Annotated in this window: 113 protein-coding genes (1 of these 113 cut by a window edge); 70 read left to right on the top strand and 43 right to left on the bottom strand. The window is 71.5% G+C overall.

What is annotated here, in order from left to right:
* The 6 genes from SM447_RS13375 to SM447_RS13350 all read left to right on the top strand — a co-directional run.
* Positions 1-2517: the 3' portion of a helix-turn-helix transcriptional regulator gene (locus tag SM447_RS13375; RefSeq protein WP_474573082.1), read on the top strand. Its footprint begins 318 nt before the window's first position; the window shows 2517 of its 2835 coding nt (coding positions 319-2835); its start codon lies off the left edge, out of view; the stop codon is at positions 2515-2517.
* Between the two features lie 181 nt (positions 2518-2698).
* Positions 2699-3670, top strand: coding sequence for an ABC transporter substrate-binding protein (locus tag SM447_RS13370; RefSeq protein ID WP_474573081.1), 972 nt, complete (start codon positions 2699-2701; stop codon positions 3668-3670).
* Between the two features lie 66 nt (positions 3671-3736).
* Positions 3737-4537, top strand: a complete 801-nt coding sequence (locus tag SM447_RS13365) for an ABC transporter permease (protein ID WP_474573080.1) — start codon at positions 3737-3739, stop codon at positions 4535-4537.
* The gene (locus SM447_RS13360) at positions 4534-5358 is read left to right on the top strand and encodes an ABC transporter permease (protein WP_474573079.1); all 825 of its coding nucleotides are present in this window, start codon (positions 4534-4536) and stop codon (positions 5356-5358) included. Before SM447_RS13365 ends, SM447_RS13360 begins: the two co-directional genes overlap by 4 nt.
* The gene (locus SM447_RS13355; RefSeq protein ID WP_474573078.1) at positions 5351-6151 is read left to right on the top strand and encodes an ABC transporter ATP-binding protein; all 801 of its coding nucleotides are present in this window, start codon (positions 5351-5353) and stop codon (positions 6149-6151) included. Before SM447_RS13360 ends, SM447_RS13355 begins: the two co-directional genes overlap by 8 nt.
* A gap of 37 nt (positions 6152-6188) precedes the next feature.
* Positions 6189-7013 carry a PaaX family transcriptional regulator gene (locus tag SM447_RS13350; RefSeq protein WP_474573077.1) on the top strand — a complete coding sequence of 275 codons (825 nt, stop codon included), beginning with the start codon at positions 6189-6191 and terminating at the stop codon, positions 7011-7013.
* A 35-nt stretch (positions 7014-7048) separates the two neighbouring features.
* Here the strand turns inward: SM447_RS13350 and SM447_RS13345 are convergent, their stop codons facing one another.
* The 4 genes from SM447_RS13345 to SM447_RS13330 are packed head-to-tail and all read right to left on the bottom strand — an operon-like array spanning position 7049 to position 10905.
* A complete protein-coding gene (locus tag SM447_RS13345; protein ID WP_474573076.1) occupies positions 7049-8575 on the bottom strand; it encodes an acyl-CoA synthetase in 1527 nt (508 codons plus the stop codon).
* Between the two features lie 23 nt (positions 8576-8598).
* Positions 8599-9051, bottom strand: coding sequence for a MaoC family dehydratase (locus SM447_RS13340; protein WP_474573075.1), 453 nt, complete (start codon positions 9049-9051; stop codon positions 8599-8601).
* A 20-nt stretch (positions 9052-9071) separates the two neighbouring features.
* Entirely contained in the window at positions 9072-9953 is an 882-nt protein-coding gene (locus SM447_RS13335) for an amidohydrolase family protein (RefSeq protein WP_474573074.1), read from the bottom strand.
* A 25-nt stretch (positions 9954-9978) separates the two neighbouring features.
* The gene (locus SM447_RS13330; protein ID WP_474573073.1) at positions 9979-10905 is read right to left on the bottom strand and encodes an SDR family oxidoreductase; all 927 of its coding nucleotides are present in this window, start codon (positions 10903-10905) and stop codon (positions 9979-9981) included.
* Between the two features lie 82 nt (positions 10906-10987).
* Between SM447_RS13330 and SM447_RS13325 the strand changes: the two genes are divergently transcribed.
* Complete coding sequence (locus tag SM447_RS13325) at positions 10988-11485, top strand: MarR family winged helix-turn-helix transcriptional regulator (protein WP_474573072.1); 498 nt, start codon at positions 10988-10990, stop codon at positions 11483-11485.
* A 3-nt stretch (positions 11486-11488) separates the two neighbouring features.
* Here the strand turns inward: SM447_RS13325 and SM447_RS13320 are convergent, their stop codons facing one another.
* The 6 genes from SM447_RS13320 to SM447_RS13295 all read right to left on the bottom strand — a co-directional run bounded on the left by SM447_RS13320 (position 11489) and on the right by SM447_RS13295 (position 17835).
* Complete coding sequence (locus tag SM447_RS13320) at positions 11489-13639, bottom strand: DUF6351 family protein (RefSeq protein WP_474573071.1); 2151 nt, start codon at positions 13637-13639, stop codon at positions 11489-11491.
* Positions 13640-13809: 170 nt separating this feature from the next.
* The gene (locus SM447_RS13315) at positions 13810-14694 is read right to left on the bottom strand and encodes a PaaX family transcriptional regulator (protein ID WP_474573070.1); all 885 of its coding nucleotides are present in this window, start codon (positions 14692-14694) and stop codon (positions 13810-13812) included.
* A 94-nt stretch (positions 14695-14788) separates the two neighbouring features.
* Positions 14789-15562: an IclR family transcriptional regulator gene (locus SM447_RS13310; protein ID WP_474573069.1), complete on the bottom strand. Its 774-nt coding sequence runs from the start codon at positions 15560-15562 to the stop codon at positions 14789-14791.
* Positions 15563-15593: 31 nt separating this feature from the next.
* Entirely contained in the window at positions 15594-16547 is a 954-nt protein-coding gene (locus SM447_RS13305) for a PDR/VanB family oxidoreductase (protein ID WP_474573068.1), read from the bottom strand.
* Positions 16544-16795, bottom strand: coding sequence for a hypothetical protein (locus SM447_RS13300; protein ID WP_474573067.1), 252 nt, complete (start codon positions 16793-16795; stop codon positions 16544-16546). The genes SM447_RS13305 and SM447_RS13300 overlap by 4 nt, the downstream gene beginning before the upstream one ends.
* Positions 16792-17835 (bottom strand): aromatic ring-hydroxylating dioxygenase subunit alpha, encoded by a 1044-nt coding sequence (locus tag SM447_RS13295; RefSeq protein ID WP_474573066.1) that lies wholly within the window; start codon positions 17833-17835, stop codon positions 16792-16794. Before SM447_RS13295 ends, SM447_RS13300 begins: the two co-directional genes overlap by 4 nt.
* A gap of 135 nt (positions 17836-17970) precedes the next feature.
* Between SM447_RS13295 and SM447_RS13290 the strand changes: the two genes are divergently transcribed.
* Complete coding sequence (locus tag SM447_RS13290) at positions 17971-19248, top strand: MFS transporter (protein WP_474573065.1); 1278 nt, start codon at positions 17971-17973, stop codon at positions 19246-19248.
* A gap of 55 nt (positions 19249-19303) precedes the next feature.
* A complete protein-coding gene (locus SM447_RS13285) occupies positions 19304-20017 on the top strand; it encodes a poly-gamma-glutamate hydrolase family protein (protein ID WP_474573064.1) in 714 nt (237 codons plus the stop codon).
* Positions 20018-20444: 427 nt separating this feature from the next.
* Here SM447_RS13285 and SM447_RS13280 read toward each other — a convergent pair whose 3' ends face one another.
* A complete protein-coding gene (locus tag SM447_RS13280) occupies positions 20445-20828 on the bottom strand; it encodes a hypothetical protein (protein ID WP_474573063.1) in 384 nt (127 codons plus the stop codon).
* Between the two features lie 300 nt (positions 20829-21128).
* On the opposite strand from SM447_RS13280, the gene SM447_RS13275 reads away from it, so the two are divergent.
* The 3 genes from SM447_RS13275 (at position 21129) to SM447_RS13265 (ending at position 23278) form a co-directional block, all read left to right on the top strand.
* Positions 21129-22325 (top strand): helix-turn-helix domain-containing protein, encoded by a 1197-nt coding sequence (locus SM447_RS13275; RefSeq protein ID WP_474573062.1) that lies wholly within the window; start codon positions 21129-21131, stop codon positions 22323-22325.
* Positions 22326-22589: 264 nt separating this feature from the next.
* Positions 22590-22988 carry a hypothetical protein gene (locus SM447_RS13270; RefSeq protein WP_474573061.1) on the top strand — a complete coding sequence of 133 codons (399 nt, stop codon included), beginning with the start codon at positions 22590-22592 and terminating at the stop codon, positions 22986-22988.
* Positions 22985-23278, top strand: coding sequence for a hypothetical protein (locus SM447_RS13265; protein WP_474573060.1), 294 nt, complete (start codon positions 22985-22987; stop codon positions 23276-23278). The genes SM447_RS13270 and SM447_RS13265 overlap by 4 nt, the downstream gene beginning before the upstream one ends.
* A 43-nt stretch (positions 23279-23321) precedes the next feature.
* Here the strand turns inward: SM447_RS13265 and SM447_RS13260 are convergent, their stop codons facing one another.
* From SM447_RS13260 to SM447_RS13250, 3 genes are read right to left on the bottom strand one after another with little or no spacing between them, the layout of a single operon-like run.
* Positions 23322-24386, bottom strand: a complete 1065-nt coding sequence (locus tag SM447_RS13260; RefSeq protein WP_474573059.1) for an alcohol dehydrogenase catalytic domain-containing protein — start codon at positions 24384-24386, stop codon at positions 23322-23324.
* Positions 24387-24394: 8 nt separating this feature from the next.
* Positions 24395-25813, bottom strand: coding sequence for an aldehyde dehydrogenase family protein (locus SM447_RS13255; protein ID WP_474573058.1), 1419 nt, complete (start codon positions 25811-25813; stop codon positions 24395-24397).
* Between the two features lie 44 nt (positions 25814-25857).
* Complete coding sequence (locus SM447_RS13250; RefSeq protein WP_474573057.1) at positions 25858-26523, bottom strand: TetR/AcrR family transcriptional regulator; 666 nt, start codon at positions 26521-26523, stop codon at positions 25858-25860.
* Between the two features lie 112 nt (positions 26524-26635).
* Here SM447_RS13250 and SM447_RS13245 point away from each other — a divergent pair, with 112 nt between their 5' ends.
* The 5 genes from SM447_RS13245 (at position 26636) to SM447_RS13225 (ending at position 31035) form a co-directional block, all read left to right on the top strand.
* The gene (locus tag SM447_RS13245; RefSeq protein ID WP_474573056.1) at positions 26636-27784 is read left to right on the top strand and encodes an acyl-CoA dehydrogenase family protein; all 1149 of its coding nucleotides are present in this window, start codon (positions 26636-26638) and stop codon (positions 27782-27784) included.
* A 22-nt stretch (positions 27785-27806) separates the two neighbouring features.
* The gene (locus SM447_RS13240; protein ID WP_474573055.1) at positions 27807-28979 is read left to right on the top strand and encodes an acyl-CoA dehydrogenase family protein; all 1173 of its coding nucleotides are present in this window, start codon (positions 27807-27809) and stop codon (positions 28977-28979) included.
* The gene (locus tag SM447_RS13235) at positions 28976-29440 is read left to right on the top strand and encodes a MaoC family dehydratase (RefSeq protein WP_474573054.1); all 465 of its coding nucleotides are present in this window, start codon (positions 28976-28978) and stop codon (positions 29438-29440) included. The genes SM447_RS13240 and SM447_RS13235 overlap by 4 nt, the downstream gene beginning before the upstream one ends.
* A complete protein-coding gene (locus tag SM447_RS13230) occupies positions 29437-30351 on the top strand; it encodes an AMP-binding protein (RefSeq protein ID WP_474573053.1) in 915 nt (304 codons plus the stop codon). Before SM447_RS13235 ends, SM447_RS13230 begins: the two co-directional genes overlap by 4 nt.
* A 168-nt stretch (positions 30352-30519) precedes the next feature.
* Positions 30520-31035, top strand: a complete 516-nt coding sequence (locus SM447_RS13225) for an N-acetyltransferase family protein (RefSeq protein WP_474573052.1) — start codon at positions 30520-30522, stop codon at positions 31033-31035.
* Between the two features lie 54 nt (positions 31036-31089).
* On the opposite strand, the gene SM447_RS13220 is transcribed toward SM447_RS13225, so the two are convergent.
* Together SM447_RS13220 and SM447_RS13215 are read right to left on the bottom strand one after the other, a co-directional pair.
* Positions 31090-32952, bottom strand: coding sequence for an adenylyl cyclase (locus SM447_RS13220; protein WP_474573051.1), 1863 nt, complete (start codon positions 32950-32952; stop codon positions 31090-31092).
* Positions 32953-33125: 173 nt separating this feature from the next.
* Entirely contained in the window at positions 33126-34565 is a 1440-nt protein-coding gene (locus SM447_RS13215) for a PepSY-associated TM helix domain-containing protein (protein WP_474573050.1), read from the bottom strand.
* Positions 34566-34786: 221 nt separating this feature from the next.
* Here SM447_RS13215 and SM447_RS13210 point away from each other — a divergent pair, with 221 nt between their 5' ends.
* Positions 34787-35497 carry a class I SAM-dependent DNA methyltransferase gene (locus tag SM447_RS13210; protein ID WP_474573049.1) on the top strand — a complete coding sequence of 237 codons (711 nt, stop codon included), beginning with the start codon at positions 34787-34789 and terminating at the stop codon, positions 35495-35497.
* Positions 35498-35516: 19 nt separating this feature from the next.
* Here SM447_RS13210 and SM447_RS13205 read toward each other — a convergent pair whose 3' ends face one another.
* Both SM447_RS13205 and SM447_RS13200 read right to left on the bottom strand, forming a co-directional pair.
* Positions 35517-36686, bottom strand: a complete 1170-nt coding sequence (locus tag SM447_RS13205; protein WP_474573048.1) for a 4-hydroxybenzoate 3-monooxygenase — start codon at positions 36684-36686, stop codon at positions 35517-35519.
* A 25-nt stretch (positions 36687-36711) separates the two neighbouring features.
* A complete protein-coding gene (locus SM447_RS13200) occupies positions 36712-38172 on the bottom strand; it encodes a benzaldehyde dehydrogenase (protein ID WP_474573047.1) in 1461 nt (486 codons plus the stop codon).
* Positions 38173-38517: 345 nt separating this feature from the next.
* On the opposite strand from SM447_RS13200, the gene SM447_RS13195 reads away from it, so the two are divergent.
* The 9 genes from SM447_RS13195 to SM447_RS13155 all read left to right on the top strand — a co-directional run bounded on the left by SM447_RS13195 (position 38518) and on the right by SM447_RS13155 (position 46403).
* Positions 38518-39336 (top strand): CoA transferase subunit A, encoded by an 819-nt coding sequence (locus SM447_RS13195; RefSeq protein WP_474573046.1) that lies wholly within the window; start codon positions 38518-38520, stop codon positions 39334-39336.
* Entirely contained in the window at positions 39333-40103 is a 771-nt protein-coding gene (locus SM447_RS13190; RefSeq protein WP_474573045.1) for a CoA-transferase subunit beta, read from the top strand. The genes SM447_RS13195 and SM447_RS13190 overlap by 4 nt, the downstream gene beginning before the upstream one ends.
* A gap of 79 nt (positions 40104-40182) precedes the next feature.
* Positions 40183-40923, top strand: a complete 741-nt coding sequence (gene pcaH, locus SM447_RS13185; RefSeq protein ID WP_474573044.1) for a protocatechuate 3,4-dioxygenase subunit beta — start codon at positions 40183-40185, stop codon at positions 40921-40923.
* Positions 40916-41485: a protocatechuate 3,4-dioxygenase subunit alpha gene (gene pcaG / locus SM447_RS13180; RefSeq protein WP_474573043.1), complete on the top strand. Its 570-nt coding sequence runs from the start codon at positions 40916-40918 to the stop codon at positions 41483-41485. The genes pcaH and pcaG overlap by 8 nt, the downstream gene beginning before the upstream one ends.
* A complete protein-coding gene (gene pcaB / locus SM447_RS13175) occupies positions 41460-42800 on the top strand; it encodes a 3-carboxy-cis,cis-muconate cycloisomerase (RefSeq protein WP_474573042.1) in 1341 nt (446 codons plus the stop codon). The genes pcaG and pcaB overlap by 26 nt, the downstream gene beginning before the upstream one ends.
* Positions 42797-43576: a 3-oxoadipate enol-lactonase gene (pcaD, locus tag SM447_RS13170; protein WP_474573041.1), complete on the top strand. Its 780-nt coding sequence runs from the start codon at positions 42797-42799 to the stop codon at positions 43574-43576. Before pcaB ends, pcaD begins: the two co-directional genes overlap by 4 nt.
* Positions 43573-43953, top strand: a complete 381-nt coding sequence (pcaC, locus tag SM447_RS13165; protein ID WP_474573040.1) for a 4-carboxymuconolactone decarboxylase — start codon at positions 43573-43575, stop codon at positions 43951-43953. Before pcaD ends, pcaC begins: the two co-directional genes overlap by 4 nt.
* Positions 43950-44738 carry an IclR family transcriptional regulator domain-containing protein gene (locus tag SM447_RS13160; protein WP_474573039.1) on the top strand — a complete coding sequence of 263 codons (789 nt, stop codon included), beginning with the start codon at positions 43950-43952 and terminating at the stop codon, positions 44736-44738. The genes pcaC and SM447_RS13160 overlap by 4 nt, the downstream gene beginning before the upstream one ends.
* Before the next feature lie 90 nt (positions 44739-44828).
* Complete coding sequence (locus SM447_RS13155; protein ID WP_474573038.1) at positions 44829-46403, top strand: Na+/H+ antiporter; 1575 nt, start codon at positions 44829-44831, stop codon at positions 46401-46403.
* A gap of 3 nt (positions 46404-46406) precedes the next feature.
* Here SM447_RS13155 and SM447_RS13150 read toward each other — a convergent pair whose 3' ends face one another.
* The gene (locus SM447_RS13150; RefSeq protein WP_474573037.1) at positions 46407-47657 is read right to left on the bottom strand and encodes a PucR family transcriptional regulator; all 1251 of its coding nucleotides are present in this window, start codon (positions 47655-47657) and stop codon (positions 46407-46409) included.
* Between the two features lie 86 nt (positions 47658-47743).
* Between SM447_RS13150 and SM447_RS13145 the strand changes: the two genes are divergently transcribed.
* The gene (locus tag SM447_RS13145) at positions 47744-48835 is read left to right on the top strand and encodes a ferredoxin reductase (RefSeq protein WP_474573036.1); all 1092 of its coding nucleotides are present in this window, start codon (positions 47744-47746) and stop codon (positions 48833-48835) included.
* A gap of 16 nt (positions 48836-48851) precedes the next feature.
* Positions 48852-50009 carry a fatty acid desaturase family protein gene (locus SM447_RS13140; RefSeq protein WP_474573035.1) on the top strand — a complete coding sequence of 386 codons (1158 nt, stop codon included), beginning with the start codon at positions 48852-48854 and terminating at the stop codon, positions 50007-50009.
* A gap of 94 nt (positions 50010-50103) precedes the next feature.
* Here the strand turns inward: SM447_RS13140 and SM447_RS13135 are convergent, their stop codons facing one another.
* Both SM447_RS13135 and SM447_RS13130 read right to left on the bottom strand, forming a co-directional pair.
* Positions 50104-50280, bottom strand: coding sequence for a hypothetical protein (locus tag SM447_RS13135; protein WP_474573034.1), 177 nt, complete (start codon positions 50278-50280; stop codon positions 50104-50106).
* A gap of 70 nt (positions 50281-50350) precedes the next feature.
* Positions 50351-51085, bottom strand: coding sequence for a polyamine aminopropyltransferase (locus tag SM447_RS13130; protein ID WP_474573033.1), 735 nt, complete (start codon positions 51083-51085; stop codon positions 50351-50353).
* A 112-nt stretch (positions 51086-51197) separates the two neighbouring features.
* Here SM447_RS13130 and eccB point away from each other — a divergent pair, with 112 nt between their 5' ends.
* Both eccB and SM447_RS13120 read left to right on the top strand, forming a co-directional pair.
* A complete protein-coding gene (eccB, locus tag SM447_RS13125) occupies positions 51198-52562 on the top strand; it encodes a type VII secretion protein EccB (protein ID WP_474573032.1) in 1365 nt (454 codons plus the stop codon).
* 119 nt (positions 52563-52681) lie between these two features.
* The gene (locus SM447_RS13120) at positions 52682-53257 is read left to right on the top strand and encodes a dihydrofolate reductase family protein (protein WP_474573031.1); all 576 of its coding nucleotides are present in this window, start codon (positions 52682-52684) and stop codon (positions 53255-53257) included.
* Positions 53258-53409: 152 nt separating this feature from the next.
* Here the strand turns inward: SM447_RS13120 and SM447_RS13115 are convergent, their stop codons facing one another.
* Entirely contained in the window at positions 53410-54639 is a 1230-nt protein-coding gene (locus SM447_RS13115) for a flavin-containing monooxygenase (RefSeq protein WP_474573030.1), read from the bottom strand.
* Positions 54640-54701: 62 nt separating this feature from the next.
* On the opposite strand from SM447_RS13115, the gene SM447_RS13110 reads away from it, so the two are divergent.
* A complete protein-coding gene (locus SM447_RS13110) occupies positions 54702-55034 on the top strand; it encodes an ArsR/SmtB family transcription factor (RefSeq protein ID WP_474573029.1) in 333 nt (110 codons plus the stop codon).
* Positions 55035-55202: 168 nt separating this feature from the next.
* Positions 55203-55574: an ArsR/SmtB family transcription factor gene (locus SM447_RS13105; RefSeq protein WP_474573273.1), complete on the top strand. Its 372-nt coding sequence runs from the start codon at positions 55203-55205 to the stop codon at positions 55572-55574.
* A gap of 267 nt (positions 55575-55841) precedes the next feature.
* Here SM447_RS13105 and SM447_RS13100 read toward each other — a convergent pair whose 3' ends face one another.
* From SM447_RS13100 to SM447_RS13090, 3 genes are all read right to left on the bottom strand, one after another.
* Positions 55842-56171, bottom strand: coding sequence for a YciI family protein (locus SM447_RS13100; protein ID WP_474573028.1), 330 nt, complete (start codon positions 56169-56171; stop codon positions 55842-55844).
* 121 nt (positions 56172-56292) lie between these two features.
* Entirely contained in the window at positions 56293-56829 is a 537-nt protein-coding gene (locus tag SM447_RS13095) for a hypothetical protein (protein WP_474573027.1), read from the bottom strand.
* Positions 56830-57237: 408 nt separating this feature from the next.
* Positions 57238-57951, bottom strand: coding sequence for a TetR/AcrR family transcriptional regulator (locus SM447_RS13090; RefSeq protein ID WP_474573026.1), 714 nt, complete (start codon positions 57949-57951; stop codon positions 57238-57240).
* 130 nt (positions 57952-58081) lie between these two features.
* Between SM447_RS13090 and SM447_RS13085 the strand changes: the two genes are divergently transcribed.
* Positions 58082-58777: a hypothetical protein gene (locus SM447_RS13085; RefSeq protein ID WP_474573025.1), complete on the top strand. Its 696-nt coding sequence runs from the start codon at positions 58082-58084 to the stop codon at positions 58775-58777.
* Between the two features lie 115 nt (positions 58778-58892).
* The gene (locus SM447_RS13080; RefSeq protein ID WP_474573024.1) at positions 58893-59720 is read left to right on the top strand and encodes a hypothetical protein; all 828 of its coding nucleotides are present in this window, start codon (positions 58893-58895) and stop codon (positions 59718-59720) included.
* 425 nt (positions 59721-60145) lie between these two features.
* Here the strand turns inward: SM447_RS13080 and SM447_RS13075 are convergent, their stop codons facing one another.
* Positions 60146-60649, bottom strand: a complete 504-nt coding sequence (locus SM447_RS13075) for an NUDIX hydrolase (RefSeq protein WP_474573023.1) — start codon at positions 60647-60649, stop codon at positions 60146-60148.
* 707 nt (positions 60650-61356) lie between these two features.
* Complete coding sequence (locus SM447_RS13070) at positions 61357-62124, bottom strand: helix-turn-helix domain-containing protein (protein ID WP_474573022.1); 768 nt, start codon at positions 62122-62124, stop codon at positions 61357-61359.
* Positions 62125-62204: 80 nt separating this feature from the next.
* On the opposite strand from SM447_RS13070, the gene SM447_RS13065 reads away from it, so the two are divergent.
* From SM447_RS13065 to SM447_RS13055, 3 genes are all read left to right on the top strand, one after another.
* The gene (locus SM447_RS13065) at positions 62205-62594 is read left to right on the top strand and encodes a nuclear transport factor 2 family protein (protein WP_474573021.1); all 390 of its coding nucleotides are present in this window, start codon (positions 62205-62207) and stop codon (positions 62592-62594) included.
* A gap of 360 nt (positions 62595-62954) precedes the next feature.
* The gene (locus SM447_RS13060) at positions 62955-63404 is read left to right on the top strand and encodes an NUDIX domain-containing protein (protein ID WP_474573020.1); all 450 of its coding nucleotides are present in this window, start codon (positions 62955-62957) and stop codon (positions 63402-63404) included.
* 241 nt (positions 63405-63645) lie between these two features.
* Positions 63646-64215: a class I SAM-dependent methyltransferase gene (locus SM447_RS13055; protein ID WP_474573019.1), complete on the top strand. Its 570-nt coding sequence runs from the start codon at positions 63646-63648 to the stop codon at positions 64213-64215.
* A gap of 248 nt (positions 64216-64463) precedes the next feature.
* On the opposite strand, the gene SM447_RS13050 is transcribed toward SM447_RS13055, so the two are convergent.
* Positions 64464-64952 carry an SRPBCC domain-containing protein gene (locus tag SM447_RS13050; protein WP_474573018.1) on the bottom strand — a complete coding sequence of 163 codons (489 nt, stop codon included), beginning with the start codon at positions 64950-64952 and terminating at the stop codon, positions 64464-64466.
* Positions 64953-65094: 142 nt separating this feature from the next.
* Between SM447_RS13050 and SM447_RS13045 the strand changes: the two genes are divergently transcribed.
* Positions 65095-65520: a winged helix-turn-helix transcriptional regulator gene (locus SM447_RS13045; protein ID WP_474573017.1), complete on the top strand. Its 426-nt coding sequence runs from the start codon at positions 65095-65097 to the stop codon at positions 65518-65520.
* A gap of 551 nt (positions 65521-66071) precedes the next feature.
* Here SM447_RS13045 and SM447_RS13040 read toward each other — a convergent pair.
* The 6 genes from SM447_RS13040 to SM447_RS13015 all read right to left on the bottom strand — a co-directional run bounded on the left by SM447_RS13040 (position 66072) and on the right by SM447_RS13015 (position 73470).
* Entirely contained in the window at positions 66072-66866 is a 795-nt protein-coding gene (locus SM447_RS13040; protein WP_474573272.1) for an endonuclease/exonuclease/phosphatase family protein, read from the bottom strand.
* A 222-nt stretch (positions 66867-67088) separates the two neighbouring features.
* Positions 67089-68594 carry an L-lactate permease gene (locus SM447_RS13035; RefSeq protein ID WP_474573016.1) on the bottom strand — a complete coding sequence of 502 codons (1506 nt, stop codon included), beginning with the start codon at positions 68592-68594 and terminating at the stop codon, positions 67089-67091.
* Between the two features lie 44 nt (positions 68595-68638).
* Positions 68639-70399, bottom strand: coding sequence for an ABC transporter ATP-binding protein (locus SM447_RS13030; RefSeq protein ID WP_474573015.1), 1761 nt, complete (start codon positions 70397-70399; stop codon positions 68639-68641).
* Entirely contained in the window at positions 70396-72144 is a 1749-nt protein-coding gene (locus tag SM447_RS13025; RefSeq protein ID WP_474573014.1) for an ABC transporter ATP-binding protein, read from the bottom strand. The genes SM447_RS13030 and SM447_RS13025 overlap by 4 nt, the downstream gene beginning before the upstream one ends.
* Positions 72145-72233: 89 nt before the next feature.
* Positions 72234-72836, bottom strand: a complete 603-nt coding sequence (locus tag SM447_RS13020) for a class I SAM-dependent methyltransferase (protein WP_474573013.1) — start codon at positions 72834-72836, stop codon at positions 72234-72236.
* Between the two features lie 22 nt (positions 72837-72858).
* Entirely contained in the window at positions 72859-73470 is a 612-nt protein-coding gene (locus tag SM447_RS13015; RefSeq protein WP_474573012.1) for a class I SAM-dependent methyltransferase, read from the bottom strand.
* Positions 73471-73579: 109 nt separating this feature from the next.
* Here SM447_RS13015 and SM447_RS13010 point away from each other — a divergent pair, with 109 nt between their 5' ends.
* From SM447_RS13010 to SM447_RS12975, 8 genes are all read left to right on the top strand, one after another.
* Entirely contained in the window at positions 73580-74941 is a 1362-nt protein-coding gene (locus tag SM447_RS13010; RefSeq protein ID WP_474573011.1) for an MGH1-like glycoside hydrolase domain-containing protein, read from the top strand.
* Positions 74942-75130: 189 nt separating this feature from the next.
* Complete coding sequence (locus SM447_RS13005) at positions 75131-75775, top strand: phosphate signaling complex PhoU family protein (protein ID WP_474573010.1); 645 nt, start codon at positions 75131-75133, stop codon at positions 75773-75775.
* A gap of 217 nt (positions 75776-75992) precedes the next feature.
* A complete protein-coding gene (gene pstS, locus SM447_RS13000; RefSeq protein ID WP_474573009.1) occupies positions 75993-77066 on the top strand; it encodes a phosphate ABC transporter substrate-binding protein PstS in 1074 nt (357 codons plus the stop codon).
* An 85-nt stretch (positions 77067-77151) separates the two neighbouring features.
* Positions 77152-78144, top strand: a complete 993-nt coding sequence (gene pstC, locus SM447_RS12995) for a phosphate ABC transporter permease subunit PstC (protein ID WP_474573008.1) — start codon at positions 77152-77154, stop codon at positions 78142-78144.
* Positions 78141-79055 (top strand): phosphate ABC transporter permease PstA, encoded by a 915-nt coding sequence (pstA, locus tag SM447_RS12990; RefSeq protein ID WP_474573007.1) that lies wholly within the window; start codon positions 78141-78143, stop codon positions 79053-79055. Before pstC ends, pstA begins: the two co-directional genes overlap by 4 nt.
* A gap of 1 nt (position 79056) precedes the next feature.
* Positions 79057-79920 carry a phosphate ABC transporter ATP-binding protein PstB gene (gene pstB, locus SM447_RS12985; protein ID WP_474573006.1) on the top strand — a complete coding sequence of 288 codons (864 nt, stop codon included), beginning with the start codon at positions 79057-79059 and terminating at the stop codon, positions 79918-79920.
* A gap of 179 nt (positions 79921-80099) precedes the next feature.
* Positions 80100-80849: a winged helix-turn-helix transcriptional regulator gene (locus SM447_RS12980; RefSeq protein WP_474573005.1), complete on the top strand. Its 750-nt coding sequence runs from the start codon at positions 80100-80102 to the stop codon at positions 80847-80849.
* On the top strand, positions 80846-81508 hold the full coding sequence (locus tag SM447_RS12975; RefSeq protein WP_474573004.1) for a hypothetical protein: 663 nt from the start codon (positions 80846-80848) through the stop codon (positions 81506-81508). Before SM447_RS12980 ends, SM447_RS12975 begins: the two co-directional genes overlap by 4 nt.
* Here the strand turns inward: SM447_RS12975 and SM447_RS12970 are convergent.
* Both SM447_RS12970 and SM447_RS12965 read right to left on the bottom strand, forming a co-directional pair.
* Positions 81410-82027 carry a hypothetical protein gene (locus SM447_RS12970; protein ID WP_474573003.1) on the bottom strand — a complete coding sequence of 206 codons (618 nt, stop codon included), beginning with the start codon at positions 82025-82027 and terminating at the stop codon, positions 81410-81412. The genes SM447_RS12975 and SM447_RS12970 overlap by 99 nt on opposite strands.
* A gap of 3 nt (positions 82028-82030) precedes the next feature.
* On the bottom strand, positions 82031-82489 hold the full coding sequence (locus SM447_RS12965; RefSeq protein ID WP_474573002.1) for a hypothetical protein: 459 nt from the start codon (positions 82487-82489) through the stop codon (positions 82031-82033).
* 391 nt (positions 82490-82880) lie between these two features.
* On the opposite strand from SM447_RS12965, the gene SM447_RS12960 reads away from it, so the two are divergent.
* Together SM447_RS12960 and SM447_RS12955 are read left to right on the top strand one after the other, a co-directional pair.
* Positions 82881-83240 (top strand): DUF2267 domain-containing protein, encoded by a 360-nt coding sequence (locus SM447_RS12960; protein WP_474573001.1) that lies wholly within the window; start codon positions 82881-82883, stop codon positions 83238-83240.
* 77 nt (positions 83241-83317) lie between these two features.
* Positions 83318-83800, top strand: a complete 483-nt coding sequence (locus SM447_RS12955) for a type II toxin-antitoxin system PemK/MazF family toxin (protein ID WP_474573000.1) — start codon at positions 83318-83320, stop codon at positions 83798-83800.
* Between the two features lie 38 nt (positions 83801-83838).
* On the opposite strand, the gene SM447_RS12950 is transcribed toward SM447_RS12955, so the two are convergent.
* Positions 83839-84489 carry a flavodoxin family protein gene (locus tag SM447_RS12950; RefSeq protein ID WP_474572999.1) on the bottom strand — a complete coding sequence of 217 codons (651 nt, stop codon included), beginning with the start codon at positions 84487-84489 and terminating at the stop codon, positions 83839-83841.
* A gap of 90 nt (positions 84490-84579) precedes the next feature.
* A complete protein-coding gene (locus SM447_RS12945) occupies positions 84580-85227 on the bottom strand; it encodes a GGDEF domain-containing protein (RefSeq protein ID WP_474572998.1) in 648 nt (215 codons plus the stop codon).
* Between the two features lie 254 nt (positions 85228-85481).
* Here SM447_RS12945 and SM447_RS12940 point away from each other — a divergent pair, with 254 nt between their 5' ends.
* From SM447_RS12940 to SM447_RS12920, 5 genes are all read left to right on the top strand, one after another.
* Complete coding sequence (locus SM447_RS12940) at positions 85482-85721, top strand: DUF397 domain-containing protein (protein ID WP_204001349.1); 240 nt, start codon at positions 85482-85484, stop codon at positions 85719-85721.
* Between the two features lie 138 nt (positions 85722-85859).
* Positions 85860-86741, top strand: a complete 882-nt coding sequence (locus tag SM447_RS12935) for a helix-turn-helix domain-containing protein (RefSeq protein WP_474573271.1) — start codon at positions 85860-85862, stop codon at positions 86739-86741.
* A gap of 208 nt (positions 86742-86949) precedes the next feature.
* Positions 86950-88002, top strand: a complete 1053-nt coding sequence (locus SM447_RS12930; protein WP_474572997.1) for a LacI family DNA-binding transcriptional regulator — start codon at positions 86950-86952, stop codon at positions 88000-88002.
* Between the two features lie 2 nt (positions 88003-88004).
* The gene (locus SM447_RS12925) at positions 88005-88211 is read left to right on the top strand and encodes a hypothetical protein (protein ID WP_474572996.1); all 207 of its coding nucleotides are present in this window, start codon (positions 88005-88007) and stop codon (positions 88209-88211) included.
* 136 nt (positions 88212-88347) lie between these two features.
* The gene (locus SM447_RS12920) at positions 88348-89883 is read left to right on the top strand and encodes a serine/threonine-protein kinase (protein WP_474572995.1); all 1536 of its coding nucleotides are present in this window, start codon (positions 88348-88350) and stop codon (positions 89881-89883) included.
* 67 nt (positions 89884-89950) lie between these two features.
* On the opposite strand, the gene SM447_RS12915 is transcribed toward SM447_RS12920, so the two are convergent.
* On the bottom strand, positions 89951-90658 hold the full coding sequence (locus SM447_RS12915; RefSeq protein ID WP_474572994.1) for a carbon-nitrogen hydrolase family protein: 708 nt from the start codon (positions 90656-90658) through the stop codon (positions 89951-89953).
* 81 nt (positions 90659-90739) lie between these two features.
* Here SM447_RS12915 and SM447_RS12910 point away from each other — a divergent pair, with 81 nt between their 5' ends.
* A complete protein-coding gene (locus SM447_RS12910) occupies positions 90740-91540 on the top strand; it encodes a DedA family protein (RefSeq protein WP_474573270.1) in 801 nt (266 codons plus the stop codon).
* Positions 91537-91956: a protein-tyrosine phosphatase family protein gene (locus SM447_RS12905; RefSeq protein WP_474572993.1), complete on the top strand. Its 420-nt coding sequence runs from the start codon at positions 91537-91539 to the stop codon at positions 91954-91956. The genes SM447_RS12910 and SM447_RS12905 overlap by 4 nt, the downstream gene beginning before the upstream one ends.
* A 51-nt stretch (positions 91957-92007) precedes the next feature.
* On the opposite strand, the gene SM447_RS12900 is transcribed toward SM447_RS12905, so the two are convergent.
* Complete coding sequence (locus tag SM447_RS12900; protein WP_474572992.1) at positions 92008-94281, bottom strand: ATP-binding cassette domain-containing protein; 2274 nt, start codon at positions 94279-94281, stop codon at positions 92008-92010.
* Positions 94282-94459: 178 nt separating this feature from the next.
* Between SM447_RS12900 and SM447_RS12895 the strand changes: the two genes are divergently transcribed.
* Positions 94460-95185 carry a MerR family transcriptional regulator gene (locus SM447_RS12895; RefSeq protein ID WP_474572991.1) on the top strand — a complete coding sequence of 242 codons (726 nt, stop codon included), beginning with the start codon at positions 94460-94462 and terminating at the stop codon, positions 95183-95185.
* Positions 95186-95254: 69 nt separating this feature from the next.
* On the opposite strand, the gene SM447_RS12890 is transcribed toward SM447_RS12895, so the two are convergent.
* Together SM447_RS12890 and SM447_RS12885 are read right to left on the bottom strand one after the other, a co-directional pair.
* Positions 95255-95983 carry a class I SAM-dependent methyltransferase gene (locus tag SM447_RS12890; protein ID WP_474572990.1) on the bottom strand — a complete coding sequence of 243 codons (729 nt, stop codon included), beginning with the start codon at positions 95981-95983 and terminating at the stop codon, positions 95255-95257.
* A 172-nt stretch (positions 95984-96155) separates the two neighbouring features.
* Positions 96156-97088: a hypothetical protein gene (locus tag SM447_RS12885; protein WP_474572989.1), complete on the bottom strand. Its 933-nt coding sequence runs from the start codon at positions 97086-97088 to the stop codon at positions 96156-96158.
* Between the two features lie 309 nt (positions 97089-97397).
* On the opposite strand from SM447_RS12885, the gene SM447_RS12880 reads away from it, so the two are divergent.
* The 13 genes from SM447_RS12880 (at position 97398) to SM447_RS12820 (ending at position 112228) form a co-directional block, all read left to right on the top strand.
* A complete protein-coding gene (locus SM447_RS12880) occupies positions 97398-98792 on the top strand; it encodes a D-alanyl-D-alanine carboxypeptidase family protein (protein WP_474572988.1) in 1395 nt (464 codons plus the stop codon).
* A 67-nt stretch (positions 98793-98859) separates the two neighbouring features.
* Complete coding sequence (locus SM447_RS12875) at positions 98860-100098, top strand: D-alanyl-D-alanine carboxypeptidase family protein (RefSeq protein WP_474572987.1); 1239 nt, start codon at positions 98860-98862, stop codon at positions 100096-100098.
* A 200-nt stretch (positions 100099-100298) separates the two neighbouring features.
* Entirely contained in the window at positions 100299-100976 is a 678-nt protein-coding gene (locus SM447_RS12870) for a M15 family metallopeptidase (RefSeq protein WP_474572986.1), read from the top strand.
* Positions 100977-101290: 314 nt separating this feature from the next.
* Positions 101291-102079, top strand: a complete 789-nt coding sequence (locus SM447_RS12865; protein WP_474572985.1) for a class I SAM-dependent methyltransferase — start codon at positions 101291-101293, stop codon at positions 102077-102079.
* 167 nt (positions 102080-102246) lie between these two features.
* Positions 102247-103278, top strand: coding sequence for an extracellular catalytic domain type 2 short-chain-length polyhydroxyalkanoate depolymerase (locus tag SM447_RS12860; protein ID WP_474572984.1), 1032 nt, complete (start codon positions 102247-102249; stop codon positions 103276-103278).
* Between the two features lie 125 nt (positions 103279-103403).
* Positions 103404-104324, top strand: coding sequence for an ion transporter (locus SM447_RS12855; RefSeq protein ID WP_474572983.1), 921 nt, complete (start codon positions 103404-103406; stop codon positions 104322-104324).
* A 109-nt stretch (positions 104325-104433) separates the two neighbouring features.
* Positions 104434-107256: a Na+/H+ antiporter subunit A gene (locus SM447_RS12850; protein WP_474572982.1), complete on the top strand. Its 2823-nt coding sequence runs from the start codon at positions 104434-104436 to the stop codon at positions 107254-107256.
* Entirely contained in the window at positions 107253-107717 is a 465-nt protein-coding gene (locus SM447_RS12845; protein ID WP_474572981.1) for a Na(+)/H(+) antiporter subunit C, read from the top strand. Before SM447_RS12850 ends, SM447_RS12845 begins: the two co-directional genes overlap by 4 nt.
* Positions 107714-109288, top strand: a complete 1575-nt coding sequence (locus SM447_RS12840; RefSeq protein ID WP_474572980.1) for a Na+/H+ antiporter subunit D — start codon at positions 107714-107716, stop codon at positions 109286-109288. Before SM447_RS12845 ends, SM447_RS12840 begins: the two co-directional genes overlap by 4 nt.
* Positions 109285-109911 (top strand): Na+/H+ antiporter subunit E, encoded by a 627-nt coding sequence (locus SM447_RS12835; RefSeq protein WP_474572979.1) that lies wholly within the window; start codon positions 109285-109287, stop codon positions 109909-109911. The genes SM447_RS12840 and SM447_RS12835 overlap by 4 nt, the downstream gene beginning before the upstream one ends.
* A complete protein-coding gene (locus SM447_RS12830; RefSeq protein WP_474572978.1) occupies positions 109908-110213 on the top strand; it encodes an MrpF/PhaF family protein in 306 nt (101 codons plus the stop codon). The genes SM447_RS12835 and SM447_RS12830 overlap by 4 nt, the downstream gene beginning before the upstream one ends.
* Positions 110210-110587, top strand: a complete 378-nt coding sequence (mnhG, locus tag SM447_RS12825; RefSeq protein ID WP_474572977.1) for a monovalent cation/H(+) antiporter subunit G — start codon at positions 110210-110212, stop codon at positions 110585-110587. The genes SM447_RS12830 and mnhG overlap by 4 nt, the downstream gene beginning before the upstream one ends.
* 441 nt (positions 110588-111028) lie before the next feature.
* A complete protein-coding gene (locus tag SM447_RS12820; RefSeq protein WP_474573269.1) occupies positions 111029-112228 on the top strand; it encodes an RtcB family protein in 1200 nt (399 codons plus the stop codon).
* 55 nt (positions 112229-112283) lie between these two features.
* Here the strand turns inward: SM447_RS12820 and SM447_RS12815 are convergent, their stop codons facing one another.
* Entirely contained in the window at positions 112284-112922 is a 639-nt protein-coding gene (locus tag SM447_RS12815) for a hypothetical protein (protein ID WP_474572976.1), read from the bottom strand.
* Between the last annotated feature and the right edge of the window lie 15 nt (positions 112923-112937).

Genomic DNA, 112937 nt, shown 5'->3' with positions numbered 1-112937 from the left:
CGGCTCGTCCTGTCGACGGCCGTGCTCGGGCTGCTCGCCGCCGCCGCCCACGACCGCCCACTGCTCTGCACCGTGGACGACCTCGACGCGGGCGACGCGGACACCGCGCGGGTCCTGACCCTCGTGGCCCGGCGGCTGCCGCACCTGCCCGTCGTCCTCCTGCTCACCGCCGGCAGCGACACCGGCGCCGACGCGATACCCGGCCGCCGGCTACGCCCGCTCGACGGCCCGGACAGCCACGCCCTACTGGCCGCCCGCCGTCCGGGGCCGCCACCACCCGAGCCGGTGCTGGCCGCGCTGACCGCCATCGCGGCCGGAAACCCGCAGGCTCTGGCCGACCTCGCGGACTCGCTGACCCCCGGCCAGTGGCACGGGCGGGACCCGCTGCCCGTGGCACCGCCGGCCGACGGAGCCCTGGGCCGGGCGTACCGTGGCGTGCTCGCCCGCCTCTCCGGCGACACCCGGCGCGCGCTGCTGCTGGCCGCGATCGCCGCGGCGGAGCCGGTCAGCCCGGCCCCGGCCGACCGGGTCGCCGCCGTGGATCCGGTCACGCTGGGTCGGGCGCTGCGGGTGGCCGGCGGCAGCGTCGAGGCGCTCGCGCCCGCCGAGGCGGTCGGCCTGATCCGGATCACCGCACCGGGCGGTGCCGACTTTCCCCGACCGCTGGCCCGGAGCATGGTCGAGGCGACCGCGTCCCCGGCGGCGCGCCGCGAGGCCCACCTGCTGCTCGCCGCCGCGCTTGACGGCACCGGTCGCCGGTTGCGTCAGGCCCTGCATCGGGCCGCGGCGACCGACGGACCGGACCCGGCGTTGGCGGCAGAGCTGGCGGGCGCGGTGGGGGAGGGCGAGGACAGGTCGAGAGCCGCCACGGCGCTGACCCGGGCCGCCGAACTGAGCGACGATCCGCTGCTTGCCGCCCGATGGCAGGTCACCGCCGCCCGCTACGCCTGGCAGGCGGGGGAACCGGACCGGGCGCGGGCGTTGCTGCACCGCGTCGCGTTCGCGGCGGACGGTCGGACCGCTACGCCACCGCCCGTGCCGGCCGTCCTCGCAGCGCTGCCCGGCCAGCCGTCGGCCGCCGCCATCATCGGCCACGCCGAGCTGCTGCGGGGCGAGATGCGGCTGCGCTGCGGCGCGTCGACGACCGCGCTGCCGACCCTGCTGGCCGCCGCCGACGCGCTGGCCGACGTCGACCGCGAGTCGGCGCTGGTGGCACTGTTCCGAGCCGGCGAGGCGGTCTGCTTCGCCGGCGACCAGTACCGCTACGCCGAGGTGGCCCGTCGGATGGCGGCACTCGGCCGCGACGGGGATCCGCCGTGGGCGGACCTGCTGACCACCCTGGTCGCCGGAGTCGCCGCCACGCTGCGCGGCGAGCACGCCCACGGTGGCCCGCTGCTGCGCCGCGCGGTGGCGCTCGGCGGCCGGCTGACCGGTGCCGCACTCACCCCGACCGCGTTGACCGGCGCGGCCGTGGCCGGTCTGCTGGTGGCGGTGGACGCCGCGGCGTACCGGCTCGCCGACCGTGCAGTCGAGCTGGCGACCGACCGTGGCGAGGTGTCGCTGCTGCCCAGGGCGCTCGAACTGCGGGCGATGAGCGAGTACTGGCTGGGGCGGCACGACGCCGCGGCGACAAGCTGCCGGGAAGGGCTACGGGTGGCGCGGGCCGCCGGTCAGCACACCAGCGCCGGCGTACACCTGGGCCTGCTCGCCGTGCTCGCGGCCGTGCGGGCCGACCGGGACGCCACGTACGCCCACGTCGCCGAGCTGGGTGACACCGCCGTCCCGGATAGCCGCCCGTACGCCCTCGCCCAGTGGGCCCTCGCGGTGCTGGACCTGGCCGACGCCCGCTACGCCGACGCGGCGGACCGCCTGGCCGCGCTGGCCCGACCCGGTACCGGACGCGGTCAGGTGCTCGTCCAGGTGATGGCCACGCCCCACCTGGTGGAGGCGGCCGCGCACGACGGTCGGCACGCCCGGGCCCGCGCGGCGCTCGCCGTCTTCGACCGCTGGGCCGGCAGTACCGCCAGTCCGCTCCGCCGGGCGTTGTCGGCCCGCTGCCACGCGCTGCTCGCCCCGCGCGGCAGCGCGGCGGCCGAGGCGCAGTTCCGCACGGCGTTGAGCCTGCATCCGGCCGACGCCGCCACCTTCGAACGGGCCCACACCGAGCTGCTCTTCGGCCGGGAACTGCGTCGCGCGCGCCGCCCGCGCGAGGCCCGCGGGCACCTGCACCGGGCCCGGCAGACCTTCCTCCTGCTCGGCGCCGACGTGTGGGCGCGGCAGACGACCGAGGAGCTGCGGGCGGCGGGGGAGGCCGTCGGCACGCCGGACCGGCAGGCCGTGCGGCTGCTCACCGGTCAGCAGCTGCGCATCGCCCACCTGGTCGCCTCCGGCGCGACCAACCGGGAGATCGCCTCGCAGATGTTCCTGTCCACCCGGACCGTCGATCACCATCTGCGCAACATCTACCACCGGCTCGGCATCCGGTCCCGCACCGAGCTGGTCCGCGCGTTGGGCTGACCGCCCACCGATATTTAACCGATCCATGACGGGCGTCAGAATTTCTTGACATTTGCGAGCCCGTGGCCCACGATGGCCAACACGGCCGGGTGATCTCACTCACATCGAACCCGCCCGTAGGTCCCAAGGCACCCGTCGGTGTTGACGCACCCACCACCCCCGCCCAGGAAGGGCCTTGTCGATGAAGAAGATATTCACGCTCGGGCTGATCGCCGGTGTCACGATCGCCCTCGCCGGATGTACGGACTCGGACGCCACCCCCTCGGGAGAGAGCGACGGCGACCTGCGCCAGGTTCGGGTCGCGGCGCTGCCCATCACCGAGACCGCCGCCCTGTGGGGCGGCATCAAGGCCGGCCTCTTCGAAAAGCACGGGCTCTCGGTCGAGGTGCTGCCCGCGCAGGGCGGCGCACAGGCCATTCCCGCCCTCATCAACGGCGACATCGACTTCGCCATCGGTCAGCCGTTCGGTCCGTTCCGGGCCGACCTGCAGGACCTCGGCGTCGTGGTGATCGGCAACTACGCGTCGTCCTACGCCGAGGGCGACGACATCAACGCCGTGGTGGCGTCGGCCAAGTCGGGCATCACCCGGCCGGCGGAACTCGCGGGCAAGCGGGTGTCGGTCAACAGCCTGGGCGCGGCCGGCGACGTGACGATCATGGCGGCGGTGGAGAAGGACGGCGGTGACCCCTCGACCATCAAGTTCGTCGAGGTCGCCTTCCCCGACGTGCCGGCGCAGCTCGAAGCCGACAACATCGACGCGGCCTGGGTGCCGGAACCCTTCGTCACCCAGCTCCGCAGCCGCGGCGACACCTTCATCGTCGCGCCCTACCAGGCGGTCGCCCCCGGGCTCGCGACGCTCACCACGATCGCCACGAAGGCGCGGATGGAGTCCGACGCCGAGCTGGTCGCCGACTTCTCGGCCGCGATGAAGGAGACGCTCGAATGGGCGCAGGACCCCGCCAACGAGGCGGCCGTCCGCCAGGCGATCAAGGACAACCTGCAGCTGCCTGAGGCGGTCGCGGACTCGGTGAAGCTCCCGCGGTTCGGTTGGGAGGTGGACCGGGCGAGCCTGGAGTCGCTGGCGACCCTCGCCGGCAAGTACCAGGTGCTCGACCGGCAGCCCGACTTCGATCGCCTCATCCAACAGCAGTAGCCTGCGCGGTCCCGCCCTTCCCGGTGACCGGCCGGGAAGGGCGTCGCCGCCGACCACGGGAGCGACATGCACCTTCTGTCCATCCGGCGTCCCCGTGCACTGCGCAAGGTGACGCTGGGCGTCGTCGGGCTGACGGGGTTCCTCGTCGTCTGGCAGCTGATCCCGACCCTGGGTCTGATCAACTCGCAGTACCTGCCGTACGTCACCGACGTGCTCGCCCGGCTCGCCGAGGAGTTCCGTGACCTCGCCTTCTGGCGGCGGATCGGCAACACCATGACCTCCTGGGCGATCGGGCTGGCCGTCGCCACCGTCGCCGCGGTCGTCCTAGGCACGATCATCGGCCTGGTGCCCTTCCTGCGCCGCGCCACCCACACGGTGGTGGAGTTCCTCCGACCCATCCCCTCGGTGGCCCTCATCCCGCTCGCCGTGCTGCTGTTCGGCATCCAGATGCAGGCCGCCCTCGTCATCATCATCTACGCGTCGTTCTGGCAGGTGTTCGTGCAGGTGATCTACGGCGTCGCCGACGTCGACGCGGTCGCCCGGGACACCGCCCGCAGCTTCGGGCTGACCCGACGCGAGCGTCTGTCGTACCTGGTCTTCCCGACCGCCCTGCCGTACCTCATGACCGGCATCAGGCTCGCCGCCGCGGTCGCTCTCATCCTGGCCATCACCGCGGAGATGGTGATCGGCAATCCCGGGCTGGGACGGATGATCGAGCTGTCCCGCTCGGCCGGCGACGCGGTCGGGCTGTACGCCCTCGTGGTGGTCACCGGGCTGCTTGGGCTGCTGGTGAACCTCGTCTTCCGCTTCATCGAGCGCCGGTCGTTGTCCTGGCACCAGTCCGTACGCGGTGAGGAGGTCCTGTGACCGCGCACCCCGGCCAGGTCGCCCAGCGGTCGCGCGGGCGCGGCCTCGGGCGTCGGCTCGCCTCGGGCTTCCTCTACCCGCTCGGGCTGCCCTTTCTGCTCCTGGTGGTCTGGGGCCTGGCCTCGACCAGGTCGACCAGCCGCTTCTTTCCCGGCCCCCTCACCATCTTCGAGGCGTTCCGGAACACCTGGATCGGTCCGGCGTTCGTCGACGACGTGCTGCCCAGCCTCTACCGACTCGCCCTCGGCATCGCGGCCTCGATCGTGGTCGGCATCGCCGCCGGCACCCTCATCGGGCTGTTCCGCTGGCTGCGGGAACTGCTGGAACCGTTGCTGGAGTTCTTCCGGGCCATCCCTCCGCCGGTGCTGATCCCGGTCGTGATGCTGCTGCTCGGCATCACCGACACGATGAAGGTGGTCGTCATCGTCTCCGGCGCGGTCTGGCCGATCCTGCTCAACACGATCGACGGCGTCCGGGCCACCGACAGCGTGATGTCGGAGACCGCCGACTCGTTCCGGATCACCTGGTGGGAACGGCTCTGGTTCCTGGTGCTCCCGGCGGCGAGCCCACGGATCATGACCGGGGTCCGACAGGGACTCTCGGTCGCGCTCATCCTGATGGTCATCTCGGAGATGTTCGCCTCGTCCGCCGGACTGGGCTATCGGATCGCCTACTTCCAGCGCAACTACCTCATCGCCGAGATGTGGAGCGGCATTCTGCTGCTCGGCCTCGTCGGCGTGCTTCTCGCCGCGACCTTCGGAATCGTCGAGCGACGCGTGCTGCGCTGGTACCACGGACTGAGGGAGGTCAATCGTGCCTGATCGGAGCACCCTGCTGCGGGTGGAAAAGCTGCGCAAGGTCTACGAATCAGCGTCCGGCGACGTCGAGGCGATCGGGGACATCACCTTCACCATGCGGGAGGGTGAACTCGTCTGCATCGTCGGACCGTCGGGCTGCGGCAAGACGACCCTGCTGAAGTGCCTCGCCGGGCTGCTCCGGCCCACCAGCGGCGTGGTCGAGATGGACGGGATGCCGGTGACCGGTCCCAGCCCCGCGATGGCCGTCGTCTTCCAGGAGTACGGACGTAGTCTCTACCCGTGGTTGACCGTCCGGGGCAACGTCGAGCTGCCGCTGCGCCACAAGCGGCTCTCCCGTGCGGCCCGCGACAAGCTCGTCACCGACGCCATCGAGGCGGTGGGGTTGGCGCACGCGGCCCGCAGTCACCCGTGGCAGCTATCGGGCGGGATGCAGCAGCGCGTGGCGATCGCGCGGGCCATCGCGTACCAGCCCGAGGTGCTGATCATGGATGAGCCGTTCGCCGCGGTCGACGCGCAGACCCGGGCGGACCTGGAGGATCTCGTGCGTGAGCTGCACGTGACGCGCAAGATATCGGTCCTCTTCGTCACCCACGACATCGACGAGTCGGTCTACCTGGGCGAGCGGGTCCTGGTGCTCTCCGCCTCCCCGACCTGGGTGCAGGAGGATCTGACGATCGATCTTCCGCCGGAGCGCGATCAGATCACCACCCGTGCGCTACCGCGCTTCACCGAGCTGCGTACGCATGTGTACGACCAGATCCAGCGTGCGAAGCGCGGGCAGACCGTCGGCCCGTGACCGTACCGACGCTGGAATCCGCTCGAGAGGGACAGTTGTGCGCAGTCGTCAGCCCAAGCAGTTGCTGCTCGCGTTCTTCGGTGAGCACGTCGTCGACGACGCCCCGGGCCCGATTCGCGCCAGCGTCCTGATCGGGGTGCTCGAAGGCGCCGGCGTCGCCGCACCGGCGACGCGGGCGACCCTCGACCGGCTGGTGCAGACCGGCCTGCTGGAGCGGAGCAAGAGCGGGCGGGAGATCCTGTTCTCGCTGACCGGGCACGGGGTGGCGGTGCTGCGCGAGGCGACGGAACGCGTCCGCGGCCCGCGCCCGTTCGAGCCACAGGGCACCGGTTGGACACTCGTCACGTTCACGATCCCCGAGGGGCAGCGGACCCTGCGTCACCGGTTGCGGTCGACCCTCACCTGGGAGGGCTTCGCGCCGCTGCGCGACGGGCTCTGGCTCGCGCCCGGTGAGGTCGACCTCGCCGGCTCACTGGAGCCATTGTGCCGCGACCTTCCCCCGAAGACGGTCATCGCCTTCCACGCCCGGGAACTCGCGGGGTTCCCGATCGCCGACAGCGTACGGGCGGCGTGGGACATCGAGGCGATCCGGCGTGAGCACCTGGCGTTCATCGAGATGTGGGACGATCCGGGCGCCGCGACCCAGGCACCGAGTGCGCTGACCGTGCGGACGATGCTCGTGGCCGACTGGCTCGCGTTGCTGCGCGCGGACCCGAGGCTGCCCCGCGAGTTCATGGACGCGCAGTGGCCGGCCACCCGGTCGACCCAGGTCTACCGACGGATGCACGAGCGGCTGGCCGAGGCGTCCGCGGCGGAGTTCGCCGCACTCGTCACCACCCGGACCAGGAGCGTCCGGCAGTAGGGTGGTGGCGGGGTCGCGGCCCTGGTGCCGGGCCGCTAACCGGCGAACCGGCTCCGCAGGTCGGCCTTGCGCACCTTCCCCGACGCGGTCCGCGGCAACTCGTCCACGATGACCACGTTCTTGGGCAGCTTGTAGCGGGCTACCTTGCCGTCGAGGAACTGCCGCACCGTGGCGACGTCGACCACGGCACCCTCCCGCACGGTCAGCACCGCCCACGGAACCTCGCCCCATCGCGGGTCCGGTACGCCGATGACCGCCACTCCGGTCACCCCGTCGATCTCGCCGAGCAGAACCTCGATCTCGGCCGGGTAGATGTTCTCACCCCCCGAGATGATCATGTCCTTGAGCCGGCCCGCGATGTAGAGGTAGCCGTCGGCGTCGAGGTAACCGAGGTCGCCGGAGCGGAACCAGCCGTCGGCGGTGAACGCCTCGGCCGTCGCCTCGGGCAGCAGATGGTAGCCGGGGAAGACGTTCGGACCGCAGATCTGGATCTCGCCGATACCGCCGTCGGTGACGGGCGCGCCCTGCTCGTCGGCGATCCGGACGCTGGTGAAGAAGTGGGGCAGGCCCACGCTGCCCTGCTTGGCGCGGGTCATCGCGGGGGACAGTGAGGTCGCCCCCGGCGACGCCTCGGTCATGCCGTAGCCCTGCGAGAACGACAGCCCGCGATCCTCGTACGCGTTGAGGATCCGGGTGGGTACGGCCGATCCACCGCAGGTGAGCTTGCTCAGCGTCGACAGGTCGGTGGTGGCCCAGTCCGGGTGGTCGGCCATCAGCTGGTAAGTGGTCGGTACGCCGCTGAGCATGGTGACGCCGTGCCGCTCGATCTGGGCCAGCGCGCGTCCCGGCTCGAAGCCCTTCTCCAGCACGAGAGTGGCGCCCTTGAGGATGACCGGCAGCGCACCCATGCCGAGGGACGCCACGTGGAACAGCGGCGAGATCATCAGCGCGACATCGGTGGAGACGACGTCGTAGTCGACGACGCAGTTGAGCGCCACCCAGGTGAGGTTGCCGTGGGTGAGCACCGCGCCCTTGGCCCGGCCGGTCGTGCCCGAGGTGTAGATGATCGCGGCCGGGTCGTCCATGCTCACCTCGACGGCGGCGGCCTCGTCCACGGCGGTCGTCCGCAGCAGACGGGCCAGTCCCGGCCGTTCGGTGGTGCCCGCCCCGGTGACGATGACCCGGGGGGACAGCGTGCCGCCGATGGCGTCGGCCACCCGCTGATGGAACTCGAAATCGTGGATCAGCACCCGCGCGCCGCAGTCGGTGAGGACGTGGGCGATCTCGGGCGGTGCCAGCCGGGTGTTGACCGGCACGAAGACGGCGCCCAGCCGGGCCGCGCCGAACATCACCTGGAGGAACTCCGGACTGTTCTCACCCAGGTAGGCCACCGCGTCGCCGCGGCCGACGCCGAGCCGTCGCAGCAGCGAGGCGACCCGGTCGACGGCGTCGGCGAACTGGCGGTACGTGACGGTGGACCGGTCACCGTGGACGAGGGCGACCTTGTCGGGGGACTTGAGCCGGCGCTTCGTCGGCCAGGCGCCGATTCCCTGTGCGTGCATCAGCGGTCTCCCGGCGGTCGCCGTCAGGCGTAGAAGCGGTAGAGGCCGCGCGCCACGACCGCGGGCTTGGTTCCGCCGTCGATCTCGATCGTCTGGTCGACGGCGATCTGGTACCCGCCGGGAACCTCGGCGACCTCGGCGACGGTCGCCGTCATCCGCACCCGCGATCCGACCTTGACGGGAGCCGGGAAGCGCACCTTGTCCAGGCCGTAGTTGACCTTCGTGGTGACCCCCTTCACGTCGAGCAGCTCCGTCCAGAAGGGCACCGCCAGTGAGAGCGTGAGGAACCCGTGGGCGATGGGCGCTCCGAACGGCCCGTTCTTCGCCCGCTCGGGGTCGACGTGGATCCACTGGTGGTCGTCCGTGGCGTCGGCGAAGAGGTTCACCTGGTCCTGGGTGACCGTCCGGTAGTCGGTGTACCCGAGGTCGGTGCCGGCGAGGTCGGCGAGCTGTTCGTAGGTGATCGTCGTCGTCATGGAGCTTCCTCTCGTCGTCGTCAGCCGGACAGGCGCAACAGCCGGACGGCGTTGTCCTTCAGGATGCCGGGGAGCACCTCGGGCTTGAGGTCGGTGCTGCGTACGTCCCGCAGCCAGCGGTCGGGGGTGAGCAGCGGGTAGTCGGTGCCGAAGAGCACCCGGCGCTTGAGCAGCGAGTTGGCGTAACGCACCAGCTCCGCCGGGAAGTACTTCGGACTCCAGCCGGACAGGTCGATCCAGGTGTTCGGCTTGTGGGTGGCCACCGACAGCGCCTCGTCCTGCCAGGGCACCGACGGGTGGGCCATGATGATTTGGAGGTCCGGGAAGTCGGCCGCGACGGGATCGAGCAGCATCGGGTTTGACAGCCCGAGCCGGAAGCCGTAGCCGCCCGGCATCCCCGCTCCGATGCCGGTCTGCCCGGTGTGGAACAGCGCCGGTACGCGGGCCTTCTCGAGCAGACCCCACAGCGGCGCGTACCGCTCGTCGCTCGGATCGAAGCCCTGCACCGTGGGGTGGAACTTGAAGCCGCGTACGCCCTCGTCCTCGATCAGTCGGGTGGCGAGATCCAGCGCCTCCGCGCCGGTGCGCGGGTCGACGGACCCGAAGGGGATCAGCACGTCGGCGTGCTCGGCCGCGGCGCGGGCGATCTCCACGCTCGACAGCGGTTGGTGCGCCAGTTGCGTACGGGCGTCCACGGTGAAGACCACGGCCGCCATCTGGCGCTCCCGGTAGTACTGCGCCACCGCCTCGATCGCCGGGCGCGGCCCGTCGGCCTTGAAGTACTTCGAGACCGCCGCCACCAGGTCGTCGGGCAGCGAGTTGTGGCCGTGCTCGTCGACCTCGATGTGCACGTGCATGTCGATCGCGGTGACGGTGTCGACATCGATGGCGGGCTGGTACATGGTGGGGAACTTTCCGTCCGGCGGGTCAGGAGCCTGCGGTCTTGAACTCCTCGGGGAGGTCCGGGAACCGCTCGCCGACGCTCTGCAGCGCTCCGGCGAACGTCGCCGGCCAGGCTTCGAGCAGGGCATCGTACGTCCAGCCGCCCTCGCGGTGCGCGGTCACGGCCGCCTCCGGGTGGGTCCAGATCTGGAGCCGGTCGCCGCCCACCCCGATCACCTGCCCGGTGACGGCGCCGGCCGCGTCGGAACCGAGGAACGCGATGAGCCCGGCGACGTCGTCCGCCGTGCCGAACCCGAGGTCGTGCCGGAAGAACGCCGGCATCTGCTCGCCGTTCTCGGCGGCCCGCACCGCGGCGGCGAAGTAGGGGACGGTGGCCGTCATGGCGGTCGCGGCCACCGGCACCACGGTGTTGGCGGTGATGCCGGCGCGCTTGAGCTCCAGCGCCCAGGTCCGCGTCATGCCGACGATGCCGGCCTTCGCGGCGGCGTAGTTGGTCTGGCCGAAGTTGCCGCGCTGCCCGGTGGGTGAGCCGATGCAGATGATGCGCCCGCCCTCGCCGGCCGTCCGCATGTGTTGCACGGCCGCGCGCACGGTGGTGAAGGTGCCGCGCAGGTGCACGTTGATGACGGTGTCGAAGTCCTCGTCGGTCATCTTCCACAGCACGGTGTCGCGCAGGACACCGGCGTTGGTGACCAGGATGTCGAGTCGACCGAAGGTCTCGACCGCCGTGGCGACCAACTGCTCGGCGGTCTCGGTGGGGCCGACCGGTGCGACCACCGCGGCGGCGCGACCACCGAGCGCCTGGATGGCGGCGACGGCGTCGGCCGTGGTCTGCGCGTCGACGTCGTTGACCACCACGGCGGCACCCTGCCGGGCTAGCTCCTGCGCGTACGCGAGGCCGAGACCTCGGCCGGAACCGGTGACGATGGCGACCTTGCCGTCCAGGGACATGCGAACTCCTTCGTGTTCACCCGATCTGAGCACGGACCGTTGAAAATGTCAATCATTGGAGAAACTTGCTACCATCGTCGCCATGTCCGCTAGCGCCAAGAGGTCGCCGGTGAATCCGACGGCCTCCAAGACCCGGCTGCCCGGACGGGACGCGCTGCGGGACAGCGTGCTCGGCGGTGACCTGGTCTTTCTGCTGGCGCGCGCCAACGCGCTCACGCTCGCGGCGGCGAACGCCGCCCTCGCGGAGCACGGGCTCAAGGCGCGTTCGTACTCCGTGCTCGCGTTGGCCGCCGACGGGGCCCGACCCACCCAGCGGGAGCTGGCCGAGTTTCTCCGCCTCGACCCGAGTCAGGTCGTCGCGCTCGTCGACGGTCTCGAACAACGTCAGCTGGTGGAGCGTCGCACCGACCCCGCCGACCGGCGGGCCAACGTCCTCGTCGCGACCGACGCCGGCCGGGACCTCTTCGCCCGCGCCCAGCAGGCCGCCCGTGCCGTGGAGCTGGGCCTGCTGGCCACGGTGACCCCCGAGGAACACGAGCGGCTGGCCGGCCTGCTGCGGTTGCTCGCCTTTCCCGACTGACGGTCAGAAACGGATCCAGGTCCGGGTGAGCGGGACCTGGCCGACGGCGGGCTTGGACCAGTCGCAGACGCCGCCGGGGAAGACCGCCCGCAGGCGGTCCCACTGCCCGGTGGTGAAGCGCACCCCGTACAGCGACTTCCGCATCGGCTGGAGCTGGCACTTGAGCACCGCCGAGGTGGTCGGTCCGCCCGCCACCACCCGTGGGTTGCGGTGGTACGGGTAGAGCTGGTTGCACCGGGCGTCCGGGTCGAGCGTCAGCCGCTCCACGATCCGGTCGCCGTCCGGCGTGACGCAGTTGTCGGCCAGGCCGCGTGGCCGCGACAGCCGGGTGAGCTGTACGGCGTCCAGGTGCGGACGGGCCGCCGCGAGCCGGCCGCGCGCCGTCAGCCAGGCGTCCATGTCGGTCAACGCCTGCTCCTGGAGGACCGTGCTGGCCGCGCCGGGGGGACCGGTCACGCTGACGTGGTTGTCGGCGTTGCCGTTGGCCCGGAGCAGGCGCTCCCGCATCGTCCAGGAGCGGAACCGGTCGTGGAAGTCGCCGGTGGGGTCGGTGTAGCCACGGGTCTCGATGATCGGGGTCCACCGCAGCCCGCCGTCGAACTGGTTGACCCGGCCGGTCGCGTACGCCCGTCGGATCGCCTCGACGTTCGCCGAGGTGCGCTGCGGCGTGCGGTTGCCCTCGACGTCCAGACCGCCGATGCCCTCGTTGAGCCGGACGAACTCTTCCGGGCTGAGCACGCCCGCCTGCAGGGCCCGTAGGCCGTACTGCACGCCGACGGTGTCGGGGATGACCGGCCGGCCGGCGCCGGTCCTGGGGTCGACGCCGTACACGTTCGAGACGAAGTCCGCCATGGCGCAACGGATGCCGTCCGGGTTGGTGACCGGGTGGTAGCGCCGCTCGGCGGGAATGTGGCCGGGGCAGGCGGTGGGCCAGTCGACACTGTCGAAGAACTGGTACCCGACGCAGGTGTTCGGGCTGCCGAAGCCGGTCACGGCGGTCTGCTGGGCCGCCGACAGCCCGGCGTCGGCGGCCGCCTGGGAGATGAACCGGCACTCGTGGCCGGAGATCGTCGTGGAGCGCTCGTCGGGGTAGCCGATGCTGCCGATGACGCCGTCCAGGATGCCGGGGTACGCGTTGGAGATCAGTAACTGCTGCATGGTGCCGGCCGAACCACCCCAGCCCATGGTGAACTCCGGCACGCCGAGCGTCTCGATGAAGTGCTCCTTGACCATCATGGCCGTCTCGGCGGACGTGACGTCGTTACAGTTGTGCGCGAACACGTTGAAGGTGGCGCTGGCGACGGCGTAGCCGCGGCCGAGCAGCGTGTGGTCGACAACCCCGCCGGTGCTGGTGGCCTGGGTGTGGCCGATGCCGCAGGCGCCACCGAAGGTGTACACCAGACGGTCGTTCCAGCCCGGGGCCGTCGTCCACGGGTCGGGGGCCGGCGTACCCGGCTCGTGCAGCAGCGCGATCTCGTACACCGCGCGGTTGATGGTGCCGCGCTCGATCCGCACCACGTACGGGACGGTCCGGCCGGCCGTGGTGGTGGTACGGGCCACGTCCGCCGGTAGCGGACCGTCGGGCAGGTCGACGAAGGTGCCGGCGGTGGTGCGGTACCGGTAGGTCACCTGCGCCTCGGCCACATGGCAGTTCTCGTCGACCGGACCCAGGTGCCACGGGCTGCCGGAGGCGGTGCAGAAGAGCGGAATGTGCGGCCCGGAGAAGACCGGGCCGGCGGCCGGATGGTTGATCAACGTCAGGGTGGCGGCGGGTCGGCCCTTGCCCGGCCCGTGAGCGCGGACGTCGAGTTTGTTCCGGCCCAGCTTCAGCCCGTCCACCAGGCCGAGCAGGGTCCGCTGGTCGCCCGCCGGGCGGAAGCGGCCGGTCACGTCCCGGCCGTCCACCCGGATCGTCACCCGGTGGGGTGGGACGGTACCCGGCACGTCGACGCGTACCAGGGCGTCACCGCCGCTGACCATGTCCGCGCGGCCGGACACCACCGCCACGCCGAAGCCACGGTCGACGCCCCTGACGCCCGTCGGGGCCGCGCCGGCCGGCGCGGAACCACTGACCAGCGCCGCGGCGACGAGCGCGGTCAGGGCCAGCCGTAGGGATCGTCGCCGGGTGCTGTTCCTGGATCGGTGGATGGGCATGGCGGGACCCCTTTCAGCCGGGAACGGACGGCTGGGCCTCCCGGGTCGAAGGCATGAGGGCAACGTAATGCGAAAACGGAACGACAGTCAATGGAAGTGCAATGCATCTATGTCAGCGGCCTGCGCGGGCTGTGGTCCGCTGTGGACCCACGGCCGGTGGGGTGCTGCCGTCAGGCCGGTTCGGGCCGCTGGACGAGATCCTCGAAGCGTTGCTGGGCCAGCGGGGACAGCGCCTCGGAGGTGCGCAGGAACATCGCCCGCGCCTCGGCCCGGGGAAAGGACGGCGGCAGGAAGTCGATCGGCAGGTCAGGGTCGGCACCCACCAGCGCCCGCCAGTCGCTCACCAGCCTGGTACGCGCCACGAGCGCCTCCGCCGGCGCCACCGCACCGGCCGTCGCCCGGCCGGCCAGATCCCGGTGGCCGCGCAGGAACTCCTGATAACCGGCGGCCACCTCGTCGATCCGCCAGGCGGCCTCCAGCCGTGCCCTGCCGTCCGGCAACAGGTCCACCTCCGTGGACCGCAGGATCACCGCGTCGGTGACCCCGAGTTCGCCGAGCTGTTCGCGTGCCTCGTCGAACCGGTCGTGCGGGGTCACCCAGGTCGCGTCGTACAGCGGCCAGAACGTCAACCAGCGCAACCGGGCCCGGAGCAGGCGACGCTGGTTCGCGTCCTCCAGGGGCAGCGTGAACGCGATCAGCGTCCACCTACCGTCCCAGGCGCTCTCGTCGGTGGTGGCGAAGATGCGGCGGGCACCCCGCTGGAGGATGTGCCAGGCCGGCTCGGTCAACCGGTAGCTGGTCCGCCGGCCCTCCTTGCTCCGCTGGAGCACCCCACGCTGGGTCAACCGGGCGAGCGTCGCGCGGGCGTTGGCGGGCGCGATGCCGAATTCGGCGAGCACCGTCACCAGGCCCCCGGACGGCAGCGGCGAACGACCGGCGTGCCAGTGGTCACCGAGCAGGGTCACCAGCAGACGCTGGGCGCGGGCCCGCCCGACCGCGGCCCGGTCCGACGGCGACGCCGGCGGGAACTGCCCGCCCGGATCGTCGCTCGTCACGACGCGGCCCGGTCGGAACTGGGTACGGCAGAGCGGACGCGGACCATCGGCACCCGGACACGTTACTGCGTCCCGCCACGGGGCGGTAACGGCCTCACCTGCCCGGTCGCCCCGGCCCGTACGACGTGCCGAGTGATCGGGAGATGGTCCGGCCCGCCGCCTGGACCAGCGGCGCCAGCGCCACCGGGTCCGCCCGGTGGTGGGCGACCACCAGCGAGATCGCGGCGACCACCGAGCCCTCCGGCCCGCGGATCGGCGCGGCGACCGAGAGGGCGTCCATGGTGACCTGCCGGTCGCTGATCGCGTACCCGGTGCGGCGCACCTCGGCCAGGCCACGGCGCAGCCGCCCGGGATCGGTGATGGTCAGTTCGGTGTACCGCTCCAGCGGCGCGGCAAGCACCTGCTCCTGGATCTCGGTCGGCGCGTACGCGAGCAGCACCAGTCCGACGCCGGTGGCGTGCAACGCGAAGCGGCCGCCGACCCGGGTGAGCACCGGCACCGCGTGCCGTCCGGCGATCCGTTCGATGAAGACGAGTTCGAGGTCCTGCCGGACGGCGAGCTGCACGTTCTCGTGCGTCACCTCGTACAGGTCCTCCATGGTCGGCAGCGCCAGCTCGCGCAGCCCGAGCCCCCGGGGTGCGAGCGAGCCCACCTCCCACAGTCGCAACCCGATCCGGTACCGGCCGTCCTCACCCCGTTCCAGCGCACCCCAGGCGACCAGCTCGGCGACCCGCCGGGACGCGGTGGGCAACGGCAGGTCGGCCCGGCGGGCCAGCTCGCTGAGGGTCAGCGCCGGACCGGCCGGGGTGAACGCGTCGAGCAGGGCCAGCACCTTGCTGGTGACCGACCGTCCGGGTTGCGCGTCCACCCCGCCATCATGCCGACCTCGACCGCGTCGGTCACAGCTCCAGGGTGAGCCGGGGCGTACGGGAGCGGGACACGCAGATCATCATGGCGTCGCCGGCGGCCCGTTCCGCCTCGGTGAGCAGGCTGTCCCGATGGTCCGGCACGCCGGCCAGGACGCCTGTCTCGCAGGTGCCGCAGGTGCCCTCCCGGCAGGAGGACAGCACCTGGACCCCGGCCGCCTCCACCGCCTCCAGGATCGACGTACCCGGCGGTACGGTCAGGGTCCGGCCGCTGAGGGCGAGTTCCACCTCGACGGCGGTGTCGGCACCCTCGGTGACGGCCAGCGGCGTGAAGCGCTCGACGTGCAGGGCCCCGGCCGGCCACGTCCGGCAGCGCTGCTCCACCGCGGCGATCAGCGACTCCGGCCCGCAGCAGTAGACGAGTTCGTCGGCCGGTCGGGCCAGCAGCTCGTCCAGGTCGAGCAGGCCAGCCTCGTCCTGCGGGTACAGGGCCACCCGGTCGCCGTACTTCTCCCGCAGGTCGTCGGCGAACGCCATGGTGGCGCGGCTGCGCCCGCCGTACACCAGTCGCCAGTCGGCACCGGCGGCGTCGGCGGCGGCGACCATCGGCCTGATCGGGGTGATGCCGATGCCGCCGGCGATGAAGAGGTAGCGCCGCGCCGCCAGCAGCGGAAAGTTGTTCCGTGGCCCGCGTACCCGGACGGTCGCGCCCGGCGTCAGACGCTCGTGCACGTGGCGCGAGCCGCCGCGCCCGTCCGGCTCCAACTGCACCGCGACCCGCAGGGTGGCGCGGTCGGCCGGGTCGCCGCAGAGCGAGTACTGGCGTACCAACCCCGGCCCGAGTTCCAGGTCGAGGTGCGCGCCGGGGGACCAGCTCGGCAGGTCACCGCCATCGGCGTGGCACAGGGTCAGCACGGCGACGCCGGTCGCCGCCGGTTCCCGGTCGGCGACCACCAGCTCCGCGCCGTCCAGGTCGTGGGCGGTCATACCGGCACCGCCGACCGCGTCGGGGCGGGCGGCACCGGAGCCCCGGCAGCGGCGTCTGGTGCCGGCGGAACCACCTCCGCCGGCTGATGACCGTACGGATGGGCGAGCAACCACTCCCACAGCTCGACCGGCTCCTCGGCGACGCGCTCAGCCCCGCAGTGGCAGATGCCCCGGAGGGTGTCGGTGCCCGGCAGCCAGTGGATCCGGTAGATCCGGTCGCCGGTGAGCATGCGGGCCGGCACGCTCATCGCGGCGCTCCCACCGATCCCGCCTCGACCATCCGGGCCAGCAGGCGGCGGGCGGCGAGGCCGCCGGTGTCGATGTTGATGCTGAGTTCCTGGTACTTGTCCGGCTCGGACGCGATCACCTGCTCCAGGATGTTCAGCGCCGTCACGTCCTGCATGACCACCGTGTGGTTGCTCTGGTGCAGGTACTCACTCACCGACTCGTCGTCGATGGCGAAGTCGCGGGCCACCGCCCAGAAGTCGTAGGTGGTGTTCTCCGTCGACGGCGTGATGGCGTACACGATCTCGGCGTGGAAGGCGTCGCTGTCCTCGCCCTCGGCCGGCGGGTAGACCCCCTGCGGCGCGATCCGGCTGTGCAGCAGGTACAGGCACGGCGGGTGGTACTCGATGTCCTGCCAGCGGGTGATCCGGCCCTGGATGCCGGTCGACTTCGCGTAGAACGGCGGGCACTCGGCGTCGTCCATGTGCCGGCTGACGTAGACGATGCCCCGCTCCTCGTCCACCTCCGTGGTGATCGGGGTGTTCGCCACCTCGGGCGTGCCGATGTAGCCGCCGTGCAGGTACGTCTCGTGGGACAGGTCCATGAGGTTGTCCACCAGCAGGCCGTACCGCGCGTTCAGCGGGGCCATCCCGCGTACGACCGTGTACCTCGGGTCGTCCAGCCAGGGCGCGCGGGGGATGGTGGTCGGGTCGGCGCGGTCGGCGTCGCCGATCCACACCCAGATCAGCGAGTCCTGCTCCACCACCGGGTACGCGGCGACCCGTGCGGTGCGCGGGATGCGCTGCTGACCCGGGACGAAGACGCAGGCGCCGGTCTGGTCGTAGGTGAAACCGTGGTAGCCACAGACGATGGTGTCACCGTCGAGCCGGCTCTCCGACAACGGGTAGCGGCGGTGCACGCAGCGGTCGGCGAGCGCCACGGCCTCCCCCGACTCGGTGCGGTAGAGCACGAGCGGCTCGCCCAGCACCGTGCGGGCGAGCAGGTCCCGTCCCACCTCACTGCTGTAGGCCGTCACGTACCACTGGTTACGGGCGAACGCCATCGCGACCCAACCTCCCTCGGACGTGGTGCAGGGGATGATCCCGTGTACGACCGGCGACCGGCAGCGTCTCTTTCACTGAGTGAAAGGCGGGCGCGGCCTTTCGTCGGCTGTCGGGACGCTGCGATGATCGGCGGCGTGACGGGGGTCGAGGAACCGGTGCGTACGGATCAGGGGGCGACATCCCGCCCCGACGCGGGTGGGCTGGGCGGCCGGTTCTGGCGGCTCTGGTCGGCGTCGGCGGTGTCCAACCTGGCCGACGGGATCGTCAAGATCGCGCTGCCGTTGGTTGCCGTCGGCTACACCCGCTCACCGGTGCTGGTGGCCGGGGTCGCCACCGCGTTCAGCCTGCCCTGGCTGCTCTTCGCGCTGCCGGCCGGCGCGCTCGTCGACCGGCGCGACCGGCGTCGGGTGATGTTGGCCGCCAACACCCTGCGCGCGGCCCTGCTCGGCGCGCTGGCAGTGGCGGTGGCGCTCGACGCCGGATCGATCTGGTTGCTCTACGCGGTGGCCTTCGGCGTCGGCATCGCCGAGACCCTCTACGACACCTCCGCCCAGTCGATCCTGCCGCAGCTGGTCGCCCGCGAACAGCTGCCCCGGGCCAACGGCCGACTCGCCGCCGTGGAGCTGGCCGCCAACCAGTTCGTCGGCCCACCACTGGCCGGTTTCCTGGTGGCCGCCGGGGTGGCCCTGGCGCTCGCCGGCCCGGCCGCGCTGTGGGCGGTGGCGGTCGCGGCGCTGCTGCTGATCCGTGGCCGCTTCCGGATCGAACGGGACGAGCCGACGACGATGCGTGCCGACATCGTCGAAGGGCTGCGCTTCCTCTGGCGGCACCGCCTGCTGCGCACCCTGGCCACAATGGTCGGGACCAGCAACTTCATCACCAGCGCCATATTCGCCGTGCTGGTGCTCTACGCGGTCGGCCCGACCTCCGCCATCGGCCTCACCGAACCCGGATACGGGATCCTGCTCACCACCGTCGCCGCCGGGATCGTGCTCGGCTCGGTGGCCAGCGGCTGGATCGAACGACGGTTCGGTCGGGCCCGGGCCCTCGCGGTCTCCGTGCTGGCGATGGCCGCCGTCGTGGTCGTACCGGGGTTGAGCACCAACCCGTTCGTGATCGGCGCGGTCTTCTTCCTGGGCGGCATCCTGCTCGCCGCCTGGAACGTCATCACCATTTCGCTGCGCCAGCGGATCACCCCGGACCGCCTGCTGGGCCGGGTCAACAGCGGCTACCGGATGCTGGCGTGGGGAAGCATGCCGGCCGGCGCGCTCGTCGGCGGTCTGCTGGCCGAGGCGTTCGGCCTCCGCGCGGTCTTCCTCATCATGGGAGTGCTGACGCTGACCCTGTTGCTCGGCATGTTCGTGGTCACCGACGCCAACATCGACGCCGCCGAACGCGACGCCACCGGGTGAGATACCACGGGCCATCGGCCCGATGCGGGTGTGCCGCCGAACTGACAGGAGAACCGTGAAGAGACGTACGCAATGGGTCCTCAGCGCTGCCGCTGTGCCGCTGGTGCTGCTGGCGGGACATGGCGTGTCCTGGATTGGACGGGCACCGACATCGGAAGCTTCCGCGGTAGCCGGCACGGTGGGCGAGTACCCGTCGATGACCGCGCTGCGCAAGGTCGAGCAGGAGGGAGCCGCCTACGAGCTGAGCTGGACGATCACCAGTTCGCCGCTGATCGTCGTCGCCCCACACGGCGGCGCGATCGAACCCCGCACCAGTGAGATCGCGGGTGCGATCGCCGGCACCGAACACACCCAGTGCCACTTCAAGGGCACGCTGCCCGCCGGGCAGAACTTTCCGCGACTGCACGTGACGAGTGAGCGCTGGGACGTCGAGGAATGCCTGATCCTGATCGGCCAGCGGACCCACGCCCTGTCGGTGCACGGCACGTCCAAGGCGAACAAGGTCGCCTACATCGGTGGGCGGGACACGGCGACCGCAGTGGAGTTGGCGACCGCGCTTCGCGGGGCCGGTTTCAGCGTTGTCCAGCCCGCGCCCGCCGACATCGCCGGCACCTCGGTCAACAACTTCGTCAACAAGGACGCCGACGGGGCCGGCGTGCAGCTCGAACTCACCTCCGAGCTGCGCACGGAGCTCTTTCCGACCAAGGACGGGCCACCCTCGACACGCGGCCAGGCGTTCGTGGACGCGGTGCGCAGCGTGTACTCCTGACCCCGCAGTTGACGCGGTGCCGGGTGCTTCCCGGCACCGCCTCGCCGTCGAGCCGCCTCAGCCGAACTGGACGACGGTGCGGCGCCTTCGCCCGCTAGCTGTCCCGCCCGGCGGACGCGGAGATGTAGGCATGGAAAGCTGCGACCTCTTCGTCCCGCACGGTCGGTGCGAAATCGAGGTGCTCGCTCGGATGTATGCCGGTGCCGGAACCGGTCACCGTCACGAACCAGGCCCCCTCAGCGCCGAACCAGTGCGCCTGCTCGTGGCGAACCCGCGCCCGCACCGCGCGGAGACGACAACAACAGGGAAGTTGTCCCCTCGGCACCCGCCGAGACGACAACAACAGGGAAGTTGCACTCACGCTCAACCAAGCGGAACGCCGTTGTGGCGCAGCGGACAGACCGGCTGGCGGCCAGGGCGGACGGACTTAGCTGGGGCGCTTGTCCTCGACGTGTACGACGTCAAGCTCACGGCCATCCCGGTCTCGCTTGCCCCGTCCGTACAGACCGATGGTCAGGTCGCTGCTGTCCGAGATCTCGTCGGGTCCCACGTAGGTCAGCACGTCGTTGTGGTGGCCGTAGATCACCCACCCGGGACCGGGATCGAGGGCGATCGTGCCGAAGTCTCCCGCAGGTGAGCCAGCGTGGACGGGGCCGTACTCGCGCAGGATGTCGGTCGCCTGAGCGGCGAGGTCGACGTCGGGCCCGGGATCTGGCAGCACGACGCACGTGCCGTGGGCGAATACGACCCAGGACTTGTTGTCCCCTTCGATGATGCGACGCCAGGTTCCGGCGAGATCCTGCTCCGACATGCCGATGATCCTTCCCGAGTTGGTGCACCGGCGCTACCCGCGACGTGCCCGATACAGCGGTCAAGAGGGGCAGTCGAGGCGACGGTGGCCGCACGGATTCACCGGAGCGATCACTTCACTCGCCTCGCTTGTGCGCGTCACCGCCCATCAGCGCCCGATGTCAGAGTCGGGCGCGGACACACCCGGACGACGCGCCCAGAACTTACAAGCGAGGGGCCATCGGCGTGCGACGTGTCGGGGTACCGTCGATGGGGTGGCGGCCGGTGAGTTCGCCCGGCCGGTTGAGCTTGGAGCGGCGCTATGGCCTCACCCATCGATCCGCGCTTCGGTGTAGCTCTGCGCGAGTTTCGGGAGCGGCGTGGTCTGTCGCTTCGGTCCCTGGGGCAGCTCGCTCATCGCAGTAAGAGTCATCTGCACGAGTTGGAGGCTGGGCTCAAGGCTCCGACGGTCGACACGGCGCGTCACCTGGACCGGATTCTCGATGCGGGGGGCGCGCTTGCTCGCATGGTCGATGCGCCGGTCGACCATGCGGCCGAGGCCGGCGAGCTGCGGGCGAGAGTCGCCGCCAGTGATGTGAGCAGAGACGTGCTCGACCGGATCGAGCAGGGCGTTGACGACCTTGCCAGTTCTTATCCGACGATGGCCCCGGCAGATCTTCTGCCGTTGGTACGGCGGCACCTCGCCTATGTGGGACGGTTGCTGGATGGACGGGTCACGCTTGCTCAACGACGGCGGTTGTTGATCGCTGGCGGCTGGTTGGCGGTGCTGCGGGCGACTGTTCACATCGACCTGCGGCAGCGGACTGCTGCGGCTGCCCACCTGCGAGCCGCTCGTGACCTTGCCGAACACGCGGAGCATGGCGAGATCCAGGCATGGTGTCTGGAAACCCGGGCCTGGGACGTGTTGACTCAAGGTGACTACCGGACGGCACTCGATCTTTCCGATCAAGCCCAGCGGGTCGCCCCGAAGGGTAGCTCCGCCCGCATCCAGGCGACTGCTCAGGAGGCCCGTGCCTGGGCGCGGATCGGAGACGTCGGTGCGACCCGGCGTGCGTTGGATCGGGTCGAGCGGCTGACGGCGAATCTGCCTGTCCCTGAGCGAGCCGAGCACCATTATCGTTACGACCCGGCGAAGGCCGCCGCGTATACGGCCACGACGTTGGCGTGGGCGGGCGACCCCGGTGCCGAGCAGGTGGCGCGGGCGGTGTTGGCCGATCTGGACCCGCACGGCGATGGGGGAGCGCGGCCCCGCCGGTCCGCTTCGGCCCGTCTCGACCTTGGTCTTGCCCTGGTTGCTGCCGGTCAGCCGGATGAGGCGGTGGCGCTGGGGGCGCAGGCGGTGGCGTCCGGGCGGGTGGTGCCGTCGAACTGGTGGCGGGCTGCGGAACTGCTGGCGAAGGTGGAGCAGTCGGGGGCGCCAGAAGCCGCGACATTGCGTGACCTGTGCATCGAGTACGCCCCTGGACGTAGGCCAGCAGCGGACAGCACACCTGGTTAGCGGACAGTCACCGTCTGGATCGACGACGTGCCCGGCGTGACGCTGGACCTCACTGCACTTCGGGCGCGGAACGATGCACATCAGTAGGCCTTGTCCGTGCCCTCAGGACGGAGGGGCACACATGACTATTGGACTCCTGCGCCGAATCGTCAGTCGGTATCTCCCATCCCCGCCGGCTGCGTCCAGCCTCGGACAGCGCATCCAGACGGAGGAGCAGGAGGCCGCCCGGCGGCGACTGTTGGACCAGTCACGAGGCGGACAACAGTGCCGGGCAGCGGGCAGAGATGCCTCGGTGTCGCTGGAGCGGCGCGTTTCGTACGACGAATACCTCTCGGCCACCGCGCTGACCTTCGCCCGGCGGCATCGGCCGGTCTGGTGCTGGCGGCGGTGGCGGCGCGTCTGCCGGTGCGGGGCCGACCTGCCGTGTCATGCCCGGCACCGGCTTCCGATCAATCGTGGTCACTGGCCGGGGGAGGGCGCGCAGTGATCGGCAGCCCGGAGCAGACGACCCTCGCGGTCCACGTCCGAGGGCTCGACGTCATGTGTGCCGGCTGTCGGGCATGGTGGTCGCGGCTGGCTCCGTACCCATGCTGGCAGGTGGGGTGGGCGACTAGCCGGCAGGACCGCGCGAGCGTGGCCCAGTTCCTCGGCGGTGTGCGGTGATCAGTCACGGGCCGGTGCTGCCGATCTGGAGCTGCGGAGGCTGCGACCTGCCGTGGCCGTGTCCGACGCGGCGGCGGGAGCTGAGGGCGGAGTACGCGGACGCTCCGGTGTCGCTGGCGCTCTACCTGGGTGCCTATCTCGTGCGGGCCGTCGAGGATATGCCCTGGGCTCCGGCCGGCGCGCTGCACCGCCGCTTCATCGGCTGGACCAGGCACCCGACGGAAGTACCGCAGCGGAGTGCCGCAATCGTGCCCGAACGGAGTCGGCACGACCGCGACCAGGCCGGATGACCTCGGACGGAACCCGACCGGTGCCAAGAGTCCACCGAACGGGTCAGTCGAACAGGACCACCGTGCGGGCGCCTTCGCCCCGGGCCATCCGGGCCAGCGCCTCCGGTGCCGCGTCCAGGGTGACCCGGTCGGTGACCAGGAAGTCGAGGTCGAGGGTGCCGTCGAGCACCGCGCGGGCCAGCTCGGGCACGTCGCGGTCCGGGTCGGAGGAGCCGTACACCGAGGAGCGCAGCGTCCGCGCCGAGTGGAAGATCTCCAGGGCGCTGAGCCCGACCATGTCGTCCTTGCCGCCCATGCCGACCACGGTGACCTGCCCGCCACGGCGGGTCGCCCGCCAGGCGGTGCGGATGGTGGCGGCCCGGCCGACGCACTCGACCGCGTGGTCGACGCCGCGCCCGCCGGTGAGTGACCGTACCGCGCGGCTGAGGGTGTCGTCGGCGAGCAGGAAGTCGGTGGCGCCGGCCGCGTACGCCAGGTCGGCCTTTGCGGGTGCGACGTCGACGGCGATGACGGTGGTTGCGCCGGCCGCGCGGGCCGCGGCGACGGCCGAGAGGCCGACACCGCCGAGGCCGATGACGGCGACGGACTCACCGGGGCGGACATCGGCGGTACGGCGGATCGCGCCGACGCCGGTGAGCACCGCGCAGCCGAGCAGCGCGGCGGTGGGGAAGGGCAGGTCGGCCGGTACGGCCACCACCGCGTGCTGCGGCACCACCACCTGTTCGGCCAGCGCGCCGAGGCCGAGGGTGACGTGCAGCGGTTCTCCAACGATGGTGTGCCCGACGGCGGCGGCCGGGTTGCCGGAGGTCTCGCACAACCAGGGTTCGCCGTGCGCGCAGTACCAGCAGGCGCGGCAGGGTGGTGCCCAGTTGAGCACCACGTGGTCGCCGACCGTGATCCGGTCGACGCCGTCGCCGACCTCGGCCACCACGCCCGCGGCCTCGTGGCCGAGCAGCAGCGGGTACGGCGCGGCGATGGTGCCGTCCACCATGGACAAATCGGAGTGGCAGACGCCGGCGGCGCGGATCGCCACCCGCACCTGACCGGTGCCGACGGCGGGCAGGTCGACCCGCTCGACCTGCGGTGGCGTGCCGGCGGTCCTGGCCACCAGGCCCCTCACCGTTGGATCGCCTTCACTTCGCAGAACTCCTCCAGGCCGTGGACGCCCAGTTCGCGGCCGAGGCCGGACTGCTTGTAGCCGCCGAACGGGGCGAGCGGGTTGAACGGCGCGCCGTTGAGGTCGACGGCGCCGGTGCGCAAGCGGCGAGCCACCCGCAGCGCCCGGTCCTCGTCGGCGGACCAGACCGCGCCGGCCAGCCCGTACCGGGAGTTGTTGGCGACCCGCACCGCGTGGTCGTCGTCGTCCACGGGGATGACCGCCAGGACCGGCCCGAAGATCTCCTCCTGGGCCAGGGCGCTGTCGGGGTCGACGTCGGCGATGACCGTCGGGGCGACGAACCAGCCCCGCTGCGGGACGGGGGCGTCGGGTCCACCGGCGACGAGCCGGCCACCGTCGGCCAGGCCACGGGCGATGTGTTCGCGTACCCGGTCCCGCTGCTGTGCGGAGACCAGCGGACCGAGTCGGGTGGCCGGGTCGAGCGGGTCACCGAGCCGGTAACCCTCGGTCGCCTTGGCGGCCAGGTCGACGGCCTCGTCGTAGCGGTCGCGGTGCACCAGCATCCGCGTCCAGGCGGTGCAGGTCTGGCCGGAGTTGAGGAACGCGTTGCCGACGCCCACCTTGACCGCGCCGGCCAGGTCGGCGTCGTCGAGGATCACGTTGGCCGACTTGCCGCCCAGTTCCAGCGCCACCCGGGCGATCCGGTCGGCGGCCAGGTGCGCGATCCGCCGGCCGGTGGCGGTGGACCCGGTGAAGGAGACCAGATCCACGTCGGGGTGACCGGCGAGCGCCTCGCCGACCACCGGCCCGGTGCCGGTGACCAGGTTGACCACGCCGGGCGGCAGGCCGGCGGCGTGGATGGCGTCGAAGAGCAGGTACGCGGTCAACGGGGTCAGTTCGCTGGGCTTCAGCACCAGCGTGCAGCCGGCGGCGAGGGCGGGCGCGAGCTTGGCGACGATCTGGTGCAGCGGGTAGTTCCACGGGGTGATCGCGCCGACCACGCCTACGGGTTCGCGTACCACCAGGGAGTTGCCCACGGTCTGCGGCGCCGGCGGGTGCGCGGCCAGGTCGACGTAGCCGCGCAGGACGGTCAGCGGCAGCCCGGCCTGGACGCGGGTGGCGACCTTCAGCGGGGTGCCGAGTTCACTGGCGACGGTGCGGGCGATGTCGTCGGCGCGGGCGGTCAGCTCGGCGTGCAGCCGGTCGAGATGACTGGCCCGGTCGGCGGGATCGGTGGCTGCCCAGCCCTCGAAGGCGGCGCGGGCGGCGGCCACCGCCCGGTCGACGTCGTCGCCCGTGCCGGCCGGGACCGTGCCGATGACCTCCTCGGTCGTCGGGTTGTGCACCTCCAGCGGCTGCCCGCCCTCGGCGCTGACCCACCGTCCGTCGAGGTAGAAGTCGGTCCGTACGGATTCCATGCGCCCCTCACCTCGACGTAAAACTAGCGCTGCAAGTTTGGACTCTAGTACGCCGCGCCCGCCGACGGGAGGGGTGGCAGCGGCCCGACCACGCGTTCGTAGGTGTGCGACAGCCCGTCGATCAGCGCCTCCAGGCCGAGGGCGAAGGCGCCCTCGTCGACGCGCTGCTGGTGCTCGGCGAGGCGGTGGGCCTGGCTGAGGTGCGGGTACTGCTCGGCGTAGAGCCCCGGGTCCTCCACGAAGCCCCGGGCGAACGACCCGAGCGCCGAACCCGTCACGAAGTAGCGCATGAGCGCGCCGATGTGCGTCGCCCGGGCGGGTGGCCAGCCCGCGGCGACCAGCCCGCCGTAGACGGCGTTGGCCATGAACAGCGCCGCCGGGCGCCGACCCGGACCCTGCGCCAGGTGCGGCACGATGTTCGGGTGGGCGGCGAGGGCGGCCCGGTACGAGTGCCCCCAACGGCGCAGCGCCTCGCGCCAGTCGACCTCGCCGAAGAACGACACGTCCACCTGGCCGTTGATGCTGTCGACCACCGCGTCGAGGATCTCGTCCTTGGTGGCGAAGTGGTTGTAGAGCGAGGGCCCGCGTACGCCGAGAGCGGCGGCGAGCCGGCGGGTGGAGAACACGTCCAGCCCTTCGGCGTCGATCAACGCGGCGGCGGCCTCGACGATCCGCTCCCGGGTGAGCAGCGCCTGTCGCGGCCGGGGCATGGGGATCCTCCTTCTCGTGGGTGGCTCGCGGGGAACCTCGTGGGTGGCTCGCGGGGAACTTTGCCACACCGGGGTCTGGACAGCGTAAAACTTGCACCGCTAGTTTACTGCCATGGACCTTCACCTCTCCGCCGAGCAGGTCGCGGTCCGTTCGCTCGCCGCCGACTTCGTCAACCGCGAGGTCGCGCCGCACGCGGCGGCCTGGGACCGGCGCGAGGCGGTCGACCCCGGCATCGTCGGCAAGCTCGGCGAGGTCGGTTTCCTCGGCCTCACCATCGGCGAGGAGTACGGCGGCTCCGGCGGCGACCATCTCGCGTACTGCCTGGTGCTGGAGGAACTCGGTCGGGGTGACTCCGCCGTGCGCGGCATCGTGTCGGTCTCGCTCGGCCTGGTCGCCAAGTCGATCGCCACCCACGGCACCCCGGAGCAGCGCGAGCGCTGGTTGCCCGCGCTCTGCTCCGGTACCGCGCTCGGCTGCTTCGCGCTCACCGAGCCGGGCAGCGGCTCGGACGCGGCGGCGCTGACCACCCGCGCGGTCCGTGACGGCGGCGACTGGCTGCTCACCGGCCGCAAGACGTTCATCACCAACGGCACCACGGCCGACGTCGCGCTGCTCTTCGCCCGTACCGGCGGCCCGGGCCACCGGGGGATCACCGCGTTCCTGGTGCCCACCGACAGCCCCGGCCTCGACCGGTCGGAGATCAAGGGCAAGCTGGGCCTGCGTGGGCAGGCCACCGCCGAACTCGTCCTCGACGGGGTACGGGTGCCCGACGCCGCCCGGCTCGGTGAGTGCGGCGGCGGTTTCCGGCTGGCGCTGGCCACCCTCGCCAAGGGACGGATGTCGGTCGCGGCCGGCTGTGTCGGCATCGCCCAGGGCTGCCTGGACGCCGCCGTCGACTACGCCGGCACGCGCACCCAGTTCGGCAAGCCGATCGCCGGGCACCAGCTCGTGCAGCAACTGCTCGCCGGCATCGCGGTCGACACCGCCGCGGCGCGGCTGCTGGTCTGGCGGGTCGCCGACCTGATCGACCGCGACCAGCCGTACGCCACCGAGGCGTCGATGGCCAAGCTGTTCGCCAGCGAGGCCGCCGTCCGCGCGGCCAACGACGCCATCCAGGTCTTCGGTGGGTACGGCTACATCGACGAGTACCCGGTCGGCAAGTACCTGCGCGACGCCCGTGTCGCCACCCTCTACGAGGGCACCAGCCAGATCCAGCAGCTACTCATCGGGCGGGCGCTCACCGGCGTCAACGCCTTCTGAACCCGGGAGAGGAACCGAGCACATGGACTTCGGGCTGTCCGACGAGGAACGGGCGATCCGCGACACCGCACGTGACTTCATCACCCGCGAGATCATGCCGCTGGAGCAGGAGCTGTTGCGTCGGGAACGGGCCCACCAGCCCGGCCTGGAACGCTCCGAGCTGCGGGAGTTGCAGCTCAAGGCCCGCAAGTTCGGCTTCTGGGGGCTGGCCACGCCGCAGGAGTACGGCGGCATGGACCTGCCCGCCGTCGTCCAGTCGCTGATCTGGACCGAGATCGGCCGCAGCTTCGTGCCGTTCCGCTTCGGCGGCGAGGCGGACAACATCCTCTTCCACGCCACCGAGGAGCAGCGGCGGGAGTTCCTGCTACCCACGATCGAGGGTGAGCGGCTCTCCTGCTTCGCCATCACCGAGCCGGGCGCCGGCTCCGACGCCGCCAACATCCGGTTCCGGGCCCGCCGCGACGGCGACGACTGGATCCTCAACGGCGAGAAGACCTTCATCACCGGCGGCAACGAGGCGGACTTCGCCATCGTCATCGCGGTCACCGACCCGGACCGGGGGGCCCGCGACGGCGGGGCGACCGCGTTCCTGGTGGACCGGGCGATGGGCTGGCGGTCGGAGTTCATCCCGACGATGGGGGAGGGCGGGCCGGCGTCGCTGTTCTTCGACGACGTACGCGTGCCGCACCGCAACATCCTCGGCGAGGTGGGCCAGGGCTTCGCCCTCGCCATGCAGTGGATCGGCAAGGGGCGGTACACGATTCCCTCACACGCCGTCGGTATCGCCGAACGCGCGCTGCGGATGGCCATCGACCATGCCAACACCCGGGAGACCTTCGGCGCCAAGATCGGCACCAACCAGGCGATCCAGTGGATGATCGCCGACTCGGAGACCGAGCTGGAGGCGGCCCGCTGGCTCATCCTGCGGGCCGCCTGGACCGTCGACGCCGGACTGGACCCCCGGCACGCCTCCTCGATGGCGAAGCTCTACGGCGCGGGCATGGTCAACCGGGTGGTGGACCGGGTCCTCCAGATCCACGGCGGCATGGGCTACACCCGCGAGCTGCCGATCGAACGCTGGTACCGGCAGGTGCGGCTGTACCGGATCTTCGAGGGCACCGACGAGATGCAGCGACTGATCATCGCCCGCGACCTGTTGCGCGGCTACACGAAACTCGGAGGACACCTGGGATGAGGAGCTTCGCCAGCATCGACGAGTTGGCCGGCGCGGTCGGCGAGACCCTCGGCCCGGGCCCATGGTTCCCCATCGACCAGCGCCGGGTCGACCTGTTCGCCGACGCCACCGACGACCACCAGTGGATCCATCTCGACCAGGAACGGGCGGCGGCCGGGCCGTACGGCGGCACCATCGCCCACGGCTACCTCACGCTCGCCCTGCTGCCCGCCCTGGTCGGTCGCCTGTACCGGGTCGGCGGGGTGCGGATGGGGGTCAACTACGGCCTCAACCGGGTCCGCTTCCCCGCGCCGGTGCGGGTCGGCAGCTCGGTGCGGGTGACCGCCACCATCGACCGGGTCGACCCGTTCGAGGGCGGGGCGCAACTGGTGGCCACGGTGACCGTGGAGGTCGACGGCGGCGGCAAGCCGGTCTGCGTGGCCGAGACGGTCAGCCGGCTGTACGGGGATCCGCCCCGATGACCGCGCTCTCCCCGGCCACCGTGCTGGCCGGGTCCGCCCGCCGGCACTCCGACACCGTCGCCGTCGTCGACGGCCGGGTCCGTGTCACGTACGCCGAACTGTGGTGGGAGGCCCGCTGCTACGGCGCCGCGCTGCGTGCGGCGGGAGTGCGCGGCGGTGACGCGGTGGCCCTGCTCGCGCCGAACGTGGTGGACTTTCCGCGGGTCTACTACGGTGCCCTGGCCGCCGGCGCGGTCGCCGTACCGGTCGGTCCGCACGCCGTGCACCTGGCGCGCGGCGCGCGGCTGCTGGTCTGCCACACCTCGCAGCTGGCGGCCGGACGGCGGGTCAGCGCCCGGGTCGGCGTACCGCTGCTCACGGTCGGACCGACCCGGGGCCCGTCCGGCGTGCCCCGGCTGGAGGACCTCGGTGATCCCGCGCCCGGCGGCAACGCCGCGTTCACCGACATCGACGTCGACCCGGGCGACCGACCCGGATCCGATCCGGACGACACCGACGTGGTGCTCGGCTGCCTGCCGCTGGGCGGCCGGTTCGGTCAGGCCGTCGCGTTGACCGGCACCTTCCGGGCCGGGGCGACACTGGTGCTGCTCAGCCGCTTCACCGGCCCGGTGGCGCTCGACCTCATGCTCCGCGAGGGGGTCACCGTCTTCCACGGCACGTCGGCGATGTACGCGGCGCTGCTCGACGCGGCCCGGGGCCGCACCGCGTTGCCCCGGCTGCGTCGCTGCGTGAGCAGGGCACCCCTGCCGCCGTCCCTGCGACAGCGCTTCACGGTCGCCTTCGACACGGTCGTCCACCCGGCCGAGGGAGAGCGGGCTTCCTCCGTTCCGGGCCCGCCCGCCGTGGCGCGCCCGGCTCGGCGGCTGCGTTCGCGCCGCCTGGGCTGTCACGGGGAGCGCTACCGGCGGTAGCCCGGTGGCTGAGCTGAGCACGGCGGCCGGCGACGATTCCCGGATACCGCCGGGCCGGGGGCGAGCAGGAGTACGGCGGCATCCCGAGGCGCAGTTCACCGCAGGCCGCGACCCGCGCGGACCGGGTTCGGCCACCGGCCGTCCGATGCCCTCGCCTACGATTCGCCCATGATCCGAAACGAGCCGGCCACGGCCGAGGTGCGGCTGCGCCCGATGACCGTCGCGGACGCCGACCGGGTGCTGGCGATCTACCAGGCCGGACTGGACGGCGGGAACGCCAGTTTCGAGACCGTCGCGCCGTCGTGGGCCGACTTCGACGCCGGGCGGTTGGCCGCGCACCGGCTGGTGGCGGTCGACGGGGACGGGACGTTGGTCGGCTGGATCGCGGTGTCGCCGACCTCCTCGCGGGCGGTCTACGCCGGGGTGGTGGAGCACTCCGTCTACGTCGATCCGGTCGCTCAGGGCCGGGGAGTGGCCCGCCTGCTGCTCGACGCGCTGATCGCGTCGACCGACGCGGCGGGGATCTGGACGATCCAGTCCGGTGTGTTCCCCGAGAACACCGCCAGCCTCGCCCTGCATCGGCGGGCCGGGTTCCGGGTCGTCGGCGTCCGGGAGCGGGTGGGCCGCCACCACGGCCGCTGGCGCGACGTCGTCCTGCTGGAGCGCCGCAGCCCGTTCGTGTAAGGAAGGGCCCCTTCTTAACGCCTCGCGTATAGGAAGGGACCCCTCCTAACGTCCTTACGGGTACTGCTTCAGGTAGACCGGAACGCCGATCCGGTCCATGTCGGCCGCCTCGCCCACGCCGTTGACCACGTGGTCGATGACGCCGGCGCTGAGGTTCACCGTCATGATGTGGTGCAGCCGGATGCCCGGCCGGACCGGCACCTCGAAGCCGTTCTCGGTGCGGATCGACGGGTTGTTCTGGTTGAACACGTACACTCCGCCGCCGTGCAGGGTGTGGTGGCGGACCCGGTCGCCGACCTTGTAACCGGCCCACCCGTTGACCTTGCCGTTGTGCCAGTCCGCCTGCGTCGGCGGGTCGTACGGCAGCTCGTTCTGGTACAGGATCGTGGTGCCGTGTTCACCGTTCCAGACGGTGTTGTACCGCTGGAAGTGCTCGACGAAGAGGCCGGTGGCGGTGACGTGGTCGCCGTTGATGACCGCGCCGTACCGGCCGGTGTTGGTACGCCAGCGGTCGGTGTCGCCGTTGACGCCCTCGGTGAAGCCCTCGACGCCGTGGTCGCCCCGCCACACCCAGGTGTGGTCGATCAGGACGTGGTCACTGTTGACCTCCAGCGCGGTGTCCGTCTTGCCGATGTGCGGGCCACCGACCCGGAAGTACACGTCGGACAACGTGATCGGGTTCTGCGGGGTGCTGTGGTTGCGGCCCTTGCGCTGACCGACCCGCAGCAGCACCGGCGATTCCTTGAGACCCGCGTCGACCGTCACACCGGCGACGACCACGCCCGGTACCCCGGCGACGTCGAGCGGCACCGCGCCGTTCACCGCGGTCAGGGTGGCGTGCCCGATGCCGAGCACGATGGTGTCGGGCCGGCGCACCTCGATGCTGCGGGCCACGTCGTACACCCCGGGGGTGAGCAGCAGATGCTTGCCGCGCGCGAGTTCCCGGTTGATGACGTGCACCGGGTCGGACGGCCGGGCGACGAAGAAGTCGCCGATCGGGATGCTCCGCCCCGGAGTCATCCGGGTCCCCCAGGTGATGCCGCGCGTGTCGCGCCGCACGGCCGGCACCCGTACCTGGTACTTCCCCTTGGCGTCGACGTACAGGTACGGCTTCTCCCGGCTCAGCGGGGTGGTGTCGAGCGTGGTGTACGGCGGGTCGGGGAACCCGGCGTCGTCGGGCGCGCCGACCACCCCGGCGAAGACCTGGTTCCACACGGCGTTGGACCAGCTCTCGACCTCGCTGTTGCGGGTCAGCCACTGCTGCTGCGAGCCGTTGGTGGTGGCCGGCAGCCGGGAGTCGGCGATGAAGCCGCCACTGGCGTACTGCGGACCGTTGGTGCAGTAGTCCATCAGCGACAGTCCGCCGCCGCTGATGTCGAGCCGGCGCATCGACACCGCCTGGGAGACCGCCCAGAAGTTGGCCGAGGCACGGCAGTCGTCCTGGCCTGCGGCGTTGATCGACAGAGACAGGTTGCTGAGCGTACGCCAGAAGTTGACCAGCGCGATGCAGTTGGCGGTGCCGCCCTCGGTGAGGCAGCGGTTGTACGTCTCGATCTTGCCGTTGATGACCACGTCGGTGGGGGAGGCGCCGAGGCCGGATATCTCGGTGTAGTAACCCACCTTGATCTGGAGGGGTTGCTCGGCGGTGCCGTATCGGCCCGGCCGGAACAGGTAGGCGTGCCGGGTGGTGCCCATCTCGTTGTCGACCTGCGCCGCGTGTGCCGCGTCCAGGGTCGCCTGGATCCGGCTGATCGGCATGCTCGGGTCGAATATCGTGACGTTGGGCCCGAAGTTGGGGGCGACGGGTCGGGGCGGGCCCGCGCTGACCGGCGTGTTCGTGGCGACGGCGGCGGTGGTCAGCACCAGCCCGAGGGCCAGTGCCCGACCGAGTCGCCGGCGGGGTGGTGGAATCGGCATGCGTTCGTCCTTCCCGTCGGGCCGATGCGAGCCCGACGACACGGTGGACCGAGGCGTGTGAGAGAGCGCTCTCCCAACGAGTGGACTTGTATCACGGTGTGAAGAAACGGGGTCCAGATGTTTCTACCCCGTAACGCCGCCGCGCGCCATGCCTCAAGCGGACGAGTCCACGCTCACCGGTCGGCAGGTCGGCGGACGAGCGCGCCGACGACCACGTCGACGACGAGGAAGCCGAGCAGGGGGAGACCGAACCAGGGCAGGGCCCAGCCGACCGCGCCGACCACGGGTACGCCGACCAGCACCGCCCACAGTGGCAGCCCGCGCAACCCGCCCCGCGCCGGTGGCGCGCCCACCGGGGCCCGCCGGTCGACCCGGGTCGGGCGGCGCTGCCACCACATCCGGTAGCCCCACACGATGACGCAGAGCAGGCCGACGGCCAACGCGGCGAGCAGGATCTGGTTGACCACGCCGAAGAGCAGCCCCATGTGCGCCTGTACGCCGAGGGCGCTGAGCTTGGCCAGCAGGGGCCAGTCGGCGAAGTCGCTGCGCGCGGTCACCGTACCGGCGTCCGGGTCGACGGCGACCTTGTCCAGCCGTACCGGCCACGTGTTGTCGGTCTGGGCGACCGCCCAGGCGGTGGTGCCAGGCTCACCGGGGCTGATCTCGACCGGCCCGGACAGGCCGGCGTCGCGGGCCACCGCCAGGACCCGGTCGAAGGTGGCCGGGTCGGCTGCCGCCGACGACGGCGCGGCGCCGTGCTGGTGCTCGCCACCACCGGCGGCGGGCGCGCCGGCCAATGTGGTGGAGAGCGTGGGTCGACGGGCGTCGAGCGCGTCCAGGCCGGCGCCGAAGTTCTCACCGGCGAAGCGGGACCAGGTCAGCCCGGTGGCCGCGAGGAACAGCAGGCCGACGGCGAGCCAGACGCCGGTGGTGGCGTGCCAGCCCCTGGTACGCCGGACGCCCCTGCCGGCGGAGAGATCCGGCACCAGCAGGTGCTTCGCGCGGCCGCGTCCGCTCTGGCGGCGACGCCACCACAGGACGACGCCGCCGAGCGCCAGCACCCACAGCCAACTGGCGGCGATCTCGGAGTAGTGCCGACCGAGGTCACCCAGGTGCAGGTTGCGGTGCAGGTCGTCCAGCCAGGTGGTGGCGGGGGTGGCGCCGAACCAGGTGGTGAGCTGCCCCTGGACCTCGCCGCTGTACGGGTCGACGTACACGGTGTGCTGCTTCTCGCCCAACTCCTCCAGCGCGAATACCACCCTGGTCGTCTGGTCGCCCGTACCCGGTGCCACCGCCACCAGGTCGCCGTCCGGGTGGGCGGTTCGGGCCGCGCTCACCTGGTCGGCCAACGGCCTGGGTTGGTCGCCGACGGTGGCGACGGTGAGCTGGTCGCCGTAGAGGAGCTGGTCCAGCTGGGGCGTGACGGTGTACGCCAGGCCGGTCAGCGCGGCGACCACCAGGAACGGGGCGATCAGCACGCCCGCGTAGAAGTGCAGGCGGACCAGCAGCGCCGACAGCGCAGAGGCGCGTCGCGGTGGGCGGGCGGTGGTTGCGGGCTCCGCGCCGGGTAGGGACTCCGGCGCGGATTCACCGGACAGTTCGGTCAGAGACATGCGCGTTCCGATCGGGTGAGGAGGTCGTGGTGCGGACCTGGCCCGTGCCCTTCGGGTCCAGTGCTGCCTGTCGTCGCCCGGCTGCCCGCCGCTCGATCACCTAGTCGGACGGCGGGTCGTGCTGGTTCCCGCGACTTCGACCCCCGTCGGTGCGCCGCTCGGCCGGCGGTACGGCCCGCCGCTGGCCGGGAAAGCAGCGGCCCGGAAGGTACCCTCGGCCGGTGTTCTCGCCTCACGGCCCGTCGCTACGGGAGCTGTGCGTCCAGGCGCTCTCCTCGGTCGAGCGCGGCTACGACCTGCTCGCGCCGAAGTTCGACCACACGCCCTTCCGTACGCCGGACAGCGTTCTCGGCGCGACCGTCGTGGCGCTCGGCGAACTCGGGTCGTTCGACCGGGGGCTGGACGTGTGCTGCGGGACCGGTGCGGGCATGCAGGTCCTCAGGCCGCTGTGCCGGCAGGGGATCACGGGCGTGGACTTCAGCGCCGGAATGCTCGCGCAGGCGCGCCGCGCCCACCCGGACGCCACCTGGGTGCGGGCCGACGCCCGGGCCCTGCCGTTCGCCGCGGGTTTCGATCTCGCGATCAGCGTCGGCGCGCTCGGGCATTTCCTGCCGGCGGAACGGCCCGCACTCTTCGGCGGGGTGTACCGGGCGTTGCGGCCGGGTGGGCTCTTCGCCGTTCCGATCGGTACCGGGTCGCCGCGTACCTCGGTCTCGCACTGGGTCACGCGCGGCTTCGACCTGGCCATGCGGGTCCGCAACGCCGTGTGGCGCCCGCCGTTCGTGATGTACTACCACACCACCAGCCTGTCCGCGCTGCGTGAGGACCTGACGGCGGTGGGCTTCACCGCGACGGACACCCCCCTGCCCGTGCTGGGTCAGCACCGCGACGGCCGTCCACGGTTCCGGCTCATCCTCGCGCGCAAGCCCTGACGTGAGTGACCGCTGGTGCTCAGACCTCGGGTAGGCCGACGTAGTTCTCCGCGAGGCTGGTCGCGTACGCCGGAGAGGTGGTGACGTACCGCAGGGTCGCCGACTGGAGCTTCGCCTCGTACGGGTCGTCGGCGTTGAGCCGGTGCAGCATCGAGGTCATCCACCAGGAGAACTGCTGCGCCCGCCACACCCGGCGCAGCGCGGTGCGCGAGTAGCCGTCCAGCAGGTGCGTGCTGCCGTCGGCGTACCAGGCGGCGAAGGCGTCACCGAGCAGCGCGACGTCCGCGAGGGCGAGGTTCATGCCCTTGGCCCCGGTCGGCGGCACGATGTGCACCGCGTCGCCGGCCAGGTACAACCGCTGCCACTGCATCGGCTCGACCACCAGGCTGCGCAACGGGGTGATCGACTTCTCCAGCACCGGTCCCTCGTTCAGCGTCCAGTTCGGCACCGTCTCCAGCCGGGTACGCAGCTCGGCCCAGATCCGCTCGTCCGGCCAGTCGGCGATGTCCTCGTCGGCCGGAACCTGGAGATACAGCCGGGAGATCTGGGGCGAGCGCATGCTGTACAGGGCGAAGCCACGTTCGTGGTGGGCGTAGATGAGTTCCTCCACCGCGGGCGGAGCGGCGGCGAGGACGCCCAGCCAGGCGAACGGGTAGGTGCGCTCGTAGGTGGTCAGCACCCCGTCGGGCACCGTCGGTCGGCTGATCCCGTGGTACCCGTCGCAGCCGACCACGAAGTCGCAGTGCAGTTCCTCCTCCCTGCCCTGATGCCGGAAGTGGACCACCGGCGCGGAGTCCAGCCCGGAGAGGCGCTCGGCCGGTGCCTCGAACAGGATCGTCCCACCCGCCGCCAGCCGGGCGGCGATCATGTCCTTGACCACTTCCTGCTGTCCGTACACGGTGATCGCCCGGCCGGTCAGCTCGGTCATCGGCACCCGGTGCGACTCGCCGTCGAAGCGCAGCTCGATGCCCTCGTGCCGCATCCCCTCCCGGTCCAGGCGCGCGCCCAGGCCGGTCTCCCGCAGCAGGTCGACCGAGCCCTGTTCGAGCACGCCCGCGCGCAACCGGTGCTCCACGTACTCCCGGCTGCGGCTCTCGATCACCACCGAGTCGATGCCGTGGCGGTGCAGCAGGTGCGACAGCATGAGACCGGCCGGTCCCGCTCCGATGATGCCGACCTGGGTACGCATCCATGCCTCCTTGGTTCCTGCTGACCTAGAACGGGTAGCGGGTGATGTCGCCCTGCATCGTGAGCCACTGGGTCTCGGTGAACGCCTCGATGTTCGCCGCCGCCCCACCGAAGCGGGAACCGGTGCCGGAGGCGCCGACACCGCCGAACGGTGCCACCGCCTCGTCGCTGACGGTCTGGTCGTTGATGTGCACGATGCCGCTGGGGATGCGCTCGGCCAGCGCCATCGCCTTCATCACGTCGCGGCTGAGGATGCCGAGTGACAGCCCGTACTCGCTGGCGCCGGCGAGTGCCGCCGCCTCGTCCAGGTCGGAGAAGCTGAGCACCGGGGCCACCGGGCCGAAGACCTCCTGCGCGTACGCCGGGGTGCTCGGGGTGACGTTGGCGAGCACGGTCGGCCGGTAGAACAGCCCGTCGTAGGTGCCGCCGGCGGCCAGCCGGGCGCCCGCGTCCACGCTCGACGTGACCAGCGAGTGAATCTTGTCGCGCTGCGCCTCGTCGATGATCGGCCCGAGCGCCACCTGCTCCTTGGCGGGGTCGCCGACCGGCAGGTGGTCGGCCTTGGCGGCCAGTTCGCTGACGTACCGTTCGGCGAGGCTCTCGTGGACCAGGTGCCGGCCGGTGGTCATGCAGATCTGCCCCTGGTGCAGGAAGGAGCCCCACGCGCCGGCCGAGACGGCGAGGTCCAGGTCCGCGTCGTCGAGCACCACGAGCGCGGAGTTGCCGCCCAGTTCCAGGTGCGCCCGCTTCAGGTGCCGGGCAGCGGCCTCGCCGACCTTGCGGCCGGCGGCGGACGAACCGGTAAAACTGATCACCCGTACCCGCGGGTCGGCGACCAGCACCTCGCCGGTGGAGATTCCGCCCGGCAGCACGTGCAGCAGGCCCTCGGGCAGCCCGGCCTCCTCGAAGACCCGCGCGATGGCCAGCCCGCCGCAGACCGCCGTACGCAGGTCCGGCTTGAGCACCACCGCGTTGCCCAACGCGAGCGCCGGGGCCACCGAGCGGATGGCCAGGATCAGCGGGGCGTTGAACGGAGAGATGACGCCCACCACGCCGACCGGTAGCCGGCGGGCCAGGCTCAGTCGTGGCTGAGCGCTCGGGATGATCTCACCGAGCGACTGCGAGGGCAGCGTCGCGGCCTCGTAGCACTCCTGCGCGGCGGTACTGGTCTCCAGCACGCCCTTCGGCGGGATCGACCCGGACTCGCGGACCACCCAGTCGCCGACCTCGGCGGCGTGCTGCTCCCACAACGCGCCGGCCCGGCGTAGCACGGCGGCGCGTTCGGCGTAGCTGGTGGCCGCCCAGGCCCGCTGCGCGGCGGCGGCCCGGGCGCAGGCGCGGGCGACGTCATCGGCGTTCGCCACGCCGATCTGGCCGATCTCCTCGCCGGTGGCGGGGGCGCGAACGGCGGCGGTGCCGCCGGCCGGCTGCACCCAGCCGTCACTGTAGAGCCGGCCGTGCCAGGTGTCGGTGTCGAGCAGGGGCATCTCGATCCTCCTTGCGCCGCGGGGGTGGGACAGCCGGGCTGCGGCCGGCGGGGTGGGTCCGACCACGCCTTCCACGTGCGGCGGTCCGTCGGCGGCCGAGGGGCCGGCCACGCGCCACGCCTGTTCGCCTGCCGAACAGGCGTTCTCATCTAGGACATTTGCACGGGACTCGGCTCGCGTCAACGGATCACCGCAACATTTCTCCGATGGGCGGGCCGTGCCCGATCCGGCCGGTCGGCACGCGTTGACGAACGCCGCCGATGCGGATTACGTTCGAGATAAGTACGTCGGTCCGCATGCCGAACAATGCTCGGCGGGTGTTCGACACAGGAGGCAGGGAGGCCCATGGCGAAGCTCGTCCCGCTGGCCGACGGCGTCGCGGAGCTGGTCCGCGACGGGGACACGGTGGCGCTGGAGGGGTTCACCCACCTGATCCCGTTCGCCGCCGGTCACGAGATCATCCGGCAGGGGCGGCGCGACCTGACCCTGGTGCGGATGACGCCCGATGTCATCTACGACCAGCTCATCGGTGCCGGCTGCGCCCGCCGCCTGGTCTTCTCCTGGGGCGGCAACCCCGGTGTGGGTTCGCTGCACCGGTTCCGCGACGCCGTGCAGAACTCCTGGCCCGCCCCGCTGGAGCTGGAGGAGCACAGCCACGCCGGAATGGCCAACCGCTACGTCGCCGGTGCCTCCGGTCTGCCCTTCGCCGTGCTGCGCGGCTACACCGGCACCGACCTGCCCCGGCACACCACCAACATCCGCAGCATCGACTGCCCGTTCACCGGGGAGACGCTGACGGCGGTCCCCGCGCTGCGCCCGGACGTGACCGTGGTGCACGCCCAGCGGGCCGACCGCGCCGGCAACGTGCAGATGTGGGGCATCACCGGCGTGCAGAAGGAGGCGGTGCTGGCCGCCCGACGATCCCTGATCACGGTTGAGGAGATCGTCGACGAACTCGAACCCGTGGCGGGCCAGGTCGTCCTGCCCGGCTGGGCGGTCACCGCCGTGGCGTGCGTACCCGGCGGCGCGCATCCGTCGTACGCGCAGGGCTACTCGGTGCGCGACAACGCCTTCTACGTGGGCTGGGACGAGATCAGCCGGGACCGGGACACGTTCCGGGACTGGATCGACCGGCACGTGCTGAACGCGGAGGTGCAGGCATGACCGACGCTCACTACACCGCCGACGAGATGATGACGGTGGCGGCCGCCCGGCAACTGCGCGACGGCACCGCCTGCTTCGTCGGCATCGGGCTGCCCAGCACCGCGGCGAACCTGGCCCGCGCCACCCACGCCCCCGGCCTGGTGCTGATCTACGAGTCCGGTTGCCTCGGTGCCAAGCCCGACCGGCTGCCGCTCTCCATCGGCGACGGCATCCTGGCCGACACCGCCGACGCGGTGGTCCCGGTGCCCGAGGTGTTCAACTACTGGCTGCAACCCGGGCGCATCGACGTCGGCTTCCTCGGCGCCGCGCAGCTCGACCGGTACGGCAACATCAACACCACCGTGATCGGTGGCGACTACACCGACCCGAAGGTGCGCCTGCCCGGTGCCGGTGGCGCACCCGAGATCGCCGCCTCCTGCGGCGAGGTGGTGGTGATCGTCCGGCAGAGCCTGCGTACCTTCACCGAACGCGTCGACTTCGTCACCTCGGTCGGGTACGGCGCGGGCCCGGGCGACCGGGAGCGGCTCGGGCTGCGGGGCGGTGGGCCGCGCACCGTCATCACGGACCTCGGCGTCCTCGAAGCCGACCCGGACACCTGCGAGCTCACCCTCACCCGGCTGCACCCGGGCGTCACCGTCGAACGGGTCCGGGCGGCCACCGGCTGGCCCCTCGCCGTCGCCGATGACGTGACCACCGGCGAGCCACCCACCGCCGACGAACTCGCCGTGCTGCGTGCCCTCGAAGCCACGATGCGGGCGGCGGCATGAGCCAGCGGCCGGTCAGCGCGACAATGAACCAGGTCCACGCCGAGCCGTCGGACTGGAAGTCTGAACGGAAGGAACGGCCATGAGCCAGGACACCGGCCGGAAACTGGTCCTGCCGACCTACCGGCGCGACGACGTCGACGCCCACCCACCACTGCTCAGCCCCGGCTACCGGTCCACCGTGCCGCGCGCTCCGCAGCAGCCGTTGACCTACCTACCGCAGCGGCTCACCGAGGTCACCGGCCCGCTGCTGGGCGAGGGCCGCCTCGGCGAGCTGGACCACGACCTGACCCGCCAGCACGACGGCGAACCCCTCGGGCAGCGGATCATCGTCCACGGCCGGGTCCTGGACGGCGACGGCCGGGCCGTGCCGCACACCCTCGTCGAGATCTGGCAGGCCAACGCCGCCGGCCGCTACCGGCACGCCGCCGACACCTGGCCGGCGCCACTGGATCCGAACTTCACCGGGGTCGGGCGCGCGTTGACCGACGCGCAGGGTCGCTACCGCTTCGTCACCGTGCAGCCCGGCGCCTACCCGTGGCGTAACCACGACAACGCCTGGCGGCCCGCGCACATCCACTTCTCGCTCTTCGGCCGCGCGTTCACCCAACGGCTGGTCACCCAGATGTACTTCCCGGGCGACCCGCTGTTCTTCCAGGACCCGATCTTCAACTCGGTCCGCGACGAGCGGGCCCGGCAGCGGATGGTGGCCCGCTACGACCACGCCGCCACCCGCCCCGAGTGGGCGCTGGCCTACGAGTTCGACATCGTGCTGCGTGGCCGGGAGGCCACCGTGTTCGAGGACGAGGACGACGATGAGTGAGCCGCTGGGCGTCACGCCCGCCCAGACCGTCGGGCCGTACCTGGCCATCGGCCTGCACTGGCCCGACGGACCGTACGTGGTCCCGGAGGGCACGCCCGGGGCGTTCTGGCTGCGTGGCCGGATCGTCGACGGCACCGGTGCCGCGGTGGTCGACGCGATGGTGGAGAGCTGGCAGGCCGACCCCGACGGCCGCTTCGACCACCCCGACGATCCGCGTGGCGCCCGGCCACCGACCGTCGACGGGTTCCGCGGCTTCGGCCGGGCCGAGACCGACGCCGAGGGCCGCTACGCGCTGCACACCGTCAGGCCGGGTCCGCTGCCCACCTTCGACGGCGACACCGAGGCGCCGCACCTGACCCTGTCGGTGTTCGCGCGAGGGCTGCTGCACCGCCTCGTCACCCGGGTCTACTTCGCGGGCGAGGCGGCCAACGCCGCCGACCCGGTGCTGCGTACCGTCGACCCCGAGCGTCGCGACACGCTGCTGGCCCGGCCGGCGGCGGACGGGTTCCAGTTCGACATCCGCCTGCAGGGAGAGCATGAGACCGTCTTCTTCGCCCTCTGAGGCACTGCTGCGCGGGCTGTCCGGGACTCCCGACGTCGACGCCGAGATCGGCGACGTGGCCCTGCTGCGGGCGCTGCTGGACGTGGAGTCCGCGTTGGCCCGCGCCGGTGCCGACCTGGACCTGCTGCCGGCCCCGGCCGCCGAGGAGATCGCCCGGCACTGCCGCGTCGAGCGGTACGACCCGGCGGCTCTGGGCGCCGCCGCCGACACCGCCGGCAACCCCGTCGTCCCGCTGGTGCGGGAACTGAGCGCGGCGGTCGCCGAACCGGCCCGGCCCTGGGTGCACCACGGTGCCACCAGCCAGGACGTACTCGACACCGCCCTGTCGCTGGTGACGGCCCGCGCCGCCGGACCTCTGCTGCGCCACCTCGCCGACGCCGCCGACGCCGCCGCCCGGCTGGCCCGGACCCACCGCGACACCCTGATGGTCGCCCGCACCCTCGGCCAGCAGGCCGCACCGACCACCTTCGGGCTCAAGGCGGCCGGCTGGCTGGTCGGCCTGGTCGAGGCGCGGACCCGGCTGGCCCACGTACGCGCCGGCCTGCCCGCGCAGCTCGGCGGGGCGGTCGGCACCCTCGCCGCGTACGGGCCGGCGGGACCGGCACTGGTCGAGCGGTTCGCCGCCCACCTCGGCCTGGCGGCGAGCCCGCTGCCCTGGCACACCCGCCGTCAGCCGGTGCTCGACCTGGCCGCGGCGCTCGGCGGGCTGCTCACCGCCACCGGCAAGATCGCCCTCGACGTGGGCCTGCTCGCGCAGACCGAGGTCGGCGAGGTGGCCGAGGGCGGCGCGGGGCGCGGCGGCTCGTCGGCGATGCCGCACAAACGCAACCCGGTGGACTCGGTGCTGGTCACCGCCGCGGCGAGGCGCGGCCCCGGGCTCGTCGGCACGCTGTTCGCCGCCGCCGCCCAGGAACACGAGCGGGCCGCCGGAGGCTGGCACGCCGAGTGGGAACCCCTGCTCGACCTGGTGCACCTCGCCGGCGGAGCCGCCGCCCGCACCGCCCGGATGCTGACCGGTCTGCGGGTCGACCCGCAGCGGATGCGGGCGAACCTCGACGCCACCGGCGGACTGCTGCTCGCCGAGGCGGTCGCGGCCCGGCTGGCGCCGGCCCTGGGCCGCGCCGCCGCCCACGACCTGGTCCGCCGCGCCGCCGCCCGGCCCGACTTCCGGGCGGCGCTGCTGGCCGACCCGGACCTGCACGCCCACCTGTCGGAACGCGACGTGGACACCGCACTCGATCCGGCGGGCTGGCTCGGCAGCGCCGGACACCTCGTCGACCGCGCCCTCGACCTGCACCGCGAGGCGCAGCCGTGACGGGGCTGCACGCCACCGTGGACGGCCCGCCGGACGCACCGGTGCTGCTGCTCGGCAGCTCCCTGGGCACCACCGGCGCGATGTGGCAGCCGCAGGCGACGGCGCTGGCCGAGCGGTACCGCGTGATCCGGTACGACCATCTCGGCCACGGCGCTTCGGCGGTACCGTCCGGGCCGTACACCATCGACCTGCTCGGCCGGAAGGTGCTCCGGCTGCTGGACGACCTGGGCGTCGCCCGCGTCCACTACGCCGGAATCTCCCTCGGGGGCATGGTCGGCATGTGGTTGGCCGCGCACGCCCCCGAGCGGATCGGCCGCCTCGCCCTGCTCTGCACCGCGGCGTCGCTCGGACCGGCCGACGGTTGGCAGGCCCGGGCCGCCACCGTGCGCGCCGGCCGGCTGGACAGCATCGCCGACGCGATCGTCGAACGCTGGTTCACCCCCGCCTTCGCCACGGCCCGTCCGGACACCGTCGCCGCCTACCGGGACATGCTGGTCACCACGCCCGCGATCGGGTACGCCGCCTGTTGCGAGGCCATCGCCGCGATGGACCTGCGCCCGGACCTGACCGCCGTGCGCGCCCCGACGCTGGTGGTCGCCGCCGCCGCCGATCCGGCCACCCCGCCGGAACAGGCCGCCGTCATCGCCGAGCGGATCCGCGCCGCCCGCCTGGTGGTGCTCGACGGCGCGGCGCACCTGGCCAACGTCGAGCAGCCCGAAGCCGTCACCCGGCTGCTCGCGGCCCACTTCGACCCGGAAGGCGCGGTGACCCGATGACCGACCAGCAGCGGTACGAGGCCGGAATGGCGGTACGCCGGCAGGTGCTCGGCGACGCGCACGTCGACCGGGCCGTCGCCGGCACCGACGAGTTCACCGCCGACTTCCAGGACCTGATCACCCGCTACGCGTGGGGAGAGATCTGGACCCGCGAGGGGCTGGACCGGCGTACCCGCAGCTGCGTCACCCTCGCCGTGCTGGCCACCCTGCACCACGACGAGGAACTGGCCATGCACGTGCGCGCCGCGCTGCGCAACGGACTGACCCCCGACGAGGTCGGCGAGGTGCTGCTCCAGGTGGCGGTCTACGCTGGCGTACCGGCGGCGAACCGGGCGTTCAAGGTGGCCCAGGAGACTCTGCGGCAGGAGGCCCAGTGACCGACGAGGCGACGGCGCGCTCCGGCGAGTTCGTCCAGTCGCTGGAACGCGGCCTCGCCGTCATCCGGGCCTTCGACGCCGAACACCCGCGGCTCACCCTGAGCGACGTGGCCCGCGCCACCGGACTGACCCGCGCCGCCGCGCGCCGCTTCCTGCTCACCCTGGTCGAGCTGGGCTACGTGCACACCGACGGACGGCTGTTCTCACTGCGTCCGCGCGTTCTCGACCTCGGCTACGCCTACCTGTCCAGCCTGGGCCTGCCCGAGGTGGCCCGACCGCACATGGAGGCGCTGGTCGCGCAGGTGCACGAATCCTGCTCGGTGTCGGTCCTCGACGGCGACGAGGTCGTCTACGTCGCCCGGGTGCCCACCAAACGGATCATGACCGTGGGCATCAGCGTGGGTACCCGCTTCCCCGCGTACGCGACCTCGATGGGCCGGGTGCTGCTCGCCGCGCAGCCGGCCGCCTGGCTGGACGACTACCTCGCCACGGCGCGGCTGCGGCCGTTGACCAGGCGCACCGTCACCGACCCGGCCAGGCTGCGGGCCATCCTGACGAAGATCTCCATTCAGGGGTACGCGCTCGTCGACCAGGAGCTGGAGGAGGGGCTGCGGTCGCTGGCCGCACCGATCCACGGCGACAACGGCGCGGTCGTGGCGGCCGTCAACGTCTCCGCCCACGCCAGCCGCGGCTCGTTCGAGATGATCCGCCGGGAACTGCTGCCGCCGCTGCTGGCCACTGCCAAGCGCATCGAGGAGGACCTGGGCGCCGGTCCCGCTCGCTGAGCCCGGCCGACGACCGGCGCTGCGGCGAATCGGCCGCGCGGCGCACCGTCGGCGTACCACCATGTGGAGGGCGACGAACCGGGGGGCGACGTGCGCGAGCTGCTGCTGGTCATCACCCTCGGCGTCGTCGTGCTGGTCGGCACCACCGTCGGCGGCCGGTACCGGGTTGCGCCGCCGGTGCTGCTCATCTGCCTGGGTGCGCTGCTCGCGTTGCTGCCGCCGTTCGAGCACGTGATCCTCGACCCCGAGGTGGTGCTGCTGCTGTTCCTGCCGGCGATCCTGTACCGCGAGAGCATCGCCATCAGCCTGCGGGAGATCCGGGCGAACATCATCGTCATCGCGTTGCTGGCGATCGGTCTGGTCGGTGTCACGATGGTCGCGGTGTCGCTGGTCGTGCAGCGCTTCGGCGTCGATCCGGCGGTGGCGTGGGTGCTCGGCGCGGTGCTCGCCCCGACCGACGCCGCGGCGGTGGCCGGGCTGGCCAAGCGGATGCCCCGACGCCTGCTCACCACCCTGCGCGCGGAGAGTCTGATCAACGACGGCACCGCCCTGGTGCTGTTCGCCATCGCCCTGGGCCTGCTCGGCGGGGGTGCCGCACCGAACGCCTTCGAACTGGTCGAGCGGATCGGCCTGTCGTTCCTCGGGGGCATCGGGGCGGGTCTGCTGGTCGGCACCGTGGTGATCCTGATCCGTAAGCGCCTCGACGATCCGCTGCGCGAGGGCGCGCTCAGCGTGCTCACCCCGTTCGCCGCGTTCTTCCTCGCCGACAGCATCCACGAGAGCGGTGTACTCGCGGTGGTGGTCGCCGGCCTGATGCTCTCCTACGCCAGCCCCCGGGTGATCCGGGCCCGGTCCCGCGTGCTGGCCCTGTCGTTCTGGGACCTGACCACCTTCCTCATCAACGGCGGGCTCTTCGTGCTGGTCGGCATGCAGATTCCTCGGGCGGTCGACCACGTCACCGGCACCTCCTGGGCGCGCGCCGCCGTGATCACGGTCGTGGTGGCAGTGGTGCTGGTCCTGGTGCGGATGCTCTGGCTGCACCTGATCGCCGCCGTGGCGTGGCTGGTGGACCGGGGCGAGTCGAGACTCGCCCGGCAGGTCAACTGGCGGGTGCGGACGGTCGCCGGCTGGGCCGGGTTCCGAGGGGCGGTCTCTCTCGCGGCGGCGCTGGCGGTGCCGTTGACCGCGAGCGACGGAAGCCGGGTGCCGGAACGGGAGCTGATCATCTTCTGCGTCGCCACGGTGATCCTGCTGACGATGCTCGTCCAGGGCACCACCCTGCCGTTCCTGCTGAGCTGGGCCGGCCTGCGCGGTGATCCGGAACGCGTCGCGGAGTCCCGGCGGGCGCAGGAGGCGGCTACCCGGGCCACACTCGACGCCCTGCCCGACATCGCCGACCGGATCAACGCCGACCCGGAAGCGGTGCGGCGGCTGCGCGCCGAGTACGAGAGCCACCTCGGCGCGGTGCGGGCCGAGCCGGAGGACGAGTCGGCGGCCGCCCGCGAGGTCGAGCGGCAGCTACGCCTGGCAGCCCTCGAACACAAGCGACGCGAGATCACCCGGATGCGCGACCGGCGGGAGATCGACGACATCGTGTTGCAGGAGCTGCAGGCGCGGCTGGACGTCGAGGAGATCCGGCTGCTGGGGCCGATGTCCTCCGAGTGATGGTCACGTCGACGCGCCGCCGCCGCCGACCGGGAGGGCGAGCGCGACCGTGAGGTCGAGCAGGCTACGCGGATCGGTGAGGCGTTCGCCGTAGAGCTGGCGCAGCTGACCCATCCGATAGCGCACGGTCTGCGGGTGCACGAACAGGTCGGCCGCGACGTCGTCGCGTCGCCCCTGGTGCAGCAACCAGGAACGCAACGTCTCGGTGAGTCGTTCGGCGGTGGCGGCCGGCAGCGTGGCGAGGGGTTGCAGGACCCGGGCCCGCAGGTCGGTGAGCGCCTCGAGGTCGGCGCTGAGCAACAGCTCGGCCAGGTGACGTTCGGTGTCCATGGGTTCGCCGTCGGTGGGCTGGGGGATACCGAGCGCGACGACCCGGACCACCCGCCGGTACGACGAGTCGACCCGTGTCCAGGGGCGGCAGGGCCCCAGCACCGCGCGGCGTCCGTGCAGCACCCGGGTGAGCTGCCGGCGCCGGTCACCGTGCATGTCCGGTACGAGCAGCACCGCGGTTTCCTCGCCGGGCTCGCCGGCCGGCAGCTCCTCGCTGCTCTCCAGGGTGTGCTCGCCCAGCAGGGCGAGCGCCCCACGCAGCTTCGCCTGCGGCAGCAACGCGACGGTGAGGGTCTGCGGCACCGGCCAGTCCGCCCGTTCGGCGCTGCGCAGCAGCACCTCCTCCGTCTCGCCGGCGAGCAGTTGCTGGGTGAGCCGTTCCAGGTTCCGTCGCCGCGCCCGACCCACACTGGCCAGCTCGTCGGCGTGCCCGGCGACGCTGGCGGCGGAGAGCTCGTCGATGTAGGCGAACATCAGCTCGGCGAACTCGGCGACCGTGGCGGCCGGCAGCCCGGTCGCCACGGTGGCGGCGGCCAGCTCCCGCCAGGAGACCCGGGCGCCCACCCGGTACGCGGCCAGCAGCGCGTCCACGCTGCGTCCTGACCGGGCCTCACCGCTGCCCAGGGCGTACGCGGCCTCCAGCGCCGGGACCAGCGGGGTGCTCGGGTCGCTGACCTGCGTACGATCCGGTGCCTGGGACTGTTCGAGCAGTTGCAGGAAGGTGCCCAGCGCGATCTGCACCGCGTTCTCTATCTTGTCCCGCATCTGCCCGGTCAGGGTGCCCGAGTAGCTGGGTACCTCCGCCGTGATCGCGGTGACGGTCTGCCCGGCGACCAACGGCAGTCGGTCGCGCAGTTCACGGGCCACCCGCTGGTCCAGCTCGATGCGGGCCGCCCGATTGGTCGTTCCCGACGGTTCCGCCACGGTTTGTTCTCCCCGCACAAAAGGGATGGATCGCTTTACCTTCGCCGGCCAAGATTTTATGCCCAGCGCGACGCGACCATCGTCCTATGACCGCCACCGTCCCGCGACCGGGCACGACGAGGTCCCTCCGGCGCCGCCTGTGGCGGTTGGCCGAGGCGGTGACCACGCCGGTACTGCCCGGCGACTATCTCGACCTGGTCGCTCCGCTGCGTGCGGGCGCGGATCTGCGCGGCCGAGTCGTCGCTGTCAGCCCGGAGACCCCGGACGCGGCGACCCTGCTCATCCAGCCCGGCCGCAGCTGGCGTGGACACCTCCCGGGCCAGTACGTCCGGCTCGGCGTCGACGTCGACGGGGTACGCCAGTGGCGCGCCTACTCGGTCACCTCGCCCCCCGGCGGGCGGACCGACCCGATCTCGGTTACGGTGAAGGCGATCCCCGACGGGGTGGTCAGCAACCACCTGGTCCGCCGGATCCGGCCGGGCACGATCGTGCAGCTCGACCAGGCGCGCGGCGACTTCGTGCTGCCCGAACGCGTACCGTCGCGGGTGCTGTTCCTGACCGCGGGCAGCGGCATCACCCCGGTGGCCGGGATGCTTCGCTCGGGGGCCCTGGCCGGCAGCGACGTGGTGCTGGTGCACTCGGCGCCCACCGCCGGGGACGTGGTCTTCGGCGCGGAGCTGCGCGCCTTGGCCGAGCGCGGCGCCATCCGCCTGGTGGAGCGGCACACCGAGGTCGAGGGCCTGCTGAACGTCGCCGAACTCGACACCCTGGTCCCTGACCACCTGGAGCGTCAGACGTGGGCGTGTGGTCCGCTCGGGCTGCTCGACGCGGCGGAGGAGCACTGGGCCGCCCGTGGCCAGGCCGCGCGGTTGCACACCGAGCGCTTCCGGCCCACCGTCATCACCGCCGGTGACGGCGGGACCGTCACCTTCACCCGCTCGTCGGTGACCGTCGAGGCGGCCGGCGCCACGCCGCTGCTGGACGCCGGTGAGAACGCCGGGGTGTTGATGCCGTCGGGCTGCCGGATGGGCATCTGCTTCGGCTGCGTGCTCCCGCTGCGTCAGGGCGCGGTCCGCGACCTGCGCAACGGCCAGCTCACCACCGCTCTGCCGGGCGACGGCGTACGCGTGCAGACCTGTGTGTCTGCCGCGGCCGGCCCCTGTGAACTCGAGATCTGATCGGAGACCGACCGACGTGACTGTCATCCAGAAGAAGGCCGACAACCCGATCGCCCACCTCACCGCCGAGGACATCGAGACTCTCGGCAAGGAACTCGACGCCATCCGGGAGCGAGTGATCAACTCCCGGGGCGAGCGGGACGCCGCGTACATCCGCAAGATGATCTCGACGCAGCGGAAGTTGGAGATCGGCAGCCGGGTGGTGCTGCTGTTCTCGCTGTTCCCGCCGGCCTGGATCGTCGGCACCGCCGGGCTCTCGGTCGCGAAGATCCTGGACAACATGGAGATCGGGCACAACGTCCTGCACGGCCAGTGGGACTGGATGCGGGACCCGAAGATCCACTCGACCACCTGGGACTGGGACCACGTCGCCCCGGCCGACCAGTGGAAGCAGTCGCACAACGAGCTGCACCACCGCTACACCAACGTGGTCGGCAAGGACAACGACCTCGGCTACGGCATCATGCGGGTCGACGAGGACCAGCCCTGGCACCCGGCTCACCTGGGCCAGCCGCTGTACAACTTCGTCAACGCCTGCTTCTTCGAGTACGGCATCGCCGCGTACGACCTGGACCTGGGCAACAAGCTGAAGAACGGGGGACACAAGGACCCCGAGTTCCGGACCCGGCTGCGCGCGGTCGGCCGGAAGATCCGCCGCCAGGTGCTCAAGGACTACCTGCTGTTCCCGCTGCTCTCCGGCCCGTCGTTCTTCCACACGATGGCCGCCAACTTCACCGCGAACCTGATCCGTAACTGGTGGAGCCACTCCGTGATCATGTGTGGGCACTTCCCGGAGGGGGTGGAGACCTTCGAGAAGACCTCGATCGAGGGGGAGACCCGGGGCGAGTGGTACCTGCGGCAGATGCTCGGCTCAGCCAACATCAGCGGCAGCCGGCTGATGCACATCATGACCGGCAACCTGTCGTACCAGATCGAGCACCACCTCTTCCCCGATCTGCCGAGCAACCGCTACCAGGAGATCGCCCCCGAGGTACGGGCGCTGTTCGACCGGTACGGGCTGAAGTACACCACCGGCTCGCTGCCCCGGCAGGTCCTCTCCGCCTGGCGGAAGGTCTTCCGGCTGGCCCTGCCGAACCGGCGCCGGCCGGCCGCTCCGGAGGCTCCGCTCGACAACTCCGACGACCGCCCCACCCCGGTCCTGGTCCCGGCCTGACCGCCTCGGGCTTTTGCGGGCAACTTCAGGATTGTTGGGGCAGAGAGCCCGGTAGGCAGCAACAACCCTGAAGTTGCTCCGCAGGCTGGCGGTGTCAGCGACGGTTGGGGTAGTTCTGGGCGGACTGGCGGCCTTTGATGAAGGCCAGTGCGATCACCGCGACCAGCGCGATGATGCCGATGATGAGCAGCCACCGAACCGCTTCGAGGAGCAGCCCGAGCAGGACCAGTACCCCCGCGACCACGCCGACGACCCAGAGCAGGGCGCGCATCTCCACCTCCCGACAGGGCCGTCCGGTCGGTCCGGGCGGCCTGTCGAACTGCTACCCGTTTCCACCCGGATCATGCCGTGTGCGCAGGTGCGTGGGTCTGCCCGAGGTACACCGTGTTGGCCGACTCGCCGCCGGTCAGCGGGTTGGCGAAACGCACCACGTGACTGTGGTGGATCGGGAACACGGCGGCGAGAGCGGCCTCGAACTCCGGGTCCGGCGGATCGTCCGACCAGAGGGCGAAGACCCCGCCCGGATGCAGCAGCCGGGCCAGCCGGCGCAGCCCGTCCGGCCGGTAGAACCCGGCGTGGCTCGGATGCAGCGGATGCCGGGGGGAGTGGTCGACATCGAGCAGCACCGCGTGGAAGCGGCGCTGCGCGTCGTCGGGGTCGAGGCCGTCCGGGCCGGCCACCCGGGCGAAGAAGTCCGCCCGTACCAACCGGGTACGCGGGTCGGTGGTCAGGCCGGCGGCGAAGGGCAGCAGGCCGCGCCGGTGCCAGTCGATGACGTCCTCGACGGCCTCCACCACCAGCAGGGCGGCGACCCGCTCGTCGGCCAGGGCGGTGCGAGCGGTGTAGCCGAGACCCAGGCCACCGACGACCACGTCGAGGCGGTCGCCGGCCAGCGGTGCCAGCCCCAACCGGGCCAACTCGACCTCACCGTCGGTGAACAGGCTCGACATCAGGAACTCGTCGTCGAGCTTCACCTCGTACACGTCCAGGTCGAGTCGGGGGTCGCGGCGCCGACGCAGGCTGATCTCACCGATCGGCGTGGCCCGCCAGGCAAGTTCCTCGAAGCGTACGTTCACCGCGGGGATGCTACCGGCCGGTGAGGTGCCGCTCGTGGCGTGACGCACGGTCCTCGGGAGATCGACGCAGCGCATATCCTGTGCCCCGACCCGTCTCGCCGGAGGGGAACGGATGCCGTCGCGGCAGGACCAACTGCACTCGTACCAGTTCACCATTCAGCGGACGGTGGCCGCGCTGGTGATGCGGGAGACCGATCCGGCGCAGTCGCCGTTCCGCCGGCTCGCCGGCGCCGGGATGGCCGGCGTGCTGGTGGCCGTGATCGGGCTGGGCGGCGCCGCGCTGTACGGCCTCTTCACCGGCGGCGGCGCGGCCTGGCGCGACACCGGCGTGGTCATCGTCGAGAAGGAGTCCGGCGCCCGGTTCGTCTACCGGGAGGAACGACTGCACCCGGTGCTCAACTACGCCTCCGCGCTGCTCATCGTCGGCGGGCAGCGGCCGAGGACCGTGCTGGTGTCCCGCCGGACGATCGACGGCGTGCCGAGGGGCCTGCCGTTGGGTATCCCCGACGCTCCCGACTCGTTGCCTCCGGCGACCCGGCTGGCCACCGCACCCTGGACGGTCTGCTCGGTGACCCCGACCGGGGACCGGTCGATTCCGTGGTCGGTGCTGCTGGTCGGCGCCGGCGGCGCCGGCGGTCGGCCGCTGGGCCGGGACGGGCTGCTGCTGCGTGACCCCGCCGGACGGCTGCACCTGCTCTGGCAGCAGCGGCGGCATCTGGTCAGCGACCCCGACCGGGTGCTGGCCGCGCTGGCGACCACCCGGTCCCGGGCCGTCCCGGTGGCCGCGGGCCTGCTCAACACGGTGCCGGCCGGCCACGACCTGACCCCGCTGGATCCACCTGGAATGGGTCGACCGTCCGCCCGGGTCTCCGGGGCCCGGATCGGTGACGTACTGCTGGTGCGCAACTCCAGTGGTGGACGGCAGTACGCGGTGGTGCTGCGGGACGGGCTCGCCGGCATCACCGAGCTGCAGGCCGGTCTGCTGCTCGCGCGTACCGGCCAGCGGGAGCCGGAGCAGATCAGCCTCGGGCGGTTCGCCGCCCTGCCCCAGCTGCCGGACCTCGTACCCACCGGGCCCGACGCACCGCCGGGTACACCGCCCCGGCTGGCGGCGGCTCCCTCGACGGTCTGCGCTCGGGTCGGCGACGACGTCGGCCCGGTCGAGCTGCGGCTGAATGTGGAACTACCCGCCCCGGCTCCGGCCCGGCAGGACCCGGCCGGGCGGGTGACCGCCGACCAGGTGCTGGTCGAGCCGGGGTGGGGCGCGGTCGTCGAATCGGTCGCCGCGCCGGACGCCACCGGTGGAACGATCTCCGTGGTGACCGACCTCGGCCGCCGGCACGCGCTCGCCGACCCCGACGTGACCGGCATGCTCGGCTACGGCGACGTACCACCGGTCCGGCTGCCCGCGGGCGTGGTCAGCCTCGTCCCGGCCGGCGTGCCACTCGACCCGGCAACCGCCCGGCAGCCCGCCTGATCGGCTCGAACGCCCCCGCGAAAGTGGTAGGAAATTTCTTGGCGTGGACTGTCGAATCCGCCGACTCCCGCTCGTCGCAGTGACGACAGCACGTCAGACCAACACCAAGGAGCAAACCCATGCGTACCCTGATCGCCACCGCGTTCGTCTCGCTCGACGGCGTCGTCGAGGCACCCGGCGGGGAACCGGGCTACCGCAACTCGGGCTGGACCTTCCAGGACATCGAGTTCGACGAGGCCGCGTACGAGATCAAGGGCCGCGAGCAGGAGGAGGCCGCGGCGATGATGATGGGCCGGGTCAGCTACCAGGCGTTCGCGCCGGTGTGGCCGACCATGACCGTCGAGTTCGCCGGCTACAACGCGATGCCGAAGTACGTCGTGTCGACCACCCTCAAGGAGCAGGACCTGGTGACCAACTGGGGTGACATCACCATCCTGCGGTCACTGGAGGACGTCGCCGCGTTGAAGCAGACCGAGGGCGGCCCGATCAGCATCCACGGCAGCGCCACGCTGAACCGCAACCTGTCCGACGCGGGCCTGATCGACCGGTACCACCTGCTGGTCTTCCCGGTCCTGCTCGGCGCGGGCAAGCGGCTCTTCTCGGACACCGACCGGGACAAGCAGAACCTCAAGCTCGTGGAGAGCGAGTCCTACGCCAACGGCATCCAGAAGCTGGTCTACGACGTGGCCCGCTGAGCTGTCCGGCGACGGCCCGGTCGGCGGGCACCCCCGGAGGCATTCCGGTCGGGGTGGATCCTGGCCGGGCCGTCGAGGTCCCGCCCCCGTAGCCCTTCACATCATCCGGTCCAGGCGAACCTGGACGAGTACGTCCACCTGTGCGGCCGAGGTCATCCGCAGCAACCCTGTCCTGCGATGATCGCGTCTGCCCTGGCCTCGGCGCCAGGAGGAACCGGCGGTCTGGGCGACAGGTGCGTCGCCGACGATTCCGACGGCAGTCTGAATGCGCGGTCTGTGCGGTCGGATGCCGTGGTCGGGGCTGTCGAGCGTGGCGGCCTGCGCCGTCCGGCCAGGTGCGCGGCGAGAGCACGCAACACATGGGTGGCGTCGCGGCTGACGCCGCGCAGCGTGTTCGAGGCGAAGGATCGTTGAAACTCCAGCCCCACGTAGGCCAGCCCGGGACGGATGGTGGAGAGTCCGCCCACGTGTCGGGGGGTGTCGTGCGTCCGGACGCCGAGGGGCCTCAGGTAGCCGAGGTCGGGGCGGTAGCCGGTGGCGAAGATGACCGCGTCCACCGCTTCGGTGGTGCCGTCGGCCCAGGCGACGCCGTCGGGGGTGAAGGCGGTGAACATGTCCCGGCGGGCGAGTTGGCGGGAGGTGAAGGCGCGACGGTAGACGCCGGTGTCGAGCACGGCGGCGTGCCGGATCAGGCGGGTGAGGATGCGCCGGGGGAGGCGGTCCGCGCCGGTGTCGCGTAACCAGTGGTGCAGATCCCGACCACCGATGTGCTGCGGCAGGAACCGGACGGGCTCACGGCTGGCGAGGGTGACGTGCGCGTGCGCCGTGAGTTCGTACGCGACCTGCACCGCGGAGTTGCCGGCCCCGACGACGATGACCCGCCTACCGGTGTAGGGCCCGGGTGAACGATAGTCGGCGACATGCACCAGGTCGCCGGCGAAGTCGCGGCGGCCGGGCAGTTCGGGCAGATACGGGGTGCCGAAGGATCCGCTGGCGGCGATGACAGCGGATGCGGCGATCTGGTCGCCAGCGTCGGTGTGGACGAGATACCCGCCGTCGACCCGCGGATGGACTTCGGTGACGCGCACGGCGGTGTGGATCTCGGCGTCGATCGTGCCGGCGTAGCGGTGCAGGTAGGCGACGACCTCGTCACGGTGGGGGTAGTGGTCTGGGTCTCCGTCGAAGGGCATCCCGGGCAGGGCGCTGTAGCGGGCGGGCGAGAACAGGGTGAGGCTGTCGTAGTAGTCCGGCCAGGAACCGACGGGGCAGTCGCCGGCGTGCAGCACAACCGGACGCAGACCGACGCTCAGAGCGCTACGAGCCGCAGCGAGGCCGGACTGGCCGCCACCAACGATGATTACGGGTTCGGCGTACGCGGGCATGGAACGATCATATCGTCATTTTGTTGAATGACAATATGAACGTGGCGAGAGAGGGTGTGACCATGAGCGAGACCGCCGCAGACCAGTTGACTGGACCCCAGCACGCCTCGCCAGGTCTCGCTCCGCAGACGCAGGAGTTCCTCAAGGCCCTCGGCAGCCCCACCCGGCAGCGCATCATGGCGCTGTTCGCCCGAGGCGCCGAGATGTCCGTGGGTGAGGTGGCCGAACAGGTCCGCATCAGCCAGGCCACCGCGTCGCAACAGCTGACCCTACTGCGACGCGGCGGAGTGGTCACCGCGCGCCGCGAAGGCAAGACGGTGTTCTACCGGGCCGACCGCGACGGTGCCCTCGCCGCCCTTGCGGACCTTCAGGCCTACCTGGCGACCTGCTGTTGATCGACCCGGCGTCGATCGTGTACCACCCTGCGGCTCACCTGGGGCCGCCCGCGCCGCGGAGCCTGGCCCGCAGGGGCGCCGACTGTGGCAACAGGGCAGAGGGAATGTCCTTGAATAAAAGTGATCCGCCACTCGTTCTACCAATCCAGAGGCGGTGTTGCTGCAACGATGCAAAGCGTGGGAGCCACGAAAATGACGACGCCTGCCATCTCGCCCCTTGCCGGCGAGCCGATCGAACGCGCCGATGCCGAGCGGCTGGCGGGAGTGCTCAAGGCCTTTGCCGACCCGGCCCGGCTGCGACTGCTCAGCCTGATCCAGTCGGCGCCCGAGGGCGAGGCGTCGGTGACTGACCTCACCGCGCCGCTCGGGCTTTCCCAGCCCACGGTCAGCCACCACCTTCGGATCCTCACCGAGGCTGGTCTCCTTGAACGGGAGAAGCGCGGCGTGTGGGCGTACTACCGCCTGGTGCCCTCCGCGATCGCGGAGATCGCCGACCTGCTGACGCCACCGCGCAAGCGGGCGACGAAGAAGACTCGCTGATCGGCATCGCCGAACGCCTCCACCGTCTGGCTGCGACCGGATGTGGAGGCCGCACGGCAGCCGGCGCGACGTGACGGCTGCCGGCCTGGCGACGCGCGCGCTCTGCGGCTAGATGAGTACGGCGAAGCGCCTTCGTCGGCCGGCTTCGGGGGCGGCACCTCTCCGGCCGCCCCCGTGCCGGATCGAATACTCGCCGATACCACCGCAGCGACGTCGCCCCCGTGCCGGCCACGCCCCGGGTCAAGCCTCAGCCGACGAGTGACGATCTCATCCCTGCAAGACCCGCCGCGGCTTGAACCGGCGAACCTCCTGCGGCCAGCCGCAGGCCTCCGCGATCTTGCCGGCCCACATCCGGGCGGCCGCCTCATCCGGCACATCCACGATGGTCAGGCCACCCAGGAACTCCTTGCTCTCGACATAGGGCCCGTCGGTGAAGACCATCGCACCGCTCGTGGCGTCGGCGGTGAAGACTGGGCCATCCTCTTCCTCCAGACCCCCCGCGAAGACGAACGCCCCAGCGGCCTTGATCTCATCAACAACCGCCCTGGCGAGTGGACCGCGCTCACGGAACCACTCCTCGGTGTGGTCACCACCCACTGCTGATTGAAGTAGATGAGGTACTCAGGCATGTCCACTCCCTGTGATCGTCCCCGGACCCGACGTCCGTCTCTGCATACGCTACGAACGGCATCCGGCAGATCCGACACTCTCCAGTCGCTCAGGGGAGAAGGGTGCGTCCCTCCCAGGTTCCGTGTTCGGACAAAGGGCGGAACCGCATGAACGCGGATTCGTGGTGGAAATCCCGGCGATGCTGTTCAGCCATGGCGACGGTATGTGTATGGGCCTGTGGGACGGCGCTGCGGCCGTGAACCATGTCGGTCATCTCACGGACGCTGCGCCAGATCGTGAAGGTGGAGAACGTGTGGGGCGGGCGTACCGCTGCGGTGGCGAACGTGGTGCCGGGGTGGCCGGCGACCAAGCGTTCGACAGGCCGCCCCCACCTCAGGAACCGGGGTAGTTCGAGAACCTTGAGCCGGGCGAGGGTGACGGCCACAATCGGCTCCTCCGGATCCCACCGGCCCGCCTGCACCGGCAGGCCGGCGAGCGCGGCCACCTCGCCGTAACGCCGCAGGTACTGCAATCGCACATGCCATCCGCCGTCGAGCCGCCGCCCCAGATCGTCGTCTGCGAGGAACCGCTCCAACGCCGATTCGTCGTCCCACTCGGCGAACATCGCAAAGCGTCGCAGTTGCATCCGTTCCACCGACAACGCCGGGGAGCCGAGTCGCATGAGCGCGAGGCATTCGGCGTGCCGCAGCCCAGCAGCCCGAGGCCTGCGACGCAGTGTGCGCACGGTCAAGGCCGGCGGAAGCAGTGCGAGATGGAACGAATGCATCATCGGCCCATGATCCCAATCGTCCGCACCCGCGTCCCCTTCCGCAGCGTGCGGGCTGGCGACGGCGGCAGGCGGACGTTGGCCTCACCGGCAGCCGTTCAGCAAAGGAACGATGACAGCCTCATCAGCCCCGTCGCCGTCTGACGCAGGCGCAGTCCCCACGGATAGACCGCGGATCGCGGCAGGAGAGTGAAGACCTCGGATGTTAGGTGGATTACTTCTGCGGAGCCCGCGGTGCAGAGGGCCCACGACGGTCGGTGAGCGTTGCTATGCGGAGGCTCTTAGAGGCTCGAGGGCGGCTAGGATGAGGTCGAGGCCGAAGATGAACTCCTCTGCCGGGTCGTAGCCGGCGGCGACGAGCGCTGCGGCGGACTCGTTGAGGTAGGGGAATTCGTCAGGAGGAAGCTGGGGTAGGTAGACGTCCTCGGCCATGTCGGCGAAATCATCGGCGGTGTCGAACGGCAGGCTGCTTTCCTGCAGGGCGAAACCGTAGACGTAGACGTCGAGCAACCAGTTGGCGTGCGTCGCCATCAGAACCGAGAAGCCAGCCCTCCGTAGGCAGGCGGTGACCGCTTCGCGGTGGCGGAGGTGCGCGGGCCCCGGCGATGTCCGCGACTCCATCAGGCCGATCGCCCACGGGTGGCGTGCGAGAACCTGTCGGGCGGATATCGACCGCCGTCGCATCGCCGACTGCCAGTCGGTCTCGTCGGGCGGGAGCTCGATCTCCTCGAACACGATGTCGATCATGGCGTCCAGCAGCTCCTCCTTGTTCGCTACGTAGTAGTAGAGCGACATCGCGCCCGCGCCGAGCGCGCCGGCCAGCCGGCGCATGCTCAGCGCGTGGACCCCCTCACGGTCGGCGATTCGGATGGCCTCGATCACCACCCGTTGCTTGCTCAGCCCCGCGTCGGGCGCGACCTGGCGTTTTTTCTTCCCGGGCACGGGTCTCCTCACTCGCTCGAACGGCTTGACAATCGTCAAGCGTACGCTCTTCGTACAGTGTACTAAACTGTAGTACAGTGTACGGCGTGCGGTGTACGAATCAGCGAAACAAACCCCGAACCCGCTCGATGACCCGCCTGCCAATCCGACCGCAACGAAGGAGTATGAGATGAGATCACCGAAGAACACCGCCACCACGCCAGCCCGCAGTTGGTTCGTTCGAGGCCGGCTCGTCGGTGCCGCGGCGATCGCGTTCGCGGTGTTGGTGGTGATAGAGAACGTGTTGTTTGCGGTAACGGGCGCGCTGCCCTACGGCGCTCCGATCGAGGAAGTGCTGGCCTACTATGCGGCCAACCGCGACGCGGTCGCGATCGTGTCCGGCCTGGTAGCCCTGTACCTGCCGCTGCTGCTCGTGTTCGTGACGGGCCTGCACGGCCTCGTGGAGCGGCGCGGCGGGGCGGGCACCGACTGGTCGCGCCTCGCCTTGGCCGCTGGCGCGACGCTGTCGGCCATCTTCGTGCTTGTCAACGTCCTGCAGATCGGGCTCGCGCTCTCCGCCAGCGGGCTCGCCGAGCCGACGCCCGCGTTCGGGCTCGTCTGGCAGATTCACGCGGCGGCGTTCGCGCTGGCGCTGCCGATGCTCGGCACCACCTGCATCGGCTCGTCCCTCGCCGCGCACGCGAGCGGGTTGACTCCGGCTTGGCAGCGCCTGCTGGGCATGGTGGGCGGGAGCCTGCTGCTCGCTGCAGGGCTGGGCAACCTCGCGATCGCCGACGGCTCGCCGCTGATCTTCGTCGGGCTCCTAGGGTTCGTCGCCTGGCTCGTCTGGCTGCTCGCGACCGGCGTGCGCCTCGTCCGGTCGTGACCGAGATGAGGGCGGCGCCGAGGTCGCGCACGCGGGGCCCTGTGACCCCCCACCACCAGCGGCCCTTGAGCTCTCCCGCCCCGCACGCCCCGCTGCCCCGGCCCGGCGAGTAGAATTGACGTTCGCCGAAGAGGTGGTGGTGATGCGGGCAGCGGGACGGGCCTCGGCAGTGCTACTGCTGCTGGCGCTGTTCGCGGCTGGCGGTTGTTCGGAGCCGACCGAGCGCGATGTCGTTCAGGCCCGCCGCGCGCAGCTCGATGTGGTCCGTGACCAGCTGCTCACCCTGGCCGACCGGCTGCCTGCGCCCGGGACGTACGCGGCGAACAGTTGTCCCCGCCCGATCCTGCCGTTGGACGAGGCGGCCACCATCCGCCGCCATGACCCGGCCGCCTCCAACGCGCTCATCATGATGGCCGGTGAGCTGGCCACGTTGCGTGCTGGTGGCTTCGATTCGCCGTACGACTTCAGCCTGACCGGCCGCGGGCGTGCTGACGGTGCGATTGTGTGGTCCAAGCTCTACGGTGCGCTGGGTCTGCGAGGTGAGACTGTCGCTGACACCCGGGCGTTGACGCTCGGCGAGCAGCTGCTGCTCTTCGACCACCTGCGGTACGTCATCGTGGTGCGGCCGACGGAGTACGTCGACCCGGTCCCCGCCTTCGCCTACAGCCCGTTCGCGACCAACGCGGACGGGTCGCCGGTCGTGCCGCCGGAGCGCGGCTTCGTGCGTCTCGACCTGCTTGTCATGGACCTCGCCGCGGCCGAGCTGCGGTGCGCCTTCGCGGTGAGCGCCACGCCTGACACCGCGTTCGCCGCCGGGGTCAACGAGCCGCTCGACCGGGCGGTCAACCGGCATCTGGCCGGGCGTGCCTGGGACGCCGTGGTGAAGACGCTCCGCGACCGGCGCTGCTGCGACACCATCGACCCACCACGCCCGGCACCGTGACAGTGCCGAGCCAGACAGAAACCGACTACCAGGAGAGGGCATCTACGTTCGTCGAGCAAGCATCCAAGTCGCGCGACCGGCCGTTCTCGTCGACAACAGCCCATCACGGCCAGGTCAGTCACGCGCGCGCCGGATCGCGGCATGGTCGGGCGCCCAACTCGGTCGTCCGTCTCAGCTCGGTCGCCCACCGAACCGCCACTGATGCACCTCGATTCCGGCGTATCGATCAGCGGAGAGGACTTCCCGCGCGCCGTCCCCGTCTGGCGCCTCCAGCAGAACTGCGGCCCCGAGCACCAAGGAACCGTCGTCGGACCAGAGCGGACCACTGGCAATCAACTCGTCGCGGAGCGGTAATCCGGTGGCATCGCCGGCCTCGCGCTGTTTCTCCGACAACGGGCACTCGCGGATCCCCGATCTGCGGCAGATCAGCGCGGAGCGCTCTGCGGCGGCCGGCAGTGCTCACCGCACTGCACCAGCCGACAGATTTCAGCGTCGAGAGCCGCCAGCGCGGAGATTTCCGTCCCGTCCCACCACCGGACGTCGGCGATCTCGTCGTTGGGGACGAATGGTTGGCAGCCGACGAGGCCGCAAACATAGACGGCGGAATACTCCAATCGTCGGTCAGGCATCAGCCGAAACTTGGCTGCGCCCACGAATGAAATGACCGGAACGGTCTGGCCGGTCTCTTCAACGAATTCTCGGACCGCCGCTTCCCTGGGTGTCTCACCTGGCTCAACCATGCCGCCCGGCAGTTCCCACTCCTTTCGCGATCTATTCAGCACAAGCAGGGTCTTGCCGTCGTATCGAGCTACCACCAACGCCAGCGTCAACGGGATGTCAGCCTTGAGGAGTTCCAAACTGCCCTCGGCTCCCGTCCTGAACTCCAGCAACTCATTGCCCGCAGCATCGATCATAATCGGGGACGCCATGAAACAGATTCTGCCACACGGTGCAGGTACGTGTGGCCGCCTGTGAATGGCGATCCCGATATCGGCGCGGGCCGGGTACGGCGACCAGGAGACTACTTTCGCACGTCCGAACGTCCTTGCACTCCGGAGGCGCGCTTATGATCGACGGTTACTGACAGCGCTGGACGGATCAGCGCCCTGCCTGCGGCATGTGCGTACGTCGTCGCCACCCCTAAGCTCTTCCCGTCCTGGCCCGAGGTGCGGTGGCTCCGGATGACCGCGCCCGCGATCCTGCCGGAGAGGGTGGCAGCCCGTTCGAGCCGGGCCGAGTCCGGGGGATGCCTCGCCATTGGCGAGGCGTCCTCAAGCCCTTTATCAGCGGACAGCGGCATGAGCATGCACGTCGCCTGAGGTAGCTTCTGCGGAGGCAGCCTCATGATCTGTTGCAGGACATGCCCGCCGAATCTCGCGCGGAGCTGACGGCGCTGTCCGCGCTGCAATCGACATCGATCCGGCTGCCGTGGCAGACATCCTCCGCTCGACTGAGCCATTTTGGGACACGATGGAACGAGCCGGTGGCCCCGTGGACTCGTGGGGTGGCGGCGAGACCGGACGGCACCTGACTCACGCGATCGTGACGCTGCACGGCGCGGGGTCCGCGGCATGCGCGCACCTGATCAAGAGACTGACGGACAGCCCGCCGCTCTCGATCGGGCGGCATAGGTGCGCTACTGCGTGAAGTAGGCGGCGCTCTCCGCGTCTGCCGGGTAGTAGGACTCGATCGCGATTTCGTCGATCGTGATATCCATCGGGGTGCCGAATGTGGTGATGGTCGAGAACAGTCGCAGCTCTCGTCCGTCGACGCGAAGGATCATCGGTATCACGACGTCCGGTTCGATCCGTTGACTCGACGCATTCTCCGGTTCGGGCGCCAGCAGTTCTTCGTAGAGTGCGGTGAGTTCAGGGTCGGGAGCAATGGCGAGCTGGCGTGAGATCCGGGTGCGGAACACCGCGCGCACGTCGGCCAGGTTGACGACCATGCGAGCGAACCCTCGCGGGTCCAGTCCCAGTCGCACCAGGTTGACCGGCGGCTGTAGCAGGTCAGGAGCCACCTGTGCGAAGAACGGGTTGACAGCGCGATTGGTCATCACGATGTTCCACCGGCGATCGAAGACCAGGGCCGGGTATGGCTCGTGCGCGCGGAGCACCCTGCGGACCGCGTCGTGGGCGGCTGCCAGCGCGTTGTCATCGAGCGGACGTTCTGCGTACCGAGGTGCGAAGCCGGCGGCGAGCAGCAGCCGGTTGCGATCACGCAGCGGCAGGTCCAGTTGATCCGCGAGTCGGAGGATCATGTCGGCGCTCGGCTTGGACTTACCGGTCTCGACCAGGCTGACGTGACGAGCCGAGACGTCCGCAGCGATCGCGAGATCCAGTTGGCTGAGTCCGCGGCGCTGCCGCCACTGCCGCAAGAGTTCTCCGACCGTGTACACGATCACGAAGCGTACTCATCGTCGAGTCGGACGCCATGAAATCCGATTTCATCGACAATTGAAGCGGCCACGGAAACACTGTATCCATGGCCACGGAGAACAAGAGCATCGTCCAACGGGCGCTGGCAGGACTGATCGAGACGGGCGACGTCGACGCGCTCGCACCGTTCCTGAGTGATGACTTCGTCCACCACAGGCCGGGTACAACCACATCGACCAAGGCCGAATGGCTCGCCGCCGTCCGCGCCGCGCTGGTACCGCTCGCCGGCATGCAGGTCGAGATCCATCAGGTGCTGGCAGACGGCGATCACGTCGTGATGTACTCGCGGCGCTGGCTTCCCGACGCAGGACCGGAAATCGCGGTCGTCGACATCTGGCGGATCGACGACGGGCTGATAGCCGAGGCATGGGAGATCATCGAGCCGGTGGCCCGGGTGGCCGCCAACCTGGTGTGGTGGGAACCTGCTCAGCACTGACCATGCGTAAGCACCTGCGATGCGGACCAGGCCGAATGCCAGGCCGGGTCCGCATTTTCTCCCATTACCGGATATCCGCTTCTCGGCACGTCCGGACGGCACCTGTGCCGGCTCGGCGGACGCTGCGCACCGCTTGTGCCGGCTGCCCCCCTTAGCCTTCACCCTTCACCAGGTCAGCAAGGTGCGCACAGGGCCGCTCGACCTCACGATGCCAGGCGCTGCCGATCACGGCTACGGGGTAGCTAACCTCCCTGACCCTCCCGTCAGCAGCCTCCACCGCAAAGCTGACCGGCATCCGCACGTCCGTGCATCCCCTTCGACCGGAGCGAGTTCGTCCTCCCCCTGTGCTCTAATCCCGGCATGCATGTCGTCGTCTGCGGCGCGCTCGTGGAGAACCGCGCGGTCCTGCTGGTGCACCGCAGCCCGATGCGCCGGGCATACCCGGATCTCTGGGATCTGCCCGGGGGACATGTCGAAGCGGGTGAGTCGGAACTACAGGCCCTCGCACGTGAGATGCACGAGGAACTCGGTGTCCGGATTGTGGCGGAGTCCTCGTCACGGTTGGGCGACCTGCACGCCGGCAGCGGTGAGGATGCCGTTCACGTCAGCGTCTGGCACATCAGAGACTGGGTTGGCTCTCCCATCAACCGTGCACCTGAGGAGCATGACGACATCGCATGGGTCGGGATCAACGAGTTGGGCGGCCTTCCGCTGGTGAACGGCGACCTGACGGCATTGCTTCGTTCTGCGCTTGACCGGCTGCCTCGTCTTGACGAAGAACGGACATCCGCATCGCCGAGCGGCTCGTAGAGCATCGCGGCTCGGTGATTCCGTGCGATTGAATCCGCTGCGTCCCGGTCATCGGCAAGCCGCGAGCGCTGGCTGTGCGTCGAGGGTTATGTAGGCGGCGAGGGAGTAGCTGGGGTGTCGGTCGAGGTTGTGCGGGCTCGTCCTCCGCGCGAGCTGCCCTACTCAACCCTGCTTGAGCATCGTGCGCCGGGCCTAAAGTGTCGCCGTGAGCAACCAGCCGGTACGTGATGCCTATTCGTCCATGTCAGCGCGGTACATCGCGCTGTTCGATGGTGGCTGGCAGGCCCCCGGCGACGCGGCGCTCATCCGGGGCCACCTCGCCGGCCTGGACGGCACGGTGCTCGATCTCGGTTGCGGCCCCGGCCACTGGACCGCCTACCTGCATTCGCTCGGCGCCGACGTGACCGGCATCGACCTGGTCCCCGAGTTCATCGACCACGCCCACGCGAACTTCCCCGGACCGGCGTTCCGGCTCGGCTCGATGACCGAACTGGACATCGCCGACCATTCGGTGGCCGGCGTCCTCTCCTGGTACTCGACAATTCACCTGCCGCCACCGGAACTGGACCGCGTGCTCACCGAGTTCCGCCGGATGCTGACCCCGTCCGGGAGGTTGGTGATCGGCTTCTTCGACAGCGACGACGAGGTGGCCGCGTTCGACCACAAGGTCCTCACCGCGTACCGCTGGCCGGCCGACGAGTTCTCCGCCCGCCTGACCAAGGCCGGTTTCACCGAACTCCAACGCCTGCAACACCAATTCCCGGACCGCCCGGACCGCAGGTACGCGGCCATCGCCGCAAGCGCCACCTGAATCCGCTGCACAGAGGCCTACATCCGGACGATGCCAAGGGTTCAGCCGATCTTTGATCACGACAAGGGTCCGAGACACGAGTCCAACCGGCGGGACAGGGCGACGGTCGTGGTAGCACGGCAACACGGAATACGCGACCGACGTCAACTGCACCAAAACGCGGCATGTCCTCGCGCCCGATCAAGCACCTGGGTCCGTTTGCGGACGCCGTCGCGAGGGCGGGCCAGCGTCTGGCCGGTGCCCTGCTTTCACCGCCGTTGCTGACGCGGACGTCCGGATTGCAGGGCTGCGTCAAGGCCGTTCAGCCGCAGCACGCTCGCGCCGCGCAGGTGCGCCAGGTCCACACTGCCATCGCCCTCGTATCTGAGAAAGGTCACCTGTTCGGTCCAGTCCAGGCGGGTTCCGTCCGCATCGACATCGAGCCGGACGGTGACCAGCGAGGTCCACCGCAGTTCGCCGTCGACGACGGCCTCGTAGCCATAGACGATCCGGTGAGTGCCCACGATGTCGATGTATCGCGACCGGTATTCCAGCCGTTCGGGCACGGTGTCCAGCCCGGTGTAGGTACTGCTGGCCGTCTCGCCTCCGCCCACTCGGAAGTCGTGCTCGTAGGAGGCTCCGCTGCCGGGAAGCCGGAACCAACGCCGCCTGATCGCAGTGTCGGCGAACGCCGTGAAGACCTCGCCCGGCGGCACGTCGATGTGCCGCGAGATCGTGAACGTGTCGTGCCGGACCATGCCGTTCCTTCCGTCGCCACGGCCACAGAGGGGTGGCCGCACACCAGTTACGATCAGTAAGAAACGTGCGCCCACCGGATTTAGTCCGGCTTTCCCATACGCACTTTGAAGTCAGCTACTGACCCATGAGGAACAAAGAGCCATGACAAGCACCCTTGGTGCCGAACTCGCACACCGCGGGGTCACGCCGGACTGCGCACGAACGATCGAGCTCGTCCGAGACGTACTCGCGCGGGTCGGCGACAAGTGGACGCTGCTGACCATCACGGCCCTAGCGTCCGGCCCGCTGCGCTTCACCGCACTACACGAGCATGTCGCCGGCGTCTCCCAGCGGATGCTCAGCCAGACGCTGCGCGCACTCACCCGCGACGGGTTGGTGACCAGGACCGCACACCCGGAAGTACCTCCGAGGGTCGAATACGCCCTGACGCCACTGGGCCGCTCACTGAGCGAGGCCGTGGACGGGCTCGTGCGCTGGGTCCGCGACCACCAGAGCGACATCGCCCGAAACCGCGACGAGTTCGACCAGGCACCGGCCGCGAACAAGGCCAGCCCGCCTCACCCATAGCCGGGCCACGGATCGCGCCTGCCGCACAATCTCAGGGGTTCAGACGCACTGTTATCGGCTGCGGGCGCGAAGTCCTCGGCCTGCGTAGCACCGCGTGCGACTCGCTGCTGGGCGTCATCGTCGGCCTGGTGATTTGCCTGACGGCTGTCAGCTTCGGGTGGGTAGGGCACGCGGGCATAGCCGCCCTGGCCGCTACTGGGATACCACAAGCCCGCCGGGGATACCGACTACAAGTGGCGCTCATTTTTCTGGTCACGACTGCAGCCTGCCTGGTAGTCGGCATCGTTCTCGGAGGCGGACTACGGGCGCCGTGGACTTGTTCTTCCCGCTGGCCTTCGCCCTGTCCGTCGGCAGCCTCGCGGGGACGACCGCTGCGTACTTGCCGTGGCGGATTCGTGCACAGAGAGGATAGGAGCAGCAGCCTCGAACCCCGAGCCCGGGCATCCGCTGTCGCCATGGCCGCGCTCGACGCCGCGGCAGATCCGGGTCCGCGCGTCCGGGTCGCGGCAGAAGAGAACCTTGAACGGTCGGTGCCGATGACGGCTGTGACCTTATGGCTGCAGGTCGGCGACCACCGCGAAGTGGTCGGATGGGTACCGTCCGTTGATCGGGTGGTCGCCAGCTAGGAACGCCCGCGGCACTGTGATCGTGCTGTCGGCGCGGCCGGGGCGGGCCAGGATGTGGTCGATGCGGCGGTCGATTTGCTTGCTCGCCTCCAGTGGTGCATCCGGGACGGCGGAGCTGAGCGTGACGGCGTTTGGGTCGCCGCCGCCCGCTGCCCAGGTGTCGACCATCACGTCGAGCAACGGAGCGAGTTCCGGCTGGTCTACCGCGGCGTTGAGGTCGGCCAGGAGCAGTACCGGTAGCCGGCCGTCGAGCCGAGGATCGGTGGCGAGCGCGGCGAGGGCTCGGCTCTGCGCGAGCTGGTCGGCGGCGTAGGCGGGTTCCCACTCGATGCAGGAGACGATCACGTGCAGCGGCCCGTGCGGGTGTTCCACAGTGGCCAGCAATGCGGTCGGAGGTGGGCCGGGCCGTTGGCCGTGCGGCAGGTCGTGGACCTCGGTGGCAAGGACTGGCCATTTGCTGATCAGGCCGATTCCCATGTCGATCCCAGCCTGTGTCGGATCTTCCGGCGGGTTCGGTAGCGGTGGAAGCGACGTCGGCGCGAACACCGCGGCCGCCGCCCCGAGCCGGTCGGCCAGTCGCTGCGCCTGTGTGGTGCCGTCGCCGGCCCAAGTCTCGACCAGCCCAACGACGTCCGGGCGGACCTGCTCAAGCGTTGCCGTGATGCCCGACTCTCGCTCCTGCCACGCACCGCCGAACCGCCACCAGAGGTTCCACATCATGACCCGCACAACGTTCACACTAAAGGCGGAGGCCGACTGAGGTGTGCCCTAGCGGACTGGGAGGACGTCGCGGAGTTCAGCCTCGCTCCCAACGGCACACTGACAGTCGGCCAGCTCGAGTACTAACCGCACGACATCCCCGAACTGCCCTCGCTGGAGCCGCAAGTCGAGCCGCCCGCCTGAGTCCCCTGCAAGTCCGGACGGGGCGTCGAGCACCGCCCCTCAGTGGACGAACCACCAGGCCAGCGCGCCGCCGAGGGCCACGTAGACGGCGGCGACCGGGAGCGTCAGGCGCAGCACCTCGTTCTCCCGGCCGGACAGCCCGACCGTGGCGGCGGCGGCCACCACGTTGTGCGGGCAGATGATGTTTCCGGCGGCGGCACCGAAACCCTGCGCTCCGAGCAGCGGCAGCACGGGTAGACCGGCCGCGGCGGCGGTGTCCTGTTGGAACTCGGTGAACAGCACATTGGAGGCGGTGGCCGAACCGGTCACGAAGGTGCCCAGCGCTCCGACGGCCGGGGCGAGCAGGGGCCACCACGGGCCCGCTGCGGCGGCGTCGGCGGCGAGCTGCCCGGTCATGCCGGCGTGGGACATGGTGAACGCGATAGTGATCATCGCGATCAGCGCCACGAGCACCACACCCAGCATCCGGGTCGCGGCGAGGAAGGCCGCCCGCACCTGGCGTACGGGCGCGCGCTGGGCCAGCGCTCCCGCCGCGAACGCCAGGGTGAGCAGCAGCGCCGGATGGTAGAGCGGCCGCACGCTGGCGCCGAAGTCGCCGAGCCGCCATTCGAGCACCACCTGGTACAGGGCCTGCTGCACCGGCGGCACCATCCGGGTGACCAGGACCAGGGCGACCAGGACGAGATACGGGGCGGCGGCCGCCAGCAGCCCGGGATGGTGGCCCGGTGGCGCGTCGTCGATCCGCGTGGTGCCCGGCCCACGGCGCGCGAGCAGCAGCGCGACGAAGCCGAGTACCCCGAGCAGGGCGCCGCCGAGCGTGGGCAGCTCAGGCCCCAGGTACCGGGCGATGAGCCCGTACGGGACGAAGAAGAGGATCGCGGCGGCGATGCCCCACGACCAGGGTGCCCGACCGGAAGTGCTGGCCCGGCCGATGATGAGCACGACGACGACGGCCAGGAGACCGCCGAGCACCATGTGGTACGGCGCGGTCGCCCAGGCCAGCTCGCCGCCGTCGTGCCCGGAGATGGCGGCCTGTGCCTGGATGGGGGTACCGACGGCTCCGAACGAGACACCGGCGGCGTGCCCGACGAGGGCGGCGGTGACCGCGGCGACCGGACGGAATCCGGCCGCGACGAGGAACGGTGCGGCAAGCGCGATCGGGGTGCCGAAGCCGGCCGCCCCCTCCAGGAAGAGCGTGAAGAACCAGGCGATGAGCAGCGCCGCCAGCCGTGGATCCGGGGTGATCCGGGCCAGCGCGGCCTGCAGGCGGTCGGTGGCGCCGGTGCGCTGTTGCAGCTGGTGGATGCCCAGCGCCGGACCGATGATGGCGATGACGGTCAGCGCGACGAAGAGCGCCTCGGCCAGCACGCCCGACACGGCGGCCGGGACGGACAACTGCCCGGTACGTCCGAAGCCGAAGACGGTGACGGCCAGCAGCAGGGTCCCGATCGCGGTGACCGAGCCGGCGCGCGCCGCCGACCACCTGGCGCCGAGCATCAGGGCCAGAACAGCCAGGATCGGCAGTACGGCGAGCAGGGTCCGCATGGGCCGTCAGGCTACCGGGTGCGCCGGCGCTCGCCGGACCTCGTTCAGCCGTGCCAGGAGCGCCAGAGGGCGGCGTAGGCGCCACCGGCGCGGACGAGTTCGTCGTGACTGCCCAGCTCGGTGATCCGTCCGCCTTCGAGCACCGCCACGCGGTCGGCGTCGTGGGCGGTGTTCAGCCGGTGCGCGATGGCGATGACGGTACGCCCGGTGACCACGGCGGCGAGCGCTCGTTCGGTGCGCCGGGCCGTTGTCGGATCGAGCGCGGCGGTCGCCTCGTCGAGGATCAGCGTGTGCGGGTCGGCGAGCACCAGCCGGGCCAGCGCGACCTGCTGGGCGTCGGCGGCACCGAGTTCGCGGGCACCGTCACCGACCTGTGTGTCGAGTCCGTCGGGCAGGTCGGCGTACCAGTCGGCGCTCACCGCGACCAGCGCGGCGCGCATCTGCTCGTCCGAGGCGTCGGGTGCGGCGAAGGCGAGGTTGTCGCGCAGCGACCCGATGAAGACGTGGTGCTCCTGGGTGACGAGGGCGATCCGGCGGCGTCGCTCGGCCGGGTCCAGGTCGGTGACCGGACAGCCGTCGAGGCTCACCACGCCCCGGCGCGGCGCGTCGATCCCGGCGAGCAACCGGGCCAGGGTGGACTTCCCGGCCCCCGAAGGGCCGACGATGGCGAGACGTTCACCCGGACGCACCTCCAGGTCGATGCCGTGCAGCACGTCGTGTCCGTCGGCGTACGCGAACCGTGCACCGCGCACGACGAGCCGTCCGGGCCGGGCGGGCGCCGGGCCGCGTGGCCGCGGTGTCCCGGCGATGACCGGGGCGGCGGCGGGTTCGGCCTGCTGACCGACCCCGAGCACGCGGGCGAACGAGGCGAGGCCACGTTGTGCCTGTTCCATCCATTGCAGCAGTCGATCCAGCGGGTCGATGGCCTGCTGGAGATAGAGCGCGGCCGCGACCACCTCGCCGAGCGTCACCATTCCCCGGCTCAGCAGGTACCCGCCGAACAGCAGCACCGCGGCGATCGGCAGCGGGTAGCTCGCCTCCACCACCGGGAAGAAGACCGACCGCAGGGCCAGGGTCGCCCGGCGGGTGGCCCACACCCGGCCGATGCGCTGCCTGCCGTGCGAGATGCGGTCCGCGCCGAGGCGCAGCGCCTCGACGGTGCGGGCACCCTCCGCGGTCGTGGTCAGCGCCTCGGTCAGCTCGGCGGTGGCGGCCCCCTCGGCGAGGTATGCCGCCCTGGCCCGGCGCAGGTACCAGCGGGTGACCGCGACGATCGACGGCAGCCCGGTCAGCGCGACCACACCGAGCAGCGGGTGCAGCAGGAAGATCGCGCCGAAGAGCAGCGACAGTTGGGTCGAGGCGATGACCATGACGGGCACCACGTCCCGGACGGTGGTGCCGACCGTCGCCACGTCGACCGAGCTGCGGGTGGCGAGTTCGCCGGTGCCGGCCCGTTCGACGACGGAGATGGGCAGGTCGAGCGCCCGCGAGACGAACTGCTCGCGCAGCCGGGCGACGGCACGCTCGCCGAATCGGTGGCCGGCGTACTGGGCGTAGCGGGTGAGCAGCCCGTGGGCGAGCACGCATCCGCCGATCGCGAACGCCAGGCGGTCCACGGCGGCGGCGCCCGCCCCGGCGGCGACCTCGTCCACGATCCTGCCCAACAGCCACGGCGTGGCGAGCCCGGCGACGGCGGCGGCACCGTGCAGCACCAGCACCACGACGACCGCGCGGCGGTCCACGGCGATGAGGTCCAGCGCGGACCGGCGGACGACCTTCCGGTCCGCGACCGGCAGTCCGCTCACCCCGGCACCCCGTCGACGGCGGACTCACTGGTCCGGGACACCAGGGCCCGGTAACCCGGGTCACGGTCGAGCAGGTCCGCGTGGGTGCCGGTGGCCACCACCCGGCGCTCGCGCAGGTACGCCACGCGGTCGGCGCAACCGAGCAGCAGTGGTGAACTGGTCAGCACGATCGTGGTCCGCCCGGCCCGCGCCGCGCGAAGTCGCTGCGCGATGCGCGCCTCGGTGTGCGCGTCCACGGCCGACGTCGGGTCGGCGAGGATCAGCACCTCCGGCTCGGCGAGCAGGGCCCGGGCCAGGCGTACGCGTTGTCGCTGCCCGCCGCTGAGGGTCCGGGCCCGGGCGCCGACCGGCATCGCGAGCCCGTCCGGATGGGCGTCGACGACGTCCTCCGCCGAGGCGGTACGCAGGGCCGCGTGCAGGTCGCCGTCGCTGACGCCGGCCCGGACCCGCAGGATCTCGCGCAGGGTCCCGGCGAAGAGGTAGGAGTCGTGGTCGGCGACGAGGATCCGATCCCGTACCTCATCGAGCGCGACCCTGCTCAGCGGTACGCCGCCCCAGGTCACGTCGCTGGCGACGTACCGACCGAGGCGGTCGGCCAGCGCGACGGCCTCGGCCGGCTCGTCGGCGGCGACGGCCAGCAGCCGCCCGGCGGGTACGGTCAGCCCGGTGGCGGGATCGTGCAGGTCGGCGGGCCGGTCCGGCGCAGGTAGGGCCGGCGTCCCGTCGACCGGCGACGGTGCGCCGGCCTCGTCCGGTGCCAGGGTGAGTACCGTAACGATCCGCCGGGCGGCGACCCGACCCCGGATCAGCTGGTGGCCGCCCTCGAGCAGGAACCACACCGGCACGATGAGCACCGCCACGTACCCGTAGACGGCGATCATCTGCCCGATCGTGATGTCGCCGGCCGAGGCCATCCGCGCTGCCAGCCACACCACGGCGGTCAGGAACAGTCCCGGGATGACGATCGTCAGCGCCTCGATCCAGCTGTTCACGGCGCCGACCCGGTAACCCTCGGTGAGCAGCTGCCGGGAGCGGGCCGCGTACCGGCGGGCGAACAGCCCCCGCCCGCCGACGCCGGCGAGCACGCGCAGCCCGGCCACGATGTCCGCGGCCCGGGTGGTGAGCATGCCCTGCTGGTGGCGGTAGACCGACTCGACCCGTTCGAGGCGGCGCAGCAGCGGGCCGACGACCAGCACCACCGCGGGCACGCCGAGCAGCACGAAGAGCGCCAGGAGCGGGGAGACCGACCACAGTACGAAGGCGACGAACACGTACGCGATGACCGCTCCGACGCCCGGACCGGTCATGGTCAGCACCGCCGAGGTGTGCGTGATGTCCGCGCCGCCCACGGTGGCCACCTCCCCGCTGGCGAGTCTGCGGGGCAGCACCGCGCCGATCCCGGCCAGGTGTCGTAGCAGGACGGCGGCGGTCCGGGCCGAGGCGTCCTCCCGGACGAACGTCATCGTGCGGTGCCGCATGATGCCCAGGTATGCCAGGAGCATTCCGGCGACGACGATCGCGGCCACCCACCACAGCAGCGCGCCGAGGTCGGCGGCGCGCAGTCCGTCGTCGACGGCGCGGGCGACGAGGTACGGCCGGACCGACAACCCGAGCATCCAGGCGGTACCGATGAGGCCGCCGCGCAACACCCGCCACGGCTGGCAGCGGACCAGCCACCAGATGTACCGGAGCGGCCCCCGCGTGTCCGGCACACCCGGATCGCGGTGGGGGAGCTGCGGGGGCATCCGGTCAGACTACGAGCACGCCCGCGATGCCCGCACGTCAATATGAGCCCGGTGGGGGCACGGGTGTGCCGCACCGCGGGCAGTGGCGGTCAGGCGGGCCGGCGCAGCACGGTGACGGCGAAGTCCGCGTCGTCGCGCCAGGGGCGCAGGTCCCAGGTGGCGAAGCGGTGTTCCAGGCGCAGTCCGGCACCGACCACATCGGCGTCGAAGTCCGCCAGCGGATAGCCCCGATCGGTGCCGAAGCCGACCGCGACCACCCCGTCCGGGCGCAGGTGCGCGGCGACGCGGCGCAGCACCTCCCGTTCGGTGCCCACGGCGACGAAGGCCATCACGTTGCCGGCGAGCACCGCCGCGTCGAACGGCTCCTCCTCGCCGGCCGCCGCGAGGTCCAGGTCGGCCAGGTCGGCGACGAGCCAACGCGGCGCGGGGTGGTCGGCGCGGGCCGCGTCGATCAGGACCGGATCGGCGTCCACGCCGACCACCGTGTGGCCCCGCCGAGCCAGTTCGGCGCCGACCCGGCCGGTGCCGCAGCCGGCGTCGAGGATTCGCGAACCGGGTGGCACCAGCGTGTCCACCAGCCGGGCCTCGCCGGCCAGGTCGGCTCCCTCGGCCGCGAGCTGCCGGAACCGGTCGACGTACCACTGCGAGTGCTCGGGGCCGGTGTCGGTGGCCCATCGGGTCGGGTTGTTCACGTCTGAACCGTATCCGGACTCCTCAGGGCAGCCGGGCGACGGTCACGAACTCGTTGTAGGTGAACAGCCTGCCGGCGGCGCGGGGGAACGGGAAGGAATACTGGCGCAGCACGGTCAGGCCGAGTTCCCGGCAGGTCTCGGCGGTCTCGGTGAAGCCGACGAACCGGACGTGGGAGGCGTCGCTGCGGTAGCCGCGCTCCTGCGGGGTGATGAAGACCGCCCGACCGCCCGAGCGGATGAACGGCAGGTACGACGCGACCACCTCGCGCGCCTGCTCGGCCGGCAGGTGTTCCAGCAGGTGCGCGGCGAGCATCGAGTCGAAGGCGTCCGGGCGGGCGTGGTCGGAGCGGAAGAACTCCTCGACGGTGTACGCCTCGAGTCCGAGGCCCCGCGCGTGGGCCACCGAGGTGGGGTTGTGGTCCACTCCCACCGCCCCCGCACCGAGGTTCACCAGATTGCGTCCGAGGCCGCAGCCGACGTCGAGGGTCCGACCCAACCCCAGCCGCCGTAGGTTCCACCGGTACGGCGCCTGCACGTCCAGCATCCGCTTCCAGCGCGCTCCGCCGAGGCGCTGCAGCCGCTGGGTGTAGCCCTCACTCTCGGTGTCCGTCGGGCCCTGTCCTGGCTGCCTCATCGGGCTCCCTCACCTCTCTGTCCGCTGGTCCTGGTCCACCCCCGCACCGTGAACTGCGTCACGATCGCCCTAGCGTAGCCTCGGGCGTACCGGTGCCAGGATGTGACGCATGGTGGACCAGACTGTTCCGTCGGCCGGGACGGACCCGGGGGTGCGCGGTGCCGCAGCCGGGGAGCACCGCCGGCTGTGGGAGCTGGCCCGGGACACCCTCGACGGCAACTGGGCGGGCGACCACACCGTGCCCTCACGCACCCTGTACCCGCATCAGTGGAGCTGGGACTCCGCCTTCATCGCGATCGGCTGGGCCCACCTCCGTCCCGACCGCGCCTGGACGGAGCTGACCAGCCTGTTCCGCGCCCAGTGGCGCGACGGCCGGGTGCCGCACATCGTGTTCAACCCGGCCGTTTCCGCCGGCGCCTACTTCCCCGGCCCCGGGTTCTGGGCCTCGGAGACCGTGGACGGGGCGCCGGCGGTGGCCACCTCCGGCCTGGTCCAGCCGCCCGTGCACGCCCTGGCCGCCTGGCACGCGTACCGGCGGATGCCGTCGGAGCGGGGCCGTGCCGCGCTGCGCCGGCTCTATCCGGGGCTGGTGGCGCAGCAGCGCTACCTCGCCACGTGCCGCGACGTCGGTGGTGGCGGCCTGGCGAGCATCGTGCACCCGTGGGAGTCCGGACTGGACAACAGCCCCGCCTGGGACGCGCCGATGTCCGCCGTGCCGGCCGAGGCGGCGGTGCTGCGCGCGTACCGGCGGCGGGACACCACGCACGCCGACCCCGCGCACCGACCCACCGACCTGGACTACGCGCGGTACGTCACCATCGTCACCGCGTACCGGACCGACGGGTACCGCGACGGCAGTCTCGCCGAACGGCATCCGTTCCTGGTGGAGTGTCCGCTGTTCAACGCGGCCATGGGTGCCGCGGAGTGGGCGCTCGCCCGGATCGCCGGGGTGATCGGTGCGGATCCGGGTCCGCACCGGCAACGGGCGACGCGGATCACCGAGGCCGTGGTGAACCGGCTGTACGACCCGGACAGCGGTACCTTCCATCCGCGCGACCTGCGTACCGACCGGCTGACCCCGGCCCGCACCGTGCTGGGCCTGGCCCCGCTGATCCTGCCCGACCTGCCGGCGCGGCAGGTCGAGGGGGTGCTCACCGAGGCCCGTTCGGCCCGCTTCGGCCTCGCCGCCCGGATGGCCCGACCGCTGCCCAGCCACGACCGCACCGCCACCGACTTCGAGCCGCTGCGCTACTGGCGCGGTCCGAGCTGGATGAACACCACCTGGCTGGTCCGGCGTGGACTGCTGCTGCACGGGCACGACCGGTTGGCGGCGGGGCTACGCTCCTCGATCATCGAGCTGGTTGCGTCGGCCGGTTGTCACGAGTACTTCCACCCGGACACCGGCGCGGGGCTGGGCTCACCGGCGTTCAGCTGGACGGCGGCCCTGCTGCTGGACGTGCTGGCCGACTGACCTGTTCGGTGGCGTACGGTCCGCCGGGCGTGGGGTCGCGTCCGCGCCCGACCCGCCGTCGCGCTCCCGGGCCGTGACCGGTGGCGCGACCCGGGGGCGGGTAGGTTGCTGTCCAGGGTCGGCCGGCCACCGCGCCGGTTCGGGTTCCACCGCGGGCGGGTGACCCGGTTGGACGGGAAGGGGCGCGTAATGGGCCGGGACAGCTTCGACGAGCAGCTCGACCGGCTCACCGGCGTACTGGCGTTGATGAGCCGGGAGGCCGGCGCGGCGATCCGGGGGGCCAGCGCCGCGCTGCTGGAGGTGGACCGGGGTGCGGCCGAGGCCGTGCTCGCCGGTGACGCGGTGCTGGACGCCCGGCGGGCCGAGGTGGAGGCGATGATCCCGGAGGTGCTGGTCCGGCACCAGCCGGTCGCCTCGGACCTGCGTGTGGTGGTGTGCGCGCTGCGGATCGCCGTTGCCCTCGAACGGATGGGTGATCTGGCGGTGCACGTCGCCAAGGTCGCCCTGCGCCGGCACCCGGTCGGAGTGGTCCCGGAGCCGGCGATGCCGGTCATGACGGCGTTGGCCGACGCGGCGGCGCGGGTCGCCGACAAGAGCGCGCTCGTGCTGGCCACCCGGGACCGGCTCGCCGCGATGCAGCTCGGACTCGACGACGACGAGGTCGACGCCGCCCAGGAACGCCTGCTGTCGCTGCTGGTCGCCGGCTGGCCCTACGGGGTGGAGTCGGCGATCGACCTGGCCCTGCTCGGCCGGTATTACGAGCGCTACGCCGACCAGGCGGTAAACGTCGCGCGCCAGGTCGTCTACCTGGTGACCGGCACGATCCGACTCTGACCCGGCAGGTGCGGCGGGCCGGATCCGGCCCGCCCCAATCCGGGCATCCGGTACGGCGCGACCTCAACGTCACATCCCGGCTCCGGTGCGGCCACCATCGAGCCGGCAAGTTCATTTTTCGTTCACCTGGGACCGGGAGTTCGGCTACCTGAGCCTCCTAGCTTGACTCGCGTACGGCCCGGACGGGCTGATGCACCCCGATAGAGAGGCTTACCTGGTGAACCGCAACGTGCTTTCGCGGCGCGTCCTTGCCGGCGTCGCGCTTGCCGCGCTCGCGCTTACCGGCTGTGGTAGCAACGGCAACAGCTCGGAGCCGGGCGGCAGTGGCGGCGACAGCGCCTACGCTGACCTGTCCGGCGAGTTGAAGGCGTCGGGCGCCAGCTTCCCGGACGCTTACTACCAAGAGGTCGTCGAAGCCTTCAAGGGCGAGGCCTCCAACGTGACGGTCACCTACAACGCGACCGGCTCCGGCACCGGCAAGAAGCAGTTCGGTGAGGGCCTGGTCGACTTCGCCGGCACCGACAGCCTGGTGAAGGACACCGACGGCGTGGCCGCCGGTTCGTTCCTCTACGTGCCGACGGTGGCGGCGCCGATCACGGTCTCCTACAACCTGCAGGGCGTGGACAAGCTTCAGCTCAGCCCGGAGACGCTCGCCAAGATCTTCCAGACCGACATCAAGACCTGGGACGACGCGGCCATCAAGGCCGACAACCCGGGCGTCGAAATGCCCAACACGCCGATCGTCGTGGCGCACCGCTCGGACGGCTCCGGCACCACCAGCAACTTCACCAAGTACCTCGACGCGGCCGCGTCGGGCACCTGGAAGCTGGGCAGCGGTGACACGGTGGCCTGGCCGGCCAGCACCCAGGGTGGCGAGAAGAACACCGGTGTCGCCCAGATCGTGCAGCAGACCAACGGTGCCGTGGGCTACGTCGACCTGAGTGACGCGAAGGCGACCGGTCTGAAGTTCGCCGCCATCAAGAACAAGGACGGCCAGTTCGTCGAGCCGACGCTGGAAGGCACCACCGCCGGTCTGGAGGGTGCCGAGATCGCCGACGACCTGAGCTACAACCCGCTCAACGCCGCCGGCGCCAACGCCTACCCGATCACCGCGCCGACCTTCATCATCGTCAAGACCTCCTACGACGCGGAGAAGGCCAAGCTGGTCAAGGGCTTCCTCACCTACCTGCTCAACGACGGCCAGGACCTGGCCAAGGAGATCGACTTCGCGCCGCTGCCGGCCTCCCTCAAGGAGAAGGCGCTGGCCCAGGTCGAGAAGATCCAGGGCTGATCAAATCAAGATCGCTAGGGCGTTCCAGCTGGGGACGGGATCAGGACGATCCCGTCCCTAGCGGGGTACCTGAGCTGGAGTAGAGATGACCTTGACGAACAAGTCCCCCGCCGCCAAGCCGATGCTGACCCAGCGCGGCAGCAGCGCCCTCGGCGACCGCATCTTCTCCTGGTGGACGCTCGGCACCGGCCTGCTGGTGCTCGCCATCCTCGGGCTGATCCTCATCACGACCGTGCGGGAGGCCTGGCCCGCGTTCGACGCGATGGGTCTGCGCTTCATCACCGAGCGGGTCTGGGACCCGAACCCGGCCACCGGCGACGCGATCTTCGGCGCGCTGTCGTTCGCCTACGGCACCGCGGTCTCGTCGCTGATCGCGCTGCTGTTCGCGGTGCCGGTCTCGGTGGGCATCGCGCTGTTCCTCACCGAGCTGGCACCGCGCCGGCTGCGCGGACCGGCGGTGACCGTGATCGACCTGCTGGCCGCCGTGCCCTCGGTGGTCTTCGGCCTCTGGGGCATTCTGGTCGTGGCGCCCGCGCTGGTCCCGATCTACCAGTGGATGCACGACGTCTTCGGCGGCGTTCCGTTGCTCGGCCGCCTCTTCGGCCCGGTCGGCGGCGGTCGCAACTTCATGACCGCCGGTCTGATCCTGGCGATCATGGTCACGCCGATCATCACCTCGATCACCCGGGAGGTGTTCAGCACCGTGCCGCGCGCCGACAAGGACGCCGCCCTCGCGCTCGGCGCCACCCGCTGGGAGATGATCCGGGGCGCGGTCTTCCCGCACAGCTTCGGCGGCGTCGTCGGCGCGGTGATGCTCGGTCTGGGCCGGGCGATGGGCGAGACGATCGCGGTGGCCCTGGTCATCGGCGGCGCCACGAACATCACGGCCAACCTGTTCGCGCCCGGCAACTCGATGGCTGCGGTCATCGTGCAGCAGTTCGGCGAGTCCACCGGCACGTTCACCGCCGCGCTGATCGGCCTCGGCGTGGTGCTGTTCGCGATGACGGTGCTGATCAACGTGCTCGCCCAGGTGGTCGTCCGTCGGGCCGAGGCCCGGATGAAGGGAAGCGTCGCGTGACCGTCACCGCACCGCCCGCCGCCCGCCCGGCCGCCGGCGGACCCGACCTGACCCGAGCGGCCCTGTCCGGCCGCCGCCGGTTCACCAACCACCTCGCCACGGCCGCCATCTGGGCCGCCGTGCTGCTCGCCGTCATCCCGCTGGCCCTGGTGACCTACACGGTCATCGCCAAGGGTGGCGGGGTGATGAGCCTGTCCTTCCTGACCGAGGACATCCCGAACTCATACCGTCGCCAGGGCGGGGGCATGGCCCCGGCGATCGTCGGCACGCTGCTCATCACCGGGATGGCCGCGCTGATGGCGATCCCGCTCGGTGTCTTCGGCGCGATCTACCTCAACGAGTACGGCAAGCAGCGGCCGCTGGCCCGGACCATCCGGCTGATGGCCGACGTGATGACCGGCGTGCCGTCGATCGTGATGGGTCTGTTCATCTACATCTCCTGGGTGCTGCTCGTCGGTGAGTTCACCGGCTTCGCCGGCGCGTTGGCGCTGGCCTGCCTGATGCTGCCGGTGGTCATCCGCAGCAGCGAGGAGATGCTCCGGCTGGTCCCGGACGAGCTGCGGCAGGCCAGCATGGCGCTCGGGGCCCGCAAGTGGAAGACCACGCTGACCGTGGTGCTGCCGGCGGCGATCTCCGGGATCACCAGCGGCTCGCTGCTGGCCGTCGCCCGCGCGGCCGGCGAAACCGCCCCGATCATCATCGTCACCGGCATCGCGTTCTCGCCGAACTGGAACCTGTTCGCCGGGTCGAACACGGCCCTGCCGGCACAGATCTTCCGCAACGCCAGTACCTCGTTCCCCGCCGCCCAGGACCGGGCCTGGGGTGCGGCGCTGACGCTCATCGTGATCGTGCTCGGCTTCACGATCATCGCCCGATTCATCTCCAGCCGGTTCGCCATCAAGGAGCGCTGACATGGCCAGCAACGACACCAACCTGACCACCCGACCGTCGGTCGCGGTGCACGCTCCGGGCACCACCGCCTCCGGCGTCGAGCCCGCCACCGCGTCGGTGATGCAGCTGCGCGACGTCAGCGTCTACTACGGCAGCTACGAGGCGGTGCGCGGCACCACCATGCCGATCCAGCAGAACCAGGTCACCGCGATGATCGGGCCATCGGGCTGCGGCAAGTCCACCGTGCTGCGGGCGCTCAACCGGATGAACGACCCCATCCCGGGTGCCCGGGTCAGCGGCGACGTCCTCTTCCACGGCCAGGACCTGTACGCCAAGGACGTCGACCCGATCCAGGTGCGCCGGCGCATCGGCATGGTGTTCCAGAAGCCCAACCCGTTCCCCAAGTCCATCTACGACAACGTGGCATACGGGTTGCGGATCAACGGCATCAAGGGCCGGCTCGACGACCATGTCGAGGAGGCCCTGACCCAGGCCGCGCTCTGGGACGAGGTCAAGGACAAGCTGCGCAAGAGCGCCCTGGCCCTCTCCGGCGGCCAGCAGCAGCGGCTGTGCATCGCCCGGACGATCGCCGTCAAGCCCGAGGTGATTCTGATGGACGAGCCCTGCTCGGCCCTCGACCCGATCGCGACGGCGAAGATCGAAGACCTGATCTTCGAGCTGACGAACGACTACACGATCGTGATCGTCACGCACAACATGCAGCAGGCGGCGCGGGTCAGCCACTACACCGCGTTCTTCACCGCCGAGGTGGACGAGAAGCAGGAGCGGCACGGTCGGCTGGTGGAGTTCAGCCAGACCGGCAAGCTGTTCACCAACCCCGCCGACAAGCGTACGGAGGACTACATCACCGGTCGCTTCGGCTGAGGCCGGACGCGACGGTCCACGGTGGGTCGCCGAGGTCTGGGGTGGCCCACCGGAGATGGCTGGCCCGCCGTGGCGTCCAGCCATCTCCGCCCGACCGTCGTCGACCTGTAGTGCGGGGGATCGCCCTGCGCGACCGAGAGCGTCGCGCCGGGCCTGAACTGAACCGGAGCCGGTGTGCGATGAACAATCTCGTCGAGGCCACCAGAGGTGACCACCGATCCGACGGGCGTTTCGTGCTGCTCGTGGTGGACGACGACGAGAGCGTCGGTGCCGCGCTGGTGGCCCAGTTGGCTGACCACCGGGTACGCGGCCACCACTTCACCCACGCCGCCGAGGCCCTCCTGGCCGCGGGGGCGCTGCAACCGGACGCGGCCGTGGTCGCCGCCGGACTGGCCACCATGAGCTGCACCGAGCTGGTCCGCCTGCTCGCCCGCCGGGCCGGCATCCCCACCGTGGTCGGGGTGGGTGACGACGACGGCGGGGTCGCCGCCGCCGCGCTCAAGGCCGGTGCCACGGCCTGCGTACGGCGTCCCTACCGGGCCGAGGAGGTGCTGCCGATCCTGCGGGCCATCCGCCCGGAGACCTCCGGTGCCCTCGATCCGCCGATCGAACTGGGTGGACTGCGGGTGGACCCGGCGACGTTCGAGGTGAGCCTGCACGGCCGGACGGTGGCCCTGCCGCTGAAGGAGTTCCGGCTGCTCTACTTCTTCATGAGCCACGCGGAGCGGACGGTCACCCGGGAGCAGTTGCTCGCCGCCGTCTGGGGTGGCATCTCCGACGACACGTCGAACACCCTGACGGTGCACATCAAGCGACTGCGTCGACGGCTGGCGCTGGACGGGAACCAGGCCCCGATGATCGTGACCGTACGCGGCCTGGGTTACCGGTTCGTGCCCGCCCAGGCCACGGCAACGCCCTCGACGTCGTGAACGTTCCGGCGCAGCCGCCGTACCCGCCGTCGGTGGGTGTTCCGGGGACGCCGGCCGAGGGGATGGTCCTGGTGGCGGTCCCGCTGGCGTACATTCCGCACGTGGCCCGGTTGCTGGCCGACCTGGACGCCCGGCAGCGGGTGGAGCCGGTGCCCCGACGGCACGCCGATCAGATGCCCCCTCCGCCGGAAGCCGAGTGGACGGTCGAGGATCTGCGCCGGCTCAGCCAGGGGCGCAGCGCCACCCACCGCACCGTCGCCGCGGTGCTCGACGCGCTCGCCGCCGAGCCGGAGCGGCTGTTCACGGTGGGGGATCTGGCCGAGGCCACCGGGCGGCCACGCAAGAAGATCATCGGTGCGATGGCGGGGCTGACCCGACTGCTGAAGGCGCACTACGACTACGCCGGCCGGGGGTTCCCGTTCGCCCGGGTGCCCGGCCGGCCGGAGGCCCCTCGCGAGCTGTGCTACACGATGGACCGGGTGCGCGCCGCGCGCTGGCGCGAGGCGCAGAGCCGGGGGGCGGGCGGATCCGCGCCCGCCCGCGTGGCGTCGCCGACCGACTCAGCCGAACAGCAGGAAGAACGGAGCGCCGACCAGCGGGCCGAGCGCGGCACCGACGACCACCTGGCCGACGGTGTGGTCGCGCAGTCGGACCCGTGACCAGCCCACCAGCGCGACCACGACCACCAGCGGGGCCGCCGCCGGGCCGAAGAGGTGGATCAGGGCGGCCACCGACGCGGCGCTGATCGCCGCGTGGGCGCTGACCTTCCAGACCTGGTTGACCACGAGGATGGCGGCCAGGATGGCGAGCATCCCGACGACCATGGCGACCAGGGGACGCGGAGCGCCGAGCAGCGCCAGTGCCAGCAGGCCGATCAGGACGGACACCAGGCCGTGCAGTAGTGGCCGGCGACGTTGGCTGCGGATCCGGACGTGGTGGTCGGTCAGCTGGCCTCGCCGTACGCCGAGCCGGATGAGCCCGTACGGCACGGCGGAGCAGAACAGCAGGGCCAGCAGACCCCAGCCGAGCCCGACCGCCACCGCCGGAGCGGTGCTGTGCACGGCGACGACCAGTGGCATGACGGCGGCGAACACGGCGGGCGCGAACACTTCGGTGCTCGCCCGGGCCAACCGGTGCGCGACGGAACGGGTGGGCCGGTCGACGGCGGTGCGCGGCACGGCCTAACTGCCGGTGAGTCGTTCGGCGTCGCGACCTCGGCTGCCCGCGGCGAGTTCCAGCCGGCGGACCTGTTCGATCATCGCCACGACGACCGCGTGTCCCTCGGGCGACAGGCGGGCGTCGACCAACCGCATCGCCACCTGCCGGATGTACGGGTCGGCCAGCATGTGCACGAGGTCGTCGTCGGGTGGATCCCGGTCGGCCGGTCGCCCGGTGAAGAACGAGGGCGGTCGACCGAAGAAGGCGGCGATCGCCTCGACCACGGACCGTCGCGGGTCCGGTGCCCGGCCCTGGCGCAGGTTGTTCAAATGGGTGTGCGAGATCCGGCAGCCGCGCCGGGTCAGTTCGCCGGCGACGTGCCGGACGCTGTACGGCTTGCCGGTCGGGTCCCGGGTGGTGCGGAACAGCCAGTCGAGGCGCTCGGCGAAGGTCTCGCCGGGGTGGTCGGGCTCCTCAGGCATGGCGGCTCCTCGCACAGCGGAACACCAGATTTACACGAGGATCCGATACGTAACCCAGCATTGACAAGACTCCTTACTGTACGCGTACGATGGCCTTCGCTCTGGTAACCCCGGCGGTCGGATCGCCCAGCGTCCGGCACGGCGGGTGGCCAGGGCGGTCCTTCGGCGCGCACACGTGGTGGAGAACGGGGGCGCGACGTGTGCGTGCGAGCCGTGACCGACGCCGGAGGACCGCCGGGCGTGGCTCGTCCGGCCGGCCACACTCGCGGCCGGCCCTCGACGGGCCCCGCCCGGGCCCCGGGGAGCCGACCCGGGCTCTGGCCGGCACCGGGGGGCGTTTGTCCGGTGTCGGCGGGGGTATCCAGCGCGGCGCTGACGACAGGAGGACGCCGTGCGGTTTCCGTTGTTCGTCGCGGCGGTGTCACGTCGCTCCGGGCTGGATCCGGAAGTCGCGGCCGTCGTCACGCGCGCGGTGCTGCAGACCGTCGTGGAGCGGATGACCGGTTCGCCGCCGACCGACCCGACCGGATACCTGCCGGCCGAGTTGACCAACGCGGTTACGCCCGGTGGTCCGGCGGACTTCCTGCGCCGGGTGGGTGAGCGGGCCGGCGTCGACGAGCACGCGGCGGCCGCCGGGGCGGCAGCGGTCTTCGCGACCCTGCGGGAGACGGTGACCGTCGCCGAGTTCCAGGAGATGGTCGCGCGGTTGCCCACCACCGCGAACGGCGGCACCGACCCGATCGCGGGCTGAGTCGCGGCCGTCTCGCGGCGGGGGAGGGCCCACTCCCTGCCGACCGGGACAGCGGTGGCAGCGGATAGGCTGCCGCCGTGGCAGGTCTGTTCAGGAGTGTGGCGGCCCGCGTCGGCGCGGTGATTCCGACGCCCCGGTCGGCGGGACCGACCCCGGCGAAGCTCGCGCGGCCGCGCCAGGTCAGCGCGTTGCAGCGCCGCGAGTTGTCGTACGCCCCGGAGCCCGACGGTCACGCCGACCCGGGGGAGATCGTCTGGACCTGGGTGTCCTACGAGGACGACCCCCGGCAGGGCAAGGACCGGCCGGTGCTGGTGGTGGGCCGGCACAGCCGGACCCTGTTCGGACTGATGCTCTCCAGCCAGGGCGACCGTCAGGGGGAACGGCACTGGCTGGCCCTCGGTCCGGGGGAGTGGGACCGCGACCAGCGCCCGAGCTGGGTGCGCCTGGACCGGGTGCTGACCATGCGGGAGGACAGCATCCGACGGGAGGGCGCGGTGCTGGACCGCGCCCGGTTCGACCGGGTGGGACAGGCTCTGCGCGCCGGGTACGGCTGGCGCTGACCGCCCGACCCGGGCGGCTCGCGGCGGAGCCGACGATCTCAGCTCGACCGCTGGGCCGGGTCGAGCGCGGCGTCGCGGGCGTCCGGCGGCGGGTACGGCTGCTCGGCGAGCAGCCTGGCCAGGTGCGCGCTGTTGAGCGCCAGCGCCTTCGTCGTACGACCGGTGGTGTCGGGCTTGGGGCGCACGTCGATGTAGTCGGTCGTGTGCAGGGCCTCGCCGACCCAGTAGGTGGCTCCGGCGGCCGGGCAGGTGAAGCCGACCTCGTTGAGCGCCTGCTGCACCTGACCGATCGTGTGGTGCGCGCCGTCCTCGTTGCCGACCACCGCCACCGCACCGATCTTGCCGTAGGTGAGCAGCCGGCCCTGCTCGTCCGTCTCGCTGAGCTCGGCGTCGAGGCGTTCCAGGACCATCTTGCACACGCTCGACGGCTGGCCGAGCCAGATCGGTGTGGCGATCACGAGGATCTGCGCGGACAGCAGCTTCGACCGGATGCCCGGCCAGCCGTCCCCGTCGCCCTCGTCGGTGGAGACACCGAAGTGGACGTCGTGGTCCACCACCCGGATGAGCTCGCCGCCGACCCCCTGCTCGCCGAGGGCGTCGAGCACCTCCCGCCCCAGCACCTCGGAACTGGACGGGGCGGGGGAGCGCTTGAGGGTGCAGTTGAGCACCAGCGCCCGGATGTCCGCCATGATCTTCCTTTCGCCGCACGAGCCTGATCGCGGCGGAGTACCCAGTCACGGCCCGGCCACGCCCGGGCCGTGGTCGCGTGCGGGGTGGGGTCAGCACTCGGCGAGGTAGGCGGTGTCGCGTAGGGCCCGGCCGGGACGGCCGTCGGCGAGTGCCTTGGCCTCGTACATCGCGGCGTCGGCGCGGTCGAGCGCCTCGGTGAGCTGACTGCCCTGCACGGGGGCCAGACCGACCGAGGCGGTCACCCGGAGGCTGACGGCACCCAGCGGGATCGGTGCGGCGAGCATGTCGTACAGCCGCCGGGTGGCGTGGTCGATCCACCGCCGGTCGAGGGTCGGACTGGTCAGCAGCCCGGCGAACTCGTCGCCACCGAGGCGGGCCACCAGGTTGTCGCCAGCGAAGGCGGCCAGCCGCTGGGCGACGCTGACCAGCACCTGATCGCCCGCGGCGTGTCCGTACCGGTCGTTGATCTGCTTGAAGTCGTCGAGATCCAGTACCACGGCGATCAGATGCCGGCCGGAGCAGTCGGTGAGCAGCGTCGCGGCCAAGCGGTAGAAGGCCCGTCGGTTGGGCAGGCCGGTCAGCGGGTCGTGGCTGGCGGCGTGCCGCTCGGCGGCGAGTTCGTCCTGGAGCCGCTCGATCTCCGCCTCGGCCCGCACGGCGCGGCGTCCCAACTGCCAGGAGGAGAGCAGCGCTCCCGCGGCGCAGATGCCGGACGCGACGGTCAGCGGATCCGGCACCACCATCTCCCTTCGCCGCGACACACGCCCGGCGCCGATCGGCGGACGCTGCCAAACACCTCGTTTCCCCTGATGGTTGTCAGGTTCGCGGGACAGAACGTGAGCGGGTACGCGTCACGCACGTGCGTTATCATCCCCGTTGTCCATTGCAGATGCAATAGCAGATGCACGTGCATACGACCCGACACCGTCCCCTCATGCCGCTACCGCTCCTCCCACGGCACCGGCGCCTATCGGAGAGAACCCGAAGCCCCATGCAGCAGCCTCCCAACGGTGTTCCCGTCAATCACTTGCCACCCCTCGCCTGGCAGAAGAGCCGGCGCAGCAACCCCAGCGGAAACTGTGTCGAACTGGCGGAGTTGCCGGGCGGAGCGGGTATCGCACTACGCAACTCCCGGCACCCCGACGGTCCGGCGTTGATCTACACGGTGGACGAGATCGCCGCCTTCGTGCTCGGGGCCCGGGACGGTGACTTCGATCATCTGATCGGCTGATCCCACATCCCATCGACGGGATTCGTCGCGCCCGGGATGGGCGGTTCACCTCACTGACGGTTCATGGCATGCTTACACGTCGGTCGAGTCGGTCCACCGGTTCGGCCACTGACGGCATGCGGAGGACGGCAGGTGACCATGGTTTCCGCCGAGGAGGGCCCGGCGGCCGGCCCGACCGTGCTGCGGATGCTGCTCGGTGCCCAGTTGCGACGGCTGCGGGAGTCGCGGGGCGTGACCCGGGAGAGCGCCGGCTGGGAGATCCGGTCCTCGGAGTCGAAGATCAGCCGGATGGAGCTGGGTCGGGTCGGGTTCAAGGAGCGCGACGTCGCCGATCTGCTCACGCTCTACGGGGTCACCGCCGAGCAGGAGCGTGCGGCGCTGCTCAAGCTCGCCCGGGACGCGAACAACCCGGGCTGGTGGCACCGGTACGGCGACGTTCTTCCGTCGTGGTTCCAGTCGTACCTCGGCCTGGAGGCCGCGGCCGCCCTCATTCGTAGCTACGAGGTCCAGTTCGTCCCGGGCCTGTTGCAGACCCGGGAGTACGCGCGAGCCGTGGTGCTGCTCGGGCACAGCACGGCCGGTCCGCAGGAGATCGACCGGCGGGTCGATCTGCGGATACGCCGCCAGGAGTTGCTGCGCCGGCCACGCCCGCCGCGACTGTGGGCGGTCGTCGACGAGGCGGCGCTGCGCCGACCGATCGGTGGCCCCCAGGTGATGCGCGGCCAACTGGAGGCGCTGCTCGAAGCGACCCGTACGCCGAACGTCCGGCTCCAGGTGATTCCGTTCGCTGCCGGTGGGCATGCCGCGGCCGGGGGAGCGTTCACGATTCTGCGCTTCGGCGACCAGGACCTGCCCGACATCGTCTACATCGAGCAGCTGACCAGCGCCATCTACCTTGACAAGCGTGAGGACCTCGACTTCTACGCGGTCGCCATGGAGCGGCTCTGCGTCGAGGCCGAGCCGCCGGAGCGTACGCCGGAGATCCTCGAGCGGATGATCGCCGAGATCGACGCCCGCTGACCGTACCGCCCGTTCCGCCCGCGCTCCTACGTGTGTTCGCGTTGATCATGAAGTTGTTGCCGTGGGTAAGCGCTTGCCCCCGGCAACAACTTCATGATCAACGGGTGGGGAGGTGGTGGGGTGGGGGTGGGGCGTTGACGGGGGTGGGGGGTTTGGTTAGGCTCTGGATCGATACAGACTGGATCGGTCCAGAGAGGGGGGCGGGCCGGTGAAGCCGACTCTGCGGGCGGTGGCCGAGGCCGTCGGCGTCTCGCGCAGTACCGTCTCCAACGCCTACGGCCGCCCCGACCAACTCTCGCCGCAGCTGCGCCAGCGCATCCTGGAGACCGCCCGACAGATGGGCTATCCAGGGCCTGACCCGACCGCCCGGTCGTTGCGACGAGGCTTCGTCGGCGCCATCGGGGTGCTGTTCACCTCCCGGCTGTCGTACGCGTTCACCGACCCCTTCGCCGTCCGGTTCCTCACCGGGGTGGCCGAGGCGGCCGAACGGCACGACAGCAACCTGCTGCTGGTACCGCTGCCCGACGATCCGGCGGGCGCCCGCACCGCGGTGGAGAACGCCGCCGTCGACGGATTCTGCGTCTACTGCGCCGGTGACGAGGAGCAGATCCTCGACGCGATCCGCGGGCGCGGACTGCCCTTCGTCACCACCTCGTCGCGTCCCCGAGCGGAGGACCGCTGGGTCGGCATCGACGAGCGGGCGGCCGCCCGCTCGGCCGCGGCGCACCTGACCGCTCTCGGCCACCGGCGGGTCGCCCTGCTCGGCCACGACGTCCTGCCCGACGCCCCGGCGGGGCCGCTGCGGGTCGCCGACGTGTCCGACGTGCCGCATTCCACCACCCGTGACCGTCTGACGGGCTTCGCCGACGCGTTCGCGGCGGTCGGTGTCGCCTGGTCCGACCTGATCGTGCTCACCGCCACCGACAACACCCGCGCCGCCGGCGCCGCCGCCGTCCGCTCGCTGCCGACCCTGCCCGAGCCGCCCACCGCCGTGCTGGCCTGCTCCGACGTGCTCGCCCTGGGCGTGCTCGACGTGCTGCGCGCCAGCGAGCAGGGGCGGGACGTGTCGGTGACCGGCTTCGACGACATCGCCGAGGCCGCGCCGGCCGGCCTGACCACCGTCCGTCAACCCGGCGAGGCGAAGGGCCGCAGCGCCGCCACGCTGCTGTTCGACCCGCCCGTGGACCCCGCCGCGGGCCAGATCCTGCTGTCCACCACGCTCGTCGTCCGGAGCAGTTCCGGACCGGTTCCGAGGAGTTGACCATGGAACAGCCCACCGGCTTCATCGTCGCCGTCGACGCCGTGACCCGCCATGTCATGTCCGCCCGGCCGGATGCGCCGGTCCGACCCGACGTACCCCGGCCGGCGCGGCTGGCCGTGACCCGCCGGCTCGCCGCCGGAGCGCTGCGCCGACTCGCCGACCAGATCCAGCCCACCCCGGTACCCGCCTCGACCACCTGCCGCCCGTAGGGCCGGTTCCGAGGTACCCGGCCGGGCGAGGAACTTCGACACGGGGCCGTCCAGGCCCGCCTCGACCCGGCGATGCGGGGGCCCGGGAGCCGGGCGGGTGGTGCACCCGGGGGTGGAACAGGCAGACTGGAGGCCCATGTCGCCGTTCACCCCCAGTCTGCGGTTGCACGACCGCTACGTGCTGCACGAGCGCATCGGCCTCGGCGGAATGTCCGAGGTGTGGCGCGCCGACGACGAGGTCCTCGGCCGGTCGGTGGCCGTGAAGGTCCTCGCCGGGACGTTCGCCGTCGACCCGGACCTGCGCGCCATCCTCCGCCGGGAGGCCCGTGCCGCGGCGCGCCTGACCCACCCGCACGTCACCCAGGTGTACGACTACGGCGAGGCGACCCTGGCCGACGGTCGGGTCGTGCCGTACCTGGTGATGGAACTGGTCGACGGGCGCAACCTCGCCGACCGACTGGCCGACGGCCCGCTGCCCTGGTGGTCGGCCCTGCGGATGGCCGCCGAGGTGGCCGCCGCCCTGGCCGCCGCGCACCGCCTGGGCGTCGTGCATCGGGACATCAAGCCCGGCAACGTCATGCTCACCGACAACGGCGCCAAGGTGCTCGACTTCGGCATCGCCGCGCTCGCCGATGCACCGCCCGCCGGTACCGGTCCGGCCGGCGGGCTCGTGATGGGTACGCCCGCCTACCTCGCGCCGGAGCGGCTGAGCGCCGGCGCGCCCCATCCGGCCAGCGACGTGTACGCCCTCGGCGCGTTGCTGTACCGCACCCTCACCGGCGAGGTCCCGCTGCCCGTACGCAGCTGGGAGGACGCGGTCAGGGTGCACGCGAGCCGTCCGGTCGTGGTGCCCCCACGGGTGCCGGGCCTGCCGACCGACGTCGCCGGGCTGGTGCTCGCCTGTCTCGACCCCGATCCGGAGCGACGCCCGCCGGCCGGGGGACTGGCCCGTCGATTCCGTGCCGCCGCGGCCGGGCCGGCGGCACCGCTCGTGGCCGACGCACCGGTCACCGGCACGACCGTCTCCGGCGGCCAGCACGGGGCGGATGACGCCACCCGGGCGGTACGCCACCATCCGCCGACCCTGGTCGAGCCGGCAGCCGGGTTCGCGGCCGTCCGGCCCGGCGGCGGACCACGACCCGCGACGCGTGGACCGCTCGCCCGTCCCGGGCCCACCCCTCGACGGCCGCCGGGTCGGTCGGCGCGGGCCCGCCGCCCCGGGGGCGCAGCGTTGGCGGCTGCCCTGGTCCTGCTCCTGGGCCTGGGTGCGGCGCTCGTGCTGGGCGACCGGGGCGACGGGCAGCCGTCGGCCGCTCCCACCACGCCGTCGGCCGCGCCGCCGACCTCGTCCGCGCCCGCCGCACCGCGACCCGCCGCAACGTCGCCGACCGCCCGACCGGAACCGGTCAGCCTGCGACAGGCGGCGACGGAGATCATCGTGCTGCTGACCGAGGCCCAGCTCACCGGAGAGATCGACCGTAAGGCCGCTGACCGGTTGCGCAAGGAGCTGACCGAGCTGGCCGGGGCCCGGCCGAAGGACCACGAGAAGCGGCTCGAGGATCTGCGCGAGCGGCTCGACGACGAGGTGGAACGTGGCCGACTCCCGGCCGACTTCGCCGACCGGATGGACGACCTGCTCGACCGGATCGAGGCCACCCGGGCCGAGGGCTGACCGCGACCGGCATCATCGTCCCGCTGCCCGCTGCCCGCTGCCCGCTGCCCGCTGCCCGCTGCCCGGGTCAGGTCAGCGTCGCCCGGGCGAACTCGTCCGGGGCGGTTCCGGCGCGGGCGAGCACCGAACCGTCCGCCGCCCAGATCGCCGACCGCCCGGCCGCCGCGGCGAAGCCACCGCCGGTGGAGCCGGCGAAGCTGGCGACCGCGACCACCACCCGGTGGGTTGTGGAGATCCGCCACGCCCGCTCGTCGGGCACGTGCGCCTCGGCCGCGGAGTCGACGATCGAGGCCGCGTAGACGTCGACGCCGGCGGCGCAGGTGACCGCCGCGTGTTCCGCGACACCGGTGTCCTTGCAGATGGCCAGGCCGACGCGCCAGCCGTCGACGTCCAGCACGGCCGGCACCGTCCCCGGGAGGAACCGGCGGGACTCGACGTCGCCGAGCCACATCTTGCGGTACGCCACGCTGACCCCGGTGGCGTCGACGGCGAGGGTGGCGATGTGCTCGCCGGCCACCGGCGCGCCGACCAGGGCGAGCGTCCCCGTCGCCGCGCACGCCTCGACCAGCGGCGCGAACCGGGAGTCGGCGGGGTCGACCGGCGGGGCGTCGAGTTCGTAACCGGTCAGCGACAGCTCCGGGAAGACGACCACCCGGGCCGCCGCGGCCAGGACCAACGCCGCGTGCGCCGCCACGTTCGTCTCGATGTCGTACGCCGTGCACCTGGGCTGGGCCACGGCGATAGTCAGCGGACCGCGTGGCGACACTCGCTCCATGCGTGCAGCCTAGGTTCCCCGCGCGGAAAGTCGACGGCCGGTGGAGCGGTTCCCAGGCGGAGTTCGTAGCGTGGGTGCATGATGCATGTCCGATACGGTCCGTCCGCGGTCGTCGCCCAGTCCGCACCGCCGGAGGACGGCCTGGTCGGATTCGTCACCGACCTGGTGGAGCGGCTGGGCGGCCCGGGTGCGGGGTTGGCCGTGGCGCTGGAGAACCTGTTTCCGCCGATCCCCAGCGAGGTGATCCTCCCGCTGGCCGGCTTTGTCGCGGCGCAGGGGCGGATGAGCGTCGTCGGCGCCATCTTCTGGACGACTCTCGGCTCACTGCTCGGTGCCCTCGCGCTCTACCGGATCGGTGCCGCGCTCGGCCGGGAGCGGACGCGGGCCATCGCGGCGCGACTGCCGCTGGTCAAGCTCAGCGACATCGACCGGACCGAGGAGTGGTTCCTGCGGCACGGCGTCAAGGCCGTCTTCTTCGGACGCATGATCCCGATCTTCCGGAGCATGATCTCCATTCCGGCCGGGGTGGAACGCATGCCGCTGCTCACCTTCGCGGTCTACACCACGCTGGGCAGCCTGATCTGGAACACCACCTTCGTGCTGGCCGGCTACCTGCTTGGCGACAACTGGCACGTGGTCGAGGGGTACGCCGGCATCCTGCAGAACCTGGTCATCGTCGCCTGTGCGCTGGGGCTCGTCTGGTTCGTCGTCACCCGGTTGCGCCGCTCCCGCCGCTCCGGTGGCCTGCGGTCCAACGACAGCGGTGCCGGACTGGCCGACTCGGCGCCGGCCGGCGTGCCCGACCCCCAGGGGCGCGGCACCATCTACCGCAGCGCCTGGGCCGACGGTTGGCAGCGCCCCGACCAGGACCCACCGCGATGAGCGCCGGTCAGGAGTGGGCGGACGACGTCGGGCTGGTCGAGCTGCCCGGCGGCGTACGGGTGCGTGGGCGACGGGTCGCCGACGCACCCTCCCCGGCCGACTTCAGCCTGCTGCTGGCCCCCGGGCCGGTGCCCGACTGGACGTACCGACGGGTCCGGTGGCCGGACTTCTGGGTCCCGCTGGACCGCGCGGACACCCTGGACGCGTTGCGTGAGGCGCTGCGTCGCGGGTACGCGGGCCAGCGGGTGGAGGTGGCCTGTCGGGGCGGCACGGGCCGGACCGGTACGGCGCTGGCGGCGCTGGCGATCCTCGACGGTCTGCCGGCCGAGCGTGCGGTCGACTGGGTGCGTGCGGCCTACCGACCGGGTGCGGTGGAGACCCCCTGGCAGCGCCGCTGGCTGCGGCGACTGCCCTGACGGATCCGCCGGAGCCGGTCGTGGTGTGCGTACCGGCTCCGGCGGCGGTGGTCAGCGGGCGACGTACTCGCGCAGGTGGCGGGCGGTGAGGGTGGTGCCGTGCGCCACCAGGTCGGCGGGGGTGCCGGTGAACACGATCCGGCCGCCGTCGTGACCCGCGCCCGGGCCGAGGTCGATCAGCCAGTCCGCGTGGGCCATCACCGCCTGGTGGTGTTCGATGACGATGACCGTGTTGCCGGCGTCGACGAGCCGGTCCAGCAGCGCCAGCAGCTGGTCGACGTCGGCCAGGTGCAGCCCGGTGGTCGGCTCGTCCAGCACGTAGGTGCCGGCCTTCTCGGCCATGTGGATGGCCAGCTTGAGTCGCTGTCGCTCGCCACCGGAGAGCGTGGTCAGCGGCTGGCCGAGGGTGAGGTAGCTCAGCCCGACGTCGGCCATCCGGTCCAGGATGACCCGGGCCGGGCCGCTGGGGAAGAAGTCCCGGGCCTCGGCCACCGACATGGCGAGCACCTCGCTGATGTTCCTGCCCCGCAACCGGTAGGTGAGCACCTCGTCGGTGAACCTGCGGCCCTCGCACTGCTCGCAGACGGAGGCGACGCCGGCCATCATCGCCAGGTCGGTGTAGACCAGCCCGATGCCCTTGCAGGTGGGGCAGGCACCCTCGGAGTTGGCGCTGAACAGGGCAGCCTTGACCCCGTTGGCCCTGGCGAAGGCGGTACGCACCGGATCCAGCAGACCGGTGTAGGTGGCCGGATTGCTGCGTCGGGAGCCCCGGATCGGGGACTGGTCGACGACCACCACGCCGTCGCGGCGGTGCAGTGAGCCGTGCACCAGGGAACTCTTGCCGGAACCGGCCACCCCGGTGACCACGGTCAGCACCCCGAGCGGAACGTCCACACTGACGTCGCGCAGGTTGTGCAGGTCGGCGTGGCGGATCGCGAGGTGGCCGCGAGGCTCGCGGACCCGGTCGCGCAGCCGGGCCCGGTGGTCCAGGTGTCGGCCGGTGAGCGTGTCGGAGCGGCGCAGGCCGGCCACGTCGCCGGTGTAGCAGATCCGGCCGCCGGCGGTGCCGGCACCGGGACCGAGATCGACCACGTGGTCGGCCACCGCGATGGTCTCCGGCTTGTGTTCGACCACGAGCACCGTGTTTCCCTTGTCCCGTAGCCGCAGCAGCAGGTCGTTCATCCGGGCGATGTCGTGCGGGTGCAGGCCGACGGTGGGTTCGTCGAAGACGTAGGTGATGTCGGAGAGGCTGGAACCGAGGTGCCGCACCATCTTGACCCGCTGGGCCTCACCGCCGGAGAGGGTGGCCGACTCCCGGTCGAGGCTGAGGTAGCCCAGTCCGATCTCGACCAGGGAGTCGAGCAGCTCCCGCAGGTTGCCGGTCAACGGGGCGACCGACGCGTCGTCGATGCCCCGGATGAACTCGGCCAGGTCGCTGATCTGCATGGCGGCGCACTGGGCGATGTTGCGGCCGGCGATCCGGGAGGAGAGCGCGGCCGCGTTCAGCCGGGTGCCACCACAGTCGGCGCAGGTGGTGAAGGTGACCGCCCGGTCGACGAAGGCCCGGATGTGCGGCTGCATGGATTCGCGGTCCTTGGCCAGGTAGAGCCGGCGCACCTTGACGATCAGGCCCTCGTAGGTCAGGTTGGTGCCGCCCACCTTGATCTTCGTGGCGGGCTTGTGCAGGAAGTCCTCCCACTGCTGGGCGGTGAAGTCCTGGAGCTTGACGTCCGGGTCGAACAGGCCCGAGCCGACGATGGTCTGCCAGTACCAGGTGTCGACGCCGAAGTTCGGCACGGTGATCGCGCCGTCGTTGAGCGACCTCTCGACGTCGACCAGCTCGTTGACGTCGAGATCGGAGACCCGGCCCAGTCCCTCACAGGTGGGGCACATGCCCTCGGCGAGGTTGAAACTGAAGGCACCGGCCCCGCCGACGTGCGGGGTGCCGAGCCGGCTGAAGACGATCCGCAGCATCGCGTACGCGTCGGTGGCGGTGCCGACCGTGGAGCGTGAGTTGGCGCCCATCCGCTCCTGGTCGACCACGATGGCCGGGGTGAGGTTGCGCAGCGAGTCCACGTCGGGCCGGGAGAGGCTGGGCATGAACGACTGGAGGAAGGCGCTGTAGGTCTCGTTGATCAGCCGCTGGGACTCGGCGGCGATGGTGCCGAAGACCAGCGAGGACTTGCCGGAACCGGAGACACCGGTGAAGACGGTCAGCCGGCGCTTGGGGATGTCGACCGAGACGGAGTCGAGGTTGTTCTCCCTGGCGCCGCGTACCTCGATGACGTCGTGACTGTCGGCGGCGGACCGTGCTGGCTGCTGCATGCGAACCCTTCGCGAGATCGTGGACGGACTCCCGCCCGGAGAGCTGGCTTCCAATGGCCTGGCCGGATTCAATTCTCTCATTGACCTCCATGTGGAGACTTTTGCGACTTTGCGGGCGTAGGGATGTCCGGTAAGCACCACAAAGTCTCAAACAGACGTGAGAGGCTAGGCTGGGCCGGTGGTGGAGCGTCGGGGTGCCGGGCGGTTGCGGGCGGTGGATCTCGCCGCGACGGCGGGCGTCTCCGTCCAGCAGGTACGCAACTACGTCGACCTCGGCGTGCTGCCGCCGGTGCAGCGCACGCCGAGCGGCTATCGGATCTTCACCGACGCGCACGCGCGGGCCCTGGCCGTTGCCCGGGCGATGGCGGACGGGCACGGCTGGACGCGTACTCGGGAGATCATGGCGGCCGTGCACCGGGACGACCTGCCGGCGGCGCTGGCGTCGCTCGACGCCGGCCACGCCGAACTGGACCGCGAACGGGCCGAGATCCGGATGGTGCTCGGTGCGTTCGAGACCGTGGTCGGCAGCTCGCGCCCGCGTGCGGCCGCACCGCGCCGGGCCGTACGCGTCGGTGTCGTCGCCGACCTGGCCGGGGTACGCACCTCGCAGCTGCGCTCGTGGGAGGCTCGCGGCCTGCTGCGCCCGACCCGGGAGGTGGGCACCGGCTACCGGATGTACGACGAGGCCGAACTACGTGCCGCCCGGGTGGTGGCGCTGCTGCGGCGGGGCGCGTACCCGTTCGAGATCATCGCAGCGGTGCTCGGCGAGATGCGCACCACCGGCAGCCCGCAGCGGGTCCGTGCCGAACTGGCCCGTCGTGAGCAGGAGCTGCACCGTCGGAGCCTGCGTCGACTGGCCGCCTCGGCGGCACTGCACGACTACCTCCGCCACCTCGCCGGCTGACACCCGCTGCGGAGCGCCGCCGCGCAGGCTGGCACCCGCTTCGGGAACGCCACCTCCCCGGGCGATGACTCAGCGCAGCACCAGCAGGTCCAGGCAGTCGACAACCGGTCCCTCGGTGGTGCCGACCGCCGCCCGCAGCCGCGCCATGCCGGCCGCGTACTCCTCGGCCGCGATCAGCTGCAGCGGGGTGTGCGCCCGCCGGTCCATCCGGTCGGCGTACTCGGCCAGCGACCCGGCTACGGTCTGGGCGACCGGCTCCACGGTGCTCACCGGAAAACCGGCCCGGGCGAAAGCGGCACGGACGGCGGTGAGCCGGGGATAGCCGTCGAGGACCCGCAACGCCTCGGGGAACCAGCCGAACAGGGCGATCCGCTGGTGCCGCCCCGGAAACGGTGAACGGATCAGCACCGGGGCGCCGGGCCGGAGCACCCGACGCAGTTCGCGGGCCATGGCGTCGAGATCGCCGACGTGGTGGATCATCGTCGACAGCCAGGCGCCGTCGACGCTGGACGTCGCCAGCGGCAGCGCGGCGGCGTCCCCGGCGAGCAGCGGCCGGTGCGCGCAGCGGGACCGCATGGCCGGCGCCGGCTCCACGGCCACCACCCGCACGCCGTACCAGTCGGCGAACGCGTCGGCCCAGATGCCGGTACCCGCGCCGAGATCCAGCAGGGTGCAGCCGGTCCGCGGCCGCAGATGGTGCTGCACGGCCTGCCGCCACCGCTCAAGTCCCGTCCGTCCCCGCTCGCGGCCGGCGACGAAGGCTGCGGCGGCGATGTCGTCGTACGGAATCAGTGCCATCGCCACCACCTCGCAGATCGCCGCCGGGGCCCGGTCGAGCGGTAGTTGAGGTTGTAGTCGGAGGATTACCCTGGGTCAACAGAATGTGGTCTATCCCGCACCATGACGGCGGCGGCCCCGCACTGCGGTGGGCGGCGGCGTCCCAGCCACCGCCCACCCACCGGTTCTCCGCTCAGCCCGCCGTGCAGGGCCTGGCCAGGTTGACCAGTTCGGCGGGACGGTTGCCGTTGACCCGGCCGATCGCGGTGGCGATGCGGTTGATCGCGGCGACCCGCCGGTCCTCCAGCGGGCCGATGATGGCGTTACGCACGAAGTTCGGGCCACCCTGCGGGTTGGCCGCCTGCCGGGCGAGGCGGGCGTTCGCGTCCGCGATCTGGCTCTCCAGGTTGGCCAGTTCCCGCTGCACCTCCGCTGCGGCCTGGGTCGGTACCGCCGGGAGCCGATCCGCCACCGTCGGGCAGCTCACCCGCTGCGCCACCCCGGCGCCCGCGTTCCCGTTACCCGCGTTGCCCGCGTTCCCGTCACCCGCGTTCCCGTCACCCGCGTTCCCGTTACCCGCGTTCCCGTTACCCGCGTTGCCCGCGTTCCCGTTGCCCGCGTTCCCGTTGCCGGCGTTCCCGTTGCCGGCGTTCCCGTTGCCGTTGCCTGGGTTGCCGTTGACGGCGCTGGGGATGCCTGGGTTGTTGAGGCCGCAGGTGGCGAGAGCGGCGAGGTCGGGGCGTTGGCCGCCGGCGCGGTTGATGTTGATGCCGATGCGGTCGAGGGCGGCGGTGCGCTTGCTGGCCAGGGGGCCGAGGATGGCGTTCTGGATGAAGTTGGCGCCGCCCTGGGGGTTGGCGGCCTGTTGGGCGAGGCGGGCGTTGGCTTCCTCGATCTGCTTGTCGAGGTTGGCCAGTTCCTGCTCGACTCCGGCGACGGCGGCGGCCGGCACGTTGGACAGCTTGTCCCGTACCGTCGGGCAGTTCGCCGTCTGCGGAGCGGCGGCGGCGTCGTCGGCGGCGGAGGCCAGCGTAAGGCCGGCCCCCAGGAGCACCACCGCCAGCACACCGACCCCACCAAGCTTCAAGGCGGCGTGCTTCTGGTGCTTTCGCGTACGCCTGACCATGCTCTTCTCCTCATGATTGACCGCCGGACGGGCCGGTTCGGCGGGGCCCGTCGGCTGATGCGCAATGGGGTGCCCGGAAAGGTGATCGGCAGCGGCGGCCGGCCCCGCCCCGCATCCCGAGGACCTTCACGGGTGAGTCGGACCGAGCTTCGGGAGCGCTCCCGCCGCAGGTCCGGGCGTTTCATGTGTTCGGACGTGGATACGGGGGGTGCGGGTGAACGGTTCAACGTCTCCCGGCGAAGATCGCGGCGGTGGCCCGGACGAGCGCTGTGCGCGACGCCGATGATCCTGCCGTTAGTCTGCGTGTTCATGAGAGTTCGGGCTCTGGTCGCCGGCTGCGCCGTCCTCGCCTCGGTGACGATTCCCGCGACAAGCGGTGCTGCCGCGATCACCGTGCGTGCGGAAGGCTCCGCACCGGTGGTCGGGAGTCCGGCCCCTGCCGTACCGCCGGACGCGCCGGCGCGCGCCGTGTCGCCCCCGGAGGCGGTGCCCTGCCCGAAGGCGGTGGCACCGAAGGTGCGCCGGTCGCCGAAGCCGACGCCACCGCCCTCGGTACCGGAGCACCGGGTGGTCGGCGGTGACGCGCTCGCCACCCCCGGCCTGGTCGTACCCCCCGGAGTGTCGGCGCCGCCGAAGGTGACCGCCAGCTCGTGGCTGGTGGCCGATCTGGACACCGGGGAGGTGCTGGGTGGCTGCGGACCGCACGAGTACGCGACCCCGGCCAGCGTGCAGAAGCTGCTGCTGGCCGCGACCATGCTGCCGAGACTCGATCCGGCGCAGGTCGTCACGATCACCAGGGAGGATCTGGACATCGCACCGGGCAGTTCGGCGGTCGGGCTGTTGCCCGGTGGCCGGTACCGGGTGGAGACGCTCTGGCTGGGGCTGTTGCTCCAGTCCGGCAACGAGGCCGCGAACGCGCTGGCCCGACTGGGCGGCGGCGCGGACGGTGTGGCCGGCGGGGTACGCGCGATGAACGAGCAGGCCCGGCGACTCGGCGCCTGGCAGACCCACGCGGTCACCCCGTCCGGGCTGGACGCTCCCGGCCAGTTCACCAGCGCGTACGACCTGGCCCTGATCGCCCGCGTCTGCTTCGCCGATCCGGTCTTCCGTCGGTACGCGCTCACCGAACGGACCCGCATCCCGGCGCAGAAGGCGGTGCGCGGCAAGGGCTTCGAGATCCAGAACGAGAACCAGCTCGTGTACCGCTATCCCGGTGCGCTGGGCGGCAAGACCGGGTTCACCGACTACGCGCGGCACACCTACGTCGGCGCGGCCGAACGCGACGGTCGCCGGCTGGTCGTCACGCTGCTCGGTGCCGAACCTCGGCCCCAACGCGGCTGGGAACAGGGCGCCGCGCTGCTCGACTGGGGCTTCGGGCTGCCCCGGCAGGTCAGCGTCGGCCGCCTCGTGGAGCCGGGGGAGTTGGACGCCGAACCGTTGCCGGCCGCGCCCGAGCCTGCCGTGGTGTCGTCGCCGGATGCCGCTGCCTCGACCTCCGTCGACGACGGGCCGGGCGCGGGCATGTTCGTGGCACTGGCCGTCGGAGCCCTCGCGATCACCGTGGCGCTCCTCGCCCGACGCCGGTCCCGCACCACTGACCAGCCGAACAGATCTTGGCGCGAAATCGCCCCGGTGAGGGTCCTCCGGTACCAACATCCGGGCCGGGGCGGGCCGAATCGCATCGAGGAGTCGGAGCGGGCCTGACGGGAGGGATCTCCGTGCTGGTCGATTCGCCGGACTGGCCGGAATTCACCCGATAGTGTCGCTGGTTGTGAGAGCTTCCGCGCTTGCGGTCGCGGTGGCCGCCGCGCTCCTGACCACACCACTGGTGCCGGTCACCGGTGCCAACGCGGCACCGGTGCCGTGCCCACGTCCCGCGCCGCCCGCTCCCGGTCCCACGCCGTCGGCGACGCCCTCCCCGGACCCCGTGCAGCGGGCCGTGGGCGGGCCCCGGCTGGCCACGCCCGGACTGGTCGTGCCCCCGGGCGTCCCGAAGCCGCCGAAGGTGACGGCCACCTCGTGGCTGGTGGCCGATCTGGACAGCGGGGAGGTGCTGGGTGGCTGCGGGCCGCACGAGTACGCGACCCCGGCCAGCGTGCAGAAGCTGCTGCTGGCCGCGACGATGCTGCCCCGGCTGGATCCGGCCGACGTCGTCACCATCACCGCCGGCGACCTCGACATCGAGCCGGGCAGCTCCGCGGTGGGGCTGGTGGAGGGCGGCCGGTACCGGGTCGAGACGCTCTGGCTGGGGTTGCTGCTGCGCTCCGGCAACGAGGTGGCGAACGCGCTGGCTCGCCTCGGCGGCGGCGCGGACGGCATGGCCGGCGGCCTACGGGCGATGAACGAGCAGGCACGACATCTCGGCGCGTACCAGACGCACGCGGCGACCCCGTCCGGCCTGGACGGTCCGGGGCAGTTCACCAGCGCGTACGACCTCGCCCTGATCGCCCGGGCCTGCTTCGCGGACGCACGTTTCCGCCGTTACGTCGCCACCCGGGAAGCGGCCATCCCGGCCCAGCCGAGACAGCGCGCCAAGGGCTTCACCATCGACAATGACAACCAGCTGCTCTACCACTATCCCGGTGCCCTGGGCGGCAAGACCGGCTACACCGACCTGGCCCGACACACCTACGTCGGTGCCGCCGAGCGTGGGGGACGCCGGCTCGTGGTCACGCTGCTCGGCGCGGACGTGATCGACCAGCGGGGCTGGCAGCAGGGTGCCGCCCTGCTCGACTGGGGTTTCGAGCTGCCCCCGGCCGCCTCGGTCGGCGTACTGGTGAGTCCTGGCTCGGCCACCGTCTCCCCGGTGCCGGCCTCCGTACCCCCGCAGGCCCTGCCCGGGGGCGCGTCCGGGTCGGAGGCCTCCGACCCGCGTGCCTTCGCCGGCCGGCTCCGGACGGTCTCCCTGATCGGCCTTGCCGTCGGTCTGACGCTGCTCACGGTGGGCCTGGTCGGCCGCCGCAGGCGACCGCGCACCGCCGGAACGGGACGGCCGACGCGCAGCGGATGACCCCGGCAGTGGTGACGCCGGCCCGGGAGTGCGGACGGCGGGGCGATCGCGCCCGGTCCGTCCGGCCGACCGCCGGACAGAGCTGGCTGGCGGGGCTGGTGGCGGCCGTCGTGCTGGTGTCGGCCGCCGCCGGGTGCGGGCGGCAAGAACCGCAACCCCCGCCTCCCTCGCCGCCGGTGCCGACGGGTCCGGGCTTTGTCGTGCTGTCCGATGTAGATCAGCGCATCCTCACCGACATCCGGTACGCCACGACCCACAACTTCGTCGGCCGTCGCGTCGACGGCTACCAGGAACCGCTGTGTCTGCTCACCGCTCGGGCCGCCGAGGCGCTGCGCGGAGTGCAGGACGCGGCGCTCGCCGTCGGCCGCAGCCTCAAGGTGTACGACTGCTACCGCCCACAGCGGGCCTCCGACGACTTCCTGGACTGGGTCGGCCAGCCGGGGCGGGACACGATGAAGGCCGAGTTCTACCCTCGGGTGGCCAAGACGGAGCTGGTCGACCGCGGTTACCTCGGGGCACCCAGCGCGCACAGCCGGGGCAGCACCGTGGACGTCACCCTGGTCGACATGCCGGCGGCCGACCAGCCCCGCCACGTTCCCGGGCAGCCGCTGGTCGACTGCACGGCCCCGGCTGCACAACGCTTCGCGGACAACAGCGTCGACATGGGTACCGGCTTCGACTGCTTCGACCCGCTGGCGCACGTCGACTCGGACCAGGTCGGACCCACCGCCCGGGAGAACCGGCGTCAGCTACGGCAGCTGATGACCGACGGCGGCTTCGTCGGCTATGACCGGGAGTGGTGGCACTTCCGCTACCGCGACGAACCGTGGCCGGACACCTACTTCGACCTGCCGGTCGCCCGTACCTCGACCCGCTGACCGCCGCTGCTGCCTCCGACCGGGTCAGCTGAGGTACCTGCCGGAGGTGGCGGTGGACGCCAAGCCGGAAATCGTCGTCCTGGTACGGGAGGACGAGCCGATTGGGCGTTCGTGTTCCCCGACGGTGACTTCTGGCTGATCCGGGAGGATGCCCGGAGCGTCACGCGGCTCCAGCCTCTCCGTGCTGACGAGCTTCCGGAGCACCGTCTACGACTGCGACGTGGGCGGCCCGTCGAGAAGAGTGCGTGAAGGCGGGCTTCTGCCGTGGGAAGAACGGTTCGCCTCCCGCCTGATGCGGCGGGCAGGCTGTCGACGTGGGCACGGGTTTCAGCGGTGAGGTTGCGGCGTACTACGCGAGGCACCGGCGGGGTTATCCGCCCGAGGTGCTCGACGCTCTGGCTGCCGCGTACGGCCTCGGCACCGGAGACACGGTCGTCGACCTCGGCTGCGGCACCGGCCAGCTGACTCTGCCTCTCGCCGCCCGGGTGGGAGCTGTCATTGGCGTGGACCCCGAGCCGGACATGCTGGCCAGGGCCCGCCAGGCCGCCCTCAGCGCGGCGAGAGCCAATGTCACGTGGGTACTCGGCGCCGACAGCGATCTGCCCGCGCTGGGCCGGCTCCTCGGTGCACGGGCGATAGGCGCGGTGACCGTCGCTGTCGCGGTGCACTTCATGGATCGCGATGCGCTGTTCACCGTCGCCCGGCCGCTGCTGCGCCCCGGCGGCGGTGTCGCCGTGGTCACCAACGGCGCACCGTTGTGGTCGCAGGACGTCGAGTGGTCCGAGGCGCTGCGCGATTGTCTGGAACGGCTGGGCGGGCATCCCGTCACGGCCACCTGCCAAACCGATGAGGCAGGTCGCCGACGCAACCAGGAAGCCCTCGTCCGGGCCGGCTACCGGTACGCCGAGTCGCTGGTGCAGTACGACGCACGGCTCACCGTCGACGACATGGTTGGTGGCGTCTTCTCCGCCATGTCGGCCGACCGGTTGCCCTCGGCCGCGGGCCGGGCCGCGTTCACCGCCGCGCTCCGTGACGCCCTCGGCGGGCGGGACGAAGTCACCGAGCGTGTTCGTGTCTGGTTGCAGTTCGGCACCACCGACTGAACGCGATCACGCTCGCCGGCCTGTCCAGCAGTGACGGGGCGGCGATCGGGACCACTGCGCGGGGCGGTGAGGTGTGGGCGGCGGTGATGTTGGCGGTGACGTGGGTCACGTTAGCGTCGCCGTACGCCGACACCACCGCCGGCGCTCACCGAACCTCAGGGAGCGTCATGATCAGACCTGTCTCGCGGGCGCTGGCCGCCGCCGTCGCGGCGCTGCTGCTCGCACCGGTGGCGCCCGCCCACGCCGCTGCCACCCCGCACACCAGGACCCCCGTGTCCGGAGGCCTGTCCACCTACCGCATCTCCGGTGTGTACGTCGCCGGCGTCTCGTCCGGCGCCTACCTGGCGGGGCAGCTCCAGGTGGCCTACTCGCAGCGGATCAGGGGAGCGGCGCTGTTCGCCGCCGGCCCCTACTACTGCGCCCAGAACAACGTCGCGCAGGCGCTGTACGGGTGCGGCGACAACATCTATCCGACGAACCTGAGCGCACTTCAGGCGTACACCCGCACCTGGGCGGGGTACGGCTGGGTCGACCCGGTCGGCGGACTGTCCGGCGACCCGGTCTACGTCTTCCACGGTGGAGCCGACGGCACCGTCAAGCGGTCGGTCAGCGACGACCTGGTCCGCTACCAGCAGCACTTCGGCGCCAGTGTCCAGTACGACAGCGGCTCCGGCGCCGGGCACGGCTGGGTGACGCCGTACGGGACGGTGGGCTGCTCGGCCACGGCCGCACCGTACCTCAACGACTGCGGCACCGACCCCCAGAACAGCTTCCTGCGCAAGCTGTTCGGGTCGGTCCAGCCGCCCAACACCGGACCGCTCGGCGGCACGCTGGTGCGGTTCAACCAGAACACCTTCGCTCCGGGCGGCTGGGCCAACGGGCTGAGCATGGACACCAACGGTTTCGCCTACGTCCCGTCGTCGTGTGCGTCGGGGGTGACCTGCCGGCTGCTGGTGGCGTTGCACGGTTGCCTACAGGGGCACAGCCGGGTCGGCACCGCCTTCGTGGACCGGGCCAACCTCAACCAGTACGCCGACACCAACTCGATGATCGTGCTGTACCCCCAGGCCATCGCCGTCGCGAGCAACCCGAACGGCTGCTGGGACTGGTGGGGCCACCTCGGTGCCACCAACTACCCGATCAAGGGCGGTGCCCAGGTCGAGACGGTGATGAATATGGTGCGCCGACTGGGCGGCTGATGGCCACCAGCGCCGCCCCGTAGGCTGTCGCCCATGTTTGCCGTACGTCATTGCGCCGACGACGCACGGTGGGTGGCCTCGCCGGCCCCGGTGTCCGCACCGGGGCCGATCGCACGATGAGTGGCATGACCGTGCCGGCTCCGCGCGGCGGACCGGTTCGCACCTCCCGCAGTGCCGCGCTGTTCGGGTTCTGTGCCCGGCTCGCCGCCTCCCGCGCCTTCGAGATCGCCATCGTCGGGGTCATCCTCGCCAACGGGGTGGTGCTCGGGCTGGAGACCTACCCGGATCTCGGCCCGGCGGGCACCGCGCTGCGGGCGCTGGAGTGGGCGTTCCGGACGGTCTTCGTCGCCGAGATCACCATCAGGATCCTGGCGTACGGTCGTCGGCCGCAGGACTTCTTCCGGCACGGCTGGAACGTCTTCGACTTCCTGGTGATCGCCGCGATCTTCGTGCCCGGCCTGCACGGCGACTCGGCACTGCTGCGGGTGGTGCGGGTGCTGCGGATCGTCCGGTTGGTACGGTTCTCGCCCGGCCTGCGGATGATCGTCTCCGCGTTGTGGCGTAGCCTGCCCGGGATCGGCGGCTTCTTCGCGCTGGCCGTCGTGACGCTCTACGTCTACGGCATGGCCGGTTGGCTGATCTTCGGTGAGGCCTACCCGGAGGAGTACGGCGACATCGGCCGGTCCCTGCTGACGCTGTTCGTGCTGCTGTCGCTGGAGACGCTGCCGGAGCTCATCGAGCAGGGGATGGAGTTCTCGCCCTGGACGGTGCTGTACTACGGCAGCTTCGTAGTGATCACCGTCAACCTGTTGCTCAACATTCTCGTCGCGGTCTTCGTCAACTCGATGGAGGAGGCGCGTCGGCTGGAGATGACCGAGGGACTGGCTCCCGGGTACGACGAGGACGGCGACGGTGTGCCGGACGAGGTGGACCGGATCGCGATCAGTCAACGCCTCGACGACCTGCGTACCCTCATCGTCGAACTCGAACGGGAACTGCGCATCGACCGCGACGACGGACGACTGCGACGAGTCGGTAAGGACTGACCGCAGCACCGGAGCAGCGTCCGCGTTTGATCAGAATCACGACGGATGCGGATAACGGGCGTCACCGGATAGGGTCGTTACACCGTCTGATGATCTCTGGGGAGGCTGTGTGCTGGCACTGGTGGCGGTCCATGCGCTGACAGCCGTGATCGCCCCGGGGTTGGTGCGGCTCTGGGGGCGCAACGCCCTCTACCTGGTGGCGCTGGCACCTGGAGCCACGTTGATCTGGGCGCTCACCCAGACCGCCGGGGTACGCGGCGGTGAGCCGGTGGTCGAGACGGTGCCGTGGGTGCCGCAGCTCGGGCTGGAAATCGCCCTGCGAATGGGCACGCTGTCCTGGCTGATGGTGGTCCTGGTCGGTGGGGTCGGCGCGCTGGTGCTGGCCTATAGCGCGCGTTACTTCCGCACCGGTGACGCCGGGCTCGGCCGGTTCGCCGCGGTCTTCGTCGCCTTCGCCGGTGCGATGCTCGGTCTGGTGGTCGCCGACGACCTGCTGCTGCTGTACGTCTTCTGGGAACTGACCACCGTCTTCTCGTACCTGCTGATCGGCAGCGACCCGGCGAAGCGGGCCAGCCGGCGGGCCGCCATGCAAGCCCTGCTGGTGACCACGCTGGGCGGCCTGGCCATGCTCGCCGGGTTCGTCATGCTCGGCCAGCACGCCGGCAGCTACCGCTGGTCCGAGATCGCCGGCGACCTGCCCGGCGGCGGCTACCTCGTCGCCGCCGCGATGCTGATCCTGCTCGGCGCGCTGAGCAAGTCGGCGATCTTCCCATTCAGCTTCTGGCTGCCGGGGGCGATGGCCGCACCGACGCCGGTCAGCGCGTACCTGCACGCCGCGGCCATGGTGAAAGCCGGTGTGTTCCTGGTCGCCCTGATGGGACCGGCGGTCGCCGAGGTCACCGCCTGGCGTCCGGTGCTGCTGTCCGCCGGCCTGATCACCATGTTCCTCGGTGGGTGGGCGGCGCTGCGCCAGGTCGATCTCAAACTCCTGCTTGCCTACGGCACGGTCAGCCAGCTCGGCCTGCTGATGGTGATCCTCGGTGCCGGTACCCGGGACACCGCGCTCGCCGGGGTGGCGATGGTGCTGGCGCACGCCCTGTTCAAGGCCACCCTCTTCCTCACCGTCGGCGTCATCGACCATGCCGCCGGCACCCGTGACCTGCGCGAGCTCAGCGGGTTGGGCCGGCGTGCGCCGGCGCTGGCCGTGGTGGCCGGGCTCGCGGCGGCCTCGATGGCCGGTCTGCCGCCGATGGCCGGCTTCGTCGCGAAAGAGGCCGCCGTCGAGGCGTTGCTGCACGGCGGCGGGCTCGACCTGGTGGTGCTGGCCGGCGTGATCCTCGGCTCGGTGCTCACCGTCGCGTACACGCTGCGGTTTCTCTGGGGCGCCTTCGCCAGCAAGCCGGGGATCGCACCCACCGAGGCCGCACCCGTCTCCTGGCCCTTCCTCGCCCCGGCGGCGACGCTGGCCCTCGCGGGCGCCGCGACCGGGCTGCTCGCCCCGGCGGTGGACCGCCTGCTCGCCCCGTACGCGGACCTGTACCCGAGTGCCGAGCCGGGCTACCACCTGGCGCTCTGGCACGGGCTCACCCCGGCGTTGGGCCTGTCGGTGCTCGCGGTGGCCGGCGGTGCCGGGCTGTTCCACCTGCTGCGGCGCGAGCGGCTACGTGCCACGCTGCGGCTGCCCTTCGACAGCGCGACCGTCTACACGCGGGTCATCGCGGGACTCGACCGGCTGGCGGTGGAGCTGACCGGTGCCACCCAGCGGGGTTCGCTGCCGTTCTACCTCGGCGTCATCCTGGTGGTGCTGGTGCTGCTGCCCGGTGGGGCGCTGCTGCTCGGCTCGCCCTGGCAGCAGCGGTTCCACGTCTGGGACACCCCGTTGCAGGCCGTCGCCGCCGCCGTGGTGATCGTGGCGGCGGTGATGGCGGCCCGCGCCCTGCGCCGGCTCACCGCGATGATCCTGGTCGGCGTGGCCGGCTACGGCACCGCGCTGCTGTTCGTCCTGCACGGCGCTCCCGACCTGGCGCTGACCCAGTTCCTGGTGGAGACCGTCACCATCGTCATGTTCGTGCTGGTGCTGCGCCGCCTGCCGGTCAAGTTCTCGGAGCGTCCGATCCGGTCCAGCCGACGCGGTCGCGTCGCGATCGGGGTCGCCGTCGGCGCGGTCACCGCAGGCATGGCGTACGTCGCGACGGGCGCCCGTCAGGCCGTGCCGGTCTCCGTCGGGTTCCCCGACGAGGCCGTGTCGTACGGCGGCGGCAAGAACATCGTCAACGTGGCGCTGGTCGACATCCGGGCCTGGGACACGATGGGCGAGATCGCGGTGCTGGTGGTGGCCGCCACCGGCGTGGCCAGCCTGATCTTCCGCCACGCGGGTGACCTGCATCGGCGCGCCGACATTCCCGGTGGTGGCCGGTCGGAGTCCGCCCGGCCGCGCTGGTTGACCACCGGCGCCACCGCTCGCGCCCAGTCGGTGATCCTCCAGGTGGTGACCCGGCTGCTGTTCCACGCCATCGTGCTCTTCTCCATCTACCTGCTGTTCAGCGGCCACAACGCACCCGGTGGTGGTTTCGCCGCCGGTCTGGTCGCCGGTCTCGCGCTGGCCGTGCGGTACCTGGCCGGTGGCCGTACGGAACTCAACGGCGCGGCGCCCGTCGACGCCGGTGTGGTGCTCGGTGCCGGGCTCTTCGTCGCGGTCGGCACCGGCGTGGCGGCGATGCTGCTCGGCGGCGAGTTCCTGCAGAGTGCGCTGCTCGACTTCCACCTGCCGGTGCTGGGCCACATCCACTTCGTCACGTCGGTCTTCTTCGACGTCGGTGTCTACCTGATCGTCGTCGGCCTGGTGCTGGACATCCTGCGCAGTCTCGGCGCGGAGATGGACCGCCAGAGCGAGACCGAGGACGCCGAGATCCGGGAAAAGGAGCTGGTGTGACGCCCAACCTGACGTACGTGATCGTGGTCGGCGTGCTCGTCGCGGCCGGCGTCACACTGCTGCTGGAACGCAGTCTCACCCGGGTGCTGATGGGGGTCATCCTGCTCGGCAACGGGGCGAACCTGCTGCTGCTCACCGGCGGACGGGCCGGCGGACCGCCGATCGTCGGCACCAGCCCGCCGGAGGAGATGAGCGACCCGCTGCCGCAGGCGATGATCCTCACCGCCATCGTCATCACCCTCGGCATGACGGCGTTCCTGCTCGCCCTGGCGTACCGCAGCTGGCACCTCAACGGGCACGACGAGGTGCAGGACGACGTCGAGGACCGCCGGATCATGGATCTCGCGATCCGCGACGAGGGGCCGGGGACCTCCGACATCGACGGCGGCACCGGTGACGACGACGAGTCGACCGAGGCGGCGCGACCGGCGGGCGCGGTCGAAGCGGGGCGGGCCGGATGACGTACCTCGTTCCGTTGCCGGTGGTGATGCCACTGCTCGGCGCGGCCCTGACCCTGCTGCTCCTCGGCCGCCCACACGCCCAGCGGTGGGTGAGCCTCACCGTGCTCACCGCCACCGTGGCGGTGGCGGCGACGCTGCTGGTCCAGTCCAGCCTGCACGGTCCGCTGGTGGTGGAGGTCGGCGGTTGGGTCGCCCCGCTGGGCATCGTGCTGGTCGCCGACCAGTTGGCCGCGCTGATGCTGGTGGTCTCCGCCGCGGTGACGCTCTGCGTGCTGGTCTACTCCATCGGACAGGGTATGGCCGACGGCAACGAGGAGACGCCGCTGTCGGTCTACCACCCGACCTACCTGGTGCTGACCGCCGGCGTGTGCAACGCGTTCCTCTCCGGTGACCTGTTCAACCTCTACGTCGGCTTCGAGATCCTGCTGGTCGCCAGCTACGTCCTGCTGACCCTGGGCAGCACCGAGACCCGGATCCGCGCCGGCACCACCTACGTCGTGGTGAGCCTGCTCTCCTCGGTGATCTTCCTGATCGCGATCGGTCTGGTCTACGCCTCGACCGGCACGCTCAACCTCGCCCAACTGGTCGACCGGTTGGACGCCCTGCCGGACGACCTGCGCCTGGTGTTGCAGGGCATGCTGCTGCTGGCCTTCGGGATCAAGGCGGCGGTGTTCCCGCTGTCGGCCTGGCTGCCCGACAGTTACCCCACGGCACCGGCTCCGGTCACCGCGGTCTTCGCGGGGCTGCTCACCAAGGTCGGCGTGTACGCGATCATCCGTACCGAGACGTTGCTGTTCCCGGGCGGACGCACGGCGACCCTGCTGCTGGTGACGGCGGTGTTGACCATGGTGGTCGGGATCCTCGGTGCGGTGGCCCAGTCGGACATCAAGCGGTTGTTGTCGTTCACGCTGATCAGTCACATCGGCTACATGCTCTTCGGGGTGGGGCTCACCTCGTCGCTCGGCCTGTCCGCGGCGATCTTCTACGTGGTGCACCACATCACCATCCAGACCACCCTCTTCCTCGCCGCCGGCCTGGTCGAACGCCGAGGCGGCAGCACCGCCCTGGATCGGCTCGGTGGGCTGGCGCGGCTGTCACCCCTGCTCGCCGTGCTGTTCTTCGTTCCCGCGCTGAACCTCGCCGGCATTCCACCGTTCTCCGGCTTCCTCGGCAAGCTCGGCCTGATCCAGGCCGGCGTCGACGACGGCGGCGTGCTGGCCTGGATCCTGGTGGCTGGTGGGCTGCTCACCAGCCTGCTCACCCTCTACGCGATCGCCCGGGTGTGGAACCTCGCCTTCTGGCGGACACCGCACGCGGACATGCCGGCCGGTGACGACGTCGAGCGGGCGACCCGAACCGAGGGCGCGGTGGAACCGCACCGGGGCGGCGTCGGGCAGTCGGGAGCGGTGCTGCCCCGGCTGATGATCGCGCCGACGCTCGCGCTGGTGGTGTTCGGGTTGGCCCTCACCGTGGTCGCCGGCCCGCTGTTCGACATCAGCACCGACGCCGCCGACGACCTGCTGCGCCGGACGCCCTACGTCGACGCCGTGTTCCCGGGAGGTGCGCCGTGAGGCCCGACCCGATGACCCCGGCGGATCCGACCGACGCCCCACGCCCGCCGCTGACCCGCGCCGCCCGGCGGCGTAACCGGGCCATCGCGGTGACCGCGTTGGTGGCGGTCTGGGTGCTGCTCTGGGGCACCCTGTCCTGGGCCAACATCATCAGTGGCCTGGTGGTGGCCACCGTCCTGCTGGCCGTCTTCCCACTGCCGCCGGTGACCTTCGCCGGCCGCATCCACCCACTGCCGATGCTGCGCTTCTGGCTGCATTTCCTGCGTGACATCGTGGTGGCCTCCGCGCAGGTCGCCTGGCTCGCGCTGCGGGTCGGCCACACTCCGCAGAGCGCGATCATCGCGGTGCCACTGCGGGTCAACACCGACCTCAACCTCACCCTGACCGCCGAGGCGCTGTCCCTCGTGCCGGGCAGCCTGATCCTGGAGGCCGACCGCCGGACCGGCACGCTCTACGTCCACGTGCTCAACGTGACGAGCCGGGAAGAGGTCGAACGCTTCCGGCGGGGCGTGTACGAACTGGAGGCCCGCATCATCGGGGCCATCGGCTCGCCCGACGAGCTGCGCCGGATCCGGGACGACGCCCACCCCTCGCCGCCCGACCTGGAAGGGGCACCGGCATGACCGTCGTGGCCGTGACCGTCACCGCGCTGCTCGCCGTGGCCGGCGGGCTCGCCCTCACCCGGATCATCCGGGGCCCGTCGATCCTCGACCGGGCCGTGGCCACCGACGTGCTGCTGGCCGTCATCGTGGCCGCGATCGCCACGGAGGCCGCCTACACCCGCGACGCCACCGCGCTGCCGGTGCTGGTGGTTCTCGCCGTGCTCGGGTTCGTCGGCTCGGTCAGCGTCGCCCGCTTCGCCGCCCGGCGAAACGACACGCCCACGACGCCCGGGACGCCCACGACGAGCGGGGACCGCAGGTGAGCCTCGACGCGGTGTACGACGTCGCAGCAAGCGTCTTCCTGATCGCCGGGGCGTTGCTCAGCCTGGCCGCCGGGGTGGCGCTGGTGCGCTTTCCCGACCTGCTCACCCGGATGCACGCCGCGGCGAAACCGCAGGTGCTCGGGCTGCTGCTGGTGCTGATCGGTTGCGCGTTGCGGCTGCGTACCGGGGTGGACATCACCACGCTGGTGCTGGTGGGTGCCTTCTCGCTCGCCACCGCCCCGGTGGCCGCGCACATGGTCGGGCGGGCCGGGTACCCGCACGACGACATCCGCACCGACCTGCTGGTCACCGACGAACTCGCCCCCCACCTCGACCGCATCGCCGGTGACCGGGAGGACGCGGCGGGGCGCTGACCCGGCTCCTCGTCGCGGCGGACCGGCCCGGCGACGGGTCGCCGGCCGATATCCGTTGCGGGCCCGGCTGGTGATCCATAGTCTTCCCGGCATCAGGTCGATCACGACGAGAGCCGGGAAGGAGTAGCCGTGCGACAACGCAACCGCAGCCGGGCCGGTCAGCCGCTGCCGTGTCACACCGTCGTGCCCGCCGGCAGACCGCCCCTCCCACCGGGCCCGACCAACCCGTCCGGGCAGTACTGACACCGCCGCCAGCCGGCACATCCGCGCGAGGCCCGCCCGTACCGACCGGTGGTCACCTCGCGCTCCTCCACCATCCCTCCCGCGCACGGTCGTCGATCATGCAGTTCTGGCACCTCTGAAACGGGGTACAACTCGCATATCAACGACCACAAGTGCATGATCGGCGGGTTCAACGACGGAGTTCAGGAGCACAACGTCATGGGGTTCAGCCTGCTCGCGGGGACGCGGGCACCGATTCGGGTATGGACCGACCCGTACGCCATCGAGCCGCAGGCCGCACGGCAGCTGCGCAACATCGGCGCGCTGCCGTGGGTGCAGGGCGTCGCCGTCATGCCGGACGTCCACTTCGGCAAGGGCGCCACGGTCGGCTCGGTCATCGCGATGCGGCAGGCCGTCTCGCCGGCGGCCGTCGGGGTCGACATCGGCTGCGGCATGTCGGCGGTGCGTACCTCGCTGACCGCCGCCGACCTGCCCGACGACCTGGCCGGGCTGCGGCGGGCCATCGAGGACGCTGTTCCGGTCGGCTTCGCCCAGCGCGACGAGCCGGTGGACCCGCGCCGGGTCCGGGGCCTGGAGCAGCGCGGATGGGATGACTTCTGGCGGCGCTTCACCGACCTCGACCGCCGGGTGGCGCAACTGGAGACGCGCGCTCGGCGGCAGCTCGGCACCCTCGGTGGCGGCAACCACTTCATCGAGGTCTGCCTGGAACAGGGCGGCACCGACCCCGGCCGGGTCTGGCTGATGTTGCACTCCGGATCCCGCAACATCGGCAAGGAACTGGCCGAGCGGCACATCGCGGTGGCGCGCCGGCTGCCGCACAACGCCGACCTGCCCGACCGCGACCTGGCCGTGTTCCTCACCGGCACGCCGGAGATGGACGCCTACCGCCGTGACCTCTGGTGGGCGCAGGAGTACGCGCGGCGCAACCGCGCCGTCATGCTCGCCGTACTGATGAACCTGGTCCGGGAGCGGTTCCCGCAGGTCGGCTACGACGAGCCGATCAGCTGCCACCACAACTACGTGTCGGAGGAAAGCTACGACGGGGTGGACGTGTTGGTGACGCGGAAGGGCGCCATCCGTGCCGGCCACGGCGACCTCGGCATCATTCCGGGTTCGATGGGGACCGGCTCGTACATCGTTCGTGGCTCGGGTAACCCGTGGAGCTACTGTTCGGCGTCGCACGGGGCGGGTCGGCGCATGTCCCGCGCCCAGGCGAAGCGGACCTACAGCACCGCTGACCTGGCGGCGCAGACGTCCGGAGTGGAGTGCCGTAAGGATGCCGGCGTCGTCGACGAGATCCCCGGCGCGTACAAGGACATCAACGAGGTGATGGCGCAGCAGGACGACCTGGTCGAGGTGATCGCTCACCTCAAGCAGGTGGTCTGCGTGAAGGGTTGAGGCACGGCCCGGCGCCCGTCGGGGGGCGGGCGCCGGCCGCCGTGCCGACCGCGAACTACGGTTGAGCGACCCCTCGATACACCGCCATGGCCACACCCAGCCCCAGGTAGTGGCTGCTGAGCAGGAGCACCGCGCCGAGAACGACGCCGGCCCTCCGGGCGTACGGCTTGAGCGGTGCCGTCGAGGCGACGGCGGTCATCGCCGCCCTGACCGGCCCCCAGCAGTACGGCCACGCCGTGCCGATGAGCGTCAGCGTCACGAGCGTGATCGTGTTGCTCAGGTTGCTCTCGAAATCCAGAAAGCTGACAGCCGGGCCATCGGCTGCCTCTCCGTCCATCATCGTCGCCATGCGCAGGCCGAGCAACGTACCGAGAATGGCGCCGATGGCGGCGCGATTGCCGACCGCCGTGACGAATCGCTTCGTCGGTTCGGATCGGCGAGCCACGATCAGGCAGTAGGCCACCAGGTTCAGTGTCGAGAACGACAGGAACGCCACAACCGCCAGTGTCGCGGCGACCACGTGACGGGCCGGGGCATCCAACGTCGTCGGGTCCGCGACGTATCCGGGCGCCAACCAGCCGGCCGCGATGAGCCCGGCGAGCAGGAGCATCGCCAGCGCCGGGCCCGGTTGCGCGGCCCTTTCCAGCACCGCGTCGTACCGTGATTCCGGCTGGTCGGGATCGCGGGCAGCCACGGCAGTGCCTGCCGG

Source organism: Micromonospora aridisoli (assembly GCF_056150025.1).
The sequence above is the reverse complement of the archived record's forward strand: the minus strand, read 5'-3'. Positions and strand labels throughout refer to the sequence as shown.

What these genes read in the sequence shown, in the direction of transcription:
- SM447_RS13190 (WP_474573045.1), top strand. Translation starts at nt 39,333, where the DNA reads ATGACCGACGCTCACTACACCGCCGACGAGATGATGACGGTGGCGGCC.
- SM447_RS13045 (WP_474573017.1), top strand. Translation starts at nt 65,095, where the DNA reads ATGACAAGCACCCTTGGTGCCGAACTCGCACACCGCGGGGTCACGCCG.
- SM447_RS13240 (WP_474573055.1), top strand. Translation starts at nt 27,807, where the DNA reads ATGGACTTCGGGCTGTCCGACGAGGAACGGGCGATCCGCGACACCGCA.
- SM447_RS13330 (WP_474573073.1), bottom strand. Translation starts at nt 10,905, where the DNA reads ATGTCCCTGGACGGCAAGGTCGCCATCGTCACCGGTTCCGGCCGAGGT.
- pstB (WP_474573006.1), top strand. Translation starts at nt 79,057, where the DNA reads ATGGCCAGCAACGACACCAACCTGACCACCCGACCGTCGGTCGCGGTG.
- pcaG (WP_474573043.1), top strand. Translation starts at nt 40,916, where the DNA reads ATGAGTGAGCCGCTGGGCGTCACGCCCGCCCAGACCGTCGGGCCGTAC.
- SM447_RS13295 (WP_474573066.1), bottom strand. Translation starts at nt 17,835, where the DNA reads ATGGCGTTCGCCCGTAACCAGTGGTACGTGACGGCCTACAGCAGTGAG.
- SM447_RS12920 (WP_474572995.1), top strand. Translation starts at nt 88,348, where the DNA reads ATGTCGCCGTTCACCCCCAGTCTGCGGTTGCACGACCGCTACGTGCTG.
- SM447_RS13055 (WP_474573019.1), top strand. Translation starts at nt 63,646, where the DNA reads ATGTCAGCGCGGTACATCGCGCTGTTCGATGGTGGCTGGCAGGCCCCC.
- SM447_RS13370 (WP_474573081.1), top strand. Translation starts at nt 2,699, where the DNA reads ATGAAGAAGATATTCACGCTCGGGCTGATCGCCGGTGTCACGATCGCC.
- SM447_RS12925 (WP_474572996.1), top strand. Translation starts at nt 88,005, where the DNA reads ATGGAACAGCCCACCGGCTTCATCGTCGCCGTCGACGCCGTGACCCGC.
- SM447_RS12855 (WP_474572983.1), top strand. Translation starts at nt 103,404, where the DNA reads ATGACCGTGCCGGCTCCGCGCGGCGGACCGGTTCGCACCTCCCGCAGT.
- pcaB (WP_474573042.1), top strand. Translation starts at nt 41,460, where the DNA reads ATGAGACCGTCTTCTTCGCCCTCTGAGGCACTGCTGCGCGGGCTGTCC.
- SM447_RS13015 (WP_474573012.1), bottom strand. Translation starts at nt 73,470, where the DNA reads ATGAGGCAGCCAGGACAGGGCCCGACGGACACCGAGAGTGAGGGCTAC.
- SM447_RS12905 (WP_474572993.1), top strand. Translation starts at nt 91,537, where the DNA reads ATGAGCGCCGGTCAGGAGTGGGCGGACGACGTCGGGCTGGTCGAGCTG.
- SM447_RS13275 (WP_474573062.1), top strand. Translation starts at nt 21,129, where the DNA reads ATGGCCTCACCCATCGATCCGCGCTTCGGTGTAGCTCTGCGCGAGTTT.
- SM447_RS13110 (WP_474573029.1), top strand. Translation starts at nt 54,702, where the DNA reads ATGAGCGAGACCGCCGCAGACCAGTTGACTGGACCCCAGCACGCCTCG.
- SM447_RS13245 (WP_474573056.1), top strand. Translation starts at nt 26,636, where the DNA reads ATGGACCTTCACCTCTCCGCCGAGCAGGTCGCGGTCCGTTCGCTCGCC.
- SM447_RS13340 (WP_474573075.1), bottom strand. Translation starts at nt 9,051, where the DNA reads ATGACGACGACGATCACCTACGAACAGCTCGCCGACCTCGCCGGCACC.
- SM447_RS13220 (WP_474573051.1), bottom strand. Translation starts at nt 32,952, where the DNA reads ATGCCGATTCCACCACCCCGCCGGCGACTCGGTCGGGCACTGGCCCTC.
- SM447_RS12880 (WP_474572988.1), top strand. Translation starts at nt 97,398, where the DNA reads ATGAGAGTTCGGGCTCTGGTCGCCGGCTGCGCCGTCCTCGCCTCGGTG.
- eccB (WP_474573032.1), top strand. Translation starts at nt 51,198, where the DNA reads ATGCCGTCGCGGCAGGACCAACTGCACTCGTACCAGTTCACCATTCAG.
- pstC (WP_474573008.1), top strand. Translation starts at nt 77,152, where the DNA reads ATGACCTTGACGAACAAGTCCCCCGCCGCCAAGCCGATGCTGACCCAG.
- SM447_RS13345 (WP_474573076.1), bottom strand. Translation starts at nt 8,575, where the DNA reads ATGCACGCACAGGGAATCGGCGCCTGGCCGACGAAGCGCCGGCTCAAG.
- pcaC (WP_474573040.1), top strand. Translation starts at nt 43,573, where the DNA reads ATGACCGACCAGCAGCGGTACGAGGCCGGAATGGCGGTACGCCGGCAG.
- SM447_RS13205 (WP_474573048.1), bottom strand. Translation starts at nt 36,686, where the DNA reads ATGCGTACCCAGGTCGGCATCATCGGAGCGGGACCGGCCGGTCTCATG.
- SM447_RS12940 (WP_204001349.1), top strand. Translation starts at nt 85,482, where the DNA reads ATGCAGCAGCCTCCCAACGGTGTTCCCGTCAATCACTTGCCACCCCTC.
- SM447_RS12885 (WP_474572989.1), bottom strand. Translation starts at nt 97,088, where the DNA reads ATGGTCAGGCGTACGCGAAAGCACCAGAAGCACGCCGCCTTGAAGCTT.
- SM447_RS13035 (WP_474573016.1), bottom strand. Translation starts at nt 68,594, where the DNA reads ATGCGGACCCTGCTCGCCGTACTGCCGATCCTGGCTGTTCTGGCCCTG.
- SM447_RS13075 (WP_474573023.1), bottom strand. Translation starts at nt 60,649, where the DNA reads ATGGCGTCCCCGATTATGATCGATGCTGCGGGCAATGAGTTGCTGGAG.
- SM447_RS13105 (WP_474573273.1), top strand. Translation starts at nt 55,203, where the DNA reads ATGCAAAGCGTGGGAGCCACGAAAATGACGACGCCTGCCATCTCGCCC.
- SM447_RS12950 (WP_474572999.1), bottom strand. Translation starts at nt 84,489, where the DNA reads ATGGCGGACATCCGGGCGCTGGTGCTCAACTGCACCCTCAAGCGCTCC.
- SM447_RS13065 (WP_474573021.1), top strand. Translation starts at nt 62,205, where the DNA reads ATGGCCACGGAGAACAAGAGCATCGTCCAACGGGCGCTGGCAGGACTG.
- SM447_RS13135 (WP_474573034.1), bottom strand. Translation starts at nt 50,280, where the DNA reads ATGCGCGCCCTGCTCTGGGTCGTCGGCGTGGTCGCGGGGGTACTGGTC.
- SM447_RS12890 (WP_474572990.1), bottom strand. Translation starts at nt 95,983, where the DNA reads ATGGCACTGATTCCGTACGACGACATCGCCGCCGCAGCCTTCGTCGCC.
- SM447_RS12910 (WP_474573270.1), top strand. Translation starts at nt 90,740, where the DNA reads ATGCATGTCCGATACGGTCCGTCCGCGGTCGTCGCCCAGTCCGCACCG.
- SM447_RS13120 (WP_474573031.1), top strand. Translation starts at nt 52,682, where the DNA reads ATGCGTACCCTGATCGCCACCGCGTTCGTCTCGCTCGACGGCGTCGTC.
- SM447_RS13040 (WP_474573272.1), bottom strand. Translation starts at nt 66,866, where the DNA reads ATGATGTGGAACCTCTGGTGGCGGTTCGGCGGTGCGTGGCAGGAGCGA.
- SM447_RS13305 (WP_474573068.1), bottom strand. Translation starts at nt 16,547, where the DNA reads ATGACCGCCCACGACCTGGACGGCGCGGAGCTGGTGGTCGCCGACCGG.
- SM447_RS13250 (WP_474573057.1), bottom strand. Translation starts at nt 26,523, where the DNA reads ATGCCCCGGCCGCGACAGGCGCTGCTCACCCGGGAGCGGATCGTCGAG.
- SM447_RS13320 (WP_474573071.1), bottom strand. Translation starts at nt 13,639, where the DNA reads ATGCCCATCCACCGATCCAGGAACAGCACCCGGCGACGATCCCTACGG.
- SM447_RS13200 (WP_474573047.1), bottom strand. Translation starts at nt 38,172, where the DNA reads ATGCCCCTGCTCGACACCGACACCTGGCACGGCCGGCTCTACAGTGAC.
- SM447_RS12830 (WP_474572978.1), top strand. Translation starts at nt 109,908, where the DNA reads ATGACCGTCGTGGCCGTGACCGTCACCGCGCTGCTCGCCGTGGCCGGC.
- SM447_RS13280 (WP_474573063.1), bottom strand. Translation starts at nt 20,828, where the DNA reads ATGTCGGAGCAGGATCTCGCCGGAACCTGGCGTCGCATCATCGAAGGG.
- SM447_RS12900 (WP_474572992.1), bottom strand. Translation starts at nt 94,281, where the DNA reads ATGCAGCAGCCAGCACGGTCCGCCGCCGACAGTCACGACGTCATCGAG.
- SM447_RS13300 (WP_474573067.1), bottom strand. Translation starts at nt 16,795, where the DNA reads ATGAGCGTGCCGGCCCGCATGCTCACCGGCGACCGGATCTACCGGATC.
- SM447_RS12980 (WP_474573005.1), top strand. Translation starts at nt 80,100, where the DNA reads ATGAACAATCTCGTCGAGGCCACCAGAGGTGACCACCGATCCGACGGG.
- SM447_RS12915 (WP_474572994.1), bottom strand. Translation starts at nt 90,658, where the DNA reads ATGGAGCGAGTGTCGCCACGCGGTCCGCTGACTATCGCCGTGGCCCAG.
- SM447_RS12860 (WP_474572984.1), top strand. Translation starts at nt 102,247, where the DNA reads ATGATCAGACCTGTCTCGCGGGCGCTGGCCGCCGCCGTCGCGGCGCTG.
- SM447_RS13235 (WP_474573054.1), top strand. Translation starts at nt 28,976, where the DNA reads ATGAGGAGCTTCGCCAGCATCGACGAGTTGGCCGGCGCGGTCGGCGAG.
- SM447_RS13050 (WP_474573018.1), bottom strand. Translation starts at nt 64,952, where the DNA reads ATGGTCCGGCACGACACGTTCACGATCTCGCGGCACATCGACGTGCCG.
- SM447_RS12820 (WP_474573269.1), top strand. Translation starts at nt 111,029, where the DNA reads ATGGGGTTCAGCCTGCTCGCGGGGACGCGGGCACCGATTCGGGTATGG.
- SM447_RS13215 (WP_474573050.1), bottom strand. Translation starts at nt 34,565, where the DNA reads ATGTCTCTGACCGAACTGTCCGGTGAATCCGCGCCGGAGTCCCTACCC.
- SM447_RS12840 (WP_474572980.1), top strand. Translation starts at nt 107,714, where the DNA reads ATGACGTACCTCGTTCCGTTGCCGGTGGTGATGCCACTGCTCGGCGCG.
- SM447_RS13325 (WP_474573072.1), top strand. Translation starts at nt 10,988, where the DNA reads ATGTCCGCTAGCGCCAAGAGGTCGCCGGTGAATCCGACGGCCTCCAAG.
- SM447_RS13230 (WP_474573053.1), top strand. Translation starts at nt 29,437, where the DNA reads ATGACCGCGCTCTCCCCGGCCACCGTGCTGGCCGGGTCCGCCCGCCGG.
- SM447_RS13255 (WP_474573058.1), bottom strand. Translation starts at nt 25,813, where the DNA reads ATGGAATCCGTACGGACCGACTTCTACCTCGACGGACGGTGGGTCAGC.
- SM447_RS13085 (WP_474573025.1), top strand. Translation starts at nt 58,082, where the DNA reads ATGAGATCACCGAAGAACACCGCCACCACGCCAGCCCGCAGTTGGTTC.
- SM447_RS13365 (WP_474573080.1), top strand. Translation starts at nt 3,737, where the DNA reads ATGCACCTTCTGTCCATCCGGCGTCCCCGTGCACTGCGCAAGGTGACG.
- SM447_RS12965 (WP_474573002.1), bottom strand. Translation starts at nt 82,489, where the DNA reads ATGCCTGAGGAGCCCGACCACCCCGGCGAGACCTTCGCCGAGCGCCTC.
- SM447_RS13145 (WP_474573036.1), top strand. Translation starts at nt 47,744, where the DNA reads ATGACCGCCACCGTCCCGCGACCGGGCACGACGAGGTCCCTCCGGCGC.
- SM447_RS13095 (WP_474573027.1), bottom strand. Translation starts at nt 56,829, where the DNA reads ATGCAACTGCGACGCTTTGCGATGTTCGCCGAGTGGGACGACGAATCG.
- SM447_RS13060 (WP_474573020.1), top strand. Translation starts at nt 62,955, where the DNA reads ATGCATGTCGTCGTCTGCGGCGCGCTCGTGGAGAACCGCGCGGTCCTG.
- pcaH (WP_474573044.1), top strand. Translation starts at nt 40,183, where the DNA reads ATGAGCCAGGACACCGGCCGGAAACTGGTCCTGCCGACCTACCGGCGC.
- SM447_RS13005 (WP_474573010.1), top strand. Translation starts at nt 75,131, where the DNA reads ATGGGCCGGGACAGCTTCGACGAGCAGCTCGACCGGCTCACCGGCGTA.
- SM447_RS13115 (WP_474573030.1), bottom strand. Translation starts at nt 54,639, where the DNA reads ATGCCCGCGTACGCCGAACCCGTAATCATCGTTGGTGGCGGCCAGTCC.
- SM447_RS13025 (WP_474573014.1), bottom strand. Translation starts at nt 72,144, where the DNA reads ATGCCCCCGCAGCTCCCCCACCGCGATCCGGGTGTGCCGGACACGCGG.
- SM447_RS13335 (WP_474573074.1), bottom strand. Translation starts at nt 9,953, where the DNA reads ATGTACCAGCCCGCCATCGATGTCGACACCGTCACCGCGATCGACATG.
- SM447_RS13195 (WP_474573046.1), top strand. Translation starts at nt 38,518, where the DNA reads ATGGCGAAGCTCGTCCCGCTGGCCGACGGCGTCGCGGAGCTGGTCCGC.
- SM447_RS13225 (WP_474573052.1), top strand. Translation starts at nt 30,520, where the DNA reads ATGATCCGAAACGAGCCGGCCACGGCCGAGGTGCGGCTGCGCCCGATG.
- SM447_RS13010 (WP_474573011.1), top strand. Translation starts at nt 73,580, where the DNA reads ATGGTGGACCAGACTGTTCCGTCGGCCGGGACGGACCCGGGGGTGCGC.
- SM447_RS12935 (WP_474573271.1), top strand. Translation starts at nt 85,860, where the DNA reads ATGGTTTCCGCCGAGGAGGGCCCGGCGGCCGGCCCGACCGTGCTGCGG.